Genomic DNA, 115,343 nt, shown 5'->3' with positions numbered 1-115,343 from the left:
GCGGCAAGCAGCTGGCGCTGGAAATCGATCAGGCCGCGTTCGACATTGGCGGCTTCGAGGCTGGCGCGGGCGAGGGGATCGGCCATATCGGCACCTATGCCTATAGCGGCAGCGAAGACGGCCTCGCGACCCTGTCTTTCGATCTCACCCGCACATCTGTGCCCCATGCGGTTTTCCTGATCGATCCGAAGGGCGATACAGGCCACTACCGACTGGTCATCGACATGACGAATGCGTCTGAATCGGCTTTTTCCACCAAGCTGTCTATGGAATATGGACCCATGCGTGGCGGTGTGCGACTGGACCCTGTCATAGAAGGTGAGCCGGCTGTGATGGCGAAAGTCGATGAGGCTGTGAAGCTACCTGAAGAACAAGAAAAAATACAGCACAATCAGAGCGATGACGAGCAAATAGCAAAGGCCGCTCTGGCCAGTGCCCAGAGTTTTACCGCGCTCGACAATCTGCCCGTCCCACGTATCAAGCCGAGCGTGCTGGCACAAAAGCCGGCTCCCAACAGCGCCCAAAAAGAAACTCGAACCGCCAGCATGCGGAACGGCGGTAATGGCCGCAAGGTGATCATCGATGCCGGCCATGGTGGCAGGGACCCGGGTGCCATCGGCCAGAACGGCAATTACGAGAAGACCGTAACCCTTGCTGCGGCCCAGCAGCTCAAGAACATTCTTACCGCGCGCGGTTATCAGGTCGTCATGACCCGCGACACGGATGTGAAAATCGAACTGGAAGACCGTATGCCGCGCTTGTCCAAGGAAGCGGCAGACCTCTTCATCTCCATCCATGCCGATTCGATTGCCAATGCCGGTGTGCGCGGTGCCTCGGTCTATACCCTGTCCAAGAAGGGCGACCTTCGCCTCGCCAACCAGATCACTCAGGGCGTCAGAAATGGCGAATCGGTCGTCGCCAATGTCGACCTCTCGACCCTTGATTCCGATATCGGCCAGATCGTTGCCGATCTGTCCATGTCGCGTGTGCAGGAACAGTCGGCGATGCTTGCCAATCACCTGATCGAGCATCTGAACGGTCGGGTGCCGATGGTCAACAACACCCATCGCCAGGATAATCTGAAGGTTCTTCTGGCGCCTGACGTACCGGCTGTGCTGCTGGAGCTGGGCTTCATGAGCAATATCCATGATGAAGCCAACCTGATCAGGGAAGAGTGGCGCAAGGGCGCTATGACCTATGTCGCCGATGCGATAGACGACTACATGGCGACCTTGCCCCCTGTGCGTCATGCGTCTCTGGTCGATGGCGCTCGCTGAAGTCCTGTTTTTCTTACGCTTTCCTCATCCGGTGTGTTCAGCCTCGCTCATGCCGTTTTTTTCGGCTAGAGGAAGTGTTGGGGACTGGTATTCGCAGACGGCTGCTGCCACCCTTGCGCCAGTTCAGATAGAGCTGGCCATGATTGATTAAGCCGATACTTGCTGGTGTAGACAGGGCATGACTGACAAAAAGAATCCTCCGATCTCTTCCGGACAGACACGACAAGCGTCCTATGATGACCCGGACAAGCCGCTGCGCGCGAGCAGGCCTGTAGAGGAGCCAGCGTCGAAAGAGAAGCGCGGCTTCGGCTTTTCGCTACCCGCGCTGCCTGGCTGGGCACGTGTGACCCTCAAGATCATCGGTGGTCTTGCCGCCGTTGGTGCCGTCGCCGGTGTCGCTGTCCTGATCTATGCCTTTATCTATGTTTCCGGCCTCGACCTGCCGCCCTATGAGCAGCTGGAGGAGTACGAGCCGCCAGTCACGACCCGTGTCCACGCGGGCGACGGTACGCTGGTTGCCGAATTTGCGCGCGAACGGCGCCTGTTTGTACCGGTCGAAGTGATGTCGCCGGCGGTCAAGTACGCCTTCATCTCAGCCGAGGACAAGGGCTTCTATGACCATTCCGGACTCGACTATGTCGGCATCGTCCGCGCCAACATCAACAACATTTCCAACATCCTGAACGACCGCCCGCTTGAGGGGGGCTCGACCATCACCCAGCAGGTCGCAAAGAACTTTCTGCTGACCTCCGAGCAGAAGATCGAGCGCAAGGTGAAGGAGATGCTGATCGCGCGGCGCATGGAAAAAGCCTTTACCAAGGACCGGATACTCGAGCTCTATCTGAACGAAATCTATCTCGGCAACCGCTCTTACGGGGTGGCTGCAGCTGCCCTAAATTATTTCGGTAAGTCATTGGAAGAACTGGATATTGCCGAGGCTGCCTATCTGGCCACTCTGGCCAAGGCGCCGAGTAACTATCACCCGGTCTATAATGAAGACCGAGCCATTGCCCGCCGCAACTGGATCATCAACCGGATGTATGAGGATGGGCATATTACGAAGGAGGAGCGGGACGCCTCGCAGGCCGAGCCGCTCGGCGCCGTCATCGCACCGCCGCTCGGCGCGCGCTCGTCCGACATGGAATATTTTGCCGAGGAAGTGCGCCGCCAGGTCGGTGAGCGCTATTCCGTCGAGGCGCTTTACGATGGCGGGTTATCAGTCCGGTCTACCCTCGATCCGCGCCTGCAGCGCGCGGCCAACCGAGCCTTCCGCAAATGGCTGGTCGTCTATGACCAACGCCACGGCTGGCGTGGTGAGGTCTCGACGCTCGACCTGCCTGCCGACCTGGAGGAACGTGCCGATGTCGAGGTGCGAGAGGGCGAGGAAGTCCCCTTCGTATGGCAGAGGGCACTGAAGGATGAAATCCAGCGCCTTGCCGACGCCAACAAGTTTGCCGAAGACCTCGCGCCCTGGCAGCTGGTGCTGGTGCTGGACGTCAGCCAGCGTTCCGCAACGATCGGCATGGCTGACGGAACGCGCGCGACGATCCCGCTCGCAGCGGCGACGTGGGCGCGCTCCTACGTCAATGTCGATGCGCTTGGCCCACAGGTAACCAACCTCAGCCAGGTTCTTGAAACCGGTGATGTCGTCTATGTCGAGCCGTTCGTGAACGATGCCGGGGAAACGGTCGATGGCCAGTTTGCCCTGCGCCAGGTGCCGGCCGTCAATGGCGGCATGCTGGTGATGGACCCGCATACGGGCCGAGTGCTCGCCATGGTCGGCGGTTTTTCCTTTGGCCTGTCGGAGTTCAACCGCGCGACGCAGGCCAACCGTCAGCCGGGCTCGACCTTCAAGCCGTTCGTCTATGCCGCCGCGATCGACAATGGCTATACGCCATCCTCGATCGTTCTCGATGCGCCATTCGTGGCGCCGAGCCTTGGCAATGACTGGTGGAAGCCGGGCAACTACATCGCCGGGCGATTCTATGGCGAATCGACCCTGCGCCTCGGCATCGAGAAGTCGCGCAACACCATGACCGCGCGTCTGGCGCAGGACGTCGGCATCGATACGATCATCGAGTATGCCGAGCGCTTCGGCGTATCAGACACGCTGCCGCGGGAACTGGCGATTTCGCTGGGGGCGGGCGAGACAAGCCTGCCGCGCCTGACATCCGCCTATTCCATGTTCGTCAATGGCGGGCGCCGGATCGAGCCGGTGCTGATCGACCGCATCCAGAACCGCTATGGCGAGACGATCTACAAGCGCGACACCCGCGCCTGCGGCGAGTGCAATGTCGAAGAGTGGGACGGCCAGAACGAGCCTTATGTCGCTGACTTGCGCGACCAGGTCATTGATCCTCGCACGGCCTATCAGATGGTCTCTATCCTGGAAGGCGTCATTCAGCGCGGCACTGGCACAAGGATACTGGAAGCTGTGCCGAACAAGCCGATCGCCGGCAAGACCGGTACGACGGACGACTATAAAGACGCCTGGTTCGTCGGCTTCTCGCCCGACCTTGCTGCCGGCATCTATGTCGGCTTCGACCTGCCGGCTTCCATGGGGCAGGGCGAGGGCGGTGGTATTGTCGCCGCGCCGATCTTCGGCGAGTTCATGGCCGAGGCGCTGAAGGACGAACCGGCCCTGCCGTTCCGCGTTCCCTCCGGCATCCGCCTCGTGCGTGTCGACGCCAAGACAGGCCGTCCGGCACGGCCCGGCCAGTCCGATGTGATTCTCGAAGCCTTCAAGGCCGAGGACAATATCGATGGCTCCTACAGTGGCAATATGAGCGGCACTTATGTGGATGAGAGCAATGCCGAGGAAACCGTTGACGACGATCTCGGCGGCCTTTACTGACGGCCCTTCGCGGTAACCTGAAACGAGGAGCTACAAGGCCCCATGCGTGCGGAAATACTCAATCATGCCGAGCAGATCAGGGCGTCCCTGGATCTGCTGAGGAGGCGTCTTTGACTGGGATGTCGCAAAAGCCCGTCTCGACGAACTGAACGCCAAGGCAGAGGACCCGACCCTCTGGGACGATCCTGACAATGCACAGGTACTGATGCGCGAGCGCACGCGCCTCGACAATGCCATCACCGCGTTGACCGAGATCCAGACCGAGCTCGATGACACGCTGGCGCTGGCCGAGATGTCGGAAGAGGAGGGTGACAATGACGCCCTTGACGAGGCGCAGGATATCCTCGCAAGCCTGCGCAAGCGGGCAGGCCAGGCCGAGCTCGAAGCGCTGCTGTCCGGCGAGGCCGACGCTAACAACGCCTATGTAGAAATCCATCCCGGTGCCGGCGGTACGGAGAGCAATGACTGGGCTTCCATGCTGATGCGCATGTATATGCGCTGGGCCCAGCAGCACGGCCACAAGGTCGATGTGATCGAGGAGCAGGCCGGTGACGAAGCGGGCATCAAGTCTGCAACCCTGCTGATCAAGGGCGAGAATGCCTATGGCTGGCTGAAGACCGAATCCGGCGTGCATCGCCTCGTTCGGATTTCGCCATTCGATTCTGCTGACCGTCGGCATACCTCCTTTGCTTCAATCTGGGTCTATCCGGAAATCGACGATCGCATCGAGATAGAGATCAATGAAAGCGATTGCCGGGTCGATACCTATCGCGCCTCCGGTGCCGGCGGCCAGCACGTCAACACAACGGACAGCGCGGTGCGCATCACCCACAACCCGACCGGTATCGTCGTGCAATGCCAGTCCGAACGCTCCCAGCACAAGAACCGGGCGACCGCGTGGAATATGCTGAAAGCGCGGCTCTATGAGCGTGAGCTGCAAAAGCGCGAGGAGGCGGCTCAGGCCGAGGCAGATTCCAAGACCGATATCGGCTGGGGCCACCAGATACGCTCTTACGTGCTGCAGCCCTATCAGATGGTCAAGGACCTGCGCACCAATGTCGAAAGCGGCAGCCCGGACCAGGTGCTGGGCGGCGACCTCGATGAATTCCTCGCGGCGGGCCTCGCCCACCGGGTGACGGGCGAGTCCTGATAGCCCAACGCTGAGCTCTTCCCCTGAACAGGTGGTTGTCCTGCCCTCCGGTGCTTCGTAAGATCGAGGCTGGATGAGGGGAGGACTACACATGAAAATCAATTATCTCGCGACCGCCAGCATGCTCGTGCTGGCCTCTGCCTGTGCTGCTGTCGACAGCAAAGGCCAGTCTGTGGATTCAGGTATGGAGGCTGTTGCAGCGACTCAAACAGTGTCAGAAAAAGCAGCCAAGTCATTGCCAACACTGGCAATGTTCGATCCGGCCTATAACGGTTGCTATGACCGTGAGATGATGCCCTATACGGCGGTGGTCGATACCCATAACCATTTCCGCCCCTTTGGCGGCGCCCCGGTACCGTTCGAGGAGCTGATGGGGTACTTCCGCGACAATGGCGTTCTGTTCGTCAATGCCTACGGGATCGGCCAGTCGCTGCCGGTCGATTCATCCTGTGAATACTATCTCGATTGCGTTGGCACGCCGGCGTTGCCGAGCATGAAGAACGATTTTGCCAATGCCCAGAACCTGCTCGACTACGACCCGGAAGGGGTTGTCGTCACCCTGTCCATGACGTTCCCTGACCTTGCCAACCCGGAGGAAGTGCCCGAACAGATCGCGTTCCTCGACAGGGAATACCCGGACATGTTCGGTTGGATGGGGGAGGTGAACCTCGTCAAGCACGCCTTGATGGGCAATGACCATGAGCCGGCGACAAGAGATGATATCGACAACTGGGCACCCTTCATGGCGACGCTGCGCGAACGCGATATTCCCATCGCCATCCATTCCGACCTCGGCAATGATGTCGAGCCGGAGAAGTATCTGGAGCTGATGGAGTATGTGCTTGAGAGCTATCCAGATAACAAGATCGTCTGGATGCATCTGGGCCTGTCAAAGGAGCTGACGACACTGTCGGCGTCGCGCCATATCGAGATCCTTGAAGGCATGATGGCTGACAACGCCAACCTCTGGCTCGATATCTCCTGGCGCGTTGTCTACGACAATTATTTCGTCGAGGCGGATACGCGCGCGACCTATGTCGACTTTTTCAACCGCTATGGCGAGCGCATCTTGCCGGGTACGGATTTCGTTGCCGCTCATGTAAAGAATGGTGACATCTATGCCGAGGAACTGGATGTGACCAGCGATATCCTTAAGGATGTCGATGATGAGGCTTTCCGAAACATTGCCCTTGGTGGGAGCTATTTCTCGATCCTGAACATGGACTATACGGCGCCATCCATCTGCAAGGCGGATATATGAGAAATGAAAAAGGCCCTGAAATATCAGGGCCTTCTGCTTGAACTCTGAGTTTGAAATACGCCTTAGCGCAGGTCCGGCTTGCCACCCCGGTTGAGGAACGGTGAAGCCGGGCGCTGACCGCCGGAGCCTTGCAGGGACTTCAGTACCGGCGGACGCGGAGCCTCCTCGGTTTCGGCTTCGACCGAGACGACCTCCTCCTCAGCATCAGCGCTGACCTCGACCGGAGCCGGCTCTTCGACTGCGGCAACGGTGCGTGGCTGGCTGCGCTTCAGGCCTGACGTCTGTTCGCCGCCTTCATCTTCCTGCGGGTTGTCGGAGTGACGGCAGGAGCCTTCGAAACGGGCACCGCTTTCGATCGACAACGCGGTATGGATGATGTCGCCCTTGACGATGGCGGACATGGCCAGCTCGACCAGGTTGGCGCGGATCGTGCCCTCGACCGTGCCGGAAACCTTGACCTTGTCAGCGATGACCTCGCCATTGACGACAGCCCCTTCGCCGATCACGAGGCCCTTTGCACCGATATTGCCTTCGATCACGCCATCGAACTGGACCTCGCCCTCGGCCTCGATAGAGCCCTTGATGACGACGTCGCTGGAGATGAGGGATGGGACACTCGGTGCATTGCCGGTATTGCGGCGATTGTTACCGGCAAGGCGGTTGTTCCGTTCCTGCTTGGCAGGCTTCTTCGGTTGCGGCGCGTCGGGCGCGTCACCAATCTCTACTAGCCCTTGATTGTCGGCCTCGTTCTTAGCTTTCGAAAACATATCTACCTGCCTCAATAAAACGCATGGGGTCGATTTGTTTGTCCTGGTAGAGAATTTCGTAGTGACAGTGCGGCCCCGTGCTCCGCCCTGTATTCCCCAGATACCCTATTACATCGTGAAGACCGACTTTTTGCCCTGTTCGGACCTTCAACGAATCCATATGCGCGTAGCGCGTTACAAAACCGTTGCCGTGATCGATTTCCACATAGTTCCCGAAGCCGTTATAGCGGTTCCCCGCATATTTGACTACTCCCGGTGCTGTGGCGACGATCGGCGAGCGCCAGGCCGCGGCGATATCGAGCCCGAGATGCTGTTGCATGCGGGATCGGTTCACAGGGTCTGAGCGCAGGCCAAACTGGCTGGTCTTGCGATGAGGCTTGATGACTGGAGTGGAGAGGGGCACCGATTTCAGGGCACTGGCGAGGACATTCAGTTCCTGCATGCTCTGGGAAATGCGGTTGGCACTCTGATAATAGACGGATGGCAGGCCGCTGGGATTGTCGGGGCTGATATCTGGACCGCCCTTGCCATTGAGGAAATCGACCTCGGCGAGCTGTACCTTGTCCCCGCTGATATTGGCGCGGGCAAGGATGTAACCGGAATTGACGCCAGTGTAGTCAAGGATGCGGGCAATCTCCGCGCTCTTGGCGCGAACCTCTTCTTCAACGGAGGCCATCAGCACCATCTGGCGGGCAGATAGCTCTGCGGTCTGGACGCGCATGTCGGCGAGCACTGTATTCTCGAGACCGGTGACGATTTCGTGGGACATCACCTCGCGCAGGGCCTGCTCGCTGATGCGCGCTTCGCGTGACTGGCGCGGTGTCGGCTCGCGGCCGACGGCATCGACCATGACGCGGTTGCCGTTCGGCATGACATTGCCGCTGGGGTCGCCGATCGTCGACAGCGTGCGCGACAGGGTCTCTATCTCCTGGTCCAGCGTCCGCTTGTTGTTGACGATGGCGCGCAGGGTTTCGTGCCGGTTCTCGAGTTGGGAAATGGCTGCGTCGAATTCCTGGGAGAAGATGACGTTCAGCGTGTTGATCTCGTCATAGGCCTGTTGCGCATCGGACAGCTTGCGGCGGTAGGCCGTGTCCATGGAGCGGCGCTCCTTGTCCTTGGCGAGGATGATCTGTTCCTTGAAGACCACGTTGACGGAAGAGTAGGCGACCCAGCACAGGGCAACGCCGAGCACGGCAGCAAGCGCAATCTGGGTGCGCATGGATAGCTTGATAAAACGGACAACGCCGTCGCTGCGGTGATAAATCTGGCGTTCTCTAAAGAGACGCCCCAGGACCCTCATCACCTTGCCAGTTTGTCGGCTCATTCGTTCTTGTGCCCTTTACTGCTGCCTTTGCAACGCTCTCGGGTCCCCGTTGCAAAAGGCGAACCACTCACCCAGTTGTTACATTGCAACAAATATGGCGAAAAAGCGCAACAGGGATATGACGCCATTAACTATTTTTCTGTGCGAAAAGTAATATCTGCCTGCGGCATAGAGGCCACAGCGAGGCGTTATACGCAACTTACAACAAATTTATTCTGTCAGATTAAGGTAAAAATTTCGTTCCAGACCGGCCATTTCGCGGGCTTCGTGGTTGAAGGGCGATTTCAGCCCGCCGGGGAAGCGTTCACGGACATAGTCCTGAAAGCGCTCACGAGGGTCGAATCCGGCCCGGCTGCATAGCTCCTTTAGCCAGCGCGCGCCAATGGCGACGTGGGAAATCTCGTCTTCATAGATGACAGAGAGGATCTGGGCACTGGTTGCATCACCGGCATGACGCAGACTGTCTATCATCTGGGGCGTGACATCGAGACCGCGGGCTTCGAGCACCAGCGGGGCGATGGCGAGACGGGCCATGACGTCGTCGGTTGTCTTCAGCGCAGCTTCCCACAGGCCGTCATGGGCGGGAAGCGCACCATAGGATGAACCCAGCGCCTGCAGATGGTCTGACAGCATGAGAAAGTGCCGGCATTCATCGTCACCGACCGTCAGCCAGTCGGTAATGAACTCATGGCGGATATCGTCAGGCACGCCAGGCCCGAAGCGGGCGATCATGTCGAAAGCAAGGTCGATGGCATTCAGCTCGATATGGGTCAGGGCATGGAGCAGGGCGATGCGGCCTTCCGGGGTGCCAACCTTGCGTTTGGGCACATGCGCAGGCGGTACAAGTACGGGGCTTTCCGGCCGGCCTGGCCGCTCGGGCAGGGAACTGGTACCCGGATTCATATCGATATCGCCCGCTGCCCAGCTGTCGTGGACTTCGCGGCCGGCGCGGGCTTTCTCGCTGGCATCGGATGCCCGGAGGACGCTTGTCGCGGCATCGAAGATACTGGTCACTGCTGGATATCCTCCAATCCCTGTCTATGGCTCTTGTCAGATGGCGATCGCGATCAGGACAGCTTTTTTGCTGCATCGAGAACGGCCTCGACATGGCCGGGTACACGAACCTTGCGCCACGCCTCGCGCACGACCCCCTTGCCGTCGATGAGGAACGTCGATCGGTCAATACCCATGTATTTCTTGCCATACATGTTCTTCTCGACCCATGTGCCATAGGCCTCGATCGTTTCACCCTCCGGATCGGAGGCAAGATCGATCCCCAACTCATGCTTTTGCTTGAATTTTTCGTGCTTTGCGACGGTGTCTTTCGAGACGCCGAGTATCGCCGCGCCGGCTTTTTCGAAGTCTTTCGCATGCTCGGTAAAGCCGATCGCCTGCCTGGTGCAGCCCGGCGTGTCGTCTTTCGGGTAGAAGTACAAGACCAGCGTGCGACCGGCATAGTCGGATAATGTCACAGTTTCGCCGTCATCCCTTGCAAGGGTAAATTCAGGTGCCTTGTCGCCGGTTTCCGGTTTGGTCATGCATCATCCTCCACAACATGGTTGATCGATGGTGAGGATATAAGCGGGTCATTTTTCGTGACCAGCTATTGAAAGCGGCGTCACCGGGCGTCAGGGCGATTTTTCGGCAGTTGCGGCATTTCGCCAAGACTGTTTTAGTATCACACAGTTACGTGCTGCGGCACATCTTGCAGCACATTGGGCGGAAACGAATGAAAGCGAAACTGGGCAAAGCTTGTCTCCTCTTTTTCGAGGGTCTGGCAGTGTGCATCGCCTTGCTGGCGGGGCTCGCCTTTTTCGCTCACTGGAAGATTTCCCATGGTGGCCTGTCGCTGAATCTCATGTCTACGCCGCTTGCCTATGCATTCGAGAAACGCCTGAGCGATGGCAGCGATGTCGCGATCGGGACCCTGCGCCTGCAGCGGGATATCGAGGATGGTGAAGGCAAGGCCGGGCCATTGCGGATCGTGGTCGAGGACCTGATGGTCTCCGCCCCGGACGGGCAGGACCTTGTCCAGCTGCCGCAGGTAGCTTTCCGCCTGCGCACGGGCGACCTGATCCGGGGGCGGGCCATGCCGCGCTATGTCGATATCTCCGGCGCTGTCCTTTCGGTAACACGCACAGAGGAAGGCCGGATCGATTTCGGCATCATCCGCCAGCAATCGCAAGAGGATCTGTCCGAGAGCGGCAATTTCATGGAGAGCCTGTTCGGTGAGGATGGCGGCTACGCGCTCGACACATTGTTCGAGGGTGCCGTGCTCAGCGATACGACGGTTACCTTCACCGATAACATGACCGGGCAGGTCTGGCGCACGAGCGGTGCCAAGGCCGAGGTATGGAAGACGACGAGCGGGTTCGAGATGTCCCTCGATGCCCCGTTTCGTGTCGAAGGCGAGGAAGCGTGGCTACGGTTGAATGGGGCCCTGAACGAACGCCGCGAGCAGATGACGCTGAAAGTAACGACCCAGTCGGCACCGGTCTCCAATCTTGTCAGCATGATTGCCGGACGCAGCGCTGGTGAGCGGATCAGCGCGACCCTGTCCGGCAGTCTTGAGGCTACAGCCGACTTTACCGGCGAGATCCAGTCCAGCCGCATCGACCTGACCATGATCGACGGCGACTTGCGTATTGGCGAGATGGCAATACCGATTTCGCAGGTCATGCTGAAGGCGGATTACCTGCCGGAGCGGCGGACCTTTTCCATCGACGAGCTCGATTACGCAATCAGCGGCAATGAAGGAAATCTGCGCGGGTTTGTCAGCCTCGGCGCGGTGGCGGAAGGGGCAGGCCTCGAGCCTGAGGTGATTGAATTCCACCTTGCCGCACAGAACCTCGTCATCGACTTACCGGGCATTACGGCCGAACCGTTGGCGATCAGCGAGAGTGAATTCGCCGGACGATATGATGTGCCGGGACTGCATCTGACCTTCGATGAACTGACGGCCAGCTATTTCGGCGAGACGATTGACGGTTCGCTGCAGGTTTTGCTGCCTCAGGAAGAGGGCCAGTCAACCGGTGTGATCGCCGATGCCACGATCACGGGCACGCTTTCGCCGCAGGAAGTGCTACGTGGCTGGCCGCTGATCCTTGCGCCCGATGCGCGCTTATGGATTGATGAGCAATTGCCGTCGGCCCGCATCAGCAAGATTAATTTTGTGATGGATATGCCGCGCGGCGCAATCAGGCCCGCAACGGCGCTGGGCGAGGAGATGATGACCCTGTCCTTCGCCTTTGACCGGGCAACGGCCTATTACGTGCCGGGCATGACGCCGATCACGGATGCGCGGGGCACTGGTACACTCAAAGGGAATTCCTTCTACCTGTCGACTGACACGGCCCGGATCGGTTCCGTGGCCGTGCCGAAAGGGGAGGTCGACATACCGGCATTCATGCCCGCAGGAGCGCCTGCCTATTTCCGCGCCAGTCTCGATGGCGGCCTGCAGGATATCCTGTCGATCATTGACGAGGAGCCGTTGCGCTTCCTTGAACAGGCTGGCTTTTCGCCCGACCGGTTCGCGGGGAACGCGACGTTCGATTTCGAGCTGATGCGGCCGCAGCTGACCTATGTGCCGGAGGAGGATTACGAATTCTCCGGCTCCGGTACATTTACTGAAGTATTCATAGAAGACATTGTCGGCGCCTATGATGTCGAGAATGCCGATGGCACGCTGGAGCTTGACGAGGCTGGCATGCGAGTTGCCGGCAACGCGTCCCTTGTCGGCTTGCCGGTAGATTATGTGTGGACACGGACCTTCGAGGAAGTGCCGGATATCAACCTGGTTGCGAATGGGACCCTCGATTCTCAAAATGCTGACGATCTGGGCATGTCAGTGCGCCAGTACCTGCGCGGGCAGGTGCCCTTCCGTCTGACGGCGCATCAGACCGGTGACGTCTATGACGACATCTCCCTGAACGCGGATCTGACGGGCGCGCAGATCAGCCTCGATATGCTGAACTATAACAAGCTTGCCGGTGCGCGCGGGGCGCTGGACATCGCGCTGGTGCCGCCGGTCGAGGGTGTGGAGGGCAGCAACTGGGATATTGAAAAGGTCAGTCTCGATACGGAAGACCTCGACATCTTCGCAAGCGCCGAGCTGCAGCCCGATGGCGAGCTGGTCGAGGCATCGGTTCAGCGCCTGTTTATCCGGGACCGCGCGGACCTGCGGATCGGACTTGCCCGCCAAGGGGACACGATCGCCGCGAATATCCAGGGGGGCTATGCCAATATCGACCTGTTCGGCGACAATCTGTTCACTGGCAGCGGTGGCGGTGATGACAGTGGCTCCATGATGCCCGAGGATGTGCGCCTGTCGGTCAAGCTCGACCGGCTGGAGCTGAACAAGGGGGTCGTCGTCAATGGCTATGATGCGCTACTGTCTCGTTCCGGCGGCAGCTTGCGTGATGTGGCAATGTCAGGCGATTTCGAGGAGCAGGGCGCCTTCGTCGTAACGCTGGAAAACAGCGAACAGAATATCGGCCGCGAGCTTGTGGTGGAGACGGACAATCTCGGCGCTGTTGCAGGCGGGCTGTTCGACATCTCCTCGATAAAAGGCGGTACAGCGGCCTATCGTGCGACCCTGCTGACTGATGGGCCGGTCGCCGGTACACTGACGGCACAGGATTTCCGCGTCGCCAATGCGCCGCTGATCGCGCGGCTTCTCTCCGCCGGGTCGCTGACCGGGTTGTCGGATATTCTGTCGGGTGAAGGTATCGAGTTTACCGAAGTCATCGCCGACGTTCAGTATGATGAAGGCGAGATGAGTATCATCGATGCCCGCGCCACCGGCCCGTCGCTCGGCGTGTCTGTTGGCGGCAATGTCGATTTTGCCGATGACTCTTTCGATATCAATGGTGCGGTCGCGCCAGCCTATGGGGTCAATTCCATGCTCGGGAACATTCCGGGCTTCGGTGAATTGCTGGTTTCGCGCAAGGGCGAAGGCGTCGTTGCGTTCTCCTACATGATCGATGGGCCGGTCGCGGGCCCGACGGTCACGGTGAACGCGCTGTCCCTGTTCACCCCCGGAATCTTCCGGCGCATTTTCGAGCCAATCCGAGGGGGGCAGCCATCGACGGCTGAATTGCTGGAAGAGGCTGTGCTGGCCGCTGAAGAGCAGGCCGCGAATGCGGGCGCGAAAAGACAATACACGGCCAGTGCAGAGCAGATGAAGCTGCTGCGCGACAATCTCTCGGTCTTCCGGGAGCAACTGGAACAGACCGGCGAGTACTGACCCCTGCCGGTCCGGGGTTTCTAACTCGCGACCTTGACGAGCGCGTGCTTCTTCTTGCCGATGGAAAGCTTGATCGCACCATCCCTGACATCATCCGTACCCAGAGGGCGCTCCTCCGACAGGGCTTCGTCATTGACCTTCAGGGCACCGCCCTTGATGTGACGACGGCCTTCGCCCTTGGAGGCGATGAGGCCCGTTTCCAGGAATGGATCGAGCAGGGGCAGGCCTTCGGCCAGCGCAGAGGCAGCGACATTGACAGATGGCAAATTGCCGGCGGACGAGCCCTCCTCGAAGGTGCGCCGGGCGGTCTCGGCGGCGTCTTCCGCAGCCTCGCGCCCGTGCAGCATGGCGGTGACCTCCGTTGCCAGCACCTTCTTGGCCTCGTTGATCTCGGCCCCTTCGAGTGCGGCAAGGCGGCGGACCTCGTCCATCGGCATGGCGGTGAAGAGCGCCAGCATGCGCCCGACATCGGCATCTTCCGTGTTGCGCCAGTATTGCCAGTAATCGTAAGGCGAGAGCATGTCCGCGTTCAGCCAGATGGCACCGCCCTCTGTCTTGCCCATTTTCTTGCCTGAGGCGGTGGTCAATAGCGGCGTGGTGACGCCGAAGACCTGCTCGGAATCATCGCCGGCGGCAGCGGCGACACGGCGGCATAGCTCGACACCGTTGACGATATTGCCCCACTGGTCCGAACCGCCCATCTGCAGGACGCAGCCATAGCGTTTCTGCAGCTCCAGGAAGTCATAGGCCTGCATCAGCATGTAGTTGAATTCCAGGAACGTCATCGGGCTTTCACGCTCCAGCCGCAGCTTGACGCTATCGAAGGCCAGCATACGGTTGATCGTGAAGTGCACGCCGTAATCGCGCAGGAACTCGACATAGCCGAGCTGCGACAGCCAGTCGTCATTATTGACCATGACGGCTTCACCGTTGCCGTCTCCAAAGGTCAGGAATTTCTTGAAGACCTGCTTGATGCCGGTGATGTTGCGCTCGATATCGGCATCGGTCAGCAGCTTGCGCTGTTCGTCCTTGCCAGTCGGGTCGCCGACCTTGGTCGTGCCGCCGCCCATCAGGGCGATCGGCCGGTGACCGGTCTGTTGCAGCCAGTAGAGCAGCATGATCTGGACAAGCGAGCCGGCATGAAGGCTCGTTGCCGTCGCATCGAAGCCGATATAGCCGGTGATCGATTCCTTCGCCGCAAGGGCGTCCAGCGCCTCAAGGTTGGTACCTTGGTGGATGAAGCCGCGCTCGCTCAGGATGCGCAGGAAATCGGATTTGAACTCGCTCATTATCTTGCCTTCCGGAATGATCCGGATGGCTATAGGCGATACCGGCTGGCAGGTCCAGAACGTGTGTTGCCGTTGAACAAGCCTGTCAGTTCTCCAGAGAGACCGACAGCTTGTAGGGCAGGTAGAGCGTCAGCTCCATTGGCCCGGCGCGCTCCCAGCGGACAACCTGTTCGAGGCCTGCGATCTCCGTCTCCGTGCCTTCCAGCGTACCGGCGGTCTGACGGGCATAGGCGAGAATGGCGGCGAGCAATTCCGGCCGGTAGCGCTCGACATTGCGCACGGAGAGCTGGACTTCTTCACCCGACAGGAACTCCGTCCGGCCCTGCAGCCTGATCGTATCGACGAAATCTTCGATGAGTTCTTCCGCCTGATCGAGAGTGGAGAAACTGTCCGTCACCGGCGTCTTGATGGTGACAGAGAGCATGCTGGTGTCCGTCCGGCCATACTGGGACGTGAAATTGTCCGGATCGACCTTGTCGAATGGCCGCGGGAAATAGAGCGTGTCGTAATTGTCGTCATATTCTTCGATGATGGAGAGCTCGATATCGGAGCGCCGGTCAGCCTTGGCGATGAGGTCTTCCAGTGTGCCGGTCAATTCACGCAGGCGGGTTGCCCTGTCGCGGGTGTCGCAGACGATGGAATAGGTTTTCAGGACGAAGTCCGCATCCCGGGTCAGGGTCACTGCCGGAATGATGTCGGCCTCGTAGCGCGACAGGCGGGTGCCGGTCACGACGATCTCATCGCTCTGGGCATTGGCAGGCATATGGAAGGGGATAATGGCTGTGATAACAGCTGATATCAGGCACGCTCTCATTGTCTTCCTCCCGCGGAACATTTTACAGTCATTCTATCACTTCCGCAGGGACCAGCAATCGATATGAGCCTGACAGAACGCATCATGACAGCGATCGGCCTGATGAGCGGTACATCGCTCGACGGGATCGATGTGGCCGTGCTCAGGACTGACGGGCACAAGATCCACGACTGGGGTCCGGTGCTGAGTTACCCCTATGAGCGCGATACCAAGATCTGGGTGCGCCGGGCGATCAAGGCTGCTTTGGAGGGGCGGGAAGGCGGCGAGGAAATCGCCAAGGCCGTCAGCGAAGTGACGACGTCCCATATCAAAGCCGTTCAGAAGTTGATGGAACAGAACCATCTGTCCCGCGACGAGATCGACGTGATCGGTTTTCACGGCCAGACGATCCTGCACCGGCCGCCGCTGGACAGTGCCAGCAAGGGCCGGACATGGCAGATCGGCTCTGGCGATGTGATGGCGAAGGAATTGCGCATCGACGTCGTCGACCAGTTCCGCATGGCAGACATGGCTGCAGGCGGTGAAGGCGCGCCGCTGGCACCGGCCTATCATGCGGCTCTGGCCAAGAGCCTTGAGCACGACCAGCCGCTCTGTGTACTGAATCTAGGTGGCGTATCGAACCTGACTTTCATTCCGGCGGGCGCAAACCCGGCCGACATGGTCGCGTTCGATTGTGGACCGGGTAATGGCCTCGTCGACCAGTGGGTCGACCTTAAGACCGGCGAGGCGATGGACACGGACGGGGCTCTGGCCGCCGCAGGAACGGTCGATGAAGATACCGTCCGTCTGATGGCGCTGAACCCGTATCTGCGCCGCAAGCCACCGAAATCCCTCGACCGCTATGATTTCAAATATGACGCCGTGAAAGAGATGAGCGTCGAAGATGGCGCGGCGACGCTGACGGCGTTCACCGCGGAATGCATCAAGCGCTCCGTTGCCCTGCTGCCCGCGGAACCCGCCGAGTGGATCGTTGTCGGTGGCGGACGGCACAACCCGGTTCTCATGGAGATGCTGGCCGAGCGGCTGGATGCGCCGGTCCGGCCAGCAGAGGATGTCGGCTGGCGCGGCGATCATCTGGAAGCGGAATGCTTCGCCTATCTCGCCGTGCGCTCCCTGAAGAAACTACCGCTCAGCTGGCCGAAGACGACGCGGGTGCCCCACGCCCTGACCGGCGGGCATCACCATCACGCGCCTTGGAAATAGCCCTCTTTGACTGCATGCCGAAGAAGGGGCGCAGGATGACGGAACGGCGGATCGCTTCTGCCCCGATCAGGCAGCCGAGAATGGTGGCGACTGATACCAGCAGGAATTCCAGCCCGGCAGGCAGTGACATCTCTGCCAGATAATATCCGGCAGCGACGGTGATCGTCTGGTGCAGAATATACCAGCCGAAAATCATGTTGGTCATATACGCCCGCGCCGGGCTGTCGTGATTGAGAAAGCGCTGCCCGAGGCCGAGAATGGCGAGGATCGCCCACCAGGCATAGAGAACGCGCAGGGTGCGGATTGCAGCGAGTGCTACCGGCTGGTCGAGCAGTGTCTCAAACACGTCGTCCTGCCAGAAATGGCTGAAGATCAGGGCACTGATGAGGACAAGGCCCAGCGTGACCGGCAGCGCCTTGCGCACGGCACGCCAGAAGCCCTCATTCTTCGCCAGAACGAAGCCGAGCAGCAGGATGGTCAGCGAATTGGCGTGATTGGCCCAGTCCCAGATGAGGTCGTGGGTCGTCTCGAACCGGGTGACCAAGGTGAAGCGATAGAGAATGAAGGGCAGGGCCGGAACGATGAGGAGGAGCGGCCATGCCTTTCGGGGCAAGCGCTCAATCAGCAGGGAGAGAGCCCTGAGTGGCTTGATCAGCAAGACCACGATCCATGTGTAGACCATCAGATAGACGACATACCAGAGATGGTTCCAGGTCGGCACGATCAGCTGCCAGCGCTCCATCACCGCCGGATCGAAACTGAGATAGTCGGCATAGAAGGCGCCGAAGCCTGCCTCTATAACGCCGGCCTGACGCAGCTGAAAATAGCTCTGCGGCGCGACGACCACAGCCATGCCGAAGAGGATCGGCAGGATCAGGCGGAGGGTGCGCTTGCCCGTGAAGCGGCCAAGGGTGCCCCTGTCGGTCACGTATCTAAGGGCGATGCCGGAAATAAGAAAGAGAAGCGCCAGCCGCCACGCATTGACCAATTGCATTATAAATTCCGGCGCGGTGCCGGCATGGGGGCTTTTCACATGCCAGTCCCACGTCACGTAGAACATGCCGATGTGATAAAAGATGAGGATGGCAAACGCGATGACGCGCAGCCAGTCAAGATCGTAGCGGCGACTGCTGCCGTCAGGGGCAGTGGTGGACGGGTTGGTGAGGGACATCAGGCTTCTCCTTTTGGCCTATCTCATCCCGGCGCATTTTTCCTGTCATTCCCTCCGGGGCAGGAAACGGGCCGCAGGGGCGACAAGCGGTCGATGCCGCTCGTCAGGGGCGGATTTTGGGGCTCATGGGACGAATGACAGGTCTCGTGGGGCGAAATTCTCCTGCTTTTTCTTGCCCAATCCAGCCAACCCGCGCGATTATCCGGACAATGAGTGAGCAGAGACATCATCCCCAGCTAGAGGCCGAGCAGGCGCGTGACCGGCGCACGGACATGTGGGCGTGGCTCGCGGTGATTATCATCACGCTGGGGTTCTTCCTCGTCGATATCGTCTCGGAAATGACTGACGGCACCTATGCCGGCGACCCGGCGCGCTGGCACCAGTTCGTGTTCTTCGACGGCTCCAGCATCGTTGTCCTGTTCGCTCTTTTTCCAGTCCTGCTGTGGCTGACCCGGCGCTGGCCGCTGTCGCTGCAGGAGTGGAAGTCTGTCCTGCCGATCTATGCGCTGGCATCCGTCGGCTGGTCGGGGTTGCATATTGCGGGCATGGTCACGATCCGGAAGGTGCTCTATCCGGTCCTGTTCGAAGGCCAGTACAGCTTCAGCCGCGCAGGCGGGTTCTGGCTGGAACTGCTGTATGAGTATCGCAAGGACCTGCTGACCTTCATCCTCTATCTTGCCGTCATCTATGCCTTCCGCCACATGGCCGAGCTGCGCCGTGAGGTGGAGACGGCGCGGGCAGAGGCGGGCCGGTCGAGCCGCATCACGCTGAAAAGCGGTGGCAGCATGATCTTTCTCGATGCCCATGCGGTCGACTGGGCCCGGGCAGCGGGAAATTACGTCGAGATCAGCGCCGGCGGGAAGATGCATCTGGCCCGCATCACCCTGACGGCGCTCGATGAACAATTGCAGGCGTCAGGCGCGGACATCGTCCGTACCCACCGGTCATGGCTGGTGAACAAGGCTCGCCTGCGGGAAGTCAGGCCGACCGGCGATGGCGACCAGATCGCTATCCTGCAATTCGGTGAGGAAGTGCCGGTCAGCCGCCGCTATCGGGATGCTCTGTCACTGTCTTGATTCCGCAGCCGCCTTTTTGGCCTGAAAATCGTCATACAGAACTTTGTAGGCCGCTGTGCATCGGGCCGTATCAGCCGCGCCGTTGGCTCGCCAGAAATAATACTGGGTCGATGTATCCTGCGAGAAATAGGCTGAGAAGCGGGCATAGGCCGTGTTGTAAGCCGTATTTCCGGCGACGACATCTATATTCGGATTGGCCCAGTTGATGGCCGGTTTGCCGGCCTCGATCGTGTCCTTCAGCTTTTGTCCGCTCGCGATGGAATTCTCCAGGGCGCTCACCGTGGTGGCCTTGCCCTGCGACCGCGCCGTCGTCAGGATGCGGTTGGCAAGCGCTATACTGCCATCCACGGTGCCCTCACAGCCGCGCATGGTGTTGTAGGCAGTCTGGATCTCTGCCGGGGCTGCGAATGCCTGACTGGCAAGCAGGCTTGCTGCAAGGACGGCACATTTGAATAATCTGATCATGATAACCTCCCGTCGGCATATTAAAGGTCATAGGCCCCGACGCCCAATCCCCTGTTCAGGGCATGAGCGTAGGCACGGAAAGTCAGGCGAACTTCAGGCTAGTTGGCGTTCAAGACCTTGGTTGAGATGAGCTAGTACAGGATTTCCTCTGCCTTTTCGACGAGGAAATTGAAGGGCGGGGCGCAGGCCTCGGGGTTCAAGCCACCGACTTCGGACCATTGCGTAACCCGCTCGGTGATCTCCACCTCATACAGGTAATCAAACTTGGTGATCTGCTCGTCGTAAAATGCGTCCGCCAATTCCATGTCAATGTCAGGGAAAGCCAGCTCGAACAGTTCATAGCCATCGCTGAACCTATCCTGATTGGCATAAAGCGCCTGAAGCATCGTGTCGGCTTTATCAGAGATTTCCGTATTGTCCGACCTGATCGCATCTGTAAAAATTTGAAGACCGAGATTGATGCTGGCATCGAGAGTGCCAGAGCAGGCGCTAAAGGTATTGTAGGCGTCCTGAATTTCCTGCGTCACGGCTCCAGCCGGCAGGGTGGTGAGGCCGGCACAGCAAGCTGTCAGTGTGGTGAGTAAACGCTTCATAACATCTCCGCCAAAGCCCTTTATACGGGCAATGGCGGATAGTGTCCGAAGTGCACCTGTCCGGCAAGATGCTTTTTATGCGTCCTGCTTTTCGGCGATCCACTCATCGACACGGCGCTCGAGGATTTCCAGCGGAACAGGCCCAGCGGTGAGGATGCGGTCATGGAATTCGGCAATGTCGAAATCCTCGCCGAGGGCATTCTGAGCGCGGCCACGCAGTTCCAGCAGCTTGTTCATGCCGATTTTGTAGGCGGTGGCCTGGCCCGGATAGACGATATAGCGCTCGATCGCCTTGACGCAGTCACCCTCAGGGTTCGGCGTGTTTTCGATCAGATAGTCGATCGCTTCCTGCATCTCCCAGCCTTTGGAGTGCAGGCCTGTATCGACGACGAGGCGGGCAGCACGCCACAGCTCCATGGCTAGGCGGCCGAAATCCGAATAGGGGTCTTCGTAGAAACCGAGATCCTTGCCTAGATATTCGGAGTATAGTCCCCAGCCTTCCGTATACGCCGTGAAGCCGCCGAACTGGCGGAACTTCGGCAGGCCTTCCATCTCGATCTGGATCGCCCGCTGCATGTGGTGCCCCGGGATCGCTTCATGATAAACGAGCGCCTCCAACTGGTAGGTCGGCATCTGGCCCATATCGGCGAGGTTGGCGTAGAAAATGCCGGGGCGGGAGCCATCGGGCGCAGGCTGGTTATAGAACGCCTTGCCGGCGGCACGCTCGCGGAACGGCTCGACCCGGCGCACCTCGACCGGGGCTTCCGGCAGGGTGACGAAGAGATCGGGCAGGCGCGGGCGGATATTGTCCGTATAGCCTCGGGCAAGTTCCAGATACGCTTCGCGGCCTTCATCCGTGTTCGGCAGGTAGAATTGCTCGGCTGTGCGCATATAGTCGAAGAAGTCCTGCAGCGTGCCGTCGAAGCCGACCTCGGCCATGATCGCGCGCATCTCTTCATGGATGCGGGCGACCTCCGACAGGCCAAGCTCGTGGACCTCGTCTGCCGTCATTTCAGTGGTGGTGTAGTTCTCCAGCAGGACTGCGTAATAGGCATCGCCGTTTTTGCCGCCATTCGGTCCGCCAACGCCGTAATTGCCCTCGACAGTCTCGCCAACGGCATTCACGCGGGCGATGAAGTCCTGATACGCGGTCTCGACCTCCGGCAATGTGCCGAGCAGGTCTTCCATCAGCTGGGTCTTCACCTCGTCGCTGGCGTCGAGATCTTCCAGCTTCGACTTGAAGGCGGCGAGGATCGGCGAGTCATCGCCATTGTCGAAGGGCGCTCCGGTGATGACGTTGCGGGCCGCCTCGGCGATCAGCGGATAGGAAAATTCCGGCAGGGTGTAGCCGTTCTTGCCGCCGGCCTCGACCTGGCTCCCAGCCTGATCGAGCACGGTATCGATATTGGAGACGCGCAGGATGTAGTTGCGGGCATCCTCGACCGTTTCGATCTTGTGGTAGTTGGCAAGGAAGACGGGGATCGAGGAATGAATGCCGCGGAACTGCGACAGCGGGAAGCGGTGCTTGCGGAAATCGTCGAGCGCCAGTTCCTGTTGCAGGTCATAGAGGAAGAGGTCGTAGTTGAGCTTGCCTTCTTCGCTCAGGGCATCGCGCTGGAACTCTGATGTCAGCTCCAGCATCTGGCGTTCTAGCAGGTCGCGGCGGCGATTGGCGGCGGCGGGCGTGCGCTCGTCCCACTGGTCCATCATCGTCTTGCGGCCGTAATAGGTCTGGCTTTCCGGCGACAGGGCGAGCTGTTCTTCCCAGGCGTTATCGAGGAAAACGACGAGGTCTGCGTCCAGTTGCTCGCTCCACATTTGCTGCTGGCCGGCTGGCGGCGTCTCCTGCGCCGGTTGTTCCTTCGCAGTGGGTTGGCTGCAGGCAGCCAGCATCATCAGGGCAGCGCCCGCCAGGAAATGCGTCTTCATGTCGTCTCCGTCACTAAAACCTTCCCCCCAGAATGAACCGGTTTGCGCCCGGACCGGAAGACCCGGGCGCAGTTTGATCTAGTCGAAATATTCTCCCTCGGGCGGTTGCTGCAGACGCCTGTCGAGATAGCCCTCGGCGACTTTCATGTAGTCCTCCAGATTAGCCTCGAAGAAATGGTCCGCGCCGGGCACCATGGCAAATTCGACCTTGCGGCCTTTCTGGGTGCGGGTCTTGGCGACCATGTCTTCTGTCTCCTGCCATGGGCAGATCCGGTCATTCTCGCCATGGATGACGATGCCGGATGACGGGCAGGGCGCAAGGAAGGTGAAGTCGTAGAGATTGGCGCAGGCCGAAGCCGAGATGAAGCCGACGATCTCCGGCCGACGCATCAACAGCTGCATGCCGATCCACGAGCCGAAAGAGAAACCGGCGACCCAGACGAAGGGCGCGTTCGGGTTCAGTGACTGCAGGTAATCGAGCGCGGTTGCGGCATCGGACAGCTCGCCTTGGCCCTGATCATATTCGCCCTGGGAACGGCCAACGCCGCGGAAATTGAAGCGCAGTACGGCAAACCCGCGGCGGGCGAACATGTGATACATCTCGTAGCACAGCTTGTTGTTCATGGTGCCGCCGAACTGGGGGTGGGGATGCAGGATCAGTGCGATCGGCGCATTTTCCCCTTTTCCCTTCTGATAACGGCCTTCAAGGCGGCCTTCCGGACCGGCAAAAATTACTTCTGGCATGATTGAAACTTACCTGCGCGGCTGGTGAGAGGCGATAGCCTGACTGACCCGGTCAGGATTGGGGGTGACATAGCCCGAAAACTCGCTCATAAGCCGCTGGTTAATGTTGACTGTTCTGGTCAGGTTTCCTACATCCCGATCAAGGAAGAGCAGGGTGAAGCTGGTGCTATACCACGTTTTTTCCCGATTTCCACAAAAGACGGACAAGACGCACATTAAAGGAGTGTCCAGCAGATGAAACTGACCGCGAAAGCGCGCTATGCCGTGACGGCCTTGGCCGATATCGCCGCCTTTGGCGATGACGGGCCGGTGGCGCTGTCCGATATCGCGGCGCGTCAGGTAATCTCGGCGACCTTCCTGGAGCAGCTGTTCGCCAAGCTTCGCAAGGCCGGACTGGTCGAGAGCCGCCGCGGTGCGACTGGCGGTTACGTACTGACTGCCGCGCCCGCGGAGATCCGCGTGTCGGATATTGTCCGCGCGGTCGACGAGCCGATCCGCACCACCGCCTGTCAGCCGGGCGAGCATATCGGCTGCGCGGGGACGACAGCCCGCTGCCTGACCCATGACCTGTGGGACGAACTGGGCCGCCATATCGACGTCTTCCTGTCCTCGGTCACGCTGGCTGATATCACCGACAAAAAGGTGCTGGGCCGGGCCATGGTGGGTGAGCCGATCGAGGCGCTGGAGGTGGTGAAATGAGCCGACTTTTCCTCGACCATAATGCAACAACGCCGATCAAGCCTGCCGTGAAAGAGGCGATGATCGCGGCCATGGACGCCGGCAACCCGTCCTCCGTCCATGAAGAGGGCCGCAAGGCCAAGGCGCTGGTCGAGGCGGCCCGCGCCGATATCGCCGCTGCCTGCGATGCGCCGAAGGAGGGGATCATTTTCACCTCCGGCGGCACCGAGGCGATCAACATGGCGCTTTATGGCATGGCCCGTCGCGAGAAGGAGCCGGTGACCCGGCTGATCGTGTCCGGCATCGAACATAACGCGACCCTGCGCTGCGCCCGCGCGCTGGAAGCGGAAGGCCTCGCTCTGGAAATTATACCAACGCTCGCCGATGGCCGTTCCGATACGGACTGGCTGAAATCCCGCCTCGCGGACTATGACCCTGAAAAGGAAGGCGTTTTCATGGTTTGCCTGATGCTGGCGAACAATGAAACCGGCGTCATTCAGGACGTTTCCGGCGTCACCTCGGCTATCTTTGCCAAGGGCGGTTACCTGTTCGTCGATGCGGTGCAGGCATTTGGTAAAATGCCGATCAGTTTCAATAACTTGCAAGCTGATCTTCTGTCCGTCTCGGCGCACAAGATCAACGGCCCGAAAGGCGCCGGCGCGCTGCTGACCAAGCCCGCCGTGCCTCTCGCGCCGCTGGTGCGTGGCGGCGGGCAGGAGATGAGCCGCCGGGCCGGGACAGAGGGCATCATCACCATTGCCGGGTTTGCCGCCGCGGCGCGGGAGATCGATATCGATGGCGCCAAGCGCCTCGAAGCGATCCGCGACAGGATCGAGGCCGGGCTTAAGCAGATGGATATTCCGGGGCTGAAGATCTTCGGCGAGAACGCGCCGCGTGTGCCGAACACGACCTGTTTCGCCGGACCGGGCTTCCGGGCCGAGACCCAGATCATGGCCCTCGACCTCGCCGGGATCGCGATCTCGGCAGGCTCTGCCTGTTCCTCCGGCAAGGTGACGGCGAGCCATGTCACGACCGCCATGGGCGCGAGCCCACAGGAAGCGGAATGCTCGATCCGGGTCTCGCTGGGATTTGATACGCCGGACGATGCGGCAGAAATATTTCTGAAGGAATGGAGCGCGGCTTATGCCCGCGCCACAAAACGCGCCACGGCCGTCTCGGCCACAACGGCAGCGTAAAGGACGATTGAGATGTCACAGGTAAAAGAAACAGTCGTGAAGGAAGGGATCGACCAGGCCACGGTCGACGTGACCCGAGAGCTGGAGACCTACAAGCACGGCTTCATTACCGATATCGAGACCGAGAAGGCGCCAAAGGGCCTGAACGAGGACACGGTGCGCTTCATCTCCGCCAAGAAGGAAGAGCCGCAATGGATGCTCGACTGGCGGCTGGAGGCGTTCAAGCGCTGGCAGGAGATGGAGGAGCCGACCTGGGCCCACGTCAAATATCCGGCCATCGACTATCAGGACCATTATTACTACGCCGCGCCGAAGACCGGCTCGAAATATGAGTCCATCGACGACGTGCCGCCGGAAATCCTCGCCGATTTCGAGAAGCTCGGCATTCCGCTGAAGGAAGCCGAAGTGCTGCTCGGCGTCGAGGGCGCTGGCCAGACACCGGGCGAGGCACGCACCGATGCAGGTGTTGGCGGCGAAGGCACCGCCAAACAGAAGGTCGCCGTCGATGCGGTGTTCGATAGCGTGTCCGTCGCCACCACCTTCAAGAAGGAGCTGGAGAAGGCGGGCGTCATCTTCATGTCGATTTCCGAGGCTATCCGCGAGCACCCCGAGCTGGTGAAGAAATATATCGGCTCGGTCGTGCCAACGTCGGATAATTTCTTCGCGACGCTGAACTCGGCGGTCTTCTCCGACGGCACTTTTGTATACGTCCCGCCCGGCGTGCGCTGCCCGATGGAACTGTCGACCTATTTCCGCATCAACGAGGCCAATACCGGCCAGTTCGAGCGCACGCTGATCGTCGCCGACAAGGGCGCTTACGTCTCCTACCTCGAAGGCTGCACCGCGCCGATGCGCGACGAGAACCAGCTGCACGCTGCCGTCGTGGAACTGGTCGCGCTGGAGGATGCCGAGATCAAATATTCCACCGTCCAGAACTGGTATCCCGGCGACAAGGACGGCAAGGGCGGTATCTATAATTTCGTGACCAAGCGCGGCGACTGCCGCGAGGCGCGATCCAAGATTTCGTGGACGCAGGTCGAGACCGGCTCCGCCGTGACCTGGAAATACCCGTCCTGCATCCTGCGCGGCGACAACTCGGTCGGCGAGTTCTATTCGATCGCCATCACCAACAATCATCAGCAGGCCGATACCGGCACCAAGATGATCCATCTGGGCAAGAACACGACGAGTCGGATCATCTCCAAAGGGATCGCCGCCGGCTTCTCCGACCAGACCTATCGCGGGCTCGTCTCGGTGCACCGCAAGGCATCGGGCGTGCGCAATTTCACGCAATGCGACTCGCTGCTGATCGGCGACCAGTGCGGCGCCCACACCGTGCCTTACATTGAGGCGAAAAACTCCAGCGCCGTGCTGGAGCACGAGGCGACGACCTCGCGCCTGTCGGAGGACCAGCTGTTCTACTGCATGCAGCGCGGCCTGAACGAGGAAGAAGCGGTGTCGCTTCTGGTAAACGGTTTCTGCAAGGACGTTCTGCAGCAGCTGCCGATGGAATTTGCCGTCGAAGCCCAGAAATTGCTCGAGGTCAGCCTCGAGGGGAGCGTCGGGTGATGCTGAACCCGCTAAGAAAATTTGATTGTGGCGTCGCAGAGAAATTAGGCTGCTATGTTTATCGGTACGTACACCCTGAAAGCGGTGATACTTTTTATATCGGTAGAGGGCAACACGATAGAGTATTCCAGCATCTTGCCGATACTGAAAAAGCTATGCGGCTTGGCAAAACTTTGACCAGAAAAGAACAAGCCATTTCGGATGTTTGGGCATCAGGCAAAAACGTACACATCGTAATACAACAGCATTCGCTTTCGGATAATGAGGCGCGAGCAGTCGAGACGGCTCTTATTGATTTATATCCTTTGGCCATGAACGAGCGGAAAGGTGATCGCGATCGCAAATATGGCGCAAGTGATGTGGGAGAGCTAAACGCAGCCTTGTCACCGGAAGAGATTAAAATCGACTTCCCATGTATCGTTGTTTATCCGCGTGCCCGTTTTGCCGAAGCTAGGCCTACTAAGTTCAGTCTTATTGATGCGGATAAGTTATATGAAGTGTCCCGTTCTTCTTGGGTTTGTGATCCAACCAAAGAAAATAGAAGAAACATTCAGTTTGCTGTGAGTTTTGCCAATGGGGTCATCCGTGAAATTTACGAAATCACTAATTGGCATCAAGTTCAGTCTGAAAATAATCGGCGTAGATGGGAGTTTAATGGACTTCCAAGTTCTCAGTATCGAGAGTTTATAGGTAAGCGCTGGACGCCATTTGATGTAAGTTCACAGTGGCAATGTAAATGGTTGAATGAGAAAGATGCTTTGGGTCCGCCAGTTCCAGTTTTTAATATCGAAGGTGCAAGACTATGCTGAAAATCGAAAACCTGCACATCACCGTCGATGAGACGGAAATTCTCAAAGGGCTGTCGCTGGAGGTTCCGGCGGGTGAGGTTCATGCCATCATGGGGCCGAACGGTTCCGGCAAGTCGACCCTGTCCTATGCCATTACCGGGCGCGAGGATTACGAGGTCACCCATGGCGACATTACCCTCGACGGCGAAAGCCTGCTGGAGATGGACCCGAACGAACGGGCGGCCAAGGGCCTGTTCCTGTCGTTCCAGCATCCGCTGGAAATCCCGGGTGTCGCGACGATGAATTTCATCCGCACTGCCCTCAACGCCCAGCGCAAGGCGCGGGGCGAGAACGAAGTAACCGCCGCCGACTTCCTGCGCGCGATCCGCGAGAAGGCGAAGATCGTCGGCCTGTCGGACGAGAAATTGAAGCGCCCGTTCAATGTCGGCTTTTCCGGCGGCGAGAAGAAGCGCATGGAAATGCTGCAGATGGCGATGCTGGAGCCGCGCTTCGGCATTCTCGACGAGACGGATTCCGGCCTCGATATCGACGCGCTGAAAATGGTCGGCGAGGTCGTCAACGAGATGCGCGATGGCTCGCGCGGGTTCCTCGTCATCACCCACTATCAACGCCTGCTCGACTATGTGAAGCCGGACCGCGTGCATGTGCTCGCCGGTGGCCGCATCGTGGAGAGCGGCGGGCCGGAGATCGCCCGCGAGCTCGAAGAGCATGGTTATGACAAATATATTCAGAGTGCCGCATAAATCATGAGACCAAACCACCAGTTCACGGAATTCGAGAAAGCGCTGATTGCCTCGATGCCTGCAGAAGGCAGCGAGGTGGGCACTATCCTGTCCGATACCGGCCTGCCGTCGCGCCGCGACGAGCGCTGGAAATGGACCGATGTGCGCGCCGCCCTGCGCGAGGAAAAGCAGCCTTCAGTGCAGTCCGTCTCGTCCCGCGCGCCGCTGCTGGCGCTTGACCAGCCGATCGAATTCCTGTTCGCCAATGGCCATCTGTCCCAGGCTCCTGCAAGCCTGCCCGACGGCGTGACGCTGTCGCGCGGCGGCGGCTATCCACTGTTCCGGGAAAACCTGCCGAATATCGCGACGGAAAAGGCCGAGGCGACTTATGTGCTGACTGTGTCGGGCAAGCTCGACCGCCCGATCCATCTGCGCTTCCTGTCCGAGGGCAGCGGCATGCACCATACCAGCGTGCAGGTCGTGCTGGAGGAGGGCGCCGAGGCGAGTGTCGTGGAAAGCCTCGAAGGCGGCGAGGACGCGTGGTTCGCCAATGGTGTCATGCGCTTTACTCTGGCCAAGGGCGCGAGCCTTGAACGGCTGATCCTTCAGCAGGCGAATGATGACGCCGTGCAGGTGCACTTCGCCATGGCCAATCTGGCCGCTGAGGCGAACTTCACGCAAGGTACGCTCGGCTTCGGCTCGAAACTGTGCCGGCTGGAGACGCAGGTGCTGCATGAGGGCGAGGGCGCCCGGGCCGTGCTCAACGGGGCTTACCTGCTTTCCGGACGCCGCCATCTCGATAACACCACCGATGTCGGCCACACGGTGCCCGGCTGCGTGACCGAGGAGCTGTACAAGGGTGTGCTCGCCGACAAGGGGCGCGGCGTGTTCCAGGGCCGGTTCTATGTCGCCAAAGATGCGCAACAAACCGATGCCCGCATGGCGCATAACGCGCTGCTCCTGTCCGACGAGGCGGAGGTCGACGCCAAGCCGGAGCTGATGATCTATGCGGATGATGTTCAGTGTGCCCATGGCAATACCGCCGGGGCGCTCGACACAGAGGCGCTGTTCTATATGCGCCAGCGTGGCCTGACCGAGGCACAGGCCCGCGCCATGCTGGTGCAGGCTTTCGTCGCTGAGGCGTTCGAGCATATCTCTGACGACGACGTGAAAGCCCGCCTGACGGCGCTGATCGAGACGTGGCTGGATCAGCAGACTGATGGAGGAACGCGATGAGCTTCGACGTCACATCCTTCCGCGCGCAGTTCCCGATCCTGAAGACCGAGATTTACGGTAAGCCGCTGGCCTATCTCGACAATGCAGCCTCGGTACAAAAGCCGCAGATCGTCATTGACCGGATCAATGAGGTGCTGACCGGTGGCTACGCCAATGTCCATCGCGGGCTGCATTACCTGTCGAACAAGGCGACGGCGGATTACGAAAAGGCGCGCGACAGCGTTGCTAAATACGTCAACGCCGCTGACCGTGACGAAATCGTCTTCACCGCCGGCGGCACGGACGCGATGAACCTCGTCGCGCAGTCGCTGGGTGCCCCCTCTGACAGTAAATGGCATATAGGCGAGGGCGACGAGATCATCCTCTCCGTCATGGAGCATCATTCCAACATCGTGCCTTGGCACCTCTTGCGCGAGCGCAAGGGTGCGGTGATCAAATGGGTCGATGTCGACGATGACGGCAATATCGACCTTGAGGCGTTCAGGGCACACTTCACCGAGCGTACCAAGATCGCGTCCATCACCGGCCTGTCCAACGTGCTGGGTGCAACGCCGCCTATTAAAGAGATGGCCGCCATCGCCCATGAGCATGATGCGCTGTTCATGACCGATGGCTGCCAGCATGCCGTACACGGACCGGTGGACGTGCAGGCGCAGGGCATCGATTTCTATGTCCTGACCGGGCACAAGATCTATGGGCCCAATGGCATCGGCGCGCTGTATGGCCGCAAGGAGGTTCTCGCGACCATGCCGCCTTTCCGTGGCGGCGGCGAGATGATCGACACAGTCAGCATGGAAGAGGTCACCTATAACGATCCCCCGCACCGGTTCGAGGCGGGCACGCCGCCGATCACCGAGGCGATCGCGCTGGGCGCCGCGCTCGACTGGATGATGGAGCAGGACATTGACGGCCTGCGCGCCCATGAGCGGGCGCTGACCGACCACGCGATGGAAGCGCTGACCGGTCTCAACTGGATCGACCTTTATGGCAGCGCGGCAGACAAAGGCCCGGTGATCGCCTTCAACCTGAACGGCGCGCATCCGCATGATGTTTCCACCGTACTCGACCGGCAGGGCGTCGCCATTCGCGCCGGGCATCATTGCTGCCAGCCGCTGATGCGCCGCCTCGGCGTCACGGCGACAGGCCGGGCGAGCTTTGCCGCCTACAACACACACGAAGATATCGACCAATTCGTCAAGGCGCTGCACAAGGCGCAGGAGTTATTCGCATGAGCGACACGCACGACATGATCGACCTGAAGAAACCGGCCGAGCCAGCTGCCTCGGATATTCCGACGGAAGGCGCGGCCCTGTCAGGCTCGGGCAAGGAGATGAGCCAGGAAGAGATCGACAAGATCACGACCGAGATCGTCAAGGCGCTGAAGACCGTCTACGATCCGGAGATACCGGTTGATATCTATGAACTCGGTCTCATCTATAAGGTAGATTTCGACGACGGCTATGTTGAGGTCGAGATGACCTTGACCGCGCCGGGTTGCCCCGTGGCGGGCGAAATGCCGATCTGGGTCGAGAACGCCGTCACCGATGTGGAGGGCGTGAACAAGACGAAGGTCAACATGGTGTTCGACCCGCCCTGGACACCGGACCGCATGTCGGACGAAGCGAAGCTGGAACTGGGATTCATGTAATGGCACGAGTAAAGAAAAAAGCCGTCACGCTGACAGATGCCGCCGCCGGGCGCATGCGCGAGATCATGGACCAAGCTGCGGAGAATTATACCGGCGTGCGCATCGGCGTGAAAAACGGCGGCTGCGCCGGTATGGAATATACGATGGACTATGCCGAGGCACCGGAGCCCCTAGAAGAGGTGGTCGAGGAAAACGGCATCACCATCTATATCGATCCGAAGGCGATCCTTTTCCTGCTCGGCACCGAGATCGACTATCAGGTCGAAAAACTGTCGGCGAAATTCGTCTTCAACAACCCGAATCAGACCGATGCCTGTGGTTGCGGCGAGAGCGTGACGATCGTTCCGGTTAAACAGGAAGTCGCCGACGCCTAAAAAATTTTCCACCGCCAATCGCACCGTGTGCGCACTAGTGGCACAGTGTACGCTTTTGAAACGAAAGCGTCACGCAAGTGTCAATCCGGTGTAACAATACCGGCGCAATAGCCCCGCGTTAGAGTTTAACCGCAGGGGATATTGATGAAAAAGACTCTCGCCTTTCTGGGGGCTGCCTCCGTTTTTGCCTTGTCGACCGCCTATGCCGGCACGATCAACGGCACCGTCACCAACGCCAATGGCGACTATCCGCTTGCCGATGCCGAGGTCACCGTTCAGGAAACCGGCCGCAAGGTTACGACGCAGCGCGATGGTTCCTTCCGCCTGACCGGCCTGCCTGCCGGCGAGTATACGCTGATGATTTCCTATGTCGGCGGCGCGAACGAGATGGTCAGCGTCACTTTGGACAGCGATGCGGACACGGAAAACCTCGTTATCGCTTATGGCGCTGATTTCGAGACCGAAGACCAGATCGTCGTCATCGGCCAGCGCGGTGCCCTGAACAGCGCCCTGAACCAGCAGAAAAATGCAGACGGCGTTATCACCGTGCTTTCCTCAGACGCCGTTGGTCAGCTGCCGGACGAAAACGTTGCCGAGGCCGCCCGCCGTGCAGCCGGTGTCAACGTGTTGAACGACCAGGGCGAGGGGCGTTTCATCTCCATTCGCGGTCTCGATCCAAGCCTGAACTCCACATCCCTGAACGGCGTGCGCGTGCCGTCGCCGGAAGCAGATGCCCGCCAGGTGCCACTCGATGTCATCGATTCCGACCTCCTGAAGAACATCATCATCACCAAGACGCTGACGCCGGACATGGATGGCGACTCCATCGGCGGCAACATCGAAATCGAGACACTGTCCGGCCTCGACCAGAACGACATGCTGTTCAAGACAAAGCTCGGCACGGTCTACTCCAATATCCAGGAAGAATATGGCGAGAAGGCTTCCGCGACCTTTGCCAACAACTACATGGATGGCAAATTCGGCGTTGCCGGTTCCATCTCCTGGCAGAACCGTCCGTTCGGGTCCGAGAACAAGGAAAATGACGGCGAAGCGATCGAGGAGGGCGGTCTTGCCTATCCCGAAGAGTTCGAGCTTCGCGACTATCAGGTCACCCGCAAGCGCCTGTCCGCTGCCCTGAACCTTGATTATCAGCTCGATGATCGGAACCTTGTCTACCTGCACACGGTCTATTCCGAGTTTCAGGACCAGGAATTCCGTTCGCGTATCGAGGTGCCTTATGACGATCTCGACTTCGACCGTGCCGAAGGCGGCGTTGCTTATTTTGAGCAGGATGAATTCGAGGTCGACCGCGACCTGAAAGACCGCAAGGAAAAGCAAAATATCTATGCGATTGTCGCCGGTGGTGAACACCTGTTCGACCGCATGGTCTTCGACTGGTCGGCATCCTATTCCCATGCTGAGGAAAAAGAGCCGGAGCGTCTCGACACCAGCTTCCGGGCGGAGTTCGACGAGGACCTGATCTGGGCCGTCGATGTAACCGACCCGTCCTTCCCGGTTCTCGCTTTTGGCGATGCGGCGACAGAAACCGCCTTCTATGATGCGAGCAATTACGAGCTCGATGAACTGGAGCGCACCAACGGTATCACCGAGGACGAAGAGTTCACGCTGCAGGCCAATTTGCGTCGCGATGTCGATTTCGGCCGATATCCGGGCTATGTCAAATTTGGCGCGAAGATGAGCCAGCGTGATAAGGGCTATGAGCTGGATCTGGAAGTCTGGGAACCGGACTTCGACGTGACCCTGGCCGATGCAACGACCATGGTTGATTACGGCCTCGACAATTTCGGTCCGGCGGTAAATCCGACAGGCCTGCGTGACCTTTTCTTCGACAGGATCGATGAGTGGGAACTGAACGAGATCGACACGGCGATCAATTCCAATGTCAGTGATTACTCTGCCAACGAAGATATCTACGCTGCCTATGTTATGGGCAAGGTTGATATCGACAAGTTGCGGCTGATCGGTGGCGTGCGTGTCGAACAGACCGAATTCGATGCAACGGGCAATTCGGTGTTCCTCGCCGAGGAAGATTCGGAAGTGAATGGCGTAGTTCAGACAGAAGACACTGTCATCATTGAAGAGCTGAGCAGCGAAGATTCCTACACAGACTTCCTTCCGAGCTTTAATGCACGCTATGAAATCACTCCTGATTTCATCTCCCGTGCTGGCTACTACGCCTCTATCGTTCGCCCGAATATCGGCAGTGTCGTACCGTCTGTTGCGATTGAACAGAATGACGACAACGAAGTCGAAGCCGAGCTGGGCAATCCGGATCTCGACCGCCAGAAAGCGGATAACTTCGACTTCACCCTCGAATATTATCCAGGCAACAAGTCGGTCATTTCCGGTGGTATCTTCTACAAGACCATCGAAGACTATATCGTACCGGTCTATGTCGATGGCGACCTGCCGGATGATGCGGATCGCCTGAACGGTGTGCCCTTCGTGGACAATTACGACCTTTCCGCCGTCGAGGAGTTCCAGTTCACCTATGCGATGAACGTGGACGAGGCGACGCTGTTCGGGATCGAGTTGAACTACCAGCAGGCACTGGACATGCTGCCGGCTCCATTCGATGGCTTTATCATCGGTGCCAACTACACCTATGTCGACGGGGAAACGACTGTCGATGGTCGTGACCAGCCGCTGCCGCAGCAGTCCGAGAATGTCGGTAACCTGATCTTTGGCTATGACAAGGGCATCTTCGACCTGCGTCTCGCCATGTCCTATCGCGACGAATATATCGACGAGTATGGCCTCGATGGCGATCCGAACCGGGTCATCCTCGACCACACCCAGCTCGACTTCTCGGGCAAGGTGCGGATCAACGATCAGTTCAAATACTATCTCGACCTGAAGAACATCACCGACGAACCGTTCAAGGCGGTGTTCCGGGCCGAAGATGGCGATTACCTGTCGCAATATGAAGAGTATGGCTGGTCGGTCCAGACCGGTTTCACATTCACTTACTAATGGGGTAGGGGCCGGGCCTCCCTCCGGCCCTTTACTTTTCAAGCGGGGCGCGTCACCACCATGGGACGCGCCCTGACATTTCTGGAGAGATGAGAATGAAGAAGTTTTTCGGGATCAGCGCAATTGCGCTTCTTGCAGCCTGCGCCACCGACCGCGACGCGCTGGTCTATGATGACGCTCCAAACGTTCCGGTCGTCTATGCCAAGGCGGAGACCGTGCCGGTAGAATCGACCGATGATGCGGCGGATGATCCGGCGATCTGGGTCAATGCCGCTGATCCCGCGTCCAGCTATATTCTGGGCACGGACAAGCAGGCTGGCCTCGGCATCTACACCCTGTCCGGCGCGATCCAGCAATTCATCCCAGCGGGTCGGCTGAATAATGTCGATCTGCGCCAGGGCGTGACGGTCGGCCTGTGGGAAGGCGATCTTGGCGCCGCCACCAACCGTACGGATGATACGGTGACCCTGTTCAAGATCGACCTGGATGGCGGTGACGTGTTCGGGTCCTTCCCGGCTGACCTGCCGGAGCCCTATGGCATGTGCATGGGGCAGGTTGGCACGGACCTGATCGTCTTCATCACCTACAAGACCGGCGAGGTCGATGCCCACAAGCTGATCTCCTCCAATGGCGTGGAAACGCTGCAGGAGCGGATCGGCCGCATCAAGCTGGACACCCAGCTGGAAGGCTGTGTCGTTGATGATGCCACGGGCACGCTCTATATTGGCGAGGAAATGCGTGGCGTCTGGAAAACGGCGGTTGCGTCTTCCTCCGAGGGCCTGAAACATACGCCGCCGGAGCTGATCGACGAGATCGATGGCGCGTCGGGCATCACCGGCGATGTCGAGGGTGTCGCGCTCTACAAGAGCGATGCGGCGAGCTATCTCGTCATCTCTTCACAGGGCAATGACTCTTATGCGGTCTATGACCTTGACGGGGATAACAAATTCCGTGGGCGGTTCCGCATTGCCGCCAGCGAGGCAACCGGCATTGATGGTGCGCAGGAGACGGACGGTATTGCGGTCAGCTCCGCACCGCTGGGTCCGGACTATCCGGAAGGCGTGCTGGTCGCGCAGGACGGGTTCAACCGCGGCGCGACCCAGAACTTCAAGATCGTAGACTGGCGTGACGTGAAGGCGGCGCTGGGGCTGGAATAAGACGCCCGGCAGCGCCGGTTTCTAGAAACTGGTTTTCAGGACGAGCCGCGCCTGGCGCGGTTCGACCGGATGATAGTGAATATCGGCGACGGGGGATGCTTCTCCCGCCAACTGCGATTCATAAAAATAGGTGATGTCGTTATCCTCACTGTCGAACAGGTTGAGGATATCGAGACCGACACTGACCCTGCCGAAATCATAGGACGTGCCCAGATTGACCAGTGTTGTTGCGTCGCTGGTAACCGATCCGTCTTCCGTGAGCGGTGCCTCACCGAAATGGCGCACGCGCAGGCTGGCGGTCAGGTCACCCCATGTCGCGACGGCGCCGCCCCCGATGACACTCTCGACTGCACCGGGAATTTCATCGGCATCGCCGGGCTCATCCCTGTAGGACGCATCTGTGTAGGCGGCTGAGGCATCAAAAACGAGCCAGTCCGTCGCTTCCCAGAACAGTGTCGCCTCAACCCCTGTGCGCTCCGTTGCGCCGTTCGGTTCTGTCGTGCCTGCATCGCCGACAAAGACGAGCTCGCTGTCGAGATCGAGCTGGAAAAAGACCAGCGTTGCCTTGATCGGACCGTTCTCGAACCGGGCACCAATCTCGCTGCCTTGCGCGGGAACCAGCAGCTGAACGGGATCGACGGCCATGCCGTCATTGGGATCGACGCTGATCGTTGCGCCGCGGGCATCATTGGAGTGAAACCCTTCGCCGTAATTGGCATAGAGCTCCAGCACATCGGTTGCCCGCCAAGCGAGGGCAATACTGGGCGAGAACAGGGAATCGTCAGCATCGCCACTGTTTTGCGGTTCGCTGCGGGCATCGACCGACACATCGTAATAGTCGCCGCGCAGGCCGCCTATGGCGCGCAGGCGCGGGGTGAGCTGTATTTCCGCCTCGCCATACAGGGCAGCACTCATTTCCTCGACGCTATCGCGCCTGACGGTCGACAGGCGCTCGCGCATGGCGGTCCTGAACAGGCCGACGTCGCCGATATCGTCATAACGGGTCTGTGCGCCAAGGCGGACCGTGACCGGCATGTCGCCGAGACGGGTGGGGATGGCATGTTCGATGCTGCCGCCATAGACAGTGCGTTCGTCCAGCTGTTCGAATTCGTCACCATTGACCGGATCGTCGAGGAAATAGGTGAAGTTGGAGAACAGCTCCAGGTCATAGCTGAGCGCATAGAGATTGGCGTTGGTCGTCCGGTTGCCGTCATGGGCCCATTCGGCGGCACCGGTGATGCCATAGCGGCTTGTCGAGCCGCCTGCATCCGGTTCCAGGAAACCTAGCTGGTCGATCATGCCGCTTTCCACGGCGCGGGACGGGATCTGATCGGTCGAATCCCAGCTGGCGTCATAGCCCATCAGGGTGATTTCATACGCGGCGGATGGCGAACCCCAGCCGAGCTTTGCCAGCAGGTTAATTTTTTCGAGGTTCTCGTCCTTCACCCACGGGCCTTCATAGGTCTCGATTTCAGCAGCGAGGGTCAGGTCCTTACCACCGAGGTCATAGGAAGCGCCGCCAACCCCGCGCACAAAGCCGAATTCACCAAGCTGTAGCTCAGCAAAATTTTGCGGCAGGACGTCATAGGTTGAAAACGCTGCCGACCCGGCTGCGGAGAAGTCGCCCTTGTCGGCGAAATAGGGACCCTTTGAATATTCGACCCGCTCGATGATTTCCGGGATGATGAAGTTGAGGTCGAGATATCCCTGGCCGTGGCCATGGGTGCGCATGTTGACCGGCACACCATCGACGCTGGCGGAAAAGTCCGTACCGTGATCGAGATTGAAACCGCGCAGGAAATACTGGTTCGCCTTGCCCGTGCCGGAATGTTGTGTCGCGATCATGCCGGGTATGACTTCGACCAGTTCTCCTGGACGGGACAGCGGGCGGGTCGAGAAATCATCATACCCGACAACACCCTCCGAGGCGGCGCCGGCCTCGCCGATCAGGTCGATATCGCGGCCCCAGACAAAGATTTCGTCGCGATGTGGCTCAGTCTTCTCTTGTGTTTCCTGTGTCGTTCCTTGCGCAAATGCAGGCATGGCAAGGAAAAGCGTCGTCAGGCTGGCTGACAAAAATAATGGTTTCACGACGTTCCCCACCTGGTTGCTTGTTGTATCTACGCAAGACACTTAGGTCGGGTTTCGTTCATGGCGATAATTTCTGCCACTTTCGTGATGTGGTGCTCTCAGAGGCCTTCAAGTGCCTGTTCGAGATCACCAATCAGGTCGTCGCAATCCTCGACTCCGACGGAGATGCGTACGAGGCCATCGGCGATGCCCATTTCCTCGCGCCGTTCCTTCGGGATCGATGCATGGGTCATGATCGCCGGATGCTCGATCAGGCTTTCCACCCCGCCAAGGCTTTCGGCAAGAGTGAAAATCCGTACACGCTCAAGGAAGGTACGTGACGCCTCGAGCCCGCCTTTCAGGTAGATCGTGATCATGCCGCCGAAGCCATCCATCTGTTTCGTGGCGATGGCGTGTTGTGGGTGGCTTTCCAGGCCCGGATGCAGCACTTGCTCGACCGCCGGGTGCGCCTCCAGCCATTCGGCGATACGAAGGCCAGACTGGCAGTGGCGTTCCATGCGAAGGGCCAGCGTCTTGACCCCGCGCAGAGCCAGGAAGGAGTCCTGCGGGCCGAGCTGCGCGCCGACGGAGTTTTGCAGAAAAGCGAGCTTTTCGGCGCGCTCGTCATCCTTGACCACCAGCACGCCGGCGACGACATCGGAATGGCCGTTGAGGAACTTGGTCGCCGAATGCATGACAATATCCGCGCCAAGGTCGAGCGGGCGTTGGCAATAGGGCGAGGCGAAGGTGTTGTCGACACCGACGGTCACGCCCGCCTCATGCGCGATCTTCACCACGGCCTCGATGTCGATGACCTTCAGAAGCGGATTGGTCGGTGTCTCGATCCAGATCAGCTTCGTTTCCGGCCTGATCGCATCGCGAAGACTTTCCGGATTGGTCAAATCGACATAGGAGAAGGATGTATTGGCAGAGTCCTTCCGCACACGCTCGAACAGGCGGAATGTACCGCCATAGACATCGTCCGTGGCGATGATGTGGCTGCCTGCCGGGAACATTTCCAGCATGGTCGAGATTGCGCCCATGCCGGAGGCGAAGGCAAAGCCGCGCGTGCCGTTTTCGAGGTCGGCGATGCAGCGTTCATAGGCAAATCGTGTCGGGTTGTGACCGCGGGCATAGACGAAACCCTTGTGCTTGCCCGGGCTTTCCTGCGCGTAGGTCGAGGTCTGGTAGATCGGCTGCATCACGGCGCCGGTCGTCGGGTCGTGCTGCTGGCCGCCATGGATGACGCGGGTGGCAAAGGACGGGCGGTTTTTCTTCTCGGACATGGTTGGCTCCCAATCAGGAAATCTGCAGGCGGAGATAGGAGAGGAGATCTGACCGGGTGATCAGCCCCTCGAATGTGCCATTCTTACACACGACCGCGACGCGGCCCTTGGCGAAGATCGGCAACAGGTCCTCCTGCGATGCCTTGGCATCAATCGTCTCTACACGGTCGGTCATGGCCGAGGAGACCGGATAGCGGAACCGGTCCTTGTCGCGGACGACGGAGAACAGCAGGTCTTCCTCGTCGAGCAGGCCGACAATCTGGCCATCCTCCAGCACTGGCAGCTGCGAAATATCATAAAGCTTCATCCGGCCATAGGCCTGCATCAGCGTGTCGCCCGGCTTGCAGGTGATCGTCGCCTGTTCTGAATGGCGGCGGGAGATGAGGTCGGTCAGGTCATTTGCCGGTGGGCGCTTGATGAAACCATTGTCGTACATCCAGTGGTCGTTGAACATCTTCGACAGGTACTTGTCGCCGCGGTCGCAGACGAAGGCGACGATGCGCTTCTTCTCGGTTTGCTCACGGCAATATTTCAGCGCAGTCGCGAACAGCGTGCCCGACGATGATCCGCCGAGGATGCCCTCCTTGCGCAGCAGCTCCCGCGCTGCCTCGAAGCTCTCCACGTCGGTAATCGAATAGGCTTTGTGTACCTTGGACAGGTCGCAGGTATCAGGGATGAAATCCTCGCCGATGCCTTCGACAAGCCAGGAGCCGACCTCGTTCGGGATCTGTCCTGTATTGACGTAATCCGTCAGTATGGAGCCTTTTGGGTCGGCGAGAATGCATTCCGTATCTGGCGAGACACGGGCGAAGTATCGCGACAGGCCGGTGATGGTGCCACCGGAACCCACACCGGCGATGACCGCATCGACATCGTGATTCATCTGGCCCCAGATTTCCGGTCCGGTCAGTTCCTCATGGGCTTTCGGGTTTGCCGCATTGGCGAACTGGTTGACGTAAAAGGCGCCGGTCTCCTCCGCGATACGGGCGGCGACATCCTGATAATAGTCCGGGTGCCCCTTGCCGACATCGGAACGGGTCAGCTGCACTTTCGCGCCGAGAGCCTTGAGGTGGAAGATCTTTTCCTGCGCCATCTTGTCGGGCACGACGATGGTCAGGGAATACCCCTTGCGGGCTGCCACCAGTGCAAGGGCGAGGCCGGTATTGCCCGCGGTCGCCTCGACGATCGCGCCGCCGGGCTTCAGCCGGCCATCGGCCTCCGCCGCCTCGATCATCGCGATGCCGATCCTGTCCTTGATCGATCCGCCCGGGTTCTGGCTCTCCAGCTTCAGGTAAAGCTCGCACGGGCCGGTATCGATGGCGGAGACCTTGACCAGCGGCGTCTTGCCGATGCCTTCGAGCACGTTGTCATAGACCGGGCCGAATTCCGTTTCCGTCATCGCGAGGACCTTCCTTTGTGGCTTTGTGATGGGAATGGCGTAACACACGGGGAAGTTCGCGCAAGCGGCCAGCGGAAGGACGCCAATTTGTGCCACGGCGGGGAACAAAGGCGCGATTTTCGGTCGCCACAAGGGATGCGAAGATTCGTGAAATACCGTTTGGCCTCAGGCGCGTTTTCATGTTTTTCTTTATCGTGTCACCGAAAAACTCCATAAAAACAGGGTGATTCCTTTACGGGGTGGCGGCGTATCGGTCCGGGTCATGCGGACCGTTTCTCAGGATTAGCCGTTGGAACAGCTTGGAGTATCTATGCACCTGATCAGATTTTTCGCTGGCATGGCTTGCGCCGCCAGCCTCTCAACAAGTCTTGCCACCACAGCTGCAGCGCAGACCTACCCTTCGGCTGACTACAGCGACAACATTCCTACCCTGGAAGCGGTCATCGGTCATGACCATGGCGAGGAGCTTACCACGCCGTCCGAGATCGTGGAGTATTTCGAGGCGCTGGCGGCAGCCGATCCAACCCGCATGCAGGTCCGATCCTATGGCGAGACCTGGCAGGGCCGCGATCTGACCTATGCGATCATTTCCTCGCCGGAGAACATGCAGCGGCTCGAGGATATCCAGGCTGACCTGTCGACACTGGCGTCCGGTGAAGCGCTGTCGGACTCGCAACTGGACGAGACGCCAGCCGTCGTCTGGCTGTCCTATGGTGTCCATGGCGACGAGATCACGCCGCCCGACAGCGGCGTCTTCATGGCCTATCACCTGCTTGCCGCCGAAGGGAACGCGCTGGTCGATACCATTCTTGACAACACGATCGTGATCATCGACCCGGCCCAGAACCCGGACGGGCGCAATCGCTTTGTGCAGAGCTTCATCTCCACCCGAGGCCTTGAAGCGCAGGGCGACCGCTATGCGGCGGAGCATGACCAGCCATGGCCGCGCGGGCGCTATAATCACTACATGTTCGATCTCAACCGCGACTGGTTCGCGATGACCCAGCCGGAAACGAAGGGCAAGGTCGCCGCGGTGCTGGAATGGCATCCGGTCGTCTATGTCGACAGCCACGAGATGAGCGGGGATTCGACCTACTTCTTCCCGCCGTCGGCTGACCCGTTCAACCCCAACATCACCGATGACCAGCGCGCGACGCAGGTTCGCCTCGGCCAGAACATGGCCCGCTACTTCGATGAGTTCGGCGTGCCTTATTTCACCCGGGAGGTCTATGATGCCTTCTATCCCGGGTACGGGGATATGTGGCCGACGCTGAACGGCGCAGTCGCCATGACCTTCGAGCAGGCATCGCCGCGCGGCCTCGTCTGGCAGCGGCGGGACGGGACCGAGCTGACCTATGCTGAGGGTGTACGGAACAATGTTCTCTCCTCACTGGCGACACTGGAAACCGTGGCGCGCAACAAGGAAGACTTCCTGCGCGATTACGGGGCCTATCGCCGCTCCGCGATCAGCGAGGCCTCGGGGGCCGAGCGCTATTATGTCTTCGATCTGTCGAGCGGGCGGTATGAGGCCGAAAGCCTTGCCAGGCGGCTGGTGGCGCAGGGCATCGAGGTGCAGCGGGCACCGGCGGGCAGCCGCCATTGTGGCGCAGCCTATGACGCGGGCGCGCTGATCGTCGATGGCGCCCAGCCACAGGGCCGCCTGATCCGTACGCTGCTCAGCCCGTCGACGGACCTGCCGCCTGACTTTGTCGAGGAGCAGGAAAGCCGCCGCGAGCGGGACCTCGGGCACGAGCTCTACGATGTTACCGCATGGTCGCTGCCGCTGATGGACGGCGTCGAGGCGCGCCAGTGCGCGACGGTGGCGCTGGGGTCGGCGACGGCGGTTTCGGCGGACGATCCGATCCCTGCGATGACCACACCCGGCGGCTCCTACGGCCAGATCGTGCCGTGGACCGATAGCGGGCAGGCACGGCTGGTCATCGCCGCGCTCAGGGCTGGGCTGCAAGGCCGGACGACGGACGAGCCGTTCACCAAGGACGGGCGCGTTTTCCCTGCTGGCACGGTCGTGTTCCCGGCAGCGGGCAATCCCGGCGACATGGCAGCAAAGCTGCGCGGCATGGCCGAGCGCATCGGCGCGGAACTGGTGCCGATGAACGACAGCTGGGTCGAGGACGGCCCGAACTTCGGCAGCTCTGCCTTCGCCACGATGACAGCGCCGCGCATCGCGATGGCGTGGGGCGAGGGGACCGACGCCACCTCCGCCGGGAACACCCGCTTCGTGCTGGAGCGCGACCTCGGCCTGCCGGTGACGCCGATCAGGGCGTCGAGCCTGGCGCGGGCCGATCTGTCCGAGTACGATGTATTGATCCTGCCGGACAATTATGGCGGCCTTGCCGGTGAGATAGGCCGGGCCGATGCGATCAAGACCTTTGTGCGCAATGGCGGCGTGCTCGTTGCTATCTCCGGCAGCGTCAGCATGCTGGCGAGCGAGGATTACGGCCTGCTCTCGACCAAGCTGGAATATGCCGCAACCGAGGACGAAGAGAAGCGCAAGGAAGACGCGGAAGGCAGCCGCGCCCCGGGCACGATCCTCGACTCCGACGAAGCCTATGAGGCGCAGATCAGGAACACGCAGGAGCGGCCGGAGGACGTGCCGGGCGTCATCCTGCGCGCCGTCGCCAACACCGATCACTGGCTGGCGGCGGGCTATGACGGCGCCAACGTGCTGGTGACCGGCGCCGACATTTACCGCCCGCTGAACGATGGCGACGGCACGAACGTGTTCCGTTTCGCGCAGGCCGACGACATGCTGCTCAGCGGCTATCTGTGGGAAGAGAACCGCGCGCAGCTCGCCTACAAGCCGTTTGTGATGGCGCAGCGTCAGGGCGACGGCCTCGTCATCGGCTTCACCCAGAGCCCGACGACCCGCGCCTATCTCAACGGCCTGAACCTCTTGCTCGCCAACGCCGTAGTGCTGGCCCCGGCGCGGGTGCGGTAGGTGAGAGCTGCGGGGTGTTTCACAGCCACGAGTTAGTCAAGGCCGCGGGCTGCGCCCGCGCCGCGAAGCGGTTATAGCCTTGACAAATTCGCGGCTGTAAAACGATTGCTCACCAAGCCTGTAAGGCACAATGTGCCATACAGGCACTTGGCGAGACTTTTCTTTTTCTGGCCTCGCCTCGTCCTTCGTGGCTCCTGCGGAGCACCTCAGGATGAGGCTTTTTCCTCCTCACCCTGAGGTGGCCGCGCAGCGGCCCACGAAGGGCAAGCACTGAATACGCCGCCAGCCGATGGGCTGCGAGCGTTTAACCGATCCGCCTTCGCTAACGCTCCAGCGCGATGAAAGGGGGCCCGTGGAAGCGGGGCGGTGCCCTTCAGAATATCTAGAGGTATGGGCAGAGCCCACTCCCACGGCGGTGATCTGGTGCCGGGCCGATACGCGGCTCTCCGGTCCGCAGTGCTAAACCACGGAACACCGCCCGGACCGACGATGCGAAGCTTGCGCACACCCTCTCATGCGATCCGGAACCTGATGGGACGGGCCGCCGGCAGGTCACCGGCGGGAGCCATCCCCTCAGCGCCGATCCTCACCGGCGCGTGGACGGGAGTATGGTGGCGGTGCGAGGGGCGGGGATAACTTCCCTACAAGAATCTTTTGCAGGCGGGACAAATCAGGACATCTTGTCATAAATCTTCCCAGAGGTTATGAGAACAAGATGAGAACAAATGACATCTCCGACTTTCGCCGTTTGCGTGAGCAAGCCGAACTGACCATTGCCGAAACGGCTGTGTTGCTCGACAAATCCGAGCGTCAGATCAGACGATATGATCTGGGCGAACAAAAGGCTCCATTGCCGGATATGCGTGTCCTGAAGGTAGAAGCGGACATGAAGCCGCAATTGCCGCTGAAGCCTGCCGCCGACTTCAGGTTCATTGATCTTTTTGCGGGTATCGGTGGGTTGCGCATTGGTTTTGAGGGTATTGGCGGCAAATGTGTCTTTACAAGCGAATGGGACAAGTTCAGCCAGCAAACATACCGGGCCAATTTTCAGGATGGTGATGATCATGTCTTTGCGGGCGATATTCGTCCGTATGGGGCTGATCCTTCATTGATTCCCGAGCACGATGTTTTGCTTGCGGGTTTCCCCTGTCAGCCATTCTCAATAGCCGGTGTTTCCAAGAAGAATGCCCTTGGTCGCCCTCACGGGTTTTCCGACGAAACTCAGGGAACCTTGTTTTTCGATATCCAGAAAATTATTGCCTATCACCGGCCTAAAGCATTCCTACTGGAGAACGTGAAAAACCTTCAGCGCCACGACAAGGGAAATACGTTCAAGGTGATCTCCAGTGTTCTCGAGAAAGAGCTTGGATATCGTATCCAGCATCGCGTGATTGCATCCAATCCGTGGGTTCCGCAAAAGCGGGAACGTATTTTTATCGTTGGTTTCCGTGATGACACTGATTTTGATTTCAGCCAGTTTGATGCGCTGATACCGCCGCAAAATGAATGGCCTGTTCTGGGGGACATCCTTCAGGGACACAATGAAATCGATAGTAAGTACACGCTGACACCGCGGCTCTGGGAGTATCTCCAAGCTTACAAGGAGAAGCATGCGGGGCAGGGCAACGGTTTTGGCTTTGGACTTTGCGGGCCGGACGATGTCACGCGCACCCTGTCAGCGAGATACTACAAGGACGGTTCCGAAATCCTTGTGAAGCAGCGAGGCAGGCAAAGACCAAGGCGTCTCACACCCACGGAATGCGCTCGACTGATGGGCTTTGAGTATGACGCAAAGGGGCGATCATGGAGGATTCCGGTCTCTGACACACAGGCCTATCGTCAGTTTGGCAACGCGGTTGTTGTTCCGGTCATCGAGGCGATTGCGGAGTTGATGGAGCCGCATATCAAGAAGGCCTTGACCGTAGAGGAAAAAGTTGCAGCTGTAGCCTGATGGCTGATGTTGTTTCAAAGGAAGTCCGAAGCCGGATGATGTCGGGCATCAAGGGCAAAGATACCAAGCCCGAGATGATCATCCGCAAGGGACTTCATGCGCGGGGGTTTCGGTATAAACTTTATGATAAGTCACTGCCGGGAAAGCCTGATCTCGTACTGCCGAAATATAACGCCGTGATATTTGTTCATGGCTGTTTCTGGCATGGGCATGACTGTCACCTATTCAAGTGGCCGAAGACTCGAATAGACTTTTGGCGCGAAAAAATAGGATCAAATATCGTTCGCGATGAAAAACATACATCAATGATTGAACGACATGGAATAAGGGTTGCGGTAATATGGGAATGTGGTCTGAAAAATAGGAGTGCTGACGAAATAAATGAAATTTTAAATAAGCTAGAAAATTGGCTTATCAATATGGAAAATCATCGGATTTTGCAGTTAGGCAGCTGACATGGGTAATGAGCTAGAAACACCTATTTTCAAATATTTGACAAAGAATGATTTGAGTCAAAGCGGCCACCAAGCAGGGCCAGTAATACCATTGAGTTTGATTTGGTATTTCCCCCTACTTGCCACCGATACAATTTCTCCTTCTGAGCCTACTAATAGCATAAGTATTCGTGTGGCTGGGTATAAGAATGGATTGTTTATAGGTTCTTTTGTTACACGATTTCAGTATCAAACTTGGGGTGGCACAAGAAAACCGGAGTACCGGGTTACCGGGAATTTGAAAGGTTTATTAGAGAACTGTCAGGAAGAAGACCTTCTACTTATTCATTCCACAGATAAAGCAGCATTTAGATATCGCTTTGAATTGTTGTCTAAAGGATCGCCTCTTTGGAGAGCTATGGCAGATGATATTGATCGAAAACTTTCATCGGGTATTATCGCTCCCTCAAAGACAAAATTTCCAAGCGGTTATTTTGGAGAAGAGTTTAGGTATCCTGATGCCTATAAGGAAGAATATCCTCGGATAAGGTCTGAACTCTTAATCGATCCTGACGCGCAGTTTCAAGAAAACCTGATAAGGAGAAAGCAAAGGAGTTCGTTATTCAGATTGGAAGTATTAGAATCTTACGGGGGGAAATGCGCCGTTACCGCTGATCAGATGAAAACAATTGACCTGTCTAATAATGAAGTAGAGGCTGCCCACATTATTCCACGAGAATATAACGGATCAAATGTAATTCAGAATGGAATTTCTCTAAATCGTCGCCTTCACTGGGCATTTGATTGCGGATTGTGGTGTGTGAAAGATGATTTTACGATCAGCGTTAAGAAAAATACGTCTGTGGAAAGATTTAATCAGTATCTCTATGACCTCGATGGGAAAAGAATATCCCTTCCTAATGATGTCTCGAAACATCCCTCACAAGATGCCTTTGCTTGGCATCGCGAAAACATCTTTGAAGTAAAAACACCCTAAATATCCAGTTCCTCCGCGACAAACGCCGCATTCTCCTGGATGAAGTTGTACCGCGCTTCGGCCTTTTTGCCCATCAGGCGTTCGACGAGGTCCATGACTTCGGGGGCCTTGTCTTCGGGGATGACGACGCGGGCGAGGGTGCGCGTGGCCGGGTTCATGGTCGTTTCTTTCAGCTGCGCCGGCATCATCTCGCCGAGGCCCTTGAAGCGGGAGACGTCGACCTTCTGGCCCTTTTTGAATTCCGTCTCGATCAGCTTGTCACGATGGCCCTCGTCAATGGCGTATGCTGACTTTCCGCCCTGCGAGACTTTATAGAGCGGCGGCTGGGCGAGGTAGAGCCGGCCGGCAGTGATCAGCTCCGGCATCGAGCGATGGAAGAAGGTGATGAGCAGGGCGGCGATGTGGGCGCCGTCGACATCGGCGTCGGTCATGATGATGACCTTCTCGTAGCGCAGCTCCTCGATATCGAATTTCGAGCCGATGCCGCTGCCGAGCGCCTGGATGATGTCGTTGATTTCCTGGTTCGCGGCGATCTTGTCGCGCGTTGCCGAGGCGACGTTGAGGATCTTGCCGCGCAAGGGCAGGATCGCCTGTGTCTTGCGGTCGCGCGCCTGCTTGGCCGAGCCACCGGCGGAGTCTCCCTCGACGAGGAAAATCTCCGTGCCGTCGGCAGCCTGTTGCGAGCAGTCGGCGAGCTTGCCCGGCAGGCGCAGCTTGCGCATGGCGCTGGCGCGGGAGACTTCCTTTTCCTTGCGGCGGCGCTGGCGCTCATCCGCGCGGTCGATGACCCATTCGAGCAGCTGGTCGGCCTGCTTGCGGTGCCCGGCGAGCCAGTGGTCGAACTCCGCCCTGACGGCGGTCTCTGTCAGCTTCTGCGCCTCGTTGGTGGCGAGCTTGTCCTTCGTCTGGCCCTGGAATTCCGGGTTGGAAATGAAGACCGACAGCATCGCGCCGGCGGTGCCCATCACGTCTTCCGCCGTGACGTTGGCGCCTTTCTTGACGCCCGCCAGCTCCGCATAGGCCTTCAGGCCACGGGTGAGGGCGGAGCGCAAGCCCTGTTCATGGGTGCCGCCCTCCGGTGTCGGGATGGTGTTGCAGTATGAGTGTGAGAAGCCGTCGGCGGTCTGGCCGCCTTCCATGGCGAACCCGGCCTGGCCCCAGCACACGGCCCATTCGACCGTGCCGTGGCCGCCCTCGCGCTCGACCTTGCCGGAGAAGATATCGTCGGTGACCGTCGGTTTCTTGTCGACGACGGACTGGAGATAGTCGCGCAGGCCGTTGTCGAATTTCAGCACTTCCTGCGCCGGAGTCTCGTCCTTGATCAGGCTGGCTGCGCATTTCCAGCGGATTTCGACCCCGCCGAACAGATAGGCCTTGGACCGCGTCATGCGGAACAGGCGGGCGGGCTTGAACTTTGCCTTCTCGCCGAAAATCTCCGGGTCCGGGTGGAAGGTGGTGGACGTGCCGCGCCGGTTGGGGGCATCGCCCACGGTCTTCAGCTTGGATGTGGGGATGCCCTTGGAGAAGGTCTGGCGATAGAGCTTGCGGCCCCGCGCGACCTCGACAGTCAGCTCGTCCGACAGCGCGTTGACGACCGAGGCGCCGACGCCGTGCAGGCCGCCGGAGGTGGCATAGGCCTTGTTGGAGAACTTGCCGCCCGCGTGCAGCGTCGTCATGATCACTTCCAGCGCCGACTTGTTCTTGAATTTTGGGTGCGGGTCGATCGGCATGCCGCGGCCATTGTCTGAGACGGTCAGCGCGCCGTTCTCGTGTAGTTCGACCTCGATGCGGCTGGCGTGCCCGGCGACGGCCTCGTCCATGGAGTTGTCGAGCACTTCGGCGAAGAGGTGGTGCAGCGCCTTTTCATCGGTGCCGCCGATATACATGCCCGGCCGCTTGCGGACAGGCTCCAGCCCCTCCAGCACCTCGATATCCTTGGCGGTGTAGTCACCCCCGGAAAACAGGTCATCTTCAACAGCGGCTTTGGCGGATTTGCGGGCCATCGGTACTACACATTCCTGTCTGCGCGCATCTTTTCACAAAACCGGTTTCCACTTTTGTGGATGCGCTAGAGAACTTTCATGAAACACTGATAGCTACAGGCTTTCGGCCGCACCGGGCAAGCCTGAAGGGCGCCGTGTGGGGAATTTAACCGGAACGGGCGCCGGTGGCTGGGCGTTGGCCTGTCAGGAAACGAAAAGGAGACCTGACATGGCTGATAAACCAGAAGATTTCGAACGCGAGCCCACAACCCGCCAGGGTCAGCTTGAGAGCCGCGAAGGCCTCGGCGAAGAGGGCGAGCCGACCGATGGCGGCCGTGCCGGCGGCACGCTGCAGAAGAAGAAAGGCACGAAGGACGAGGAGAAGCGGGCCAGGGAGCGTCCGGCCGGCGTTACTCGCGTGCGCAAGAGCGACGAGAAGGAAAAAACGACGCCCGAGCGCAACATGCAGTCATCTGACAGCTAAGGCGGCGCAAAGAGGGGAAACGAGATGGATTTCGCCCTGGAAGCAAGTGTGAACCGGGTGCTGGAGGGCCTGTCCTATGGCATCGAGATGATCTCCGTGGTCATCCTGATCGTCGGGTCGGTGCGCTTCGTAATGAACGTCGTCGGCGGCGTGGTGAAGGCCGATGTGACCGTGCCGCAGGCGCTGCAGCGGGCGCGGATCGGGCTTGGTGTCTATATTCTCGCTGCGCTGGAATTCCTGATCGTCGCCGATATCATCTTTACCGTCGTGCACCGGACGCTGGACGATGTGATTGTGCTCGCGATCGTGGCCGCCGTGCGCACGGTCGTCAGCTGGTTCCTCGGCAAGGAGATCGAGGCGCTGAGCCATGATGAGGGCATCAAAGCCGGCCTTAAGAAGGGCACCTAAGTCAGGCGTTTTCTTATATAAACGGGATCAGCGGGATGCCGCGGCGGAATTTCTTCTCGCACCGGTTCAACTGGCTTTCATAGGTCTGGGCATTGTGAGCGACCTGCCGGGCGATGGTCTGGACGCCGGGCTTACCGCGATATGAGCCGCGATTATAGCCGCCTTGGCCCTCGTGATAGGCGAGATACTGGTTATAGGCATCGCCGGGGCGGATGCCGGAGCGCTGGCGCGACAAGTCTGCATACCAGCCGATGAAGTCGACGGCGTCGTCGAAATCGTTGCGGTCGGCAAAGCGGCGGCCGGTATCGGCCTTGTAGGTTTCCCATGTGGTATCGAGCGCTTGGGCATAGCCGGTGGCGCTCGAGGGGCGGGCGCCGGGGAAGATGAACAGGAACTTGCCGCGTTCCGGTTTTGCATGGCTGCGGAAGGCGCTTTCCTGCTTGACGATGGCGAGCTGCAGGGAGATCGGCACGCCGTATTTCTTCTCGACCTTGCGGGTCGCCGAATACCAGGAGCGCTTGTCCTCGAAGATCTTGCAGGCGTTTTCCTGTTGCGCGGGCGGGGTCGTGGCGCAGGCGGCAACGAGACCGGTGAGGGCGGCGATGACGAGCAATCGGGAATATCTGACCATGCACCGAGGCTAGCAGAACAAGGTAAACCTTTCCCTATCATGGGTTAGGGGCAAGGCATGTTCAGGCGGGGAACCGAGCCGGCCATCGGCCTGTTTCCTCTCACGATACGGTTAACTGACGGGGGTCGACCGTGAATGAAATAAAACTCTTCATCGACGATCAGGACACGCTGTGGCGCATCCTTGTCACTGCGCCGATCCTGTATTTCGCGATCATCGGCTTCGTGCGTCTGGTCGGCAAGCGGGCGACGTCGCAGATGAACAATTTCGACTGGATCGTCACCGTCGCGCTCGGCTCGCTCATGGCGTCGGGCATACTGCTCAAGGATGTATCGATCCTGGAGAGCCTGTTCGCGATCGGCCTGCTGCTGGCGCTTCAATACTGCCTGACATTTTTCGCCGTGCGCAGCGATACGGTGGATAACGCAATCAAAGCGCAGCCGCGCCTGCTGGTAGAAAACGGCAAGCTGATGTCAGAGGCGATGCGGCGCGAGCGGGTGACCGAGCAGGAAGTGCTCGCAGCGCTGCGTGAAGAGGGCTTGCGGTCGATCCACGATGCCAAATGGGTGATTCTGGAAAGCGATGCATCTTTCAGTATCATTCCGCGCACGGAGGTAAAAGCCGCAGACCGCAGCGCGTTGAAGACGGTAGACGGAATCCCTGCGCGATAGGCGCTTTTTTGAAAGGAGAGAGGATATGAAAACCCGGATGAAATGGAGCATTGCCACGCTGGCTTTGATGCTGGCAGCGGCCTGCGGCCCGGCAGAAGAGGCGCCGGAGCCGGTCGATAACCTGCCGGACGAACGCAATGATCCGGGTGCCGTTCCGGAAACCGATCCCGAGCCGCCCAACGATCCCGACGATGTCGACCCGATCCGCTGGTAGCGTACACAAGACGAAAAGAAAGGCGGCCCCCTCTCCGGAAGCCGCCTTTCCTGCAACATAGGCATCGACCATTCGGTCGAGAGCCTATCTCCGAAAGAACTTATACGGAATAGTACATTGCGAACTCGACCGGGTGCGGCGTCGTTTCGTAGCGGATGACGTCTGCCATCTTCAGCTCTATGTAGGCATCGATCTGGTCGTCCGTGAAGACGTTGCCTTTCTTCAGGAACTCGCGGTCTGCATCGAGCGCAGCCAGTGCTTCGCGCAGGTTGCCGCAGACAGTCGGGATGTCTGCAACCTCTTCGGCCGGAAGGTCGTAGAGGTCCTTGTCCATGGCATCGCCCGGATCGATCTTGTTCTCGATACCGTCAAGGCCGGCCATGAGCAGGGCAGAGAAGGCGAGATAGGGGTTGGAGCCCGGATCCGGGAAGCGGACCTCGAGGCGTTTTGCCTTCGGCGAAGATACCCAAGGGATACGGATGGAAGCGGACCGGTTACGGGCGGAGTAGGCCAGCATGATCGGCGCTTCGAAGCCCGGGACCAGACGCTTGTAGGAGTTGGTCAGCGAGTTGGTGAAGGCGTTGATCGCGCGGGCGTGCTTGATGATGCCGCCGATATAGTGGAGGCAGGTTTCCGACAGGTCGGCATAGCGGTCGCCGGCGAACATCGGCTTGCCGTCTTTCCAGATCGACTGGTGGACGTGCATGCCCGAACCGTTATCGCCATAGACAGGCTTCGGCATGAAGGTTGCCGTCTTGCCATAAGCAGCTGCAACCTGGTGCACGACGTATTTGTACATCTGCATGCGGTCGGCCATCTTCACCAGCGTGGAGAATTTCATGCCCAGCTCGTGTTGTGACGGTGCAACCTCGTGGTGGTGCTTTTCAGGCTCGAGGCCCATTTCGCTCATAACGGTCAGCATTTCGGAACGAAGGTCCTGTTCGGCATCTACCGGCGGAACAGGGAAATAGCCGCCCTTGGGGCCCGGACGGTGGCCAAGGTTGCCGCTGCCATAATCGGTACCGGAGTTATAGGGGCCTTCGAGAGAGTCGATGGCAAAGCCGGTCATGTTCTGTTCGACAGTCCAGCGGACGTCGTCGAAGACGAAGAATTCGGCTTCCGGGCCGAAGAAGGCAGTGTCGCCGATGCCGGTGGATTTCAGATAGGCTTCAGCGGCCTTGGCAGTCGTGCGCGGGTCGCGATTGTAAGGCTGGCCAGTGGACGGCTCGAGAACGTCGCAGAAGACAGCGAGCGTCGGCTGGGCAAAGAAGGGGTCCATGACGGCGGTCGAGGTATCCGGCATGAGGATCATGTCGGACTCGTTGATCGCTTTCCAGCCCTGGATAGACGAACCGTCAAACATCTGTCCATCGGTGAAGAAGTCTTCGTCAACCATCGACAGGTCGAACGTGACGTGCTGCCATTTACCCTTCGGATCGGTAAAGCGCAGATCCACGTATTTTACGTCGTTATCCTTGATATATTTAAGAATTTTGTCGGCAGACATCGGGTCAAACCCCCTGAATTTCTTGTTGTTGGCGATACGCCCCTTGCAAGGCAGTGAGTGTGTGCACCATGCGCGATAACAGGACCTGTTTTCAAGTCCTGATTTTCGCAATGCAACACATCGGAGCAGTTTTAGGCCAGATTTTGCGCAATTCCTAGCGGAAAACCGTGTCGGCTGACAGGTTTGTGCCAGATTTTATCGCAATGTCGCGGTTAAAGGGCTTCGCGACCCTTTTCACCAGTCCTGATACGCACAGCTTCCTCGACAGCGGAGATGAAAATCTTCCCGTCGCCGATCCGGCCGGAATGCGCTGCCTTGGTAATCGCCTCGACAGCGGCGTCGGCGACAGAATCGTCGACGATAAGCTCGACTTTCAGCTTGGGCAGGAAATCGACGACATACTCGGCCCCGCGATACAATTCCGTATGGCCTTTCTGGCGACCGAAGCCGCGTGCCTCATACACTGTCATGCCCTGCAAACCGATATCCTGCAGTGCTTCCTTCACCTCGTCGAGCTTGAAGGGTTTGATGATGGCTTCGATTTTTTTCATTAGCTGCCCCTTGATGGCGGTAGCCTTGCGGCACTCGTGTTACACCTGAAGTGTTCTACTGACTCGGAGACTATCAACAAAGACATTTTCTTTAAACATATCAATCCCTGAAGCGCTGAGCATGATGAAACACCGCCCCACAGAATTACTGACTACCGAGGAGATGGCCCGCGCCGATGCGCTGACAATAGAGTCAGGCACTGCCGGCGCAACGCTGATGGAGGCGGCAGGGGCCGCCGTCGCTGCCTGCCTGCGCCAGGCATGGCTGCCAAGGCCGGTGCTGATCCTCTGCGGGCCGGGCAACAATGGCGGCGATGGTTTCGTCGTTGCACGGCTGCTGAAGGATGCCGGCTGGCCTGTAACGCTGGCCCTGCTGGGGGAGAAGGAAAAGCTTTCGGGCGATGCCGCGCTGATGGCCGAGCACTGGCATGGCGGGATCGAGCCTCTGAGTAGGGCTGAGCCGCATAAAGCGGCAGTAATCGTCGATGCGCTGTTCGGGGCCGGGCTGTCGCGCCCGATAGAGGGGGAGGTCGCCGACCTTGTCGAACGGGTCAACAAAGCCGAAGCACCCGTGATCGCCATTGACGTGCCGAGCGGGATCGACGGGACGACAGGACAGGCACTCGGCACCGCGATCAGGGCCGACAAGACTGTCACCTTCTTCCGGCTGAAGCCCGGGCACATGCTGTATCCCGGCAAAGGCCATTGCGGCGATGTGATCCTTGCCGATATCGGCATCCATGCCGACGTGCTGAACAAGATCGAGCCGAAGGCATTTATCAACGGGCCAGATCTTTGGCGAGACGATTTCCCGTGGCCAGAAACCAATAGCCATAAATACAGCAGGGGCCATGCTGTCGTCATGTCAGGCGGGCGCTATACCAGCGGGGCGGCGCGTCTTGCCGCAATGGGTGCGGCGCGGGCCGGGGCCGGGGCCGTAACGATGCTGTCTACGCAGGACGCCATGGACATCAATGCCGGGCATCTGGAAGAGGTGATGCTGACCGAAGCGGCCGATGGCGAGACGATCAGCCAGTTCATCGTCGAACGGAAGGTCAGGGCCGGGCTGATCGGCCCGGGTGCCGGGCGCGGCGTACAGACGAAGGACCGGGTAGCGGCCCTGCTGTTCAGCGACGCAGGCGCGGTGCTCGACGCCGATGCGCTGACGAGTTTCGAGGACAATCCGGAGACACTGTTCCAGGCGCTGCGGGAAAAGGATGTGATCACGCCTCATGCCGGCGAGTTTGCGCGGTTGTTCGGTGACCTTGCAGAAGGGCAGTCAAAACTTGCCGCTGCGCGCATGGCCGCCGAGATTGCGGGCTGCTCCGTCATCCTGAAAGGGTCTGACACTGTCATCGCCGCGCCAGACGGCCGGGCCGCCATCAATGCGAATGCGACACCCTTTCTGGCAACTGCAGGATCGGGCGATGTGCTCGCCGGGATCGTGACCGGGTTGATGGCGCAGGGCATGGCCGGCTTCGAGGCCGCCTGCGCCGGTGTCTGGCTGCATGCGCAGGCGGCAGCAAGCTTCGGCCCGGGCCTCATCGCGTCGGATATTCACCGGCAATTGCCGGGCGTTCTTGTCAGCCTCGAAAAAAGCGCGAATCCATAATCTGTAATAATGACTCCACGCAAAAACTGTGTAACGCCATAGTTGTGTCGCGCGCTGGCTGTTTGGACGGGAAGCGCAGTGTGTCAGTTTTTTGAGGTTGTTTCGTCTCGATGCAATATCGTCCGGAAATCGATGGGTTACGCGCGCTTGCCGTAACCTCAGTTGTACTCTTTCACGCCGATACCAGCTTCTTTTCCGGCGGTTACGTCGGGGTTGATATCTTCTTCGTCATCTCCGGGTTTCTCATCACGAAAATCATCCTTGGAGAGATGGTGGCTGGTGAGTTTACCTTCGCCAGTTTCTATGAGAGGCGGATCAGGCGCCTGTTGCCGCCTGCGATACCGGTTTTCCTGTTCTGCCTTGTAACTGCGCTGTTTCTCTATCAGCCGGAACAGTTCGAGGAATTCTCCAGAAGCCTGATTGCGGCCGCCGCCTTTGTCTCTAACTGGCTGTTTCTCGCTGAAGCCGACTATTTCGCCGAGGCGGCAGAAATCAAGCTCCTGCTGCACACCTGGTCTCTGGCGGTCGAAGAACAATTCTATCTGATTTTTCCAGTCGCCGCGCTGCTGATGATGCGTGCTAGGGGCGTAGGTCTGGTCAGGAACGTGCTTATTGGCGTGTTCGTCCTGTCCTTCGGTGCCTCTGTCTGGGTGGTGCAGAATGGCATGGAAGTGCAGGCATTCTACAACTCGTTCCTGCGGTTCTGGGAGCTGATGCTGGGGGCTTTGCTGGCCGTAGGGGTGATCCCGGAGGCGCGCAAGAACTGGCAGGCCATTGCGCTGCGGGTTGTCGGTGCCGCCGCCATGCTGTGTCCGGTCTTTCTTTACACGGAAAATACGGCCTTTCCGGGCTTGTCTGCGCTGCTGCCGACTGCAGGGGCTGCTGCGTTCATCGCTGCGGGCGGATTGCTGCGCAAAGACCCGGTCTATGGCTTCTTTGCCGCTGCGCCGGTCGTCTTCATCGGCAAGATTTCCTATGCGCTTTATCTCTGGCACTGGCCATTGTTGATTCTTGCCAGATTGCTCGCGCCCGGCAGCAGCCTGGCTCTATGGGCATCTATTGCCGCCGCGACCGTTCTGAGCATTCTTTCTTACTATGTTCTCGAGCAGCCATTCCGTCGCAGGAAGGTGATGGTTTCGCGGCAGGCCATCTATCGTTTCATGCTGGCCAGCACCGGTGTGTTGGTCGTTCTGGGCGGTACGGGTATCGCCATGAAGGGCATTCCGGCGCGGTTCGATCAGGAGGTCGTCAATACGGCTTTCTTCCTGTCACGGGACAGGACGGTGGCCCAATGGGAAAAGCTGGAATGCGCACAAAGGATGCCTAGCTTGCCCAACTATAAATCGATCTGCATCGCGACAGAACCGGACAAGAAGAACGTCATGCTGATCGGCGATAGCCACGCGCAACATCTGTATCCGGGCCTTAAAACACATTTCCCGGATGTGAATTTCGTACTGTTCACCATCGGCTCCTGCAGGCCGTTGCCGCAGCTCGGGGATCAGTTGAAAGATGACTGCCGGCAAATGGCTCAGTATGTTTTTGAGGAGTTCGATGCCTGGGACGAGATCGATACGGTGATCGTTTCCTTCCGTTCACACGCTGATTCCGCTGCCTTGCTGGTCGAGAAACTGCCATTTTTCACGCAAAGGGTGGGCGACGTTGTGGTTATCGGCCCGTTCCCTGAATACTCGCCGCCTCTCAACGAGGTATTCATGGCCAACACGGACAAGCGCCTGAGAGAGATTCAGAGCCTTGTAAATGAGGGCCAGCAGGCTCGCACCATGACCAAGGAAACCTACTACAGGGAAAACCTGCCGGAGAATGTGCGTTATTACTCTATTTTCGAGAACAACTGCGACCGGGAGTGTGACCTGTTCGATCGAGAAGGCCATCCCTTCGTCTTCGACTACGGTCATGTCACTCTTGAAGGTTCTGTTCACTACCTCAGAAATCTCCGCTTGTAGAAGCTCTGCTGGCTGGGCCGAAAGCACCGTAAAATAGCGGCAAATCGCCCTCGACATCGCCGCCAATCCTGCTATGACACCGGTTCGAACGGACGTGCCGGTCCGGGCGGGGATTGCCCGTACTCAGGATACCGGCCCAACGCTGGCACGGCCAATGAATTATTGCGGATGTGGCGGAATTGGTAGACGCACCAGATTTAGGTTCTGGCGCCGCAAGGTGTGGGAGTTCGAGTCTCCCCATCCGCACCACCCTCCGCCTTCGGCTTCGGGTGGCGCAGCCGATCGAAGCCGATATAGGCGGCGGAGTGTCCTCCGAAGCCTTGGCGCAGGAGGACTGGTAGCAACGGCTGCCCGACACAGAAAATGCCCTCCTACGGGGCTGAAGCGAAACGAGATTTGCGGGGCATGCCGGAAGCTGTCCCGTTAGAGCAAGAAGACCAAGGAAGATCAGGAAGCCAACCAAATGGAAGTAATTGAAAAATCAACCGAAGGCCTGTCGCGCGAGTTCACCGTCAAGGTGCCGGCCAAGGAGCTTGACGCAAAGCTGACCGCCAAGCTGGAAGAGATGAAGGGTCAGGTTCACCTGAAAGGCTTCCGCCCGGGCAAGGCGCCGGTCTCCTTCCTGAAGAAGATGTATGGCAAGTCCATGATGGGCGAGCTGATCCAGGAGACGATGCAGGAAGCCCAGGCCAAGGCGCTTGACGAGAACAAGCTGCAGCCGGCCATGGCCCCGCATCCGCATATCGATGAATCCAAGATCAAGGACGTCATCGAAGGCAAGGCCGACCTCGAATACGATATCCATGTCGAGGTCCTGCCGACCTTCGAGCCGATGGACGTTACCGGCATGGACCTGACCAAGCTGGTCGCCGAGCCGGGCGACGATGAAATCCAGGAAACGCTGGACAATATCGCCAAGCAGAACCGCGACTTCAAACCGCGCGGCAAGACAGCCAAGGCAAAAGACGGCGACCGCCTGATCATCGACTTCGTCGGCAAGCTGGAAGGCGAAGAGTTCGAGGGCGGCAAGGGCGAGGACCAGCCGCTGGAACTGGGGTCCGGCCGCTTCATCCCCGGCTTCGAAGAGCAACTTGTCGGCGTGAAGACCGGCGAAGAGAAAACCATCGAAGTGACCTTCCCGGAAGAGTACCAGGCTGAGCATCTGGCCGGTAAGGCCGTGACCTTCGATGTGACGGTCAAAGAGGTTCAGGCGCCGCAGGACTCAGAGATCAATGACGAGATGGCGAAAAATCTCGGCTTTGACGATCTGGAAGCCCTGAAGACTACCATCAAGGAGCGCCTGCAGGCAGAGCTCGACAGCCAGTCGCGCCTGCACCTGAAACGCGCCATCCTCGACAAGCTGGACGAGAATCACGACTTCGACCTGCCGCAGGGCATGGTCGATGCCGAGTTCGACCAGATCTGGCGTCAGGTCCAGCAGACCGAGCTGGACGATGAAGACAAGTCCAAGTCAGAGGATGAACTGAAGGAAGAGTACCGCAAGATCGCGGAGCGCCGCGTGCGCCTCGGCCTCGTGCTCGCCGAAATCGGCAAGGCCCAGAAAGTGGAAGTGCCGCAGGAAGACATGAACCGCGCCTTCCAGCAGCAGGCCCAGCAATACGGCATCCCGGCGAAGCAACTGGCTGATTTCTACCAGCAGAACCCGCAGGCAATCCAGCAGCTGCGCGCGCCGATCTTCGAGGACAAGGTCATCGATTACATCATCGGCGAAGCAAAGATCGAGGAGAAGAAAGTCTCCAAGGACGAGCTGATGGAAGACCCGGATGACGATGTCGAAACGGCAGCCGCTGCTGTCTAGGCTTTCAGCCTACTGAATGAAAAAAGCCCGGCCATTGTGCCGGGCTTTTTGTTGGCTGTATCTGGATTTACCAGTTCCCGGCGAGCGCATCCATGCTGGCCATGGGGTTCTGTTTGTAGGTGATCGGGAATTTCTGGCCGCAATTGGACTGGGCGACCTTTTCGCCGATAAGGCGCGCTTCGACGATGGCCATGCGCAGTTCTTCATTGGAGAGACCGGCAAGCCATTCCTGTGAGGCGGATTTGGTAACCTCGAAATTCGGGAAGGCCGCGCATTCGTTAAACACGGCGAAGGTCGCGGCGAGGCGGGAAACAGTCTGGCGTGTCCTCAGGACGCCAGCAGCAGGCGTATCGGCTTCGCCCGCAGGTCCGCCATCGGTCCGTGGTGCGTCGCGAGCCGGGATAGGCGCTGTCAGGTCTGCGCAGGTCATTCCGGCTGCATTCTTCTCTGCCTGCTCGAGAATTTCCTCCTCTTTCCGCAGCAATGGTTCGTTGTCATCTTCCCAGGGAGCGAGGTCGATATTCACAGGGGCAAGACGCGCATCCATCTTGAATTGATCAGCTGCCACCGCCTGTTCTACCGGCGACATCACACCGCAGGACAGCCGCCGCTCTATCGACAGGGCGGTAGCCTTGGCAAGCGCTGCCCTGTTGCGGAAGCGCGCGATTTTCTTGTCATCGTCCTGGTAGCCGCCGCGCAGGTCCATCCCGTAGCTGCAGTCGAAGACGCTGTCCTGATCCTCGACATCCTGATCGCAGTCGCGGCGCTCGTCATCGCGCAGGTCGGACAGGGCGTTGCTGCCGAGCGTATAGGCAAAACCGAGGGTCTTGTAGCCGGAAATGCTGGCATCGGCGCAGGCGGTGGTCAGGTGATCGAGCATCTGCTTGCGATAGGGAGCCGCGGCTTCCAGCTCCGCAGCCGTCATGTTGCGTGTACTGACAACGCCATACAGACGCAGGGACACCATGACGGCGGATGCGGGGCAGATGCCATGGTCCATGGCAGCGAGGGTATAGCCCTGCATTTTCGGTTTGATCTGGGTGTGCGCGATATCGATCAGGGCCTCCAGGTTCTCGGCATTGCAGGGGGCGGATTCAATGCTGGAATTCAGATTGGCAATGAACTCATCAACACCTGCTACACCGTTCTGCTTATAGCTTTCAGCGCGTGCGTTCGCCTCGAAGCCTGCTAGCGCGGCTTCCGGCTTTGTGGCGAGGTAACAGTCATTGCCCATTTTTGACATGACAATAAGGGCCCGCAGCTGCTCGGTCGCATTGTTCGGGTCCTGCGCCAGTGCCAGGGACTGGGCGGATGAAACGGCCAGCATAAGGCTGGCGGCGAGCAGGATGATCTTGCGCATGAATTCTCCCCATCTTTTGCCGGATAATGCGCCGCGTCTTGCCGGAGCGCAATTCCCCGAACAGGGGGTATCGGTTCGGCAAATAGCGCCCATCGAAACAATTCGATTGCCGATGTTGCAGCGCCGAAATAGCATCCTTTCCGAGAGAGGGTGTCCATGAAATTTCCGACTTTCAGACGCAACCGGCGGTCGACGCCGGATACAAAAAGACGGTTTCTCGATACCGGTTCGGGCCGTGGGGGCGGGGACCGATCAACTGACATTGAGGGTGATGACGATATGGCTGAAGGGTTTCACGTTCCGTACGGAAAACTGTCCGCGAAGACGCTGAAGATGCACTATGCAATTTCCTCGCTGATGGAGGAGCTGGAGGCGGTCGACTGGTATGCCCAGCGCGCCGATGATTGCGACGACGCCGAGTTGCGCGAAATCCTGCTGCACAATATGCGTGAGGAAGTCGAGCACGCCATGATGACGCTGGAATGGCTGCGCCGCAACGACGAGACCTTCGCCAAGGAAATGAAGGACTATCTGTTCACGGAGGGAAATATCCTCGAACAGGAGCACGAGGTCATGGGCCGCAACGGCGACTAGGCGCCTGTCAGGACAGCTGCGGCTTGGTCGCGGTGATCATGTAGTTGACCGATGCATCGCCGGTGACGTGCCACTTGTCCGACAGGGGCTGGTAGGTCATGCCGACAGGTGGTTCGACCACCATGCCGGCGCCCTCGAGAGCGTGGCGGGCTTCCTCGGGCTTGACGAACTTGTTCTGGTCATGGGTGCCGATGGGCAGCCAGCGCAGGATATATTCCGCCGCGAATTTCGCCGTGGCGAAGGCCTTCAGCGTACGGTTGATCGTCGCAACGAACATGATGCCGCCGGGGCGCACCAGATTGGCCGAGGTCTTCAGGAACAGGTCGACATCGGCGACATGCTCGACGACTTCGAGGTTCAGGACGACATCGAAGGGCTCGATATCGCTGGCCAGCAGGTCCTCGGCAGTTGTTGCGCGATAATCGACGGTCACGCCCTGTTCTGCGGCATGGGTGAGGGCGGTCTTCACGTTCTTTTCGGCGGCATCGATGCCGGTCACCTCGGCGCCCAGACGCGCCATCGGCTCAGACACAAGGCCACCGCCGCAACCGATGTCGAGAAGACGCAAGCCTTCCAGTGGGCGCGGGGCATTCGGGTCACGGCCGAAATGGGCGCAAATCTCGTTACGGATATGGGTCAGGCGGATCGGGTTGAACTTGTGCAGCGGCTTGAACTTGCCGGTCGGGTCCCACCAGTCGGCGGCCATGGCTGAAAACTTGTCGATCTCACCCGCATCCACAGTGGTGCCGGAGGGCGAGCACACAGGTGCTTGCCTAGTGGATTCTGCCTTATTTGCCGTTTCTGACACGATAATTTCCTAACCTCTTGCTTGCACTGAAGGGGCGACGCCCTTAGACATGCGCTCTTGGAAGACCGGCGCCGGATTCTGGGCCCAAACCCCATCGTCTGGCAATGGCACTTCCTTGTTGGAATTCATATAGTTGATGGAATTGAGATGTCTTCCCCAACCGACGAGAATGCGGCAATAGGCGCGCCCGGCCAGAGCACCGGCTCACGGATCGTAATGAAATTCGGCGGCACGTCCGTCGCCGATATCGAGCGTATCGCGCGGGTCGCTGAATTCGTGAAGCTCGAAGCCGATGCCGGCAATGCAGTGGTCGTCGTGGTTTCGGCCATGGCAGGCGAGACGAACAAGCTCGTTGATTACGTCAAGAAGGCAAGTACACGCGGCAATTCACGCGTCTCGGACAACCTTGAATATGACGCCGTCGTCTCCTCCGGTGAGCAGGTGACTTCGGGGCTGCTCGCCGTCATGCTGCAATCCCATGGCTACAAGGCACGGTCGTGGCAGGGCTGGCAGATCCCGCTGAAAACGAGCGAAGCCCATGGCAAGGCGCGTATTCTCGATATTCCGGCGGATAATCTCGCCCCGGCAATCGACAGCGGCGAGATCGCCATCGTCGCCGGTTTCCAGGGCATCGCGCCGGACGGGCGTATCGCAACGCTCGGCCGTGGCGGGTCTGACACCACTGCCGTCGCGCTTGCCGCCGCCCTTGGCGCGGAGCGCTGCGACATTTATACTGATGTGGACGGTGTCTATACGACCGATCCACGCATCACCCAGGATGCGCGCCGGCTTTCCCGTGTTTCCTATGAGGAAATGCTGGAAATGGCGTCCCTGGGCGCGAAGGTTTTGCAGACCCGCTCGGTGGAACTTGCCATGGCGTATCATGTTCGGCTGCGGGTTCTGTCGAGCTTCGCCGATCCGGCAGAAGCCCGGGACGGCAAGATGCATCCGTGCACCGTAATTTGCGATGAGGAAGAGATCGTGGAAAAACATATAGTCAGCGGCGTTACGCCCAGCCGGTCCGAAGCGAAGATCAGCCTGATGACGGTTCCGGATGAGCCGGGCCGTGCAGCACGAATATTCAACGAACTGGCCAAGGCCAATATCAATGTCGACATGATCGTCCAGTCACCGGCCAAGACCGGCAAGGCGGCAAACATTTCCTTCTCGCTTGACGAGACAGACCTGTCCAGGGCGCAGGACCTGCTGGCCGGGTTGAAGGACGAGATCGGCTATACGGATGTCGTCGCCGACCGCAATGTGTCGAAAGTTTCGGTCATTGGTGTCGGGATGAAAAGCCATGCCGGTGTCGCCGCGACAATGTTCAAGACGCTGGCTGATCGCGGCATCAATATCCTGAATATCTCGACGTCGGAGATCAAGATCAGCGTGCTGATCCATTCCGAATATACAGAGCTGGCCGTCAGGGCGCTGCATCAGGCCTATGGTCTCCATAACCTGGCTGAGGCATCCTGATCCCGTAACATGCCCATAGACAGCTCCATACGCCTCGGCACCCAGACGAGCTCGCCGCGCGTGCTGCTAAAGCGCCTGCGCGAGGTCATGGCTGTCGAGGAGGGGGCGCAGCAGCGGCTCGATCACCTGACCAGCGCTATCGCCAACAACATGGTGGCCGATGTCTGCTCGATCTATCTGCGCCGCGCCGATGACATGCTGGAGCTGTTCTCCACGCAGGGCCTGAACCCTGATGCCGTGCACAATACGCGCATGCAGTGGAGCGAGGGCCTTGTTGGGTATGTTGCCCGCACGGCGGAGCCGATCAACCTGCGCGATGCGCCCAAGCACCCGTCTTTCTCGTTCCGGCCTGAAGTCGGCGAGGAATTGCTGAACGCATTCCTGGGCGTGCCGATCATCCGCACCGGCCAGGTGCTGGGCGTTCTCGTCATCCAGAACAAGGCTGTCCGTGAGTATACGGAGGAAGAGGTCGAAGCCGCACAGATCGTCGCGACCGTGCTGGCCGAAATCGTCGCCGCCGGCGACCTGCTGGAGGAGGCCGATGCGCAGGAAGTCGACCGCGTCCTGCATCGTCATGAGCATCTCATGGGTGCGCCCATCGTTGCCGGTATCGCCATCGGCACGGTTGCGCTGCATGAGCCGCCGGCGCCCAAGCACCGCGTGTTCGCCGATAACGTCGCCGAGGAGATCGAGCGCCTGCAAACCGGGCTCGCTTCCCTGCGCAAGTCCATCGACGAGATGATTGCCGCCAACCAGGACCTTGCCACCGTCTCGCGTGAGGTGCTGGAGGTCTATCGCCTGTTTGCCTATGACAAGGGTTGGGCACGGCGGCTGGAAGATGCGGTCCAGTCCGGCCTGACGGCGGAAAGCGCCGTGGAGCAGGTGCAGGGCGAGAACCGCAAGCGCATGCGCCAGGCCAAGGACCCCTATATCCGCGAGCGCATGCACGACCTCGACGACCTGTCGCGTCGGCTGCTCAGGGCGCTGGGCGGCGATGCCTATCAGGCGCAGCTGGAATTGCCGCAGGATGCCGTGCTGCTCGCACGCTCTCTCGGGCCGGCTGAAATTCTCGAACTCGACCGCAACAAGCTGAAGGGGATCGTGCTGGGTGAGGGGTCCGATACCTCCCACGCGGCGATCGTTGCCCGTTCTCTAGGTATCCCGCTGCTGGGCAAGTGCCCGTCAGTGATCGACAAGGCAGAGATCGGCGACCGCATCATTGTCGATGGCGGCACGGGCGAGATCCACCTTCGTCCGGGCTCGGACATTATCTCGTCCTATGAAGACAAGCTGGCGATCTATTCCGAAGAGCAGAAGGCTTATGCCGCCCTTCGCGACCTGCCGGCAGTAACGAAGGACGGGACGAATATCGAATTATTCCTGAATGCCGGTCTTGCCATCGACATGCCGCATCTGGATGCGACCGGGGCGGAGGGGATTGGCCTTTTCCGCACAGAGCTGCAATTCCTGATCGGGCCGCAACTACCGACGGCGCAGGAACAGGAGACGCTGTACCGCTCTATCCTTGATGCGGCGCATGACAAACCCATCGTGTTCCGTACCGCCGATCTCGGCAGCGACAAGGCCGCGACCTACATGAAGATGTCCCACGAGGCGAACCCGGCCATGGGCTGGCGCGGCCTGCGCATGTCGATTGACCGCGAAGGCCTGCTCCGCCCGCAGCTGCGCGCGCTGATCGCTGCGGCGGAAGGCCGTGAACTGAGTATCCTGCTGCCGCTGGTCACGACGAGTGACGAGATCGTGCAGGCCCGTGCCATCATCGATAAGGAAATCGAGCGGCGCAAACGGCAGGACAAGCCGCTGCCAGCTTCGATCAAGCTGGGTGCGATGATAGAAATCCCGTCGGCTGCGTGGCGTGTGGAGCACATCGCACCGCTGGTCGACTTCCTGTCGCTTGGTGGCAATGACCTGGCGCAGTTTTTCTTCGCCGCCGACCGGGAGTCCGACAAGCTGACAGGACGGTATGATCCTCTGCACCCGGCCTTTCTCAGCTTCCTGAAAATGATCGCCGACAAGGCCAATCTGGCCGACAAGCCGATCTGCTATTGCGGGGAGCAGGCAGCCGATCCATTGATGGCGATGGCCCTGATGGCGCTGGATATCCAGCGCCTGTCCGTGCCTGCATCCTCCATCGGTCCGTTGAAGAAAATGATTCGTTCTATCGACCTGAACGACCTCGTTGCGTGGCTTGAGCCCCGCCTACAGTCCAGCAAACAGACCTTGCGCGATGAGCTGCTGGAATATGCCTATCGCCATGGAGTGGCGCTTTAGGCAGGTTTTTGAGGGGGTTGTGAACTATTTCGCACCCACTGCCTTTGCATCGCAGCAAAATATTTATTTTCCTCAGGCCAAAGGTGTGTTGGCATCGGATTCGCATCATACAACCTGATTGAATTTCGGGGCCGACCACGGCCATACTGCCAGTATCGTTCTGGCACTGCCGGATACGGAGTTGGGGATAGTCATGTCTAGTGTCGCAGATGTCGTAGAGCTTGATGAGGAGCGCGTAAAACGCGGCTCCGTCAAGGATGACAGCTTCCAGTCCGCCGGGGCCATGCTTTGCGCGGCGCGGGAGTCACGCAAGCTATCGATCGAGGATGTCTCCGAAGCGACCAATATCCGTGAAGTCCATATCGAAGCGATCGAGGCGATGGAGATCGGCAAGCTGCCGGTTGCTGCCTACACGACCGGTTTCGTCAAGGCTTATGCCCAGTTGCTGGAGCTGCCTGCTGACGCACTGGTCAATCGCTTCAGGGAAGAGGCGGGTTATGCGCGGTCTTCGATCGCGCCGCAGGTGAACATGCCGGCCCGGCGCGAGCTTTCCGGTGGCAAGGAATTGTCGCTGCTCGCCGTTGTCGCCATTCTTGCCTTCATCATCTGGGTCGCCTGGCAGGTGCTGCGCGAGCCGGAGACGGATGGCCCGGTCCAAATCGCCGGCACGCCGCTGCAGGAGCGTCCGATCGACGCGCGAACGGCCAGCAATGGCGGCGCGAATGAAGTCCCGGTCGCCCGTCCGCAACCCAACACCAATGTCGAACCGATCCCCGGAATGCCGACCAATGAAACGCAGGAGCCGACAGGGCTCGACGCCACAGCAGTCGATCTTGCTGCGGAGAACGGCGAGGCAGTTACCGATCCTACCATGCCCGCAGATGGTGATGTACCTGTAGAAATTCCGACAGACGCCGCTGCAGTGCTGCTGGGCGAAACCGTTGATCCGGCCCTGTCCGAGCAAGATGCTGCGGCGATTGCGTCTGGCGAGGAGGCGCTGTCAGATATTTCTGCCGCAGAACAGCTCAATGCCGAGCAGATTGCCCCTGTCGAGCAGCCGGTAGAACCTGAAGTTACGGCAACAGAACCCGCCGCGACTGAGGCAGAAGACGAACTCGAGGCCTCGGACACCGGCCTTGCCAGTGCGACCGATGTAATCGATCAGACGCCACAGGCGATTGTCGGTCAGGCTGCGCCGGAAGCGCTTGATGAAGAGGGCGCAGAGACTGTCGAGACGAACGAAGTGACAGAGGCAGTCTATACCGAACCTGTCAGTACCGCCCGGGTCTCCCCGATCTATCCGCGCCGCTGCGAGCGCCTTTCGACCGGTACTGAGGCGGTTGTCGTGACCTATGACATTTCCAGCCGTGGTGCGCCGGTCAATGTTCGCGTGACCGAGACCACGAATGAATGCTTCAATGCCGCAGCAATTTCTGCCGTCTCGCGCTGGAGCTTCGATCCCGCGACACGCAATGGCAACCCGATCCCGGTTTATACCCGCTCGACACGCTTCCGCTTCGAATTGCCACAATAATTTCGCAAAAACAGGCCATTGTGCTGATAGACAGCGCACTGGCATAATCATGCCGACCTGACCGGGCCTTGACCCGGGCTTCGGATTGCTCACATGGAGCATTCGGCCAGCCAAGAGCAGGTGTTCGCGCGACAAGAAGGCAAATCTCATGAGTGTACGTCCATGGCGGGATATCGAACGGCGCAAGAGCCGTCAGATCATGGTCGGCAATGTGCCGGTCGGCGGCGACGCGCCGATCGCCGTGCAGACGATGACCAATACCTCCACCGCCGACGCAAAGGCGACCCTGCAGCAGATCGAGCAGGCGGCTGAGGCCGGTGCGGATATCGTGCGCGTTTCCTGCCCGGACGAGCCGTCCACCGCGGCAATGAAGGAGATCTGCAAGTTCTCGCCCGTGCCGATCGTGGCTGATATTCACTTCCACTATAAACGCGGGATCGAGGCCGCCGAGGCCGGTGCTGCCTGCCTGCGCATCAATCCGGGCAATATCGGTAAGGCAGACCGGGTAAGGGAGGTGATCTCCGCCGCCCGCAACAATGGCTGCTCCATGCGTATCGGCGTAAATGGTGGCTCGCTGGAAAAGCACCTGCTGGAAAAATATGGCGAGCCATGCCCCGAAGCGATGGTGGAAAGCGCCCTCGATCACGCCCGCATCCTCGATGACAATGACTTCCATGAGTACAAGATCTCGGTGAAGGCGTCCGACGTCTTCCTGACCGTTGCCGCCTATCACGCGCTGGCCGAAGCGACAGACGCGCCGTTGCATCTGGGCGTGACAGAGGCCGGAGGCCTGCGCATTGGCTCGGTGAAGTCCGCCATTGGTCTTGGCTCGCTGCTCTGGGCCGGCATCGGCGACACGATCCGCGTGTCCCTTTCCGCCGACCCGGTGGAAGAGGTGAAGGTCGGCTTCGATATCCTGAAGAGCCTCAATTTGCGCCATCGCGGCGTGAACGTGATTTCCTGCCCGTCCTGCGCCCGCCAGGGCTTCGACGTGATCAAGACAGTGGAAATTCTCGAACAGCGCCTCGCGCATATCACGACGCCGATGACCCTGTCGGTGATCGGGTGCGTGGTAAACGGGCCGGGCGAGGCACGAGAGACGGATATCGGCTTTACCGGCGGCGGTGCCCAGTCCGGCATGGTCTATCTGGCTGGGCTGCCCGACCACAAGATGTCAAACGACAAAATGATTGACCATCTTGTTGAATTGGTTGAGAAAAAAGCCGAAGAGATCGAGGCAGCAAGAAGCCTTGATGCGGCTGAATAACTGCTGCTGACGGAACGGGAAGCCGTTTGGCAGCCTTCGCATTGCCGTGACGATTTGCAGTGATCTTGCGCAATTGCTAGAATACCGCGATATGCGGGATAGCTCTGGGGAGAGTTATCCCGTTTTTGTTAAGGATAATACGCGTGATACCGAGTGAAAAACTGGACGCTCTGATCAGCCGGTTCAAGGCTGTCGAAGAAAAGATGTCCGTCGTGACCAATCCGGATGATATCGTCCGCCTGTCAAAGGAGCATGCGGAATTGCGGCCCGTTGCCGAGGCCGGGCGCGAACTGCTGGATGCCCGCAACCAGATCGATGACCTCAACGAGATGGCCTATTCCGATGACAAGGAGATGGCGGCACTCGCATGGGAAGAGCTGGAAGCACTGAAGGAACGCATGCCGCAACTGGAAAAACAGCTGCAGATCATGCTGCTGCCCAAGGACAAGGCCGACAATGCCAGCGTCATCCTCGAGGTCCGTGCCGGCACAGGTGGCGACGAGGCGGCGCTGTTCGCGGGCGACCTGTTCCGCATGTATCAGCGCCACGCCCAGATCGTCGGCTGGCGGGTCGAGGTATTGTCCGCTTCGGAATCCGACATGGGCGGCTACAAGGAAATCCAGGCCTCGATCAGCGGCGATAACGTCTTTGCCCGGTTGAAATATGAGTCCGGCGTTCACCGGGTCCAGCGCGTGCCGGAAACGGAGACGCAGGGCCGTGTTCACACCTCCGCCGCGACCGTCGCCGTGCTGCCGGAACCGGAAGATGTCGACATCCAGATCAACGAAAACGACTTGCGGATCGACGTGTTCCGCGCCTCCGGCCCGGGTGGCCAGTCGGTGAACACGACGGACTCTGCGGTTCGCATTACTCACCTGCCGACTGGCGTCGTCGTCATCCAGCAGGACGAGAAATCCCAGCACAAGAACCGCGCCAAGGCTATGAAGGTTCTCATGGCGCGCCTTTACGATGCTGAACGCGCCCGCGCCGATGCGGAACGCGCGGCTGAGCGCAAGGGCCAGATCGGCTCCGGTGATAGGTCCGAACGCATTCGCACCTATAATTTCCCGCAAAGCCGGGTGACCGACCACCGCATCAACCTGACGCTCTACAAGCTCGACAAGGTGATCGCCGGCGAGGCGCTGGACGAACTGATCGACGCGCTGACCGAGCAGGACCAGGCTGACCGCTTGGCGGCCATGGAAAGCGAAGACGCATAAGATGGCCCTAGCGCCCGGCACGACCGTCGCCGACGCGCTGAAGGCTGGCGTCGTGTCGCTTGCAGGCACCAGCCAGACTGCGCGGCTCGACAGCCGTCTTCTCTTGCAGCATGTCACCGGCCTGTCCCATGCCGACCTCATCGGCTGGCCTGATCACAGGCTGGGGGCGGAAGAGGCAGCCCATTACGAGTCACTGGTAGCCCGCCGCGCCGCCGGGGAACCGCTGGCGCAGATCACCGGCGAGAAGGAATTCTGGGGCCTGAGTTTTCAGGTTTCGGGTGATGTGCTGTCGCCGCGACCGGACAGTGAAACGTTGATCGAACTGGCGCGCGAATTGTGCCTCGCCCGCCCGCCGGAAACGATCCTCGACCTTGGTACCGGCAGCGGATGCTTGCTCGCTGCATTGCTGACGGAATTTCCCCAGGCGAGAGGCGTTGCAGTCGACCTCAGCCCGGCGGCACTGGCTATCGCCTCGCGCAATTTCGAGGCGCTGGGACTGGGCGAGCGCGTCGAGGTACAGGAGCATGATTTCGCCGAGCCGGTCTCCGGCAAGTTTGACCTGATCATCTCAAACCCGCCCTATATACCGGACGGCGATCGCGACAGCCTGTCAGTCGAGGTGAAAGATTACGAACCGGCCATGGCGTTGTTTGCCGGAGAAAAGGGACTTGATGCCTATCTCATCCTGTCCCATATGCTGCCGAAACAGCTGGCCGAAAACGGGATCGTCATCATCGAGGCGGGCGCCGGACAGGCCAGCGATATAGAAAGCCTGATGAAGGCTGGATTTGCGGCACAAGGCCGTGAGATATCTGTTATCACCAGAAACGACCTAGCCGGGCATGCGCGCGCCGTCGCGCTCTTGCCGGCCCAATAAGACGAGGAGCCATTCATGGCCGACATTCATTTCCCTGCAGAATGGGATGAGCACGAAGCGGTCTGGTCTGCCTGGCCGAGCGCAGCCGATCTGTGGGAAGACAATCTCGCCCCCGCGCGCGAGGAAGTCGCCGCCCTGTTCGAGGCGATCGCCATGCCGGACCCCGAAAATGACAGCGTCGCGGGCGAGACCGTGCATATCCTCTTGCGCGGCGAGGAAGCCCGCAACAGCGCCGAGGCGATGCTGGATGATCTGATCCAGACGGGCCGGCTGTTCCTGCATGAGGCGCCCATTGGCGATATCTGGTTGCGCGATACCGGGCCGATCTTCGTAAAGGCCGGTAGCGGGCTGACTGCGTCTCGCTTCGGCTTTAATGGCTGGGGCGGAAAGTATTTGCTGGAATCCGATGACGAGATCGCGCCGATCGTTGCCAAGATGGCGGACACCAAATTGTCCGCACACGATTTTATTCTTGAGGGCGGAGCCATTGACACGGACGGGCAGGGCACGATCCTGACCACGCGCCAGTGCGTGCTGAACCCGAACCGCAACAAGGGCATGACGGAGGCGCGGTTCGAGGCGCTGATGGCTGAGGCTCTTGGTATCGAGAAAGTCGTCTGGCTCGATGACGGTCTGCTGAACGACCACACGGACGGCCATGTCGATAATATCGCCCGCTTCGTCGCGCCGGGGAAGGTCGTGTGCATGGCGCCGTCCGGCGAGGATGATCCGAACAGGGACGCTTACCGCGCGATCCGCGATGCGCTGGCAGGGGCGCGGGACGCCACCGGCCGCAAGCTGGAGGTGATCGAGATCCCGTCGCCGGGCCGCATCCTGAACGAGGATGGCGAGATCGTACCGGCGAGCCACATGAATTTCTATATCGCCAACAAGTCGCTGGTCGTGCCGGTCTATGCCACGACTGAGAAACAGGAAAGCTATGCGATGGAGGCGGTGGAACTGCTCGCCGATGCCGTCGGCCGCGAACATGTCCATGCCATCGATGCGACCCATGTGCTGACCGGCGGTGGATCGTTCCACTGCATCACGCAGCAGCAGCCCAGATAGATAAAGAGGTACACGGATGACCGTAAAGAAGATTGCCGTTCTCCAGGCGCCGTTCGGCGATGACATGCAGGCCAATATCGACCTCGTGGCCGATTTGGTGAAACAGGCTGCCGATGCCGGGGCGGAGATCATCCTGCCGCCGGAACTGTTTCAGGGGCCGTACTTTTGCAAGGTAGAAAAGGACGAGTTCTTCGCCTCCGCCTATCCGTGGCAGGAGCATCCCGTGGTCACGCAGCTGGCCCCGCTCGCCGGTGAACTGGGCGTGGCGCTGCCTCTGTCGATTTATGAGAAGGACGGGCCGCATTACTACAATTCTCTCGTCATGGCGGATGCGGACGGGTCTACCCCCGGTATTTACCGCAAGAGCCATATTCCCGACGGGCCGGGCTATGAGGAGAAATTCTATTTCCGCCCGGGCAATACCGGTTTCAAGGTATGGAACACGCGCCATGGCCGCCTCGGCGTCGGCATCTGCTGGGACCAGTGGTTTCCGGAGACAGCCCGCGCGATGATGCTGATGGGCGCCCAGGTGCTGCTCTATCCGACCGCCATCGGCACCGAGCCGGAGGAGCCGGATCTCGACACTTCCGCGCCATGGCGCCGGGCGATGATCGGTCATGCGGTCTCCAACGTCGTGCCGGTCGCGGCGGCGAACCGGGTCGGCGACGAAGAGGGCCAGGTTTTCTACGGCACATCCTTCATCGCGAATCACCGTGGTGACATCATGGCGGAACTGAACCGCACCGAGACGGGTTTCACCATGGCTGAGGTCGATTTCGACGAAATGGAGCGTGCGAGAGCTGCTTTCGGCTTTTTCCGCGACCGCAGGCCCGAACTTTATGGCGTCATAAGCCAGGCATAAGGCCAGAACCGGGCCGATTGGCGCGAAAAAAGGGTTTGAATTAACGAATAACATCGTTATTATGCTAAGTAACAGAACTGAAAACGGGTTTTTCAGACTGCTTTTTGATCTCAGATCCCACAACTTTATCGTCATTTGCTGAACCGAGCGATGACAACAGGACAAGATCAATCAGCACGGTAAGACCGTAAGGGGCATAGCCTGAGAAAATGGCGGATACGATCCGCGCGGGGACATAATCCTTTTGGCCAGACGAGGATCCAAGCCGCTGTGCTTGCGTATCCCGGCAAGCGAAAGCAGCTAACATTATTCAAACAAGATCAGTAAAAAAGGGTGATACTACCTTATGGCGCAGAACATGAAGCGCGGCCGTAACCAGCGGCGCCGTCAGAGCCCCAACGTAAACCGGGCTCTTGATTCCACCGGACCTGAAGTCAAGATTCGCGGGACGGCTCTCCAGATCCACGACAAGTACCAGACACTGGCCCGCGACGCGGCATCCGCCGGCGACCGGGTGCGCGCGGAAAGCTTGCTTCAGCATGCAGAGCATTACTTCCGTGTGATGAAGGCAATGCAGCCTCCGCAGCAACAGAACCAGCAGAATGACCCGTCCGACGAGCCTCAGCCATCCGTCAGCAATGACGATGATAGCGATGATGGTGAAAGCAAGGCCAAGAGATCAAGCAGGTCTTCGCGCAGGGACAAGTCCGAGAACGACCATTCCAGCGACAAGACTGCCGAGGACAAGTCTTCAGAGGATTCTGGAGAGGACAAGAGCGACCAGAGCGCCGATAGCGATAGCGGTGAAGGTGAGGGCGAAGAAAAACCGCGCCGCCGCCGTACTCGCCGGACATCGCGCAAATCGTCTTCGGACAGCGACGACAATGGCAATGATCAGTCCGGTGACGAAGGCAAGGTGGCCGAAGTTGCTGCCGAGTAGGTCGCACGACAGATCACTCAATTACTGATACTGAAAAGCCCGGCTCAATGGCCGGGCTTTTTGATTCTGGTTTGTTCACAGCGCCGATCAGTCGAACAGGCTGGAGACGCTTTCCTCGTTGGCGATGCGGCGGATGGCTTCGCCAAGCAGCTTGTTGATCGAGACCTGTTCGACCTTCTTGCTGTTCCGGACAGCCTCTGTCGCTTCGATCGAGTCGCTGACGACCAGCCGCTCAAGACCTTTGGCGTTCTCGATACGGGACACGGCTTCACCGGAGAGCACGCCGTGAGTGACATAGGCAGCAACGGAGCTGGCACCTTCTTCCATCAGCTTTTCGGCCGCGTTGACGAGTGTACCGCCTGAATCGACGATGTCGTCGAACAGGATGCAGTGCATGCCCTTCACTTCACCGATGATGTGCATGACTTCGGAAACACCGGCACGCTGGCGGCGCTTGTCGACGATGGCGAGCGGCACATTGCCGAGGCGCTTGGCAAGGCTGCGGGCGCGCACGACGCCGCCGACATCCGGCGAGACGACGCAGACCCTGTCTGAATCGACCGGATAGTTCGCGCGGATATGGTTTTCCATTTCCTTGACCGCATAGAGGTTGTCGGTCGGGATGTCGAAGAAGCCCTGGATCTGGCCTGCGTGGAGATCGACCGTCAGTACACGGTCGGCACCTGCCGTGGTGATGAGGTTTGCTACCAGCTTGGCCGAGATCGGCGTGCGCGGACCGGCCTTGCGGTCTTGGCGGGCATATCCGAAATATGGCAGTACCGCCGTCACCCGGCTCGCCGAGGCGCGCGACAGGGCATCGATGGTGATCAGCAGTTCCATCAGGTTGTCGTTCGCGGGCTTGGAAGTCGATTGGATAACGAAGACGTCTTCGCCGCGCACGTTTTCATGAATTTCCACGAAAACTTCGCCATCAGCGAAGGTCTTTATCTCGGCTTCGGTCAGGTTGACGTGAAGGACTTTCGCAATGTCTTTCGCCAGGGTCAGATTGCCATTGCCGGAGAGAATTTTCATGACGTTACCCGTGTCCCGCTGGGTGTGGAAATATCAGTCCGACCGTCCCGCTGGACGGTCCAAGCGGCGTCGCCCCATGCACGCCTGATCCCGTTCTTTCGTCGTCACCGGGTTTGTGACGTTTTTTTAAACCCGAGGCAACCACTGATAGCCGCAGTTCCTTAAAATATTTTGGCGGGTGGTTTTCAAAGCACGATTGCAGACAGGTTCCGTCCATAGTCCGCATGACCAGCCTGTCTGGAATGGCGATAGCTGAAATATCTTTCAGGGTCGGCCAGTGTATTGTCGCCGGTATCGACGATGTTTGCGGCTTCGAGCCCCTGCTCGCACAGACGCCATGTGGCAAATGCCGTCAGGTCGCACTGGTATTTTCCGTTATTTTCTTCAGGGGTAAAAAACCGTGTGCTGACGGGATATTTCTCGATGAAAGCGCTAACAAGGTCATCGCCGACCTGAAAATGCGGCGGGCGCAGGCACGGTCCGATAGCGGCACGAATGTTTGCCGGCGTCGCGCCGTGCAGCTGCATCAGGCTGACACATGACTCGAGGATCCCGCCGAGAGCTCCGCGCCAGCCGGCATGGGCGGCCCCGATGACGCCAGCTCGCTGGTCATGAAACAGGACAGGGATGCAATCGGCGGTCAGGATGCCAAGGGCAAGGCCGGGTGTCGTCGTGACGAGTGCATCGGCTTTGGGCTGTGACTGGTCGGCCTTCTCGACAAAGACCGCCTCGGCAGAATGGATCTGATAGCCTGTGAACAGGGCATCGGCTTCCAGCGCAGCGGCGCACAGTCGGCGGTTTTCGCTGACATTGGCAGAATCATCGGAGGAGCCGGGGCCACAATTCAGGCTTTCGAAAATGCCAGTGGAAACGCCCCCTGCGCGTCCGAAAAACCCGTGGCGGGCATTCATGTGCGGAGAGGTCAGGAAGGGCGGTGCCATTGCGCGACCGCTATTCAAAGCCCGCGGGCGTCGTCAGCCCGGGCGAGGACAGGCAGAGCACCTTGAACATCGTGCCCATCTGGTCCGGCTCGACGAGACGACGTACACCATTTTCGAAGGCTGGTCGTTCGATCTCGATAATATTTTCCAGCAATTTGCGGGCGCGCTGTTCGATGCCAAGACGGCCAAGGAACAGGCCCTGTTCAATTGTGCCGTGTGCCTCCAGCCCTCGGGCAAGCCCTTCGCGCGAGAGCGCCTCGAAATCGACATGGGCGGTCACATCGGCCTCTCCCGGAGAACTCAGGACCGGCCAGTAGTGATGGGCCTGCATTGCCTGCAGCGTATCGCCAAAGCCGCTGCGTGTATGGCCATAGTCGATGATCAGGGCACGGCCCTTGTGATTGGCGAAGCGCCCGGCAATATCCTCGATCACATCGCGAGCGTCGTCACTGATCTCGAAAATATCCTCTGGCTTGGAGAAGTCCGGCGCGCCGCGGGGCGTCTCGTGTAGTTCCTTTGACAGGGTGAAATGCAGGCGTGGGCGATTGTTGTCGTCACGGCTGACATCGACCAGCCGTTCGCGCCAGCAGGACTCATTCTGGGTGGCTGTGCGCACGAATTGCCGGATCGGCATGCAATCGAAGAACTCGTTGGCGACGATCAGAGTCGGGGCGAGGGGGATATCCGAAATGTCCGCCGCCCAGGTGATGTCGAGACCGGTTTCATGCAGCTTGCGCTGCTGCTGATAGCGCTGGCGGCCCGACGTTTCGACCATGTAGATGCCGGCAGCATCGAGGAACTTCGGCTTCACTTTTTTCGCCGTGCGCAGAATATCGGCCATCAGCGTGCCGCGGCCCGGGCCCAGTTCGATCAGGTTGAAGAAGGACGGCGCGCCGATATCTTCCCAGGCCTGTACCAGCCATGCGCCGATCAGCTCGCCGAAAACCTGGTTGATTTCAGGGGCAGTTATGTAGTCGCCATCTTGCCCAAAGGCGGTCTGGGTCATGTAATAGCCATGCTGCGGATGGCCGAGAACATCGGCCATGTAGTCGCTGACGCGGATGGGGCCGTGATCCTCGATCAGGCGCACAAGAATCTCTTCAAGCGGGGTCGGGCCCCGGTCTTCCTGTTTTTTCGGGTCTGTCATCAGGCCTTGCTAATTGGCTGGTCGGTTTTCGGCGTGTCGGTATCTGCAGCCGGTGCCTTTTCTGCAGGCTTGTCATTCAAGCTTGCCGAGGCGGATTTCGACTGCTGCGTCTTGGAGGATGTGTGTTTGCCGAGCGTTCCGGCAAGCTTGCCGTTCCAGCCTTGCCAGATCAGCCATGCGCCGAGCATGACCATCGGCAGGGACAGGATCATCCCCATGGTGATGCCAAGTGGAAAGTCAGGCATGTGGGCATCGGGCTCGCGGAAGAACTCCACGATGATGCGTGACAGGCCATAGCCCGCGAGGAAGATGCCGGTCGCCACGCCCGGCTTGCGCAGGATGCGGAAGGTCCAGATGCCGACGGCAAGAATGGCAAAAAGGACGATGCCTTCGAGGAACGCTTCATAGAGTTGGCTCGGGTGCCTCGCGGCCTGCAGCGGGTCAGTCGGAAAGACCATGGCCCAGGGCGCATCGGTCGGACGGCCATAAAGCTCGCCATTGATGAAGTTGGCGATGCGCCCGAAGAACAGACCGAGAGGTGCGGCAACCGCAAAAAGGTCGGCAACGGAGAAAAATTTCAGGCCGTGGCGTCGGGCAAAGAAGAAGCCTGCAATGGTGACGCCCAGCATGCCGCCATGGAAGGACATGCCGCCCTGCCACAGCATGATCGCCGGCGGGAGGTAGATGAACCCTATGATCTGTTCCCACGGCGCGATGATCAAGGCCGGCTTGTAGAACAGGACATAGCCGAGGCGACCGCCGAGGATGATGCCGATCGTGACCCAGAAGATGAGATCGTCGAGCATTTCCCGGCTCATCGGCGCGCTCTGCGCGTGCGGCCCTTGCCAGAGTGTGTCGCGTTTCAACAGGCGCACGGCATAGATCCAGCCGAGCACGATGCCGGTGATATAGGCCAGCGCGTACCAGCGGATCGGCAGGGGGCCGATGCTGAAGAACACCGGATCGATGTCCGGATAGGGAATTTCAAGCGCGAACGCTGCCAGCAAGCTCATCATCATTCCTTCTAATCCCGCCTGATCGCCCTGTCACCCTTGCGCAGACTGCGAACTTACCCAATTACAGGACTGTTAGGCCTTAGCCCCGTTCAGGAAAAGATTTATGACAAGATTCTCGTGCGTTTTAGCTGTCTGCTTTCTCTTGGCCGCCTGTGGCGGCGGTGAGCAGGAGGTCGGCGAATTCAAGAATGACTGGCTCGGCAACGAGATCAAGGTCGAGGCGCTGAAAGACCCCAAGGTCGAGGGCGTAACCTGCCATTTGAGCCATTTCGACCGTGGTTTCTGGGACCGTGTTTCCAAGGGTAACTGGTTCGAGGACCCGTCGAACGCCTCCATCGCCTGCCGCCAGACCGGGCCGCTGGTCATCGGCGATATCGACATGGGCAAGCATGGCGAGCGTGTTTTCGACCAGAAGGCTAGCCTGATCTTCAAGGTCATCTCGGTGCGCCGAATCTATGACCCGGTGAATGACACGCTGCTCTATGTGGCCTATTCGAGGAAGCCGGTCGACGGCTCTGCCAAGATGGCGATTTCGACGGTGACCATGTACGGCCAGGACGTGCAATGGCTGGAAGGGCGCCCGGAGCTTGCTGCGGCACAGTAGCAGGGAGGTTTGCAGATAGCGGCGTATCGGCCTACTTTCCCTGCAAAAGGAGATTGCCATGCAGACGTCGAACCCGTTTTTCGAACATTTCGCCAAAGCCATGACCGAGGCCGCCGGTGCCGCGGACGGCATGCGCCAGGAAGCGGAGACCATGTTCCGCAGCCAGGTGCAGAAATTCCTCGCCGACAGTGATCTCGTCCAGCGCGAGGAATTCGAGGCCGTGCGCGAGATGGCAGTAAAGGCGATGGAAGAGAACGCTAATCTCAAACAGCGCATCGAGACACTGGAAGCCAAGCTCGACGCCAAGTGATGGCTGGCGCAGGGAGAGTAATAGCGCCACATTTTCTGGCCGGGTTGGTTGCGGTCCTGCTGTCCTTGACGACAGCAAGCGCCGAGACTGTAGGTCTCGTCAGCCCCGACGCCCGGTTTGAAATCGATACTGAAACCCTCGCCGTCAAAGGGGCAATTCAGGCTAGCGACTTGTTCGATGTTGCCGAAGCCGCCTTTCCAGATGGCCAGGTTTTCAGGATGGAAGAGAGCGCCAGCGGTTATCATTGGCGTCTCTCAATTGAAGGGCAGGCCTATCAGGTAACAGCATCTCTCGACGGGGATGTCCTGCTGGTATCCATCTCGGCTAGCGAGACGAGTGCCCTTGACTGGCCGCGGAGCCCGGCAGATTTGGGCCAGTCTTATGCCCTGCCGGTTTTCGGTGAGGGGCGTCTGGTTGAGGCCGATGACGCTCAGTGGGCTGATTTCCTGATCTCGCGTCGTGGACAGATGGACGGCTCGGAACTCTCCCTGCCTTTCTGGACGGCATTGGCAGGCGATATCTCTGCCAGCTATATCCTGCAGACGCCGCTCGATGCCAACCTGATCCTTGCCAATGAAGACGGGCGGCTGAGTGTCGGTGCACGACAGACTTTCACCCGGTTCAACCTCGATGAGCCCTACACCGTTCGCATCGCGCTTGGGCCAGCCGATCCGGTAATCGGCGCTAAATATTTTCGCGACTATCTCGAGGGCACGAACCATTTCCGCACGCTGGCGCAGAAAGCGGCTGACAACCCGGACATAGCGAAGCTAGCCGGGGCGCCGCATCTCTATGTCCATGACTCAGGGCCGCTTTCGCCGGGTGACATCACCGACTGGAAAGGCTTCGTGCAGCGCTTCGCTGCGCGGCGCGATGAAAGCGGAACATTCTCTGCCGTGCTCTGGGACGCGGTGCCTGCCGAAAACCGAAAGGAAATCAACGATCTGATCGAGGAAGCGCGCGGCCCGCAGGGCTATGTCTCCGGCTATGGCCGGACGACGATGACGCGGTTCATCAATCTCGTACTGCCGGAAGTGCTTATCGCACCGCCGGTAGCCTCGCTGCCCGGTGGCCATGACCCGGCTGCGCAGGAAGCGTGGATCAACGCGGCCCGCTCGGCGCTGACGGGCGAGTTCCCGGGTATGATGGCTGATCCGGCCAGCTGGGGCGGTGGGCTGTCCTCTGGCTTGGTCGAAGAATTGCAAGGGGCGGGGATCGATACCGCCTGGATCGGTACGGCAAACTGGCTGGAGGCGCTGTGGCATCCGGAAGCCGTCAAGGTTGCGAAGGACGCCGGCTATCTCGTCGGTACCTATGACAGCTATGCAAGCGCGCATCCTGAAGACTTGGTCGACACATGGCAGACGGCGCAACAGGGTCAGGAAATTTATGAGGCTGCTGCCTATACACGGGAAGATGGCCGGAAAGTCACGGGCTTTGCCGGGCGTGGTGTTTATGTGAACCCGCTCGAAGTTCGCGACTATGCGCGCACACGGATGAAAGCGGTGTCCGACGCGGCTCGCTTCAACAGCTACTTCATCGATGTCGATGCGACGGGCTTGTCCTATAACGACTACAGCGAGGATCACCCGACGGGGCGGGCCGAGATCATTGCAGAGCTGCGTGACCGGATAGGGTACATCGCCAACGATCTGGGGCTCGTCACGGCGTCGGAAAACGGCACCTGGCTGTTCTCGCGCGACCTGGTGATCGGCCATGGCATCACGACGCCGCCCGTCGGGTGGATGGACCCGCGCATGCGCGAGCGTGGCTCGGAATATTATCGCGGCACATACTGGCCACCGGAGCGGCCCGACATCTATTTCAAGTCAACGCCCCTGCCTGAACCCGTGGCGGATGCCATGTATGCCCCCCGGCACCGCCTGCCGCTGTTCCAGATCGCCCTGCATGACAGCATCATCACCAGCCATCACTGGGAATACGGCTCGCTCAAGCCTGTCGGTCAGCGCGACCGCATCGGCCTGACGCAGATCCTCCATATGGTCCCGCCGCTTTACCACCTGCATGACAGCGTCCTGAAACGCGATATGCCGCTTATCCAAGCCTATCACGAGGTCTGGGGCCCGCTGCACGCCGAGCTTTGGGACCAGCAGATGACGGGCTTTGAGTTCCTCAGCGAGGACCGGCTGGTTCAGCGCACGGAGTTTGCCGATGGCACGGCCCTGACGGTGAATTTTGCCAATGAGCCCCGCCTGTTACCCGGTAGTGGATTATCCACAGGGGAGACTTTGCCGGTGCGGGGAATCGCGGTTGAGAAGGGTGGCGAAACCCGGATTCTTGAGATGCCCGCTCTGGATTAGGCGGTTTTCCACCATAGTTGCCGGAAAGCCGCGTCCGCCTGCTGATTTTCAACACGCCAGACGAATCATTGATGGACCTCCCGACTCGCCCCGCAATGGTTAACTGCGGGGCGGCGTTTTCCGCTCGTTGCAAGGTACGGGAACAGCGAATGGCATTTGACCTTCACCACGATGATCCTCAGTTGAACGATCCGCTCGATATCATCGAGCAGGTAGCCAGCCAGTCGGAAATGAATGCGGAGCGGGTCGATGCGACCGAGCTGCATATCAATGTCGGTGGCATGTGGCGCGATATCGCCGTCTGGTTTGCCTGGCGGGAGAACATGCGTGTCCTGCAGCTGGGCGCGCCGCTGGAACTGAAAGTGCCTCAGGAAAAGCTAGGCGAGGTCTGCAAGTTGCTTGCTCGCATTAATGAACGTGTCTGGCTCGGCCATTTCGATCTGTGGTCGGACGATAATGGCATCGTCTATCGCAACGGCACGGTCCTGTCTGAAATGGCGGATTTTGACGAGGTTCAGGCCGAAATCCTCATCCGCGGCGCGGCCGAGGCGTTCGAGCGCTTCTACCCGGCGTTCAACTACGTCCTGTGGGGCGGAAAGACGGCCGATGAGGCAATTGCGGCTTCTTTGTTTGAAACCGAGGGCACGGCGTAATATATCGGTCTCATGACTGATATAAACACCGAGAAATTATCCGTACTCCTGCTTGGCGCCGGCTCCATGGGCGGCTCAATGCTCAAAGGCTGGATCGAGGAAGACCTGCTCGATCCGGCGCGTTCCGGCGTCATCTCGCCGTCTGGTCGTCCCAACGTCGTTGAGATGTGCGAGACGCGCGGCGTGCCGGTAAACCCCGAAAACGATCAGGCCTGGGATATCTGCGTGCTTGCCGTAAAGCCGCAAATGTTCCCCTCCGTCCTGCCTGACCTTGACTGGCCCGACATTGACAAGACCATGTTCATGTCCGTCGCCGCCGGTGTCTCCATCGAGACGATCCGCAATCATCTGAAAGGCGCGGGCGCAGGCAATGCCCCCATCGTGCGCGTGATGCCGAACCTGCCGACCGCAGTGCGCAAGGGCTGCACCCTGCTTTATGCTGGTGATAATGTCAGCGAGGAACAGCGGGCCGCTGCCGACCGGCTGATCTCTGCGACCGGCTCTGCCGTCTGGATGAACTCCGAAGACGAGCTTGACCGCGCCATGGCGATTTCCGGCTGCGCGCCGGCCTATGCCTTCCTGCTGGTCGAAGCGATGACCGATGCCGGTGTCGCCGTCGGTCTTGACCGCGAACTGTCGGAGCGGATCTCCCGCGAGACGGTGATCGGCGCCGGTTACCTGATGGAAGCCGATCCGCGTTCAGCGCCGGAACTGTCCAAAGCGGTGCAATCGCCGGGCGGCACGACGGCACAGGCCGTCGGTGTGCTTGACCGCGAGGATGGTATGCGCCCGTTGATGGAAGAGGCGGTGAAGGCCGCTATCAAGCGTGCCAAGGAACTGGCGAGCTAGTTTCTCCGCTGTATACCGCGCTTTGCGACTGAACTGATTCATGCTTGCCTTCCGGAACCGGGAGGCAGGCATTTTTATGCGCACAGAGTTCGATTATGTGATTGTCGGGGCAGGGTCCGCGGGCTGTGTGATGGCGAGCCGGTTGAGCGAGGACCCGTCCGTATCCGTGTGTCTGTTGGAAGCCGGTGGCCGAGACCGCGATTTGCGTATCCATGTGCCAGGCATGCTGGGCGAAATCCTCGGCTCACGCGGTAATAACTGGAATTACTACACGGCACCCCAGCTTCATCTCGACAACCGCCGCCTTTACTGGCCGCGCGGCAAGGTTCTGGGCGGATCATCGGCCATCAATGCAATGTGCTACAGCCGTGGCGACCTAGGCGATTATGACGACTGGGCAGAGGCGGGGGCCGAGGGCTGGTCGGCGATGGAGGCGCTGCACTGGTTCAAGAAGTCTGAAGACTACTCAGCAGGCGAGGACCAGTGGCACGGCCAGGGCGGGCCGCTCGGTGTGACGAAAGTCTTCAAGGGCCATCCGGCAACCGATCAATTCGTGAAGGCAGGCATCGAGGCGGGCCTGCGTCGGATCGACGATTTTCACGCAGGGAGTCGCGAAGGTATCGGCGTGTTCGACACTACGACCCGCGATGGCAAGCGATGCTCGGCTTACACCGGCTATCTTGGTCCATCCGTCCGGGATCGGTCGAACCTGACGATCCTCAGCGGGGCGATGGTGCGACGTGTGCTTGTTGATGGCACGTCGGTGAAAGGTATTGATGCCATTGTCGACGGCGAGGCGAAGGAGCTGCTCGCCAAGCGGGAAGTGATCCTGTGTGCCGGGGCGATCAACACGCCGCAGCTGCTGATGCTGTCTGGCGTGGGGCCGGCGGGTCATCTGTCAGTTTACGGCATATCTTCCGTCATTGACCTGCCGGGCGTCGGCGAGAACCTGCAAGACCATCTCGATATCTCGCTGCTGGCACAATCCGAGCCCGGCAAGACCATCGGCTATTCCCTGCAGAGCATGGGCCAGATGGCGCTGGCGCTTGGCGAATATGCTATTAGCCGCAAGGGGTTGATGACATCGAACCTCGCCGAAGGCTGCGGCTTTGCGAAGTCTCAAGAGGGACTGGAGAAACCCGACATCCAGCTGCATTTCCTGCCCGGCTATTCCGACCGTCATGGCGAGGAGAAATTCATCGGCTCCAATGGCATCACCCTGCATGCCTGCCATCTTTATCCTGCCTCGCGAGGTCGGGTCAGGCTCGGCTCCGCCAATCCGGCAGAGCATCCGGTCATCGATCCGGCCTATCTGTCAGGCGAGGGCGATCTGGAAGCCCTGATAGCGGCTGCGAAGCTGATCGCTGAAATTGCCCGGCAACCGGCGCTGGCGGGTTATGTCGATAAATGGCTGTATCCGGACAATCTCGACAGGACGGACGAGCAATGGGCGTCATTCATCCGGGCGCGGGCGGAGACGATCTATCATCCGGTTGGCACCTGCCGGATGGGCCGGAAAGACGATGAGATGGCGGTGACGGATAGCGGGGGATCGGTATATGGCGCGACGGGCCTGCGGGTTGTCGATGCGTCGCTCATGCCGAGCATTATCGGCGGCAATACAAATGCGCCGGTCATGATGATGGCGGAAAAGATTTCGGCGACGATGAAAGAAGCGTGATCGGGCCTGCCTAATCCAGGCCAGCGACAGCGCCGGTGCCAGCCGTCGCAGCCACCGCTTCTTCACTGGCCTCTGTGGCGGCTTCGGCAACGCTGGCGGCGGCACTGGCCGCAGCTTCCCCGACGATGAGGCGGGAGGATTGAGGCCGGTACTTGTCAGGCGAGCTTGCGCCATAGCGGTCATTCATCGGTTCATCGACACTGTAAGACGCCGAGTATGTGCCCCATGAACCATACTGATAGGCATCGCCCCATATGCCCTTGCCGGCATCACGGGCAGATTGTTCCGCATACCACAGATCGCTTTCGGCATCGGTCGAAATCGGCGCCCATCCGCTGGCGGCGATGGTCGTCGCCAGGTCACGACCATTCAGCTCGCATTTGGCCGCACCGCGATAGATTTCGCACATCATCTCGCGGCGATTGGCGATCTGCGGCAGCTTGTCGGCCAGCAGCGTGTAGGACTGATACGCGCCGCGATCGATTCCGGCGAGATAATAGGTTCTGCCATAAAAGTTCAGCGAGCCATCGGCATTGACCCGAGCCGGGCCAAGGATGCGCTTGCGCGGCGGCGAGATGTAGCGGGACTCGTCCTCCTCGCCTTCCGGCGGATTGACGATCTCGGCCAGTGGCTTGGTCGAAAAGGTCGGTGCGTTCTTTTCCAGCGCCAGATGCGGCAACGCCTGTTCCATATAGGTTTTCCAGATCAGGCCGGGCAGGGCGGCACCGGTGATCTTTTTCATCGGCGTATAGTCGTCATTGCCGACCCATACGCCGACGATCAGGTTGTCGGTCATGCCGATGAACCAGGCGTCGCGATAGTCCTGCGTCGTGCCGGTCTTGCCGAAAGACGGCACGCTGATCTGCGTCGTGCGGCTGGTGCCGGACTGGACGCTCTCCTGCATCAGTGTCAGGAGGTCCTTGTTGATGCGGTCGGGCGCCACCGGCATCAGGCGACGCTCCGGCTCGAAGACGGTCGGTTCGACCTTCTGGTTCCTGACCAGCGAGGCATAGGCAGCCGTGATGTCGAGCAGGTTGGTCTCGAACACGCCGAGGGCGAGGCTCGGCCACGGGTCGGGGTTCGCATCGAGGCCTGCAGCGCGGGCGTCTGCGATGACCTGTTCGCGACCGGCATATTCCTGCAGGCGAAGGGCGACGGAGTTCAGCGAATAGGCAAAGGCGGACTTCGTTTCGAGGATGCCGTAATAGCGGTCGTCGTAATTGGCCGGCTTGTAATATTCGCCCTTTTTGTCGGGAACCGGCAGCGTCATCGGTACGTCGACGACATAATCGTCAGGACGCCAGCCTTTCTTCATGGCGGCGTCATAAACGAAGGCCTTGAACAACGAGCCGGGCTGGCGCTGGGCGGACGTCGCCCTGTTGAACTGGCTGCGGCCATAATCCGTGCCGCCAACAATGGCGAGCACTTCGCCCGTCGGGCGCATGACCACCATGGCCGCTTCGCTGACATTGTAGGAGGTCTTCATCTCCTCCGTCATGATCTCGCGGATCGTGTTTTCCGCAATGGTCTGAAACGGCCGATCGAGCGTGGTCTCCAGCGTGTTATAAGTCGATGTCCCCCGTTCTTCCGCTTGCGTTGCTGCGAGGTCGAGGAAATAGCCATTGGGCTCTGCTGGCTTTTTCTTGAAGGAAATCTGCTCAAGGTCGTAGAGCGCGAGCTGTTCCTGGATCGGCGTGATGGTCTTGTCGCGCTTCATGGAGCCGAGCACGAGGCGGGCGCGTTCACGTGCGAGTTCCTCGCGCTGGAAGGGGTTATAATTGCTCGGCGCCTTGATCAGGCCTGCCAGCATCGCGCTCTCGGCCAGCGACAGTTTATTGGCGTTCTTGCCGAAATAAATCTCTGCCGCCGCCTCGATGCCATAGGCATTGGAACCAAAATAGACAGTGTGGAGATAATCCTCGAGGATTTCCTGTTTCGTCAGCCGGTTTTCCAGACGCATGGCATAGACTGCTTCCTGCATCTTGCGATCAAGCGTCTGTTCGGATGTCAGGTAGATATTCTTGACCAGCTGCTGGGTGATCGTGCTGCCACCCTCTACGATGCGGCCGGCCTCGTAATTGCTTATTGCCGCCCGGGCGATGCCGATGGGGTCGACACCGCCGTGATCATAGAAACGGCGGTCTTCGATAGACAGGAAGGCCTGAACGGTATGGGCAGGGATGTTCGCAAACGAGACAGGCTTGCGGTTAGGTCCACGGACACCGATTTCCCTTCCGCTTTCGTCGAGGAAAACATAGGTTGCGCGCTCGGCTTCTGCATTGCGATCGGGCAGGGTGCCATTGGTCAGCTTGTGCCAAGCCATGAGGCCGGTAATGGCAGGAACCAGGAAAAGGGCGGCCAGCAACGCAAAACCGGCAAATATATATGCCCGACGCAGGAGTCTGCCCAGCGCCTTCCTGATGTCGGGATTACGTGGGCCGCTCACGCTCATAAAGCGGCCCGAATACTGGTCATTCATGCCAAGATGCTCCTCAGGTAGAAGAACAGGGCAACGCAACAAATTGTTCGATTTTCTCCCCACCTAATTTGACAACTTTGCGGGGTGCCGGGCAAGGGAATTCTCTCCCCAAACCATCACACTGCCGCGATGGTTGCCATGATGTTACACACGCTGGAAGGCCTTGTTTCTGTTGGCCTAATAGGAAAATTGCTCGCGCACGATCCGCTCCTCGAGGGAGTGATCGTTGTCATAGAGCATCGTCACCACATGTTCACGGCTCTCCAACGCCGTGACCTTCGAGACACGGCGTACTTCGTAATTGTCCGCAACGGCTGAAACAGGCCGCAGGGAAGGCTCGAGAATCTCGAAGGAAACCTCTGCATCATGGGGCAGCAGGGCGCCGCGCCAGCGCCGTGGGCGGAACGCGCTGATCGGTGTCAGGGCTAGCAATTTCGCGCCGATGGGGATGATCGGGCCATGGGCGGAAAGATTATACGCGGTCGAGCCGATGGGCGAGGCAAGGAGGATGCCGTCGCAGATCAGCATGTCCATCCGCGTCTTGCCGTTCACGTGGATGGCGATGCGAGCGGTCTGGCGCGTCTCGCGCAAGAGGGAAATCTCGTTAAAGGCGATGGCTGTCTGCACGGCACCGTCACGATCCGTCGCGGTCATCTCCAGCGGGCGGATGCGGGCCGCCTCGGCATTGGCAATGCGTTTGGGCAGGTTCTCGATGGAAAAGGAATTCATCAGGAAGCCGACCGTGCCGCGGTTGATGCCATAGATCGGCTTGTCCGCGCTCATATAGGCCTTCAGGGTTTCCAGCATGAAGCCGTCCCCGCCGATGGGCGCGATGACGTCAGCCTCCTCGACCGGCAGATTGCCATAGCGATGGGCGAGCCCCTGAAGCGCTTCTTGCGCTTCGGGCTTGTCGCTGGCCAGAAAGGCTATCCGGGTCGAATCCATAAGTCCTTGTTCCTGCTGGCTTCCTGCTACCCCATATCGCGTGGTACTGCCACAAGCTCTTGAACACGCATACCATGATCCGGCAAACTATTTCCAAACGAAAAGCCAGATAAAGCCAGTGGAAGGAGCGCCGTCATGAATATCCAGCAGAAGGCAGGCATGGATCAGGTCGAGGCCATCGGTGTCGTGAAAGGCTTCGATATACCCGACCCCACGACCATAGACAGCCTGAAGGGCCAGGTCTCCGATGTGGAATGGGCGCTACGCTGCGACCTGGCGGCGACATACAGGCTCGCCGCGCTCTATGGCTGGGACGATCTCGTCTTTACCCATATCTCGCTGCGCCTGCCCGACGAAGACGGCAAGGCCCGTTTCCTGATGAACCCTTATGGCGTGCTGTTCGACGAGATGACGGCGTCGAGCCTGATCAAGATCGATGTGGACGGCAATCTTGTCGGTTCGACACCCTATTTCCCCAACCCGGCCGGCTTCACCATCCATTCTGCGGTGCACATGAACCGGCACGACGCCAACTGCGTCTTGCATTTGCATTCGCCCTATGGCGTTGCCGTTTCGGCCCAGAAGGGCGGGCTGAGGCGCTATACCCAGTTCTCCATGATCGTGCATGACGATCTGGCCTATCACGACTATGAAGGTATCGCGCTGGATCTCTCGGAACGCGAGCGCTTGGTGAAGGATATCGGCGAGAAAAACCTGTTGATGCTGCGCAATCATGGCACGCTGACCATGGGCGAGAATTGCGCCATCGCCTTCCTGCGGATGTATTTCCTGGAACAGGCCTGCAAGACGCAGATCCTGGCGCAGGCGGCGGGAACGGAGAACCTGATCGAGGAGCCTGAAGAGATGGGCAATCTGGTCCGCCAGCAGGGCGCACCGGGCTTTGCGAAAGGTCTGGGCGACAACCTCACCTGGCCGGGCCTGATGCGCAAGCTGAAGCGCCAGAACCCGGGCTTCGACCACTAGAGCGCCTTATCTTACCACGGGTCGATCCAGCCGCGACGTTTGGAACCTGTCTCGCTGGACGGCTTTTCACGGTTGCGACCGAACAAAAGGTTCTGGCCAGAGAAAGCCACGAAATAATTCAGGATAACGGTGATGGTCGTGCGAATGAGTTCATCGGTATAACCACCTGCCGTCAGCGGATCGGCGCAGCCTTGGATGAAAGCGAATTGCAGGATACCCAGCAGAACACTGACCAGTAGGGGAATCAGCGTGTTGCCGGGTCTGGAATCCGTCAGAACACCCCATAGATTACCCGCTAGATAAATAACTACCGGTGAGATCAGGGCGAACCAGAAAACATAATAGGTGCCGACTGAATCGCATAGCGCCGGGTAGCTGGCGAAATAGCCAGCATTGTCGTTCAGCCAGTTAGCGATAGCGTCCATGGGACCTCCCTCGTTTCAGAAAGGCAACACAGTCATGGTCACACGGTTCAGATATTTCGAGCCCGCGCCCTCACTGACGAGGCAGGGTCATTCAGCGCGTTTTGTTTTGCCTTGGTGGCGAGTGAACTGAACTGATCGTGCTGCTCGGCCAGCCTGCAGAGGGCGTGCATCGACCATGCGCGGATAAAGGGACGCTGGTGAATTGTAAGCGGTGCCAGCCATTCGGCGTAAATCTGTGCATCTTCTATAGATACTTCAAAATAATCAGCACATTGACAAACATGCAGGCAGGACTGCCATGAGTGGATTGAGCCGAGCTTTTCGATGAGCTGCTTTGTGTAGCCCTTGGCCAAAGGGCTGGACTGTTCGCAGTGATATTTCAGCATCCATGTCGCGCCGTCGGATGTCTCGTCGCGGTCGTGACCGATCAGCACAATCAGGCCGTCGACGAAGCCGGGCTTGCTTGCATGCCGGGCATAGCATTCGGACAGCAGCGTAATGGCCCTGCCATCATACTGCTCAAGGTCTCGCGCCAGCCTGTTGGCAATGTCAGTCATTCTGCTCGAAGATCGCGCATACTGCCCCCGCGGGGTCCGAGATGACACAATAGCGGTTATTGCCATATCCCTTGATGCCTGAGATCAGTTTGCCGCCCAGCTTCTCGCAAGCTGTCATTGAGGCATCGAGGTCGGCTACGCCCCAGTAGATCAACCATTGCGGCGGAAGGCCGGCATTGTCGCCCATGGCATGACAGATGCCAGCGGCTGTTTTCTCCATGCCTTCCTGCGGGGCAGGTCGGGGGTCGGGCGCGGCCATCAGGTAATCGGTACGTCCTTCCATCTCCAGTCCGGTCGAAGACCAGCCGATGACCGCTTCGTAGAAGGCCCGGACTTCTTCACAATTGGATACCGTCAGATCCGTCCAGAGAATCTGTCCCACGTGTTTTCCGGGCATGACTGCCTCCCTTTTATTCGGCAAATTCAAATCTTACAGGCTGGACCAGCCCTGTCGATGTCTTTTGGGGAAAGTCGGCTGGGCGCTGAAAGCGGCTATGCTCCATCGCCCGGGTGGCGGACGCTGCAAACATCGCTTCGGCAAATGGTTTCCAGTCTGGCAGATTGGTCCAGGCGGTGCAGGATGGCGCGACATCCACCGGCACGCCTTCCGGGTCGATATCAAAACCCACCTCGCACCGGCCGGAAATGCCCGCGCGCTCGAGGGATGCCGGAAAAGGGGCAACGCACTGCTCGGTATATTCCAGATGTGGATGATCCTCGCCGTGAAGGTCGCCAACAATAAAATCGCTGTCGAGGCAGGCCGGCCCGGCCATCAGCTGCGCCATGGCACGCTCGAGGCCCGGCGGGTCGCTGTCATAAGGATCAACCGCCTCGGTTACACAGGCGGAGAGAAGTGCTGCAGATGCCGCAGCAGCAAGAGTTTTCCTGATCATGGTGAGAGCCTCCCGGAGCACAAATATCCGCCTGTGCCAGATTGCGGTCAACAGGTTTCAGGAGCCGCTGTTTGACAGGTGGCGCGATGCGTCCATTTATAGGGGCATGCCAAACAAACGCACTTCCGCCTCTCTCAATATCCGTGTCGCCACCCCGCAAGACGTGCAAGCCATCCATGAGCTGAGCATTCGCGTCTATGGCGAGGGCAATTCCTGCACCGCCGGCATGATCCGCGGTCAGATCGCTGCCTTCCCGGAGGGCCAGTTCGTTGTCGAGTATGATGACGATGTGGTCGGCTATGCGGCAAGCTTCCGGATCGATGAGAAGACCGCCATGGGCGACCATACCTGGATGGAGATCACCGGCGGTGGCTATGCCTCCCGGCACGACCCGGCCGGTGACTGGCTTTATGGCATGGAAGTGCTGGTCGACCCGACGCGCCGACGCCTGCGCATCGGCCAGCGCCTTTATGATGCCCGGCAGGGACTTGCCGAAGCGAAAGAATTGAAGGGGATCGTCTTCGGCGGGCGCATGCCCGGCTGGCAGCGGCGCAAGAAGACCTATCCCACACCGCAGGAATATCTGAACGCTGTCGTCAACCGCAAGACATCCGACCAGGTCATCAGCTTCCAGCTGCGTCAGGGGTTCGAGCCCATCGGGGTACTGAAGGATTACCTTGCCTCGGACAAGGCATCCGGCGGCTATGCCAGTCACATGATCTGGCGCAACCCCTATGCCAAGGAGATGCCAGGCGAGACGGAACTGCCCCATGGCCAGAAAGAAGATGTCCGTGTTGCGACAGTGCAGTTCTCGGCACGCATGGTCGGTTCGTTCGACGAGTTCATGGCCAATGTTGAATATTTCGTCGATGTGACGGCGGATTACCGCTCGGATTTCGTCGTCTTCCCGGAGCTGTTCACCCTGCAATTGCTGGCACTGGAGCAGAAAAAGCTGTCGCCGGCTGAATCGATCGAGCAGCTGACGCGCTATACGCCGCGTTTCATCGAAAAGATGCGGGAAATGGCGATCGGCTACAATATAAACATTATCGGCGGGTCTCACCCGACGCGCACGGATGATGGCGAGATCCAGAATGTGGCTTATGTGTTCCTCCGCGACGGCTCCGTCCATGCGCAGGAGAAGATCCACCCGACACCGAACGAGCGCTATTGGTGGAATATTCAGGGCGGGGACGAAATCGGCGTTATCCAGACAGATTGCGGGCCCATTGGCGTGCTGATCTGTTACGACTCGGAATTTCCCGAACTCGCTCGAAGGCTGGCGGATGAGGGCGCCCGCATCCTGTTCATCCCGTTCTGTACCGATACGCGCCAAAGCTATCTGCGCGTGCGATATTGCGCCCAGGCGCGGGCGATCGAGAACCAGTGTTATGTCGTCATGTCAGGCAATGTCGGCAACATGCCCAATGTCGAGAACATGGATATTCAGTATGCGCAATCCTGCATCCTGACGCCGTGCGATTATCCCTTCGCGCGTGACGGGATAGCAGCTGAGACAAGCGAGAATGTCGAGACGGTCGCTGTCGCCGATCTCGACTTCACCGATATCACCTGGGCGAGGGCACAGGGCACGGTGCGCAATTTGCGCGACCGCCGGTTCGATCTCTACTCGATCGACTGGAAAAAGGGCGTCTGAGTCAGGCCGCCTATTTCAGCGTTTCCAGATAGGCTACGAGATCCCGGCGATCGGCTTCGTTGTCGAGGCCGGCATAGGCCATGCGGCCGCCGGGAACGACCTCCTTGGGATCCTGGATATAGGCATCGAGCGTTGCCGTATCCCAAACGAGACCTGAGCGCTCCAGCGCCTTGGAATAGGTGAAATCCTCATGTCGGGCGGCAGGCGCGCCGACGATGCCCCACAGATTCGGGCCGACACGATGCCCGGTACCTTCGACCCGATCATGGCAGACAGCGCATTGCAGGAACTGGCGTTCGCCGTTCTTGACGCTCGGCGCCATGGCGAGGCGTTCCTCGTCGCTGAGCTGCGGCTGTGCCGGTTCGCCATTGCCGCAGCTGGATAGCAGCATCGCAGTCGGGATCATGATTGCTGACAGGAGTGTATTTCGCATCGCCATTACCTTCGTTGGAAAGTTCTATAGGCCGTAACGCCATCATCGTCACGAGGCGAGCATGGGTCAGTGATGCGGCAAATTGAGACGACAGAGGTGTGGTGGTGCCCCCAGTCCGACTCGAACGAACGACCTACTGATTACAAATCAGTTGCTCTACCAGCTGAGCTATAGGGGCAAGGTGGGTGTGTATCCCTGAATTTTCGGGCAGCGTCAATCCTTCGATTTTTACAGTCTGCGCCTGCCCGAAAGGCTTTGCCGGTCGAGATGTGATATGATATCACACTAGCATGCGCAGCATGACAGCATTTGACCGTATCCGGGATATGGCTGGCAGGAGCAGGATGCTTCTGGCCATTTTTGCTGTCTTCTATGTGCTGTTGCAGGGCGCGGCTTCCGCCCACGCCGTCCAGTACGGCGATCTCGATCACACCCATGGCGGCGAAGTCTGTCTCCTCGGCCATGCGGCCCAGCGCGATGGCGACGTCGATGTACCCGAGCTGCCGGTACTGCCACAGCCGGTCGGTGAGATTGCCGAAGTTCCTCTTGCTGTCTCGGTCTCGCTGGCCTCTTTCGCGCCGGATACGCCGCGCCAGCGCGGCCCACCTCTTTTCCAGTAATCACGACACGAACTGACACCGCCTGTGTGCCCCGAGCGCACGGGCTCTATCGCGATTATTGGAGACTATTTTCATGCTCAAGCAACAGCTGCGCCTGTCAGGCGCCATTTCCGCCATCTGTCTGGCGGGCCTTTCAACTGCGTTCGCACAGGACACGGCGCAGGATCAGTCACAGGACGAGGTTGCCGAGGACACGATCGTCGTTACCGCATCACCTATCGCCAAGGAGCAGGATGACCTGCTTATCGGCGCCTCGGTCGTCACCCGCGAGGAAATCCAGAAACGGATGAGCAATACGATCGGGGAGATGCTGAAGGCTGAACCCGGCGTATCGTCATCCTTCTTCGGTCCCGGTTCCAGCCGCCCGATCATCCGCGGGCAGGGCGGGGACCGTATCCAGGTGCTCGACAACGGTATCGGCTCCATCGACGCCTCCTCGTCCAGTGCCGACCACGCCGTCGCCGTGGAACCGGCACAGGCTGAGCAGGCCGAGATCATCCGCGGTACCGGCCTGCTGCGCTATGGCTCTTCGGGGTCAGGTGGCGTGGTGAACGTCATCGACGGACGAATTCCGACTTCCGTCCCTGAAAACGGGCTGGAGGCCAGCATGCGGGCCGGCGCGTCCAGTGTCGATGAGGGCCGGGATGTTGCCTTTGCAACGGATTTCGAAGCGGCAAAATTCGGCGACACATCTCTCGTCATTCACTTCGACGCTGCACTACGCGAAGCTCATGATTACGACATACCCGGCTTTGCCGAATCTGCCGCTTTCCGGGCGCTGGAGGAAGAAGGGCACGATCATGACGAAGAGGATCATGACGATGATCATGACCACGAGCATGAAGAAGAGGAAGAGGCATTTGGCACACTGGAAAACTCCGGTTTCGAGACCAGTGCCGTTTCCTTCGGCACGTCCTTCATCAATGACCGCTTCACTTTTGGAGCCGCCGTCAAGCAGACTAATTCCGACTACGGTATTCCGGCGGGGCATGATCATGCGCACGAGGAAGAAGATCACGACGATGATCACGATGACGAACATGACGAAGATCACGAGCATGAACACGAACACGAGCACGGCGAGGAAGAGGGTGGTGTCCGCATCAATCTCGAACAGCTTCGCTATGACCTGCGCGGCGAATATCGGCTCGACTCAACGCCATTCGAGACCGTTCGTGTCGCCCTCGGCATTTCGGATTATGAGCATCGCGAGATAGAGCCGTCAGGTGAGGTCGGCACGATCTTCGCCAATCAGGGCTGGGAAGGCCGCCTCGAGCTGGTCCAGCGTCCGCAGGGCGGCTGGCGCGGAGCGAGCGGCGTGCAGGTGCGCCAGCGCGAGTTCTCTGCCATCGGCGAGGAAGCCTTCGTGCCGCCGACCGAGACCAGCCAGGTCGGTATCTTCACGTTCCAGGACTATGAAACAGGGCCGTGGCACTTCGAAGGCGCGGCGCGTTATGAGCGCACCGAGCACGAAGATGACATGGGCACCAGCCTGTCGTTTGACGGTTTCAGCATTTCGGGCGGCACGGGCTATGAGCTGACGGAAAACTTCAAGCTCGGCGGCACGGTCTTCCGTACCGAGCGGGCACCGACCACCGAAGAGCTGTTCTCCAACGGACCGCATCTTGCGACCGATGCGTTCGAGCTTGGCGATACTTCGCTGGACAAGGAGATCAGCACCGGCGGCGAGCTGGTCCTGCGTGGCCGGTATGACCGGCTGAACTTCACCCTGAACGGTTTCTATACTGACTATAGCGACTATATCTATCAGGCCGAAACGGGCGGCGAGGAGGACGGCCTGCCGGTTTTTGCCTATACTGCCGCCGATGCGACCTTCAGCGGTTTCGAGGCAGAGGCTGACCTGTTGCTGGGGTCGGCTTTCGGAGCAGAGTTCGTTGCGGATGGGTCTGTAGAATATGTCCGCGCCCAAATCGATGGCGGCAATGGTAACCTGCCACGCATCCCGCCTTTTGGTGCCTTGGCAGGCCTGAATGCCGACTGGGACCGGGTATCGATTCGCGGAGAAGTTGATCATGCCGCCGATCAGGATGAGATCGCAGAGTTCGAGCTGGAAACAGAAAGCTACACGCTACTCAACCTCTACGTGACATATCGGCCTTTCCCGGAGAACGAGAAAATTGCCCTTCGGGTCGCCGCAAACAACCTCACAGACGAGGAAGCACGCCAGCATACGTCCTTCCTGAAGGACGAAGTGCCTTTGCCAGGGCGCAACTTCCGGGTCTCTTTCGAAGCCGGATTCTGATCCGGAATTCCGGGCCTGATATCACAGCCGATATAAAAACCGGTTGTGATTCAGGTCCGGAAATAATACCCTTTAACCATTGAGAACGGGTCATCAGGTTCAATCATTGCTTGTATCGTGTCATGCAACCTGAATGTCTCGCAAAATGGGTCGCCGAGCGGACGCAGTGGGTGTAATAGCTTCTGCCGGGCCCGTCAGACACGATAGGGGTGTTATGGTGGACTATATGAACAAGGCAGCTGGCGCCGCGCAGCGGGAAAAGGGGTCCAACAGCCTCAGCCGCAACCAGGCTATCGTTTTCGACGCCCTGAAGCGTGAGGGCAACCCGATGAAAGCCTATGCACTGCTCGAGCGTGTGAAAGACGAAGGCGTACGCGCGCCGATGACCGTCTACCGTGCCCTGTCTGACCTGATGGATATGGGGCTTGTCTACAAGCTCGACACCACAAAGGCCTATTCGGTGACCAGCCCGTCGGCATCCGATATCCCGGTCTTTCTTGTCTGTGACACCTGCGGCAACAGCCGGATGATCGGCAGCGAGAAGCTGGAAGAGGCAGCCCGTGAAAGTGCCCTGGAAAACGGGTTCTACGTTGATCGGCTGCGAATCGAAGTCACTGGTTACTGCTGCAACAAGTCGGCCTGACCGCCGCAGTCTTTGCCGCTGTCAGAACTGCTGACGCTTCAACCTGATCAATTCCTGTTGGCAGCCTTCGTAAAGGTATGCTTTTCTTGCGTTCTGCGCTGTGCGCAGGCATCAGGACAGATATGGACAACAGGCCCGGGCGTACCTAAAGAGGCCTGAAATTCTGACAGGACCGAAAACACATGTACCTATCCCGCTTTTATCTGCCGCTGATGAAGGAAACGCCGGCGGATGCCCAGATCATCTCTCACCAGCTGATGCTGCGCGCCGGCATGATTCGACAGGGCGCTGCGGGCATCTATTCCTGGCTGCCGCTCGGTTTTCGCGTCCTGCAGAAGATCGAGCAGATCGTGCGCGAGGAACAGAACCGCGCCGGCGCCGTGGAGATGCTGATGCCGACCATCCAGTCGGCCGAGCTGTGGCGTGAAAGCGGGCGCTATGAGGCCTACGGCAAGGAGATGCTGCGCATCACTGACCGTCATGACCGCGAGATGCTCTACGGCCCGACCAATGAGGAACTGATCACCGAGATTTTCCGCGCCGGCACACGGTCCTACAAGGACCTGCCGAAGATGCTCTATCACATCCAGTGGAAGTTCCGCGACGAGATCCGTCCGCGCTTTGGTGTCATGCGCGGCCGCGAATTCCTGATGAAGGATACCTATTCCTTCGACCTGACAGAGGAAGCCTCACGCAAGTCCTATTACAAGATGTTCGTGGCTTACCTGCGCACCTTCAACAGGCTGGGCCTGAAATCGGTACCGATGAAAGCCGACACCGGCCCAATCGGCGGCGACCTGTCCCACGAATTCATCGTGCTGGCGGAAACTGGTGAAAGTCAGGTCTATTGCCATCGAGAGCTGATCGACATGGCCGTGCCAGGGCCAGATGTCGATTTCGATGGCGACCTTGAACCGATCGTGCAGGAGCGCACATCGCTCTATGCCGCGACCGACGAAATGTACGACGAGAAGGAATTCGAGAAGGTGCCGGAGGATGACCGCATAACCGCGCGCGGTATCGAGGTCGGTCACATCTTCTTCTTCGGTACGAAATACTCAGCGCCGATGAACTGCGTGGTCTCCGGTCATGACGGTCGCAATGTGCCGGTGCAGATGGGCTCCTACGGGATCGGTGTTTCCCGCCTGATGGGGGCTCTGATCGAGGCCTATCATGACGAGAATGGCTGCCGCTGGCCGGTGCCCGTCGCGCCGTTCCATGTAGGTCTCATCAACCTGAAGCCAGGCGATGAGGAAAGCGACCGCCTGTGCCAGGAATTCTATGCCAAGCTGGAAGGCGCGGGTATCGAGGTCCTGTATGACGACACACCGGCGCGCCCGGGTGAGAAGTTCGCCCGGATGGACCTGATCGGCTTGCCATATCAAATGGTCGTCGGCCCGCGTGGCCTTGCCACCGGCCATGTCGAGGTCAAGGAGCGCCATAGCGGTGAGCGCATCGAACTGACGCCCGATGAAGCGCTGGATCATGTGTCGGGCAAGATTATCTCGGCTCTCGTTCCGGCGTGAAGAAGGCGTCGGCCAAAACGCCCCCCAAAACGCTGGGATGGCGCGAATGGATCGGTCTGCCTGCCTTCGGACTGGAGAGCATGAAGGCCAAAATCGACACCGGCGCCAAGACGTCGGCCATTCATGCCTACAAAGTGCGTGAATTTGACCGCGATGGCGCGATGTTCGTTTCGTTCTATATCCATCCGGTACAACGCAAGAAAAAGCCGGAGATTTACTGCGAAGCGCCAGTGGCCGACCGGCGCGCGGTCAGGAGCTCAAACGGCAAGGAGGAGATCCGCTATGTTATCCGTACAGAGCTGCAGATCGGCAGCGATGTATGGCCGGCGGAATTCACCCTGACCAACCGGGACCAGATGGGGTTCCGGGCACTTGTCGGGCGCGAGGCCCTGCGCAAGCGCTATCTCATCGATCCATCGCGATCGTTCGTACAGAAACAAAAGACAGAAAAGTAACCAACAAAGGTTCGTTATGAAACTTGCACTGATGTGCCGCAACGCCAATCTTTACTCTCACAAAAGGCTGGTGGAAGCCGCAGAAGCGCGCGGTCACGAAATCGACGTGATCAATCACCTGCGCTGCTATATCAACATCGCTGCCCACAAGCCCGAGATCATTTATGGTGGGGAGAAGCTGGGCAAGTATGACGCGGTCATCCCGCGTATCGGGGCGTCGGTGACGTTTTTCGGTACTGCCATCCTGCGCCAGTTCGAGATGATGGGCGTCTATCCGGTCAATGAATCGGTTGCGATCTCCCGTTCGCGTGACAAGCTGCGCTCGCTGCAGCTTCTGGCGCGCAAGGGTATCGGCCTGCCTGTAACCATCTTCGCCCACCGCACGTCCGATGCTGAAAAGATGCTCGACCTGATGGGCGGTGCGCCGGTCGTCATAAAGCTGCTGGAGGGTACGCAGGGTCTGGGTGTCGTGCTCGCCGAAACCAACAAGTCGGCTGAATCCGTCATCCAGGCATTCTCTTCGGTCTCGACCGATATTCTGGTCCAGGAATTCGTCAAGGAAGCCAATGGTGAGGATATCCGCTGTCTCGTGGTCGGCGACAAGGTCGTTGCCTCGATGATGCGCAAGGGAAAGGAGGGGGATTTCCGCTCCAACCTGCATCGCGGCGGGTCTGCCAGCGCGGTGAAGATCACGCCAACCGAACGCTCCACTGCTGTCGCCGCGGCCAAGGCCATGGGCCTGAATGTATGCGGTGTCGACTTGCTTCGCTCCAACCATGGGCCAGTAGTGATGGAGGTGAACTCCTCGCCCGGCCTGGAAGGCGTCGAAACCGCGACCGGCATCGACGTTGCAGGCAAGATCATCGAGCACATCGAGAAGGCAGCGGTGCCGGGCAAGACGAAGACCAAGGGCAAGGGATAAGACTGCCTGATGCGAGAGCCATTCACGATCGGTGGGCAGGCCATCGAACCGGGTACGCAAAAGACTGTCGAATTGCCCCTCAGTGTCCTGTCCGATCACACCCAGGTGTCGATGCCGGTGCATGTCATGCACGGCAGGAAGCCAGGGCCGGTGCTGTTCGTGTCTGCCGCTATCCATGGCGACGAGATCCTCGGTGCGGAGATCATCCGGCGGCTGGTCAGCAAGCTGACGGTCGAGAAAGTGCGTGGCACGCTGTTGCTGATCCCGATCGTCAACACTTATGGCTTTATCGCCAATTCGCGCTACCTGCCGGATCGCCGCGACCTGAACCGGTCTTTCCCGGGCTCGAAGACCGGATCGCTTGCCGGGCAGCTCGCCTACAAGTTCATGGAAGAGATCGTCTCGCGCGCTGACTATGGCATCGACCTGCACACCGCCGCGATCCACCGGGAAAACCTGCCCCAGATCAGGGCTGATCTCGCAAGTGACGCCGTCAGGGATATGGCCGCAGCCTTCGGTGCGCCGATCATCCTGAAAGCGGATATCCGCGACGGTTCGCTGCGTGAAGCATCCCAGGCGGTGGGCGTGAACACGCTGCTCTATGAGGCGGGTGAGGCGTTGCGCTTCAACGAGTTCGCCGTGCGCATCGGCGTGAAGGGCGTGATGCGGGTCATGCAATATCTCGGCATGCTGCATCGTCGCGGTTTCGCACAAGGCTCGAAGGAACCGGTCATGTCCAAACTCAGCGTCTGGGTCCGTGCGCCATCCGGCGGGCTGATGCGCCTGCTCAAGGGGCTTGGCGATGCGGTCGAGAAGGGGGAAGTGCTTTCCATCGTCTCCGACCCGCTCGGATACGAGGAAAAGGAACTGCGTGCACCGATCAGCGGCATCGTCATCGGGCGGTCAAACATGCCGGCGGTGAACCAGGGCGATGCAATCTTTCATATCGCCAAGGTGTTCGACCCCGGGGCCATCGACGAGGATATCCAGTCCCTTGAAAAGCAGCTCGGCAGCGATCCGCTGTTCGATACGGAAATCGTATAAAGGGGATTGTATGCGAGGGACCTCATGAAGACGAAAGCGCTGGCGCTCTATCGCCGGATCAAGGCAAGTTACTGGTTCGTGCCGGGCGTTATCGTTCTGGGCGCGATATTGCTGGCCTTCGGCTCTCTCCAGCTCGACGTGATCCTTGAAGAAGAATTCTTCATGCAGATCAGCTGGTTCGGTTCCAGCAGTCCGGAAGGCGCGCGCACGATCCTGAGCATGGTCGGCGGGTCCATGATCTCTGTCGCCGGTATCGTCTTTTCCATCACCATCGCCGCCATCGTTTTCGCGTCAGGCCAGTACGGGCCGCACATCATCCCGGAATTCATGCGCGACAAGTCGAACCAGGCGGTTCTCGGCATCTTCATCGCAACCTTCGTCTATTGCCTGCTGGCGCTGTATCGGGTGCATGCGGGCGAGACCACGTTCGTGCCGCACCTGACGGTCATCATCGCGCTGTTCTTTGCCGGCGCCAGCCTGATCACCTTCATCTATTTCATCCACCATATCCTGGAGACGCTCCACGTCTCCAACGTGATCGCGCGTCTGGGAAACGATCTCCTGCGCGACATTCGCAACCGCTTTCCGCAGGAGCTGGGGGAGGGTAATGGCGGCAGCGATTCACCTGATATGCCCGAAGGCTTCCTGCAGGATGCCGTGCCGGTTCTCGCCAATGGCACGGGATATATCTACACCCTGTCGGCGGAAGAGATCTTCAATGTGGCGCGGGACAAGGGGTTGATCGTACGCGTCACGCGCCGCCCGGGCGACTTCGTTACCGACGACCGGCCGCTGGCATGGATCTGGCCACCCGAGAATGCCTCCACGGAAGCGTTGAGTGCCGTTCGCGCCTGCTATGCCTGGGGCGCGGCGAAGACGCAGGACCAGGATATCGGCTTTCTGATCGACCAGATGACCGGTATCACTGCCCGCGCCCTGTCGCCCGGCATCAACGACCCCTACACAGCAACGGATACGATCCACTGGATGGGGGCGGCCCTGTCGGCTGCCGGTCGCGGATCGTCACCCGCGGCGGTACGCCGTGACAAGGATGGCCATATCCGCGTGATCGCCCGGCCGCTGAATTTCGAGGAGATCGCCAGCCTGATCTTCGACCGCATCCGGCCCTATGTGGCACCGGACCGGAATGCCAGCCTGTCCACCCTGTCGGTGCTCGCCAATGTCCTGTTCGATGTCGACGACCCCGCCCGCAAGGCGGTGGTGCTCCATCACGCACAGGCGCTGGAAAAAGCGGCCATGACGGCGATGGTCAGTGAAGATGATCGCCGCGAGATCGCTGCCCGCGTCGATGATCTGGAGGCCGTCCTGCGCAATGGCCTGTCCCGCTTCCGGGCCGGGGAGAAATACAAATGGATGGAGGGCAGGGCGTGAGCCGTCTCTTCTTTATGTTTGAAGACCAAAAGCCTGTCAGTGCCGGTCTTTCTTCAGGTGAAAGATTAAGCAGACGACACTTGCCGGACGGCAAGAAGCCGCCCATGGTCTGCCGGATATCAATTTCAGGGCGCCGGGCGAGACCATGACCGCATCGACAGAGAAAGCCACGCCGGAAGGCTCGGCAACACGGCCTTTCGGCCTGTTCGAATGGACCGTGGCGCGTCGCTATATCTCGGCGACCAAGAAGGGATCGGGTGTCTCCCTGATCTCGATCATCGCCTTCATTGGCATTGCGCTCGCTGTCACCGTGCTGATCGTTGTCATGTCGGTGATGGAGGGCTTTCGTGCCAAGCTGCTTGACCAGTTGCTGGGCGTGAACGGCCACATCTATGTTCAGGCAACGCAGGATGCGGAGCTGACGAACTATGCTGGTCTGAGCGAAGACCTGCGTCAGATCGCCGGGGTGGAATCGGCGATCCCCATCGTTCAGGACTATGTCTATCTGACCGCAGGTGGCCAGACCGCTGCCATCGCCTATGGCATAGAGCCGGAGGACCTCAGGAGTATTGAATTGATCGCCGGCGAAGACCATCTGATCGAGGGCTCTCTCGAGACCTTCGGCGAGGGGCGCAATGGTGGCAATGAGATCGTCATGGGACGTCGTCTCGCCGCCAATCTGGGTGTCGGTATCGGCAGCCCGGTGACGGTTATCACGGCAGGCGGGGCAGAGACGCCGATGGGGACATCGCCGATCCGCGACAAGACCTATTATGTCGGCGCCATCTATTCCATCGGCATGTCCGAATATGACAGCGGCTTTATCTACATGCCGCTGCAGCAGGCGCAGCTGTTCTTCCGCCGTGGCGAGGCGGTGGACAAGATCGAGGTGCGGGTCGACGCGCCGCAAGATATCCGGCCCTATCAGGAACGCATCCTCGCCCAACTAAGTGACACGCTTTACGCCTATAACTGGCAGAACCTGCACCAGTCCTATTTCAATGCGCTGCAGACGGAGCGGGCGCTGATGCGGATCATCCTGTCGCTGATCCTTGCTGTCGCCGTCCTCAACATCATCACCGGACTTGTCATGCTGGTGAAGGACAAGATGTCGGACATCGCCGTTATGCGCACGCTGGGCGCGACGCGTGGCTCTGTCATGCGCATCTTTTTCCTGTCTGGCATGATGATCGGCTTCCTTGGCACGCTGACAGGCCTTGTTCTCGGTGTCCTGATCAGCCTGAATGTCGGGCCAATCGAGATGGCGCTGTCCGACTGGTTCGGCTTCCGCCTGTTCCCGTCAGAGGTCTATCTGTTCGACCAGATGCCGGCGCGGGTGCAGTTCGCCGAAGTGATTTCGGTTGTCTCCTTTGCGCTGGTCATGTCCTTCCTGTCGACGCTCTATCCGGCCTGGCGCGCTGCCAGTCTCGATCCCGTCGAAGCGCTGCGTTACGAGTAGGGGGAGAGGTCATGAGCGATACGAGAGAAACAGTATTACACCTTGAAAAACTTGACCGTTTTTACGGCGAGCTGAAGGTTCTGGAAGGCGTTGATTTCACCATCAGCAAGGGCGAGATCGTCGCACTGCTTGGGCCGTCTGGCTCGGGCAAGTCATCACTGCTGCATGTCGCCGGCCTGCTCGAGCCGCCAACCAGTGGCGAAGTCTATATCAACGGCCGGGCAACCTCGATGATGAACGATGCAGAGCGCACCCGCCTGCGCCGCGACACGCTTGGTTTCGTCTATCAGTTTCACCACCTGCAGCCGGAATTCACGGCGCTAGGCAATGTCTCCCTGCCACAGCTGATCGCCGGGCGCAGCCACAAGCAGGCAGATATCCGCTCGACCAATATCCTTACCAATCTCGGCCTCGCCGAGCGCCTGCAGCACCAGCCGGCCCAGCTCTCCGGCGGTGAGAAACAGCGCGTCGCCATAGCCCGGGCCTTGGCCAATGAACCGTCCCTTTTGCTGGCCGATGAGCCCACAGGCAATCTCGATGTCGAAACATCGGGTCGTGTCTTCGATGCGCTGCTGGACATCGTGCAGGAGCGGGGGCTTGCCGCCCTGATCGCCACCCATGACAGGGCGCTGGCCGCCCGCATGGACCGCGTCGTTGCGATCAAGGATCGCCGTCTCGTACAGGTCGAGATCGACGAAAGCACCGTCACCATTCTCGGCGAATAGGCACTAACTTCTTCATCTTGCTGTGGAATTCTGGCCGGTACAATTTCCGGAGGAAACTGCTGGACATGAGAACAAAAAGGGAATATTGATATTAAGAACATAATGTGAACAAGGTTAAGGAGGTTCCCATGAATGCACATCTTATCCGCGATGGTCTCGGCCTCGGCGTCATGCTCGGGCTGGTGGCGGCAGTCTATCTCTGGAGTGGTTTGCTCGCCGGGTAAAGCGAGTGTGATTGGGGAAAACTCGGCGGCATGAAAGGCGGGCAAATCGGGCTAAGGAGAGATCATGCAGCCGTTCATCCATCTTCATCTCCATTCTTCTTATTCGCTGGCCGAAGGGGCCATCCATATCGGCCGGCTGAAAGAGCTGTGCCTTGAACATGAGATGCCCGCCGTCGCGGTAACGGACACGAACAACCTCTTCGGAGCGCTGGAAGCTTCCGAGGTCCTGTCTGCCGCCGGTATTCAGCCGATCACCGGCCTGCAACTGGCGCTCGATCCCGGATCGCTTGGCCAGCCCGAGCCCTCGACCGGGCCGCTGCCGTCCCTCGTTCTCCTTGCCACGAATGAAGCCGGCTATCGCAACCTCCTCAAACTGACCAGTGACGCGTTCCTCTCGTCGGCCAATGAGACGGCGATTGCTTCCTCGCTCGAGCGGATAGAGGGCTATGCCGACGGGCTGATCTGCCTGACCGGCGGACCGAACGGGCCGGTCGATCGGTTCCTTGCCCTCGACCGTCAGGCAGAGGCGGCCGATCTGGTCACGCGCCTGCAGGCGATCTTTGGCGACCGGCTTTATATTGAGCTACAGCGCCACTCCGATGGGCGTGGCGGCTTCCGCCAGCCCTATGAGAACCAGTTGCTCGGGCTGGCCTATGACCGCGAGCTGCCGCTGGTCGCAACCGCCGAGCCTTATTTTCCGTCCCCTGACGACCATGAGGCTCATGACGCTTTCCTGTGCATCGCAGAGGGCGCCTATGTGCATATGGATGACCGCCGCCAGCTTGCCGCCGACCATTATTTCAGGTCGCCGGCGGAAATGGCGCAACTTTTCGAGGACTTGCCGGAGGCGGTTGAGAACACGGTGCTGATTGCCCGGCGCTGCGCCTTTCGCCCGCGCCTGCACAAGCCGATCCTGCCGCGCTTTGCCGATGATGTGGACGGGGAGGCAGCGGAGCTTGCCCGCCAGGCCCGTGAAGGGCTGGAGCGGCGCCTTGCTGACGGCGACCCTGCCGCCCCTGTCGAGGATTACTGGGCTCGGCTCGAGAAAGAGCTGGAAATCATCCGCGGCATGGGGTTTCCGGGTTACTTCCTGATCGTCGCCGACTTCATCAAATGGGCAAAGTCCCATGGCGTGCCGGTCGGGCCGGGACGGGGGTCGGGTGCAGGCTCTCTCGTTGCCTGGTCGCTGACGATCACCGATCTCGACCCGTTGCGCTTCGGGCTGCTGTTCGAGCGCTTCCTCAATCCCGAACGGGTCTCCATGCCCGACTTCGATATCGACTTCTGCCAGGACCGGCGGGACGAGGTTATCTCCTATGTGCAGGAGAAATACGGTCGCGACCGGGTCGCGCAGATCATCACCTTCGGTAAACTGCAGGCCCGCGCGGTGCTGCGCGATGTCGGCCGTGTGCTGAACATGCCGTTCATGCAGGTTGACCGGCTCTGCAAGCTGGTGCCCAACAATCCGGCAAACCCGGTCACCCTGCGCGAGGCGATCAACACCGAGCCGCGCCTGCGCGAGGAGCGTGACAAGGACAGTCAGGTCGCCGACCTGCTGGTCAAAGCTCAGAAGCTCGAGGGCCTCTACCGCCACGCATCGACCCACGCCGCCGGTGTGGTGATTGGCGACCGCCCGCTGGACGAGCTGGTGCCGCTCTATCGCGATCCGCGCTCCGACATGCCGGCGACGCAGTTCAACATGAAATGGGTCGAGCCGGCAGGGCTCGTGAAGTTCGACTTCCTCGGCCTGAAGACGCTGACCGTCATCCGCCGCGCTGTCGAATTACTGGCCAAGCGCAAGGTCACGATCGACATCGACCATATCCCGACCAATGATCGCAAGACATACGACATGCTGGGCGAGGGACAGGCGGTCGGCGTGTTCCAGCTTGAAAGTACCGGCATGCGCTCGACCCTGCGCGGCCTGAAGCCTGACACTCTCGAAGACATCATCGCGCTTGTCTCGCTCTATCGTCCGGGGCCGATGGAAAACATCCCGACCTATATCGAGCGCAAGTTCGGGCGCGAGGATCCCGATTATTTCCATCCGCTCCTGGAGAACATCCTGAAGGAGACCTACGGGGTCATCATCTATCAGGAGCAGGTCATGCAGATCGCGCAGGTCCTGTCAGGCTATTCCCTCGGTGAAGCCGACCTTCTGCGCCGCGCCATGGGCAAGAAGAAGAAAGAGGAGATGGACAAGCAGAAGATCCGGTTCGTCGAAGGCGCGGAGGAAAACAATGTCGACCGCGCCAAGGCTGAATCAATCTTCGAGATGGTCGCGAAATTCGCGGGCTACGGTTTCAACAAGTCACACGCCGCCGCCTATGCCTGGATCGCTTACCAGACAGCATGGCTGAAGGCCAATCACGGGCCTGAATTCCTCGCCGCGTCCATGTCGCTCGATCGCGCCAACACCGACAAGCTCGCCATTTTCATGAAGGAGGCGCGTTCCAGCGGCATCACCGTACTGGCGCCTGATGTTAATGCCTCGGAGGCCGATTTTACTGTGAAGGCCGACCCGGATGGTGACGGCGACAAGGGTGCTGTCGTCTATGCCCTAGGCGCGATCAAGAATGTCGGCGAGGCAGCCATGGCCCACATCGCCCAGAAACGACGCGAGGGCGGGTCTTTTGCTGACATCTTCGATTTCGTCGAGCGCGTCGACGGGCGCATGATCGGCAAGCGCGGCTTTGAAAACCTCGCCAAGGCCGGGGCGTTTGATTCCATCCATCCGAACCGGGCGCAGATCTTTGCCAATGCCGACTTCCTTGTGCGGTATTCCTCGGCTGTCGCAGAAGAGCGCAATTCCGACCAGGGTGGCCTGTTTGGCGCGGCGGAAGCGCCTGCGCTCGCCCGGCCGGCGTTGAAAAAGGCCGATGACTGGCCACCACTGGAGAGGCTCGACAACGAGCGCGCCGCCATCGGTTTCTATTTCTCGGGCCATCCGCTCGATGACTATGCATCTGCCCTGCGTAAGCTGAATGTCGTGCCGTTCACCGAGGTCGCCCAGCGCGCGGCCGATACGCGCATCAGTTTGTCGATTGCCGGGGTGATCCGCGCCTTCACGCCGCGCCGGTCCAAGACCGGCAAGCCCTTCGCTTGGGTCGCCCTGTCGGACCAGACGGGCGAGTTCGAGGTCACGGTGTTCTCTGAACTGCTCGATGCCGCGCGGGACCATCTCCAGCCCGGCAAGCTGGTGCTGATGTCGGTCACCGCCGAGGACCGGGATGGCGAGATCCGCCTGACCGGGGAGGGCGTGCAATTGCTGGAACGGGCTGCTGCCACGACCAAGGCCGAGTTGCGCATATCGGTGATGACGCCCGAGGCGCTGCCGTCGATCCGCCGGCGCCTGTTCGACAGCGGCAAGCCTGCAGAAGCAACGGGGACGGCCTCAATCCTGCTTTACCTGCCTGAAACCGGCTGCGAGGTCGAAATGAAGCTGCCGGGCGAGGTCGCAGCGACCGTGGCCATGAAAGGCGCAATCAAGACGATTGAAGGCGTCGCTGACGTCGAGCTCGTCTGATGCTCTTGGCCTGTATATTGTGTCCGGACGGCCAGTAGCATCGAAAACAGGCGATTTTTCGGTTGAATTCAGCGGCGTTTGGGCTTATGCCGCGCCCCATCACACACGCGGGACATGATCTTCGGTGGCCGTCGGCTTCCACATTCCCGCGGAGGACATAACCGAGGAGTAATACTCATGGCGCTGCCAGAATTTTCAATGCGCCAGCTGCTGGAAGCTGGCGTACACTTTGGTCACCAGACCCATCGCTGGAACCCGAAAATGAAAGAATACATTTTCGGCGACCGCAACGGGGTCCATATCATCGACCTTTCCCAGACCGTTCCCATGCTGCACCAGGCTCTTGTCAAGGTGCGGGAAGTTGTCGCCGGTGGCGGCCGCGTCCTGTTCGTCGGCACCAAGCGCCAGGCACAGCAGCCGATCGCGGAAGCAGCCCAGCGCTGCGCACAATACTACATGAATGTGCGCTGGCTCGGTGGCACGCTGACCAACTGGGAAACGATCTCCAACTCCATCAAGCGCCTGAAGGCGATGGAAGAGACCCTCGCCAATGGCGGCGTCGGCCTGACCAAGAAAGAACAGCTGACCATGTCGCGCGACAAGGAAAAGCTGGAAGCTTCCCTCGGCGGTATTCGCGACATGGGCGGCCTGCCGGACCTGATGTTCGTGATCGACGTGAAGAAAGAAGCGATCGCCATCCAGGAAGCCAAGAAACTCGGCATCCCGGTCGTCGCTGTCGTCGACACCAACTGCTCGCCGGACAATATCGACCTGATCATTCCGGGTAATGACGATGCGTCCCGCGCCATCGCGCTGTACACCAATCTCGTTGCCGACGCCGTTCTCGACGGCCTGTCCGCCAGCGCCGCCGATATGGGCGTCGATCTTGGCGAACTGGAAGAGGCACCGGCAGAGCCGGCTCTGGAAGAGCCTGCCGCCGAAGCGTCTGATGCTGAAGGCGAGAAAACGGACGAGCAGCAGGCTTCTGCCTGATCTGCGTTCGGCGCCAGTGTGCGCCAGAGCATGAGGGCAGGGCGTCATCGCCCTGTCACAATTTCAGGCTAGCTGCCTGACCCAATTCAGTATGTTGCGGCCCGGTCTATGCGGGCCGGCCCGAAACCAGATCAAGGAGCATTAAAATGGCTGCCATTACCGCTGCAATGGTCAAGGACCTGCGTGATAAAACCGGCGCAGGCATGATGGACTGCAAAGCCGCCCTGAAAGAAACCGACGGCGACGTCGAAGCCGCTGTCGACTGGCTGCGCAAGAAAGGCCTGTCCAAGGCCGCCAAAAAAGCCGGCCGCGCGGCTGCTGACGGTCTCGTCGCTGCTGCCGTTGATGGCACCACAGGCATCCTCGTCGAGGTCAATGCCGAAACCGACTTCGTGGCCCGCAACGAGACCTTCCAGAAGATGGTCGCGAACATCGCCCAGGTTGCCCTTACGACGGACGGTACGACCGAGGCTGTGAAGGCTGCCAAATATCCGGGTTCCGACAAGACAGTCGAAGAATTCGTCACCGAGATGGTCGGCCAGATCGGCGAGAACATGGCCCTGCGCCGTGCTGTCATGCTGAGCGTCGAGGATGGTGCCGTCGTGCCTTACATCCACACGGTCGTGACGGAAAACGCAGGCAAGATCGGCGTCATCGTTGCGCTGAAATCGACCGGCGACAAGGAAGTCCTCGCCAATGTCGGCAAGCAGATTGCGATGCATGTCGCCGCTGCCCGTCCGCTGGCGCTGAAGGTCGAGGAACTCGACGCCGATGTCGTCAAGCGCGAGAAGGACGTCCTGTCCGACCAAGCCCGCGCTTCCGGCAAGCCGGAGCAGATCATCGAGAAGATGGTCGAAGGCCGCATGCGCAAGTTCTATGAGGAATCCGTTCTTCTTGAGCAGATCTCCATGATCGACGGCGAGACCCGCATTGCCGACGTTGTCGCCAACGCCGCCAAGGATGCCGGCGCGCCGATCGAGCTGACCGGTTTTGCCCGCCTCGAGCTTGGTGAAGGCGTCGAAAAGGAAGAAGCCGACTTTGCGGCTGAAGTTGCCTCGATGAGCGGTAACTGATCTTTCGAATACATGTTATGAGAGGGCGCACCGGTTGGTGCGCCTTTTTTATGGGCGCTGTCGCAGTACGGGTGCCTGTCTGCCGCGCCAGCAACCCGCAGCTGGCAAAAAGCCTTGTCAGCGCCGTTTTTTCGTCAGATGAGCCGTGCATGTGACAAGGACGGACTGGCTGGAATCGGCAGGCGGTGATATGCGGGGTAGCGATTTGCAGAACGGGAGCACGATCATGGGTGAACACGCCGCGAAAACCTCAGCGCAGGCGGATAATCTGCTGTACAAACGGGTCCTGTTGAAGATCTCCGGCGAAGCGCTGATGGGGCCCGGCCAGTTTGGTATTCATCAGGAGACGGTCGACCGGATCGCCGACCAGATCAAGGAGGGCCTGGCCCTGGGGGTCGAGCTCAGCCTCGTCATTGGTGGCGGCAACATTTTCCGGGGCCTGTCCATGGCCGAAAACGGCATGGAGCGGGCAAGCGCCGACTATATGGGCATGCTGGCAACGGTGATGAACGCGCTGGCCATGCAGAACGCACTGGAAAGCATCGGTGTGCATACACGGGTCATGTCGGCGATCGAGATGACTTCCGTTTGCGAGCCCTATATCCGCCGCCGGGCGCTGCGCCATATGGAAAAGGGCCGGGTGGTGATATTCGCTGCCGGTACCGGCAACCCGTTCTTCACCACGGATACGACAGCCGCCCTGAGGGCAGCCGAGATGGGTTGCGATGCCGTGATGAAGGGCACGCAGGTCGATGGCGTTTACTCAGCAGATCCCAAAAAAGACCCGTCCGCTCAACGCTTTGACGAGCTTTCCTATATGGATGTGCTAAAGCGCGATCTGCGTGTCATGGATCAGGCGGCGATTTCGCTGACCCGGGAAAACCATATCCCGATCGTGGTCTTTTCGCTGGGCAGCGAGGATGGCGTTGTCGGGGCGCTGACAGGGCGCGGCAAGTATACGATTATTAAAGATTGAACGATTAGAGAAGAAGCAAGGAAGAACAACAATGAGCAAGGATTCAACCGGCCCTGATCTGGGCGAGCTGAAGCGCCGTATGGAAGGCGCTGTCGCGTCACTGAAATCGGAATTCGGGGGTCTGCGCACCGGCCGTGCAACATCCAGCCTGCTCGATCCGGTGGTGGTCAAGGCGTATGGCTCGGAAATGCCGCTGAACCAGGTCGGCACGGTAAACGTCCCCGAACCGCGCATGCTGTCGGTTCAGGTCTGGGACAAGTCGATGGTCGGTGCGGTTGAAAAGGCGATCCGCGACAGCGGGCTTGGCGTCAACCCGGTCACTGACGGCCAGAGCGTTCGCGTGCCGATCCCGCCGCTGAACGAGGAGCGCCGCCAGGAGCTGACCAAGGTCGCAGCAAAATATGCCGAGCAAACCCGTGTTGCGATCCGCAATATCCGCCGCGACGGCATGGAAGCGGTCAAGAAGGCTGACGGAATGCCGGAAGACGAGCAGAAGAAAACGTCCGACCAGATCCAGAAGCTGACGGACGATTTCGTCAAGCAGGTCGACGACATGCTGGCGACTAAAGAAAAGGAAATCATGCAGGTCTGAGGGAGTTAGGTCCCCGTCCTGCAAAGGGTGGTTCACCGGAAAGGCGCGTGATCAGGTGTCAGTAATCAGCAAGGCAGGCAAGATGGCCGGCGGCATCGCCGGTGCCTTGACGGGCAATGGCAGCGCAGCGCTGGCTGACCCGGCACGCGACGCCGCCGAGGCGCGCAGCGACCTGCCGCAACCTGCAGACCCCGGTCACCGTATCCGTCACGTCGCCATCATCATGGATGGCAATGGCCGTTGGGCCAAGGAGCGCGGACTGCCGCGCGTGGCCGGTCACCGCGAAGGTGTCGCCGCCGCCCGCCGGGCTATCGAGACTGCCCGGGAACTGGGCCTGTCGCATCTGACCCTCTACAGTTTCTCCACCGAGAACTGGCGCCGTCCGGAAACGGAAGTGCGCTCGCTGATGGAGTTGATGAAGCAATTCATCGAATCCGATCTCGACAAGATGGTGCGGGAGAATATCCGCGTGCGCATTATCGGCGACAAGGAAACGCTGCCGACCGATATCCGCAAGCTGGTCGAACGGGCCGAGCGCGAGACAGCTGGCAATGACGGCCATGTCCTGCAGATCGCCTTCAATTACGGCGGCAGGGACGAGCTGCGCCGGGCCGTCAGTCTTATCGCCCGCAAGGTCGCCGAAGGCGTCATCAAGCCGGAAGAAATTACCGAGACCCATCTAAGCCGGGCGCTCGATACGTCAGGCATGCCGGACCCGGACCTGGTGATCCGCACATCGGGCGAACATCGCGTCAGCAATTTCCTGCTGTGGCAGGCGGCCTACGCTGAATATGTCTTCCTCGATGCCTACTGGCCGGATTTCGGCAGGGATGAGTTCCTCGATGCCGTGCGGCAATTTTATGGACGGGAGCGGCGCTATGGAGGCCGGGGATAACAGTCCAGGCACTTCACCTGCCAAGGTGAGCGAAGTTCGCCAGCTGGCACGCCGCATCATTGCCGGTGCGATCATGGCACCCGTCGCCCTTGGCATCGTCTGGCTGGGGGACAGGCCGTTTTCGGCGCTGATCGCCTTCCTCTGCATCATGCTGGTGTTCGAATGGACGCGCCTTGTCGAGAAGGCGGAGTTCTCCAGTGGATTCTACATCCTCTCCTTCACGGCGATTTCGTCGGTCTTTCTCGCAGCCAGCGGCTTGTATACCTATGCCTATCTCTGTGCGCTTGGCGGGGGACTTTTTGCCGTGGCGATGGAGTACACCGCCAACCGCGCCTCGATGTGGCCGTTGATCGGCGTTTTCTACGTCATCATGCCGTGTGTTGCGCTGGTATGGATCAGGGCTGAACCGGACGATGGCCGATCGCTCGTCATTTTCCTGATGGCTGCTGTCTGGTCGACGGATATCGGCGCGTTCCTGATCGGCAAGGCGCTGGGCGGGCCGAAGCTGGCCCCTGCCATCTCGCCGGGAAAGACGTGGTCCGGTACGATCGGCGGTGTCGTCTGTGGCACGGTTGTCTGCGCACTTCTCGGCCTTTTCGGCATAGGCGACGGTGCCGAATGGGTGCTGGCCCTGATCGGCGCGGGGCTGTCGGTCGCCACGATCATCGGCGATCTGGCTGAATCCGCCTTCAAGCGCTATTTCGGCGTGAAGGATTCCGGCGGTTACATCCCTGGTCATGGCGGTATTCTGGATCGCCTCGACGGGATGATTTTCGCAACGGTTGCACTGGCAATCGTGCTGTTTGTGTATAGTCTGCTCTGACAAGGAAACGATTCCCGGACGAGCATTCCAAAAAGGCCCTTCGTGAGCGCAACTGACCACGCCATATCCCTGCAATCCACCAAGTCAGCCAGCCTGCCGCGCGGCCTGAAACGGCGTGTGACCATACTGGGTTCCACCGGATCGGTCGGGACCAATACGCTGGACCTGATCGATCATGCGACGGCCCGGAACGAGGCGGAAATCACAGTCGTCGCCCTGACGGCTCACAGCAAGGTCGACATGCTGGCCGAACAGGCGGTCCGCTATCATGCCGAGTTCGTCGCTGTCGCCGATGAGAGCCGTCACGAAGAGCTGAAACAGCGCCTTGCCGGTACCGGGATCGCGACAGGCGCCGGTATGAGCGGCCTGATCGAGGCTGCCAGTCGCGATGCCGACTGGGTCATGGCGGCCATCGTCGGGGCAGGCGGGCTGGAACCGACCCTGGCCGCCGCAAGGCGCGGGGCCGATATCGCTTTTGCCAACAAGGAATGCCTGGTCTGCGCCGGCGAGTTGTTCATGGACGCGATGGCCAAGGGCGGCGGGCAGCTGCTGCCGGTCGATTCCGAGCACAATGCCATTTTCCAGGTCTATGATTTCGACCGTCCGCACCGCATCACCCGGCTGATCCTGACGGCCTCCGGCGGTCCGTTCCGTACGCAGTCTCTGGAAGAGATGGCGTCGGTGACACCGGAAGAGGCTGTCGCGCATCCGAACTGGACCATGGGCGCGAAGATCTCCGTCGATTCAGCGACCATGATGAACAAGGGGCTGGAACTGATTGAAGCGGCTCGGCTTTTTCCGACACCTCATGAAAAGATCGAGATCATCGTCCACCCGCAATCGGTCATCCATTCCATGGTCGAGTATGTCGATGGCTCGATCCTCGCGCAGCTAGGCTCGCCCGACATGCGCACGCCGATTGCCTGTGCCATGGCGTGGCCGGACCGGCTCGATTCGCCGAGCCCGAAACTCGACTTGATGGCCATGGGCGCGCTCGAATTCGAGGCGCCAGACACGGAGCGATTCCCCGCGCTGAGGCTGGCCCGCGAGGCTCTGGACGCCGATGGCTATTGCCCTGCAGTGCTGAATGCAGCCAATGAGGTGGCCGTGGCGGCCTTTCTGAATGGTCATCTAAAATTTCTGGACATCACCCGCGTCACAGAGCAAGTTTTGGCGACTTGTACAGCCCGGATCGGGGCCTCTGGCAGGGAGGGTCTTTCCCTTGAAAATCTTCTCGCGGCAGACAGTATGGCCCGTGCCGAAGCGCAGGCCGTCGTTGCCGGCCTGAATTGCTGATCATCGACGCTTATAGAATGTATCCTGGGTTATGCAGCTAATACTGGAAAATCTATTCACTCTCGGCATCACGCTGGTTTCCTTCGTGGTGTTGCTGTCCTTCATCGTGTTCTTTCACGAGCTCGGGCACTTCCAGACCGCGCGCTGGTGCGGGGTGAAGATCGATGTGTTCTCCATCGGCTTCGGCAAGCCGCTGTTCAGCCGCAAGGACAAGCATGGCACTGAATGGCGGGTGGCCATGCTGCCGCTTGGTGGCTTCGTGAAGTTCTTCGGCGATGCCGGGCCTGCCTCGGACCCTTCACGAAAGGTCCAGAAGACGGACCAGGTACAAGAAGAGCAGGGCGATGACGAGCCCAAGGCGATGATGACCCAGTTTCCGGCAGGCAGTGAAAAAGCGCGCCTTGCCGAAAGCCTGACCGCGGAAGAGCGCCGCGTCTGCTTCCATTTCAAGCCGCTCTGGCAGAAGGCCCTGATCGTTGCCGCCGGGCCGTTCGCCAATTTCGTCCTTGCGATCGTCATCCTGACCGGCCTGTTCATGCTGGCCGGCGAGGCCCCGGTTCATGAGGCCCAGGTAGGGGCAGTGCGGGCTGACACAGCGGCGGAGGAGGCCGGTTTTCAAGCAGGAGACCGGATCCTTGAAATCAATGGCCGCAAGATTGCCAGTTTCCAGCAGATGTCGAACATGGTGAAGCTTTCCAGCGGTGAGGAGTTGGAAATACTTGTCGATCGTGGCGGCGAGTTGCTTACGCTAACTGCGACCCCCCAGCGAACAGAAACGACCGATGCTTATGGCAACAAGGTGCGTGCCGGTATTCTGGGTATAGATTCAGATCCCGAAGCTTATCGTATGGTGCGGTACGGGCCGATCAGTTCGGTAAAGGCTGCTGTGGGGCAGGTCTATGAAGTACTGGCGGTTACCGTGCGGTTCATCGGGCGAATCATCCTCGGCAAGGAAGGCATCGAACAGCTCGGCGGGCCGGTGAAAATCGCGAAATATGCAGGCCAGTCGGCCATGGCGGGCTTCTCCGATGGCGGCGAGATGGAAGTTTCGCTCATGCGCCGCCTGGAAGTCAGCTTCTTCAACTTCCTGAACATGGCTGCGATGATCTCGATCAGCGTCGGCTTCCTGAACCTTCTCCCGGTACCGGTTCTGGATGGCGGACACCTCGTGTTTTACGGGTATGAAGCCATTGCCGGTCGCCCCGTCAGCGAGGCGGTACAGGCAGTCAGTTTCAAAATCGGGATTGTTATTTTGTTATCGTTAATGGTATTCGTTTCGTGGAATGACGTGACCCAGCTGTTCACCTCATAATCAACCAATACAGGATACAGGACTGGGCGGAGAGGGTATAGGATGAGTGCAGGGATGCATCGAGCACCTTTTATTGTGTTTTCGCGGCTGCGGCGCGCGGTACTGAAATCTGTCAGCGTGCTGCCGGTTGCTGCAGCCCTGATCATCTCAGGACAGGCTGCAGCGCAGACGCAACCGGTGCCGGATGCCCCTGCGCCAACCGCTCAGCAGGAACAGACGGCGCTCGTCCGCCAGGTTGTCGTGCAGGGTAACCAGCGCATCGAGGCGGACACTGTCCGCTCCTACCTGACCATCGGTGCCGGCCAGCAGGTCGACCAGCAGAGCCTCGATACGGCGCTGAAAACACTGTTCGGCACGGGCCTGTTCAGCGACGTGAACATCGCTCTCGTCGATAACGTGCTGGTTGTCGAGGTCGAGGAAAACCCGATCGTCAACCGCATTATCTACGAAGGCAATCGCCGCACCAAGGAAGACAAGTTCGCCGAAGAAGTGCAGCTGGCGCCGCGTGTCATCTACACGCAGTCCAAGGTGCAGTCTGACGTACAGCGAATCATCGAGGTCTATCGCCGGTCCGGGCGCTTTGCTGCGACAGTGACGCCGAAGATCACCGAACTGCCGCAGAACCGCGTCGATGTCATCTTCGAGATCGATGAGGGCCCGGTGACCGGCGTCTCCAAGATCAATTTCATCGGCAATGATGTGTACACGGATGCGGAGCTTCGCGATGTCGTCCTGACCGCGGAAAGCCGCTGGTGGAACATCTTCGAGAGCAATGACAACTACGATCCGGATCGTCTGGAATATGACCGCGAGCTGCTGCGCAAGCACTATACGCAGAGCGGTTATGCCGACTTCCAGGTGGTTTCCGCCGT

97 protein-coding genes, 2 tRNA genes and 1 pseudogene (2 of these 100 running past the window's edge) are annotated in these 115,343 nt (G+C 59.6%); 68 read left to right on the top strand and 32 right to left on the bottom strand.

The genetic code is table 11. The annotated features are described in order from the left end of the window. From FF098_RS07825 to FF098_RS07810, 4 genes are all read left to right on the top strand, one after another. On the top strand, positions 1-1,277 hold the 3' portion of the coding sequence (locus FF098_RS07825; RefSeq protein WP_166426388.1) for an N-acetylmuramoyl-L-alanine amidase family protein. The gene continues 235 nt to the left of window position 1, outside the view; 1,277 of the gene's 1,512 nt are visible here — the last part of the coding sequence; its start codon lies off the left edge, out of view; its stop codon occupies positions 1,275-1,277. A 178-nt stretch (positions 1,278-1,455) separates the two neighbouring features. Then, positions 1,456-4,131 carry a penicillin-binding protein 1A gene (locus FF098_RS07820; RefSeq protein ID WP_155139044.1) on the top strand — a complete coding sequence of 892 codons (2,676 nt, stop codon included), beginning with the start codon at positions 1,456-1,458 and terminating at the stop codon, positions 4,129-4,131. Positions 4,132-4,173: 42 nt separating this feature from the next. Next, positions 4,174-5,281 (top strand): peptide chain release factor 2 gene (prfB, locus tag FF098_RS07815; RefSeq protein ID WP_155139042.1). Its coding sequence is split into 2 segments (ribosomal slippage): positions 4,174-4,242 and positions 4,244-5,281, totalling 1,107 coding nucleotides; the frame shifts between segments, so codons are not numbered across the junction. A gap of 91 nt (positions 5,282-5,372) precedes the next feature. Continuing rightward, complete coding sequence (locus tag FF098_RS07810; protein ID WP_166426387.1) at positions 5,373-6,542, top strand: amidohydrolase family protein; 1,170 nt, start codon at positions 5,373-5,375, stop codon at positions 6,540-6,542. Between the two features lie 62 nt (positions 6,543-6,604). Here the strand turns inward: FF098_RS07810 and FF098_RS07805 are convergent, their stop codons facing one another. The 4 genes from FF098_RS07805 to bcp all read right to left on the bottom strand — a co-directional run bounded on the left by FF098_RS07805 (position 6,605) and on the right by bcp (position 10,171). After that, positions 6,605-7,309, bottom strand: a complete 705-nt coding sequence (locus FF098_RS07805) for a bactofilin family protein (RefSeq protein WP_155139038.1) — start codon at positions 7,307-7,309, stop codon at positions 6,605-6,607. Then, positions 7,293-8,633 carry a M23 family metallopeptidase gene (locus FF098_RS07800; protein WP_155139036.1) on the bottom strand — a complete coding sequence of 447 codons (1,341 nt, stop codon included), beginning with the start codon at positions 8,631-8,633 and terminating at the stop codon, positions 7,293-7,295. The genes FF098_RS07805 and FF098_RS07800 overlap by 17 nt, the downstream gene beginning before the upstream one ends. Positions 8,634-8,843: 210 nt before the next feature. Continuing rightward, the gene (locus tag FF098_RS07795; RefSeq protein WP_205967414.1) at positions 8,844-9,647 is read right to left on the bottom strand and encodes a ferritin-like domain-containing protein; all 804 of its coding nucleotides are present in this window, start codon (positions 9,645-9,647) and stop codon (positions 8,844-8,846) included. A 53-nt stretch (positions 9,648-9,700) separates the two neighbouring features. After that, on the bottom strand, positions 9,701-10,171 hold the full coding sequence (gene bcp / locus FF098_RS07790; RefSeq protein ID WP_155139034.1) for a thioredoxin-dependent thiol peroxidase: 471 nt from the start codon (positions 10,169-10,171) through the stop codon (positions 9,701-9,703). A 191-nt stretch (positions 10,172-10,362) separates the two neighbouring features. Between bcp and FF098_RS07785 the strand changes: the two genes are divergently transcribed. After that, entirely contained in the window at positions 10,363-13,878 is a 3,516-nt protein-coding gene (locus tag FF098_RS07785) for a YhdP family protein (RefSeq protein ID WP_155139032.1), read from the top strand. A 20-nt stretch (positions 13,879-13,898) separates the two neighbouring features. Here FF098_RS07785 and tyrS read toward each other — a convergent pair whose 3' ends face one another. Next, the gene (gene tyrS / locus FF098_RS07780; RefSeq protein ID WP_155139030.1) at positions 13,899-15,167 is read right to left on the bottom strand and encodes a tyrosine--tRNA ligase; all 1,269 of its coding nucleotides are present in this window, start codon (positions 15,165-15,167) and stop codon (positions 13,899-13,901) included. A gap of 85 nt (positions 15,168-15,252) precedes the next feature. After that, positions 15,253-15,981 carry a hypothetical protein gene (locus tag FF098_RS07775; protein WP_155139028.1) on the bottom strand — a complete coding sequence of 243 codons (729 nt, stop codon included), beginning with the start codon at positions 15,979-15,981 and terminating at the stop codon, positions 15,253-15,255. Between the two features lie 63 nt (positions 15,982-16,044). On the opposite strand from FF098_RS07775, the gene FF098_RS07770 reads away from it, so the two are divergent. After that, entirely contained in the window at positions 16,045-17,184 is a 1,140-nt protein-coding gene (locus FF098_RS07770; RefSeq protein ID WP_205967413.1) for an anhydro-N-acetylmuramic acid kinase, read from the top strand. Here the strand turns inward: FF098_RS07770 and FF098_RS07765 are convergent. Then, on the bottom strand, positions 17,111-18,355 hold the full coding sequence (locus FF098_RS07765) for an acyltransferase family protein (RefSeq protein WP_155139026.1): 1,245 nt from the start codon (positions 18,353-18,355) through the stop codon (positions 17,111-17,113). The genes FF098_RS07770 and FF098_RS07765 overlap by 74 nt on opposite strands. A 209-nt stretch (positions 18,356-18,564) precedes the next feature. Between FF098_RS07765 and FF098_RS07760 the strand changes: the two genes are divergently transcribed. Continuing rightward, entirely contained in the window at positions 18,565-19,431 is an 867-nt protein-coding gene (locus FF098_RS07760; protein WP_166426386.1) for a LytTR family DNA-binding domain-containing protein, read from the top strand. Here FF098_RS07760 and FF098_RS07755 read toward each other — a convergent pair. The 4 genes from FF098_RS07755 to FF098_RS07740 all read right to left on the bottom strand — a co-directional run bounded on the left by FF098_RS07755 (position 19,420) and on the right by FF098_RS07740 (position 23,162). Then, a complete protein-coding gene (locus tag FF098_RS07755) occupies positions 19,420-19,896 on the bottom strand; it encodes a hypothetical protein (RefSeq protein WP_155139022.1) in 477 nt (158 codons plus the stop codon). The two genes, FF098_RS07760 and FF098_RS07755, sit on opposite strands and share 12 nt — an antisense overlap. A 131-nt stretch (positions 19,897-20,027) precedes the next feature. Then, a complete protein-coding gene (locus tag FF098_RS07750) occupies positions 20,028-20,489 on the bottom strand; it encodes a hypothetical protein (RefSeq protein ID WP_155139020.1) in 462 nt (153 codons plus the stop codon). 75 nt (positions 20,490-20,564) lie between these two features. Further along, a complete protein-coding gene (locus FF098_RS07745) occupies positions 20,565-22,418 on the bottom strand; it encodes a DUF885 domain-containing protein (RefSeq protein WP_155139018.1) in 1,854 nt (617 codons plus the stop codon). 78 nt (positions 22,419-22,496) lie between these two features. Next, positions 22,497-23,162 carry an alpha/beta hydrolase gene (locus tag FF098_RS07740; protein ID WP_155139016.1) on the bottom strand — a complete coding sequence of 222 codons (666 nt, stop codon included), beginning with the start codon at positions 23,160-23,162 and terminating at the stop codon, positions 22,497-22,499. Positions 23,163-23,396: 234 nt separating this feature from the next. On the opposite strand from FF098_RS07740, the gene FF098_RS07735 reads away from it, so the two are divergent. From FF098_RS07735 to FF098_RS07685, 11 genes are all read left to right on the top strand, one after another. Continuing rightward, positions 23,397-23,861, top strand: a complete 465-nt coding sequence (locus FF098_RS07735) for an Rrf2 family transcriptional regulator (RefSeq protein WP_155139014.1) — start codon at positions 23,397-23,399, stop codon at positions 23,859-23,861. Further along, positions 23,858-25,036, top strand: coding sequence for a cysteine desulfurase family protein (locus FF098_RS07730; protein WP_155139012.1), 1,179 nt, complete (start codon positions 23,858-23,860; stop codon positions 25,034-25,036). Before FF098_RS07735 ends, FF098_RS07730 begins: the two co-directional genes overlap by 4 nt. 12 nt (positions 25,037-25,048) lie before the next feature. Continuing rightward, positions 25,049-26,605 (top strand): Fe-S cluster assembly protein SufB, encoded by a 1,557-nt coding sequence (gene sufB, locus FF098_RS07725; RefSeq protein ID WP_155139010.1) that lies wholly within the window; start codon positions 25,049-25,051, stop codon positions 26,603-26,605. Then, on the top strand, positions 26,605-27,414 hold the full coding sequence (locus FF098_RS07720) for an LEM-3-like GIY-YIG domain-containing protein (RefSeq protein ID WP_373291482.1): 810 nt from the start codon (positions 26,605-26,607) through the stop codon (positions 27,412-27,414). Before sufB ends, FF098_RS07720 begins: the two co-directional genes overlap by 1 nt. After that, complete coding sequence (gene sufC, locus FF098_RS07715) at positions 27,408-28,157, top strand: Fe-S cluster assembly ATPase SufC (RefSeq protein ID WP_155139006.1); 750 nt, start codon at positions 27,408-27,410, stop codon at positions 28,155-28,157. Before FF098_RS07720 ends, sufC begins: the two co-directional genes overlap by 7 nt. Positions 28,158-28,160: 3 nt before the next feature. Then, the gene (gene sufD / locus FF098_RS07710) at positions 28,161-29,372 is read left to right on the top strand and encodes a Fe-S cluster assembly protein SufD (RefSeq protein WP_155139005.1); all 1,212 of its coding nucleotides are present in this window, start codon (positions 28,161-28,163) and stop codon (positions 29,370-29,372) included. After that, a complete protein-coding gene (locus FF098_RS07705) occupies positions 29,369-30,604 on the top strand; it encodes a cysteine desulfurase (protein WP_155139003.1) in 1,236 nt (411 codons plus the stop codon). The genes sufD and FF098_RS07705 overlap by 4 nt, the downstream gene beginning before the upstream one ends. After that, positions 30,601-31,020 carry an SUF system Fe-S cluster assembly protein gene (locus tag FF098_RS07700; protein WP_229714542.1) on the top strand — a complete coding sequence of 140 codons (420 nt, stop codon included), beginning with the start codon at positions 30,601-30,603 and terminating at the stop codon, positions 31,018-31,020. The genes FF098_RS07705 and FF098_RS07700 overlap by 4 nt, the downstream gene beginning before the upstream one ends. Next, entirely contained in the window at positions 31,020-31,394 is a 375-nt protein-coding gene (locus tag FF098_RS07695) for a HesB/IscA family protein (protein WP_155139001.1), read from the top strand. The genes FF098_RS07700 and FF098_RS07695 overlap by 1 nt, the downstream gene beginning before the upstream one ends. Before the next feature lie 144 nt (positions 31,395-31,538). Beyond that, positions 31,539-34,388 (top strand): TonB-dependent receptor, encoded by a 2,850-nt coding sequence (locus FF098_RS07690; protein ID WP_155138999.1) that lies wholly within the window; start codon positions 31,539-31,541, stop codon positions 34,386-34,388. 95 nt (positions 34,389-34,483) lie between these two features. Further along, the gene (locus FF098_RS07685) at positions 34,484-35,545 is read left to right on the top strand and encodes a phytase (RefSeq protein ID WP_166426385.1); all 1,062 of its coding nucleotides are present in this window, start codon (positions 34,484-34,486) and stop codon (positions 35,543-35,545) included. 21 nt (positions 35,546-35,566) lie between these two features. Here the strand turns inward: FF098_RS07685 and FF098_RS07680 are convergent, their stop codons facing one another. The 3 genes from FF098_RS07680 to FF098_RS07670 form a co-directional block, all read right to left on the bottom strand. Beyond that, positions 35,567-37,636 (bottom strand): TonB-dependent receptor, encoded by a 2,070-nt coding sequence (locus tag FF098_RS07680; protein ID WP_155138995.1) that lies wholly within the window; start codon positions 37,634-37,636, stop codon positions 35,567-35,569. Positions 37,637-37,734: 98 nt separating this feature from the next. Continuing rightward, positions 37,735-38,901, bottom strand: a complete 1,167-nt coding sequence (locus FF098_RS07675; protein ID WP_155138994.1) for a trans-sulfuration enzyme family protein — start codon at positions 38,899-38,901, stop codon at positions 37,735-37,737. A gap of 13 nt (positions 38,902-38,914) precedes the next feature. After that, positions 38,915-40,300: a pyridoxal-phosphate dependent enzyme gene (locus tag FF098_RS07670; protein WP_155138992.1), complete on the bottom strand. Its 1,386-nt coding sequence runs from the start codon at positions 40,298-40,300 to the stop codon at positions 38,915-38,917. 310 nt (positions 40,301-40,610) lie between these two features. Here FF098_RS07670 and FF098_RS07665 point away from each other — a divergent pair, with 310 nt between their 5' ends. From FF098_RS07665 to FF098_RS07650, 4 genes are all read left to right on the top strand, one after another. Further along, positions 40,611-43,259: a M14 family metallopeptidase gene (locus FF098_RS07665; protein ID WP_205967412.1), complete on the top strand. Its 2,649-nt coding sequence runs from the start codon at positions 40,611-40,613 to the stop codon at positions 43,257-43,259. Between the two features lie 715 nt (positions 43,260-43,974). Then, on the top strand, positions 43,975-45,210 hold the full coding sequence (gene dcm, locus FF098_RS07660; RefSeq protein WP_155138990.1) for a DNA (cytosine-5-)-methyltransferase: 1,236 nt from the start codon (positions 43,975-43,977) through the stop codon (positions 45,208-45,210). Further along, positions 45,210-45,665 carry a very short patch repair endonuclease gene (locus tag FF098_RS07655; RefSeq protein ID WP_155138988.1) on the top strand — a complete coding sequence of 152 codons (456 nt, stop codon included), beginning with the start codon at positions 45,210-45,212 and terminating at the stop codon, positions 45,663-45,665. The genes dcm and FF098_RS07655 overlap by 1 nt, the downstream gene beginning before the upstream one ends. 1 nt (position 45,666) lies before the next feature. Then, positions 45,667-46,641 carry an HNH endonuclease gene (locus FF098_RS07650; RefSeq protein ID WP_155138986.1) on the top strand — a complete coding sequence of 325 codons (975 nt, stop codon included), beginning with the start codon at positions 45,667-45,669 and terminating at the stop codon, positions 46,639-46,641. Here the strand turns inward: FF098_RS07650 and parE are convergent. After that, on the bottom strand, positions 46,638-48,644 hold the full coding sequence (gene parE, locus FF098_RS07645) for a DNA topoisomerase IV subunit B (protein ID WP_155138984.1): 2,007 nt from the start codon (positions 48,642-48,644) through the stop codon (positions 46,638-46,640). The two genes, FF098_RS07650 and parE, sit on opposite strands and share 4 nt — an antisense overlap. A 208-nt stretch (positions 48,645-48,852) precedes the next feature. Between parE and FF098_RS07640 the strand changes: the two genes are divergently transcribed. After that, on the top strand, positions 48,853-49,107 hold the full coding sequence (locus tag FF098_RS07640; protein ID WP_155138982.1) for a hypothetical protein: 255 nt from the start codon (positions 48,853-48,855) through the stop codon (positions 49,105-49,107). Positions 49,108-49,131: 24 nt separating this feature from the next. Next, a complete protein-coding gene (locus tag FF098_RS07635) occupies positions 49,132-49,515 on the top strand; it encodes a DUF1622 domain-containing protein (RefSeq protein WP_155138980.1) in 384 nt (127 codons plus the stop codon). A gap of 13 nt (positions 49,516-49,528) precedes the next feature. On the opposite strand, the gene FF098_RS07630 is transcribed toward FF098_RS07635, so the two are convergent. Then, a complete protein-coding gene (locus FF098_RS07630; protein ID WP_155138979.1) occupies positions 49,529-50,146 on the bottom strand; it encodes a transglycosylase SLT domain-containing protein in 618 nt (205 codons plus the stop codon). 131 nt (positions 50,147-50,277) lie between these two features. Between FF098_RS07630 and FF098_RS17850 the strand changes: the two genes are divergently transcribed. Both FF098_RS17850 and FF098_RS07620 read left to right on the top strand, forming a co-directional pair. Further along, positions 50,278-50,817, top strand: coding sequence for a DUF421 domain-containing protein (locus FF098_RS17850; protein WP_166426384.1), 540 nt, complete (start codon positions 50,278-50,280; stop codon positions 50,815-50,817). A 25-nt stretch (positions 50,818-50,842) separates the two neighbouring features. Further along, complete coding sequence (locus tag FF098_RS07620; RefSeq protein ID WP_155138977.1) at positions 50,843-51,031, top strand: hypothetical protein; 189 nt, start codon at positions 50,843-50,845, stop codon at positions 51,029-51,031. Positions 51,032-51,131: 100 nt separating this feature from the next. Here the strand turns inward: FF098_RS07620 and glnA are convergent, their stop codons facing one another. Both glnA and FF098_RS07610 read right to left on the bottom strand, forming a co-directional pair. Continuing rightward, positions 51,132-52,538 (bottom strand): type I glutamate--ammonia ligase, encoded by a 1,407-nt coding sequence (gene glnA / locus FF098_RS07615; RefSeq protein WP_155138975.1) that lies wholly within the window; start codon positions 52,536-52,538, stop codon positions 51,132-51,134. A 212-nt stretch (positions 52,539-52,750) separates the two neighbouring features. Further along, positions 52,751-53,089, bottom strand: coding sequence for a P-II family nitrogen regulator (locus FF098_RS07610; RefSeq protein ID WP_155138972.1), 339 nt, complete (start codon positions 53,087-53,089; stop codon positions 52,751-52,753). A gap of 121 nt (positions 53,090-53,210) precedes the next feature. Here FF098_RS07610 and FF098_RS07605 point away from each other — a divergent pair, with 121 nt between their 5' ends. From FF098_RS07605 to tig, 4 genes are all read left to right on the top strand, one after another. Further along, positions 53,211-54,701, top strand: coding sequence for an NAD(P)H-hydrate dehydratase (locus tag FF098_RS07605; protein ID WP_205967411.1), 1,491 nt, complete (start codon positions 53,211-53,213; stop codon positions 54,699-54,701). A 110-nt stretch (positions 54,702-54,811) separates the two neighbouring features. Further along, positions 54,812-56,668, top strand: a complete 1,857-nt coding sequence (locus FF098_RS07600) for an acyltransferase family protein (RefSeq protein ID WP_155138970.1) — start codon at positions 54,812-54,814, stop codon at positions 56,666-56,668. 164 nt (positions 56,669-56,832) lie between these two features. After that, positions 56,833-56,917, top strand: a tRNA-Leu gene (locus tag FF098_RS07595). Positions 56,918-57,131: 214 nt separating this feature from the next. Then, positions 57,132-58,487: a trigger factor gene (gene tig, locus FF098_RS07590; RefSeq protein WP_155138968.1), complete on the top strand. Its 1,356-nt coding sequence runs from the start codon at positions 57,132-57,134 to the stop codon at positions 58,485-58,487. Positions 58,488-58,554: 67 nt separating this feature from the next. Here the strand turns inward: tig and FF098_RS07585 are convergent, their stop codons facing one another. Beyond that, positions 58,555-59,847 carry a hypothetical protein gene (locus FF098_RS07585; protein WP_155138966.1) on the bottom strand — a complete coding sequence of 431 codons (1,293 nt, stop codon included), beginning with the start codon at positions 59,845-59,847 and terminating at the stop codon, positions 58,555-58,557. A gap of 279 nt (positions 59,848-60,126) precedes the next feature. On the opposite strand from FF098_RS07585, the gene FF098_RS07580 reads away from it, so the two are divergent. Continuing rightward, positions 60,127-60,441 (top strand): ferritin family protein, encoded by a 315-nt coding sequence (locus tag FF098_RS07580; RefSeq protein WP_155139488.1) that lies wholly within the window; start codon positions 60,127-60,129, stop codon positions 60,439-60,441. A 7-nt stretch (positions 60,442-60,448) separates the two neighbouring features. Here FF098_RS07580 and ubiG read toward each other — a convergent pair whose 3' ends face one another. Continuing rightward, a complete protein-coding gene (gene ubiG, locus FF098_RS07575; protein WP_166426425.1) occupies positions 60,449-61,204 on the bottom strand; it encodes a bifunctional 2-polyprenyl-6-hydroxyphenol methylase/3-demethylubiquinol 3-O-methyltransferase UbiG in 756 nt (251 codons plus the stop codon). 192 nt (positions 61,205-61,396) lie between these two features. Between ubiG and FF098_RS07570 the strand changes: the two genes are divergently transcribed. The 9 genes from FF098_RS07570 to FF098_RS07530 all read left to right on the top strand — a co-directional run bounded on the left by FF098_RS07570 (position 61,397) and on the right by FF098_RS07530 (position 72,785). Further along, positions 61,397-62,725, top strand: coding sequence for an aspartate kinase (locus tag FF098_RS07570; protein ID WP_205967409.1), 1,329 nt, complete (start codon positions 61,397-61,399; stop codon positions 62,723-62,725). 9 nt (positions 62,726-62,734) lie between these two features. Next, positions 62,735-65,017, top strand: coding sequence for a phosphoenolpyruvate--protein phosphotransferase (gene ptsP / locus FF098_RS07565; RefSeq protein ID WP_155138965.1), 2,283 nt, complete (start codon positions 62,735-62,737; stop codon positions 65,015-65,017). A gap of 193 nt (positions 65,018-65,210) precedes the next feature. Beyond that, positions 65,211-66,551: a TonB family protein gene (locus tag FF098_RS07560; protein ID WP_155138964.1), complete on the top strand. Its 1,341-nt coding sequence runs from the start codon at positions 65,211-65,213 to the stop codon at positions 66,549-66,551. A gap of 148 nt (positions 66,552-66,699) precedes the next feature. After that, a complete protein-coding gene (ispG, locus tag FF098_RS07555) occupies positions 66,700-67,818 on the top strand; it encodes a flavodoxin-dependent (E)-4-hydroxy-3-methylbut-2-enyl-diphosphate synthase (RefSeq protein WP_155138962.1) in 1,119 nt (372 codons plus the stop codon). Between the two features lie 143 nt (positions 67,819-67,961). Further along, positions 67,962-69,038 (top strand): peptide chain release factor 1, encoded by a 1,077-nt coding sequence (prfA, locus tag FF098_RS07550; protein WP_166426383.1) that lies wholly within the window; start codon positions 67,962-67,964, stop codon positions 69,036-69,038. Between the two features lies 1 nt (position 69,039). Then, complete coding sequence (gene prmC, locus FF098_RS07545; protein WP_155138958.1) at positions 69,040-69,915, top strand: peptide chain release factor N(5)-glutamine methyltransferase; 876 nt, start codon at positions 69,040-69,042, stop codon at positions 69,913-69,915. Between the two features lie 15 nt (positions 69,916-69,930). Then, positions 69,931-70,983, top strand: coding sequence for an agmatine deiminase family protein (locus FF098_RS07540; protein ID WP_155138956.1), 1,053 nt, complete (start codon positions 69,931-69,933; stop codon positions 70,981-70,983). Positions 70,984-70,999: 16 nt separating this feature from the next. After that, positions 71,000-71,845, top strand: coding sequence for an N-carbamoylputrescine amidase (gene aguB, locus FF098_RS07535; RefSeq protein WP_155138954.1), 846 nt, complete (start codon positions 71,000-71,002; stop codon positions 71,843-71,845). A gap of 346 nt (positions 71,846-72,191) precedes the next feature. Beyond that, positions 72,192-72,785: a DUF4167 domain-containing protein gene (locus tag FF098_RS07530; RefSeq protein ID WP_155138952.1), complete on the top strand. Its 594-nt coding sequence runs from the start codon at positions 72,192-72,194 to the stop codon at positions 72,783-72,785. Between the two features lie 87 nt (positions 72,786-72,872). Here FF098_RS07530 and FF098_RS07525 read toward each other — a convergent pair whose 3' ends face one another. The 4 genes and pseudogenes from FF098_RS07525 to lgt all read right to left on the bottom strand — a co-directional run. Then, the gene (locus FF098_RS07525) at positions 72,873-73,817 is read right to left on the bottom strand and encodes a ribose-phosphate pyrophosphokinase (RefSeq protein ID WP_155138951.1); all 945 of its coding nucleotides are present in this window, start codon (positions 73,815-73,817) and stop codon (positions 72,873-72,875) included. Between the two features lie 185 nt (positions 73,818-74,002). Then, positions 74,003-74,758, bottom strand: coding sequence for a peptidoglycan editing factor PgeF (gene pgeF / locus FF098_RS07520; RefSeq protein WP_155138948.1), 756 nt, complete (start codon positions 74,756-74,758; stop codon positions 74,003-74,005). Between the two features lie 10 nt (positions 74,759-74,768). Next, complete coding sequence (locus FF098_RS07515; RefSeq protein ID WP_155138946.1) at positions 74,769-75,905, bottom strand: class I SAM-dependent methyltransferase; 1,137 nt, start codon at positions 75,903-75,905, stop codon at positions 74,769-74,771. 173 nt (positions 75,906-76,078) lie between these two features. Beyond that, positions 76,079-76,918: pseudogene (lgt, locus tag FF098_RS07510) on the bottom strand (prolipoprotein diacylglyceryl transferase); the annotation flags it as partial. A gap of 106 nt (positions 76,919-77,024) precedes the next feature. Between lgt and FF098_RS07505 the strand changes: the two are divergent. The 6 genes from FF098_RS07505 to FF098_RS07480 all read left to right on the top strand — a co-directional run bounded on the left by FF098_RS07505 (position 77,025) and on the right by FF098_RS07480 (position 83,339). Then, positions 77,025-77,525, top strand: coding sequence for a CreA family protein (locus FF098_RS07505; RefSeq protein ID WP_155138944.1), 501 nt, complete (start codon positions 77,025-77,027; stop codon positions 77,523-77,525). Positions 77,526-77,583: 58 nt separating this feature from the next. After that, complete coding sequence (locus tag FF098_RS07500; protein ID WP_155138942.1) at positions 77,584-77,835, top strand: accessory factor UbiK family protein; 252 nt, start codon at positions 77,584-77,586, stop codon at positions 77,833-77,835. 65 nt (positions 77,836-77,900) lie between these two features. Beyond that, complete coding sequence (locus tag FF098_RS07495; RefSeq protein ID WP_166426382.1) at positions 77,901-80,156, top strand: glycoside hydrolase; 2,256 nt, start codon at positions 77,901-77,903, stop codon at positions 80,154-80,156. 149 nt (positions 80,157-80,305) lie between these two features. Beyond that, positions 80,306-80,809 carry a type III secretion system chaperone family protein gene (locus FF098_RS07490; RefSeq protein WP_166426381.1) on the top strand — a complete coding sequence of 168 codons (504 nt, stop codon included), beginning with the start codon at positions 80,306-80,308 and terminating at the stop codon, positions 80,807-80,809. Positions 80,810-80,821: 12 nt separating this feature from the next. Then, the gene (gene proC, locus FF098_RS07485; protein WP_155138936.1) at positions 80,822-81,658 is read left to right on the top strand and encodes a pyrroline-5-carboxylate reductase; all 837 of its coding nucleotides are present in this window, start codon (positions 80,822-80,824) and stop codon (positions 81,656-81,658) included. Positions 81,659-81,734: 76 nt separating this feature from the next. Continuing rightward, positions 81,735-83,339: a GMC family oxidoreductase gene (locus FF098_RS07480; RefSeq protein WP_166426380.1), complete on the top strand. Its 1,605-nt coding sequence runs from the start codon at positions 81,735-81,737 to the stop codon at positions 83,337-83,339. Between the two features lie 10 nt (positions 83,340-83,349). Here FF098_RS07480 and FF098_RS07475 read toward each other — a convergent pair whose 3' ends face one another. Then, on the bottom strand, positions 83,350-85,818 hold the full coding sequence (locus FF098_RS07475; RefSeq protein WP_155138931.1) for a PBP1A family penicillin-binding protein: 2,469 nt from the start codon (positions 85,816-85,818) through the stop codon (positions 83,350-83,352). A 177-nt stretch (positions 85,819-85,995) separates the two neighbouring features. Beyond that, positions 85,996-86,763 (bottom strand): NAD kinase, encoded by a 768-nt coding sequence (locus FF098_RS07470; RefSeq protein ID WP_155138929.1) that lies wholly within the window; start codon positions 86,761-86,763, stop codon positions 85,996-85,998. Between the two features lie 135 nt (positions 86,764-86,898). Here FF098_RS07470 and FF098_RS07465 point away from each other — a divergent pair, with 135 nt between their 5' ends. Continuing rightward, positions 86,899-87,747, top strand: coding sequence for a class II aldolase/adducin family protein (locus FF098_RS07465; RefSeq protein ID WP_229714539.1), 849 nt, complete (start codon positions 86,899-86,901; stop codon positions 87,745-87,747). Positions 87,748-87,758: 11 nt separating this feature from the next. Here the strand turns inward: FF098_RS07465 and FF098_RS07460 are convergent, their stop codons facing one another. From FF098_RS07460 to FF098_RS07445, 4 genes are read right to left on the bottom strand one after another with little or no spacing between them, the layout of a single operon-like run. After that, positions 87,759-88,172, bottom strand: coding sequence for a hypothetical protein (locus FF098_RS07460; RefSeq protein WP_155138927.1), 414 nt, complete (start codon positions 88,170-88,172; stop codon positions 87,759-87,761). 47 nt (positions 88,173-88,219) lie between these two features. Beyond that, positions 88,220-88,729 (bottom strand): hypothetical protein, encoded by a 510-nt coding sequence (locus FF098_RS07455; protein ID WP_155138926.1) that lies wholly within the window; start codon positions 88,727-88,729, stop codon positions 88,220-88,222. After that, the gene (locus FF098_RS07450; RefSeq protein ID WP_155138924.1) at positions 88,722-89,126 is read right to left on the bottom strand and encodes a VOC family protein; all 405 of its coding nucleotides are present in this window, start codon (positions 89,124-89,126) and stop codon (positions 88,722-88,724) included. Before FF098_RS07450 ends, FF098_RS07455 begins: the two co-directional genes overlap by 8 nt. A 13-nt stretch (positions 89,127-89,139) precedes the next feature. Further along, positions 89,140-89,622, bottom strand: a complete 483-nt coding sequence (locus FF098_RS07445) for an energy transducer TonB (RefSeq protein ID WP_155138922.1) — start codon at positions 89,620-89,622, stop codon at positions 89,140-89,142. Positions 89,623-89,728: 106 nt separating this feature from the next. Here FF098_RS07445 and FF098_RS07440 point away from each other — a divergent pair, with 106 nt between their 5' ends. Continuing rightward, complete coding sequence (locus FF098_RS07440) at positions 89,729-91,279, top strand: bifunctional GNAT family N-acetyltransferase/carbon-nitrogen hydrolase family protein (protein WP_155138920.1); 1,551 nt, start codon at positions 89,729-89,731, stop codon at positions 91,277-91,279. Positions 91,280-91,289: 10 nt separating this feature from the next. Here the strand turns inward: FF098_RS07440 and FF098_RS07435 are convergent, their stop codons facing one another. Next, the gene (locus tag FF098_RS07435; protein WP_166426379.1) at positions 91,290-91,712 is read right to left on the bottom strand and encodes a c-type cytochrome; all 423 of its coding nucleotides are present in this window, start codon (positions 91,710-91,712) and stop codon (positions 91,290-91,292) included. Positions 91,713-91,814: 102 nt separating this feature from the next. Further along, positions 91,815-91,890: transfer RNA gene (locus FF098_RS07430), tRNA-Thr, on the bottom strand. 121 nt (positions 91,891-92,011) lie between these two features. Between FF098_RS07430 and FF098_RS07425 the strand changes: the two genes are divergently transcribed. The 20 genes from FF098_RS07425 to bamA all read left to right on the top strand — a co-directional run. After that, positions 92,012-92,332 (top strand): hypothetical protein, encoded by a 321-nt coding sequence (locus FF098_RS07425; protein ID WP_155138917.1) that lies wholly within the window; start codon positions 92,012-92,014, stop codon positions 92,330-92,332. Between the two features lie 73 nt (positions 92,333-92,405). Continuing rightward, positions 92,406-94,595: a TonB-dependent receptor gene (locus tag FF098_RS07420; protein WP_155138915.1), complete on the top strand. Its 2,190-nt coding sequence runs from the start codon at positions 92,406-92,408 to the stop codon at positions 94,593-94,595. 226 nt (positions 94,596-94,821) lie between these two features. After that, complete coding sequence (locus tag FF098_RS07415) at positions 94,822-95,238, top strand: Fur family transcriptional regulator (protein ID WP_166426378.1); 417 nt, start codon at positions 94,822-94,824, stop codon at positions 95,236-95,238. A gap of 182 nt (positions 95,239-95,420) precedes the next feature. After that, positions 95,421-96,764, top strand: a complete 1,344-nt coding sequence (gene proS / locus FF098_RS07410; RefSeq protein ID WP_155138911.1) for a proline--tRNA ligase — start codon at positions 95,421-95,423, stop codon at positions 96,762-96,764. 80 nt (positions 96,765-96,844) lie between these two features. Next, entirely contained in the window at positions 96,845-97,219 is a 375-nt protein-coding gene (locus FF098_RS07405; protein ID WP_229714538.1) for an ATP-dependent zinc protease family protein, read from the top strand. A 16-nt stretch (positions 97,220-97,235) separates the two neighbouring features. Continuing rightward, entirely contained in the window at positions 97,236-98,141 is a 906-nt protein-coding gene (gene rimK / locus FF098_RS07400) for a 30S ribosomal protein S6--L-glutamate ligase (RefSeq protein ID WP_155138909.1), read from the top strand. Between the two features lie 9 nt (positions 98,142-98,150). Further along, entirely contained in the window at positions 98,151-99,185 is a 1,035-nt protein-coding gene (locus FF098_RS07395; protein ID WP_155138907.1) for a succinylglutamate desuccinylase/aspartoacylase family protein, read from the top strand. Positions 99,186-99,209: 24 nt separating this feature from the next. Next, positions 99,210-100,577: a DUF2254 domain-containing protein gene (locus FF098_RS07390; protein ID WP_155138905.1), complete on the top strand. Its 1,368-nt coding sequence runs from the start codon at positions 99,210-99,212 to the stop codon at positions 100,575-100,577. A 145-nt stretch (positions 100,578-100,722) separates the two neighbouring features. Further along, positions 100,723-102,036 carry a lipoprotein-releasing ABC transporter permease subunit gene (locus FF098_RS07385; protein WP_155138903.1) on the top strand — a complete coding sequence of 438 codons (1,314 nt, stop codon included), beginning with the start codon at positions 100,723-100,725 and terminating at the stop codon, positions 102,034-102,036. A gap of 11 nt (positions 102,037-102,047) precedes the next feature. After that, entirely contained in the window at positions 102,048-102,761 is a 714-nt protein-coding gene (locus FF098_RS07380) for an ABC transporter ATP-binding protein (protein ID WP_155138901.1), read from the top strand. A gap of 288 nt (positions 102,762-103,049) precedes the next feature. Further along, a complete protein-coding gene (gene dnaE, locus FF098_RS07375; protein WP_155138899.1) occupies positions 103,050-106,511 on the top strand; it encodes a DNA polymerase III subunit alpha in 3,462 nt (1,153 codons plus the stop codon). A gap of 177 nt (positions 106,512-106,688) precedes the next feature. Continuing rightward, entirely contained in the window at positions 106,689-107,504 is an 816-nt protein-coding gene (rpsB, locus tag FF098_RS07370) for a 30S ribosomal protein S2 (protein WP_155138897.1), read from the top strand. 146 nt (positions 107,505-107,650) lie between these two features. Beyond that, positions 107,651-108,577, top strand: a complete 927-nt coding sequence (tsf, locus tag FF098_RS07365; RefSeq protein WP_155138895.1) for a translation elongation factor Ts — start codon at positions 107,651-107,653, stop codon at positions 108,575-108,577. A 226-nt stretch (positions 108,578-108,803) separates the two neighbouring features. Then, on the top strand, positions 108,804-109,553 hold the full coding sequence (gene pyrH, locus FF098_RS07360) for a UMP kinase (RefSeq protein WP_155138893.1): 750 nt from the start codon (positions 108,804-108,806) through the stop codon (positions 109,551-109,553). A 31-nt stretch (positions 109,554-109,584) separates the two neighbouring features. Then, the gene (gene frr, locus FF098_RS07355) at positions 109,585-110,145 is read left to right on the top strand and encodes a ribosome recycling factor (RefSeq protein WP_155138891.1); all 561 of its coding nucleotides are present in this window, start codon (positions 109,585-109,587) and stop codon (positions 110,143-110,145) included. 82 nt (positions 110,146-110,227) lie between these two features. After that, positions 110,228-111,040, top strand: a complete 813-nt coding sequence (locus tag FF098_RS07350) for an isoprenyl transferase (RefSeq protein ID WP_155139476.1) — start codon at positions 110,228-110,230, stop codon at positions 111,038-111,040. Positions 111,041-111,065: 25 nt separating this feature from the next. Next, positions 111,066-111,863: a phosphatidate cytidylyltransferase gene (locus FF098_RS07345; RefSeq protein ID WP_166426377.1), complete on the top strand. Its 798-nt coding sequence runs from the start codon at positions 111,066-111,068 to the stop codon at positions 111,861-111,863. A 93-nt stretch (positions 111,864-111,956) separates the two neighbouring features. Then, the gene (locus tag FF098_RS07340; RefSeq protein ID WP_155139474.1) at positions 111,957-113,159 is read left to right on the top strand and encodes a 1-deoxy-D-xylulose-5-phosphate reductoisomerase; all 1,203 of its coding nucleotides are present in this window, start codon (positions 111,957-111,959) and stop codon (positions 113,157-113,159) included. 31 nt (positions 113,160-113,190) lie between these two features. Beyond that, positions 113,191-114,471, top strand: a complete 1,281-nt coding sequence (gene rseP / locus FF098_RS07335; protein WP_155138886.1) for an RIP metalloprotease RseP — start codon at positions 113,191-113,193, stop codon at positions 114,469-114,471. A 75-nt stretch (positions 114,472-114,546) separates the two neighbouring features. After that, on the top strand, positions 114,547-115,343 hold the start of the coding sequence (gene bamA / locus FF098_RS07330) for an outer membrane protein assembly factor BamA (RefSeq protein ID WP_229714535.1). The gene runs 1,732 nt beyond the window's last position; 797 of the gene's 2,529 nt are visible here — the first part of the coding sequence; the start codon lies at positions 114,547-114,549; its stop codon lies beyond the right edge, outside the window.

Origin of the sequence: Aquisalinus luteolus, assembly GCF_009712425.2 — a bacterium.
Lineage (GTDB): Bacteria > Pseudomonadota > Alphaproteobacteria > Caulobacterales > Parvularculaceae > Aquisalinus > Aquisalinus luteolus.
Note: the sequence above shows the minus strand (reverse complement) of the source record. Positions and strands in the feature narration are given on the sequence as shown.

What these genes read in the sequence shown, in the direction of transcription:
- FF098_RS07820 (WP_155139044.1), top strand. Translation starts at nt 1,456, where the DNA reads ATGACTGACAAAAAGAATCCTCCGATCTCTTCCGGACAGACACGACAA.
- FF098_RS07810 (WP_166426387.1), top strand. Translation starts at nt 5,373, where the DNA reads ATGAAAATCAATTATCTCGCGACCGCCAGCATGCTCGTGCTGGCCTCT.
- FF098_RS07805 (WP_155139038.1), bottom strand. Translation starts at nt 7,309, where the DNA reads ATGTTTTCGAAAGCTAAGAACGAGGCCGACAATCAAGGGCTAGTAGAG.
- FF098_RS07800 (WP_155139036.1), bottom strand. Translation starts at nt 8,633, where the DNA reads ATGAGCCGACAAACTGGCAAGGTGATGAGGGTCCTGGGGCGTCTCTTT.
- bcp (WP_155139034.1), bottom strand. Translation starts at nt 10,171, where the DNA reads ATGACCAAACCGGAAACCGGCGACAAGGCACCTGAATTTACCCTTGCA.
- FF098_RS07785 (WP_155139032.1), top strand. Translation starts at nt 10,363, where the DNA reads ATGAAAGCGAAACTGGGCAAAGCTTGTCTCCTCTTTTTCGAGGGTCTG.
- tyrS (WP_155139030.1), bottom strand. Translation starts at nt 15,167, where the DNA reads ATGAGCGAGTTCAAATCCGATTTCCTGCGCATCCTGAGCGAGCGCGGC.
- FF098_RS07775 (WP_155139028.1), bottom strand. Translation starts at nt 15,981, where the DNA reads ATGAGAGCGTGCCTGATATCAGCTGTTATCACAGCCATTATCCCCTTC.
- FF098_RS07770 (WP_205967413.1), top strand. Translation starts at nt 16,045, where the DNA reads ATGAGCCTGACAGAACGCATCATGACAGCGATCGGCCTGATGAGCGGT.
- FF098_RS07765 (WP_155139026.1), bottom strand. Translation starts at nt 18,355, where the DNA reads ATGTCCCTCACCAACCCGTCCACCACTGCCCCTGACGGCAGCAGTCGC.
- FF098_RS07760 (WP_166426386.1), top strand. Translation starts at nt 18,565, where the DNA reads ATGAGTGAGCAGAGACATCATCCCCAGCTAGAGGCCGAGCAGGCGCGT.
- FF098_RS07755 (WP_155139022.1), bottom strand. Translation starts at nt 19,896, where the DNA reads ATGATCAGATTATTCAAATGTGCCGTCCTTGCAGCAAGCCTGCTTGCC.
- FF098_RS07750 (WP_155139020.1), bottom strand. Translation starts at nt 20,489, where the DNA reads ATGAAGCGTTTACTCACCACACTGACAGCTTGCTGTGCCGGCCTCACC.
- FF098_RS07745 (WP_155139018.1), bottom strand. Translation starts at nt 22,418, where the DNA reads ATGAAGACGCATTTCCTGGCGGGCGCTGCCCTGATGATGCTGGCTGCC.
- FF098_RS07740 (WP_155139016.1), bottom strand. Translation starts at nt 23,162, where the DNA reads ATGCCAGAAGTAATTTTTGCCGGTCCGGAAGGCCGCCTTGAAGGCCGT.
- FF098_RS07735 (WP_155139014.1), top strand. Translation starts at nt 23,397, where the DNA reads ATGAAACTGACCGCGAAAGCGCGCTATGCCGTGACGGCCTTGGCCGAT.
- FF098_RS07730 (WP_155139012.1), top strand. Translation starts at nt 23,858, where the DNA reads ATGAGCCGACTTTTCCTCGACCATAATGCAACAACGCCGATCAAGCCT.
- sufB (WP_155139010.1), top strand. Translation starts at nt 25,049, where the DNA reads ATGTCACAGGTAAAAGAAACAGTCGTGAAGGAAGGGATCGACCAGGCC.
- FF098_RS07720 (WP_373291482.1), top strand. Translation starts at nt 26,605, where the DNA reads ATGCTGAACCCGCTAAGAAAATTTGATTGTGGCGTCGCAGAGAAATTA.
- sufC (WP_155139006.1), top strand. Translation starts at nt 27,408, where the DNA reads ATGCTGAAAATCGAAAACCTGCACATCACCGTCGATGAGACGGAAATT.
- sufD (WP_155139005.1), top strand. Translation starts at nt 28,161, where the DNA reads ATGAGACCAAACCACCAGTTCACGGAATTCGAGAAAGCGCTGATTGCC.
- FF098_RS07705 (WP_155139003.1), top strand. Translation starts at nt 29,369, where the DNA reads ATGAGCTTCGACGTCACATCCTTCCGCGCGCAGTTCCCGATCCTGAAG.
- FF098_RS07700 (WP_229714542.1), top strand. Translation starts at nt 30,601, where the DNA reads ATGAGCGACACGCACGACATGATCGACCTGAAGAAACCGGCCGAGCCA.
- FF098_RS07695 (WP_155139001.1), top strand. Translation starts at nt 31,020, where the DNA reads ATGGCACGAGTAAAGAAAAAAGCCGTCACGCTGACAGATGCCGCCGCC.
- FF098_RS07690 (WP_155138999.1), top strand. Translation starts at nt 31,539, where the DNA reads ATGAAAAAGACTCTCGCCTTTCTGGGGGCTGCCTCCGTTTTTGCCTTG.
- FF098_RS07685 (WP_166426385.1), top strand. Translation starts at nt 34,484, where the DNA reads ATGAAGAAGTTTTTCGGGATCAGCGCAATTGCGCTTCTTGCAGCCTGC.
- FF098_RS07675 (WP_155138994.1), bottom strand. Translation starts at nt 38,901, where the DNA reads ATGTCCGAGAAGAAAAACCGCCCGTCCTTTGCCACCCGCGTCATCCAT.
- FF098_RS07670 (WP_155138992.1), bottom strand. Translation starts at nt 40,300, where the DNA reads ATGACGGAAACGGAATTCGGCCCGGTCTATGACAACGTGCTCGAAGGC.
- FF098_RS07665 (WP_205967412.1), top strand. Translation starts at nt 40,611, where the DNA reads ATGCACCTGATCAGATTTTTCGCTGGCATGGCTTGCGCCGCCAGCCTC.
- dcm (WP_155138990.1), top strand. Translation starts at nt 43,975, where the DNA reads ATGAGAACAAATGACATCTCCGACTTTCGCCGTTTGCGTGAGCAAGCC.
- FF098_RS07655 (WP_155138988.1), top strand. Translation starts at nt 45,210, where the DNA reads ATGGCTGATGTTGTTTCAAAGGAAGTCCGAAGCCGGATGATGTCGGGC.
- FF098_RS07650 (WP_155138986.1), top strand. Translation starts at nt 45,667, where the DNA reads ATGGGTAATGAGCTAGAAACACCTATTTTCAAATATTTGACAAAGAAT.
- parE (WP_155138984.1), bottom strand. Translation starts at nt 48,644, where the DNA reads ATGGCCCGCAAATCCGCCAAAGCCGCTGTTGAAGATGACCTGTTTTCC.
- FF098_RS07640 (WP_155138982.1), top strand. Translation starts at nt 48,853, where the DNA reads ATGGCTGATAAACCAGAAGATTTCGAACGCGAGCCCACAACCCGCCAG.
- FF098_RS07635 (WP_155138980.1), top strand. Translation starts at nt 49,132, where the DNA reads ATGGATTTCGCCCTGGAAGCAAGTGTGAACCGGGTGCTGGAGGGCCTG.
- FF098_RS07630 (WP_155138979.1), bottom strand. Translation starts at nt 50,146, where the DNA reads ATGGTCAGATATTCCCGATTGCTCGTCATCGCCGCCCTCACCGGTCTC.
- FF098_RS07620 (WP_155138977.1), top strand. Translation starts at nt 50,843, where the DNA reads ATGAAAACCCGGATGAAATGGAGCATTGCCACGCTGGCTTTGATGCTG.
- glnA (WP_155138975.1), bottom strand. Translation starts at nt 52,538, where the DNA reads ATGTCTGCCGACAAAATTCTTAAATATATCAAGGATAACGACGTAAAA.
- FF098_RS07610 (WP_155138972.1), bottom strand. Translation starts at nt 53,089, where the DNA reads ATGAAAAAAATCGAAGCCATCATCAAACCCTTCAAGCTCGACGAGGTG.
- FF098_RS07605 (WP_205967411.1), top strand. Translation starts at nt 53,211, where the DNA reads ATGATGAAACACCGCCCCACAGAATTACTGACTACCGAGGAGATGGCC.
- FF098_RS07600 (WP_155138970.1), top strand. Translation starts at nt 54,812, where the DNA reads ATGCAATATCGTCCGGAAATCGATGGGTTACGCGCGCTTGCCGTAACC.
- tig (WP_155138968.1), top strand. Translation starts at nt 57,132, where the DNA reads ATGGAAGTAATTGAAAAATCAACCGAAGGCCTGTCGCGCGAGTTCACC.
- FF098_RS07585 (WP_155138966.1), bottom strand. Translation starts at nt 59,847, where the DNA reads ATGCGCAAGATCATCCTGCTCGCCGCCAGCCTTATGCTGGCCGTTTCA.
- FF098_RS07580 (WP_155139488.1), top strand. Translation starts at nt 60,127, where the DNA reads ATGGCTGAAGGGTTTCACGTTCCGTACGGAAAACTGTCCGCGAAGACG.
- FF098_RS07570 (WP_205967409.1), top strand. Translation starts at nt 61,397, where the DNA reads ATGTCTTCCCCAACCGACGAGAATGCGGCAATAGGCGCGCCCGGCCAG.
- ptsP (WP_155138965.1), top strand. Translation starts at nt 62,735, where the DNA reads ATGCCCATAGACAGCTCCATACGCCTCGGCACCCAGACGAGCTCGCCG.
- FF098_RS07560 (WP_155138964.1), top strand. Translation starts at nt 65,211, where the DNA reads ATGTCTAGTGTCGCAGATGTCGTAGAGCTTGATGAGGAGCGCGTAAAA.
- ispG (WP_155138962.1), top strand. Translation starts at nt 66,700, where the DNA reads ATGAGTGTACGTCCATGGCGGGATATCGAACGGCGCAAGAGCCGTCAG.
- prmC (WP_155138958.1), top strand. Translation starts at nt 69,040, where the DNA reads ATGGCCCTAGCGCCCGGCACGACCGTCGCCGACGCGCTGAAGGCTGGC.
- FF098_RS07540 (WP_155138956.1), top strand. Translation starts at nt 69,931, where the DNA reads ATGGCCGACATTCATTTCCCTGCAGAATGGGATGAGCACGAAGCGGTC.
- aguB (WP_155138954.1), top strand. Translation starts at nt 71,000, where the DNA reads ATGACCGTAAAGAAGATTGCCGTTCTCCAGGCGCCGTTCGGCGATGAC.
- FF098_RS07530 (WP_155138952.1), top strand. Translation starts at nt 72,192, where the DNA reads ATGGCGCAGAACATGAAGCGCGGCCGTAACCAGCGGCGCCGTCAGAGC.
- FF098_RS07525 (WP_155138951.1), bottom strand. Translation starts at nt 73,817, where the DNA reads ATGAAAATTCTCTCCGGCAATGGCAATCTGACCCTGGCGAAAGACATT.
- pgeF (WP_155138948.1), bottom strand. Translation starts at nt 74,758, where the DNA reads ATGGCACCGCCCTTCCTGACCTCTCCGCACATGAATGCCCGCCACGGG.
- FF098_RS07515 (WP_155138946.1), bottom strand. Translation starts at nt 75,905, where the DNA reads ATGACAGACCCGAAAAAACAGGAAGACCGGGGCCCGACCCCGCTTGAA.
- FF098_RS07505 (WP_155138944.1), top strand. Translation starts at nt 77,025, where the DNA reads ATGACAAGATTCTCGTGCGTTTTAGCTGTCTGCTTTCTCTTGGCCGCC.
- FF098_RS07500 (WP_155138942.1), top strand. Translation starts at nt 77,584, where the DNA reads ATGCAGACGTCGAACCCGTTTTTCGAACATTTCGCCAAAGCCATGACC.
- FF098_RS07490 (WP_166426381.1), top strand. Translation starts at nt 80,306, where the DNA reads ATGGCATTTGACCTTCACCACGATGATCCTCAGTTGAACGATCCGCTC.
- proC (WP_155138936.1), top strand. Translation starts at nt 80,822, where the DNA reads ATGACTGATATAAACACCGAGAAATTATCCGTACTCCTGCTTGGCGCC.
- FF098_RS07480 (WP_166426380.1), top strand. Translation starts at nt 81,735, where the DNA reads ATGCGCACAGAGTTCGATTATGTGATTGTCGGGGCAGGGTCCGCGGGC.
- FF098_RS07475 (WP_155138931.1), bottom strand. Translation starts at nt 85,818, where the DNA reads ATGAATGACCAGTATTCGGGCCGCTTTATGAGCGTGAGCGGCCCACGT.
- FF098_RS07470 (WP_155138929.1), bottom strand. Translation starts at nt 86,763, where the DNA reads ATGGATTCGACCCGGATAGCCTTTCTGGCCAGCGACAAGCCCGAAGCG.
- FF098_RS07465 (WP_229714539.1), top strand. Translation starts at nt 86,899, where the DNA reads ATGAATATCCAGCAGAAGGCAGGCATGGATCAGGTCGAGGCCATCGGT.
- FF098_RS07460 (WP_155138927.1), bottom strand. Translation starts at nt 88,172, where the DNA reads ATGGACGCTATCGCTAACTGGCTGAACGACAATGCTGGCTATTTCGCC.
- FF098_RS07455 (WP_155138926.1), bottom strand. Translation starts at nt 88,729, where the DNA reads ATGACTGACATTGCCAACAGGCTGGCGCGAGACCTTGAGCAGTATGAT.
- FF098_RS07450 (WP_155138924.1), bottom strand. Translation starts at nt 89,126, where the DNA reads ATGCCCGGAAAACACGTGGGACAGATTCTCTGGACGGATCTGACGGTA.
- FF098_RS07445 (WP_155138922.1), bottom strand. Translation starts at nt 89,622, where the DNA reads ATGATCAGGAAAACTCTTGCTGCTGCGGCATCTGCAGCACTTCTCTCC.
- FF098_RS07440 (WP_155138920.1), top strand. Translation starts at nt 89,729, where the DNA reads ATGCCAAACAAACGCACTTCCGCCTCTCTCAATATCCGTGTCGCCACC.
- FF098_RS07435 (WP_166426379.1), bottom strand. Translation starts at nt 91,712, where the DNA reads ATGCGAAATACACTCCTGTCAGCAATCATGATCCCGACTGCGATGCTG.
- FF098_RS07425 (WP_155138917.1), top strand. Translation starts at nt 92,012, where the DNA reads ATGACAGCATTTGACCGTATCCGGGATATGGCTGGCAGGAGCAGGATG.
- FF098_RS07420 (WP_155138915.1), top strand. Translation starts at nt 92,406, where the DNA reads ATGCTCAAGCAACAGCTGCGCCTGTCAGGCGCCATTTCCGCCATCTGT.
- FF098_RS07415 (WP_166426378.1), top strand. Translation starts at nt 94,822, where the DNA reads ATGAACAAGGCAGCTGGCGCCGCGCAGCGGGAAAAGGGGTCCAACAGC.
- proS (WP_155138911.1), top strand. Translation starts at nt 95,421, where the DNA reads ATGTACCTATCCCGCTTTTATCTGCCGCTGATGAAGGAAACGCCGGCG.
- FF098_RS07405 (WP_229714538.1), top strand. Translation starts at nt 96,845, where the DNA reads ATGAAGGCCAAAATCGACACCGGCGCCAAGACGTCGGCCATTCATGCC.
- rimK (WP_155138909.1), top strand. Translation starts at nt 97,236, where the DNA reads ATGAAACTTGCACTGATGTGCCGCAACGCCAATCTTTACTCTCACAAA.
- FF098_RS07395 (WP_155138907.1), top strand. Translation starts at nt 98,151, where the DNA reads ATGCGAGAGCCATTCACGATCGGTGGGCAGGCCATCGAACCGGGTACG.
- FF098_RS07390 (WP_155138905.1), top strand. Translation starts at nt 99,210, where the DNA reads ATGAAGACGAAAGCGCTGGCGCTCTATCGCCGGATCAAGGCAAGTTAC.
- FF098_RS07385 (WP_155138903.1), top strand. Translation starts at nt 100,723, where the DNA reads ATGACCGCATCGACAGAGAAAGCCACGCCGGAAGGCTCGGCAACACGG.
- FF098_RS07380 (WP_155138901.1), top strand. Translation starts at nt 102,048, where the DNA reads ATGAGCGATACGAGAGAAACAGTATTACACCTTGAAAAACTTGACCGT.
- dnaE (WP_155138899.1), top strand. Translation starts at nt 103,050, where the DNA reads ATGCAGCCGTTCATCCATCTTCATCTCCATTCTTCTTATTCGCTGGCC.
- rpsB (WP_155138897.1), top strand. Translation starts at nt 106,689, where the DNA reads ATGGCGCTGCCAGAATTTTCAATGCGCCAGCTGCTGGAAGCTGGCGTA.
- tsf (WP_155138895.1), top strand. Translation starts at nt 107,651, where the DNA reads ATGGCTGCCATTACCGCTGCAATGGTCAAGGACCTGCGTGATAAAACC.
- pyrH (WP_155138893.1), top strand. Translation starts at nt 108,804, where the DNA reads ATGGGTGAACACGCCGCGAAAACCTCAGCGCAGGCGGATAATCTGCTG.
- frr (WP_155138891.1), top strand. Translation starts at nt 109,585, where the DNA reads ATGAGCAAGGATTCAACCGGCCCTGATCTGGGCGAGCTGAAGCGCCGT.
- FF098_RS07350 (WP_155139476.1), top strand. Translation starts at nt 110,228, where the DNA reads ATGGCCGGCGGCATCGCCGGTGCCTTGACGGGCAATGGCAGCGCAGCG.
- rseP (WP_155138886.1), top strand. Translation starts at nt 113,191, where the DNA reads ATGCAGCTAATACTGGAAAATCTATTCACTCTCGGCATCACGCTGGTT.